Origin of the sequence: Micromonospora sp. WMMA1998 (assembly GCF_027497375.1) — a bacterium.
GTDB lineage: Bacteria > Actinomycetota > Actinomycetes > Mycobacteriales > Micromonosporaceae > Micromonospora > Micromonospora sediminicola.
Genome location: NZ_CP114911.1, coordinates 320,591 through 432,164, shown reverse-complemented (window position 1 = coordinate 432,164; position 111,574 = coordinate 320,591). Strand labels below are relative to the sequence as shown.

Below are 111,574 nucleotides of genomic sequence, written 5' to 3'. Positions count from 1 at the left end.
TCAGGCCGCCCGACGCTCCCGGGTCTGCTTGCAGGTCACGCAGGAGGTGGCGGACGGGAAGATCTCCAGCCGCTCCACCGGGATCGGCGCGGTGCAGCCCTCGCAGAAGCCGTAGGTGCCCTCGTCGAGCCGGGTCAGCGCGTGCTCGAACTGCGCGCGCCGCTCCAGGATGGTGCGCAGCAGCGACTGCGCGGTGTCCCGCTCGGCGGTCTTGGTGCCGCTGTCGGCCTGGTCGTCGCCGGCGGTGTCGCCGACCTCGACCAGCCGCAGCACCTGGCTCTGCATCACGGCCTGGTCGTACTCCGCGGTCAGCTCGTCGTACCGCGACCGCAGGGACTGCCGGATCTGGTCGACCTCCGCCTGGGAGCGGCCCGTGGCTGTCGTGTCGTGGACGAGCATCGCTGCCTGCCTTTCCTGCGGCCTCATACCGGTCCTCCGGCGGCGAGCGCCGGAGGACCAGGTCCGAATGTGGATGCGCGGGCGAGATCACCCGTGCTCTGTGAGCCGGGCGATTACCCGGGCGCCCGAGCGGCCAAACCGGAGACTTCCTGTCTCTTTCCGGTGAGTTGCCGGCGGCCGGTCAGGCGGCCTCCACGAGGGCCGGACGGCGGGGGTCGTCGACGCGCACGACCACGTCGGCGAAGGAGGCCGGGTCGACCTCGTCGGCATAGCGGGCGAACGCCGGCAGCGTCCAGCGCAGCGCCGGCTCGGTGCGTCGCGCCAGCGCCGCCGGCGAGAGCACCAGGTGCACGGCCAGGTCGAACGGCAACGCGCCACCGAGCAGCAGCGCGCCGCTGACCAGCACGACGCCGCCGGGCGGCAGGTCCCGGTAGGTGGCCCGGCTGGCCCGGTCGGCGTCGGCGTCCCAGAGCGAGGGCAGCAGCCGCCCGGAGCCACCCGGCCCGGCCGGGTCGAGCACCTCCCGGCGCAGCCCGGGCTCGTCGAGCCAGCCCTCGTAGTAGGCGTCGGGGTTGGTGCGCCCGTGCTCCAGGCGGGTCGAGGCGGGACGGAGGAAGTCGGCGGCCCGGACGTGCAGCGCCGGCCGCCCGGCGGCGCGCAGCGGGTCGACGAGGGCGGCGGCGAGGGCGTCCGGCCCGGCGGCCGGTGGGCCGTCGACGGCCACCCGCAGCCGGCCGGGCGTCTCGGTGCGGGCGAGACGCCCGGCCAGCTCGGCGACGAGCCGGTCGGGGCTGATCGGGCGGACGCGCATCCGACCACTATGCCCACCTCGGCGGGCGGGTCACCACGCCGGGCGCGTCCGGGCGGTCGGGGCTCCGTCCGGTGGGCGCTCGGCCGGTGGCGCCTCAGCCGGTGCGGTCGATGGTGACCCGGGCGTCGTCGGCGAGCCGGTAGCCGACGCCGTAGACGGTGGTGACCAGCGGGACGTCCACGCCGACCTTGCCGCGCAGCCGGCGCACGTGCACGTCGACGGTGCGGACGCCGGCGTGCTCGTAGCCCCAGACCGCGTTGAGCAGTTGCAGCCGGGTGAACACCCGGCGCGGGTGGGCGACCAGGTGCAGCAGCAGGTCGAACTCCAGACGGGTCAGCGGCAGCGGTTCGCCGTCGCGCAGCACCGACCGGGACGAGGCCAGGATGTGCAGGGTCGGGATGGTCGGGGCGAGCGGGCGCGTCGGGCCGCGGCCGGCCGGCACCGGGTCGGGGCGGCGCTCCGCCGGGACCGCGCCCGCGCTGATCACCGCGTCGCCGCGTTCGAGCATCTCGCGGGCGGCGTCGAGGAGCCGGCGGGCGGCCGGGGTGAGCGACTCCTCGCAGGCCAGCGGGATGTTCAGGGTGACGGTGAGCACGGGCGCGGCGGTGTTGGCGGGACGACGCTGGCCGCCGGGTGGACGGCCGGGGACCGCGGGTTGGGACGTATGCCATCCGGCGCGCGACGAGGCGGGGCTGACCGACATGGTCCTCCTTGGCTGGTCCGGGTATCTCCCCACGGCCCGGGACGCCGCTTCATCGATGCTTCCCGGCGCCTGTGCGAGGGTCAAGGGGCGGCTGCGTTGCATGAATGTGACAATTGACGAACACATCGGAGCCGGGTGCTCGCTCTGCGTACGAGGCCCGTTGATTACAGCAGAGCGCCGAAAACGGGCGGTACGGGGGGTCCCCGACCGGTTCACAATGGCGGATGCGATCAAAACGTGAACGCGGCGCACCCGGGTTCCGGGTGCGCCGCGGGCCGGCCGGCGACGGCCCAGGCGTCCCGGTCCACCTCGGTCGGAGCGTCGTCGGCGAGCCGGTAGCCGACGCCGTACACGGTGGTCACCAGCGGCGTGTCCGGCCCGAATTTCGCGCGCAGCGGCCTCAGCGCAGCACGGGCGGCTCCACCCGGTAGCCCGGCACCGAGGGCCAGCGCACGGTGAGCACCGTCGACTCGCGCTCGGCGTACCAGGAGTGGTCCACGCCCCGCCCCCACACCACGTAGTCGCCCGGCGCGCGCAGCACCACCGTGCGGTCCGGCAACTCGATTCGGAACGCGCCGCTGACCAGCACCAGCAGCGCGGTACGTCGCTCGCCGGTGGCCCACCGGGACCGGGTCTCCCCCGCCGGGTGCACGCCCCACTTCACCTCGACCTCGGTGCTGTGCCGGACGTCGCCCGCCGGCTTGAAGTGGCCCAGCAGCCAGCCCGCGTCGGTCGCGCCGTCCCGCGCCGCGTTGCCCACGTACACCCGATCGTCCATGCCCGCCTCCCGTGCCCGGCCGGGCGAGCTACCAGCCGGACCCCGCCCCGACGCTCGCCCGGCTGGGCAAGCTACCAGGCGGGACCGGCCGCGACGCCATAACCTGGGCGGGTGCCCGACGAACTGGACGCCGAGACCGTCGCCTTCGCCCACCGGATGTTCGACCTGGCCCGCGCCGGGGCGACCGAGGAACTGGCGGCCAACGTGGACGCGGGGCTGCCGGTCAACCTCACCAACGCCAAGGGCGACACCCTGCTGATCCTCGCCGCCTACCATGCCCATCCGGAGACCGTGGCCGCGCTGCTGGCCCGCGGCGCCGACCCGGCCCGGGCCAACGACCGCGGGCAGACCGCGCTGGCCGCGGCGGTGTTCCGGCAGAACGCGGCGGCGGTCCACGCGCTGCTCGCCGCCGGCGCCGACCCGGACCACGGTGGCCCGTCGGCGGCCGAGACCGCCCGGTTCTTCGAGCTGCCGGAGATGCTGGCGCTGCTCGGCCGCTGACGCCACCGGGCAACCCCGCGCCGCCGGGAACGGTATACAGGGGCGGTGGAGGATCCCGTACCCGAGCAGATGCGCGCGGCGGCCGGGGCGCTGCTGGCCGCGCTCGACGAGCCGGCCCGCCGGCGCGCCCGGCACGACTTCGACGACGAGCCGGCCCGCCGGTGGCTGGAGTACCGGCCCCGGCCCCGCCCCGGCGTCCCGGTCGCCGACCTCGACGTCCCGGCCCGCAAGGCCGCCCACCGGCTGCTCGCCACCGCGCTCAGCCCCGCCGCGTACGCGCAGGCCATGGCCGTGATGGCCCTCGAAGAGGTGCTGGACCGGGCGGAGGGGTGGCGGCGCGGGCGGCACAGCGGCGACTACTGGGTGGCGGTCTTCGGCGACCCGGCGCGCGACGACCGCTGGGCGTGGCGGTTCGAGGGGCACCACCTGTCGGTGAGCATGACCGTCGCCGACGACCAGGTCTCCCCCGCTCCGGTCTTCCTCGGCGCCAACCCGGCCACCGTCCGGCACGCCGGCCGCCCGGTCTCGCGCCCCCTGGGCCCGGAGGAGGACCTGGCCCGCGAGTTGCTCGACGCGCTCGGCCCCGGCGGGCGGGCCGCCGCGGTGATCGCCGAGGAGGCGCCGGCCGACATCATCAGCGCCACCCGGGCCACCGCGCCCGGTCGACTCGACCCGCTCGGCGTGCCCCGGGGACGGCTCGGCCCGACCGGACGGGCGCTGCTCGACCGGCTGGTCGCGCTCTACCTGGACCGGCTCCCCCCGGAGCTGGCCGCGCGCGAGGCGGACCGGCTGCACGGCGGCGAGCTGCACTTCGCCTGGGCCGGCGCGGTCGAGCCGGGCCGGCGGCACTACTACCGGGTGCAGGGCGACGACCTGCTGATCGAGTACGACAACACCACCGACGACGGCAACCACGCGCACACGGTGCTGCGCCGCCCGGCCGGCGACTTCGGCGCGGACGTGCTGGCCGCGCACCACGCGGCCGCGCACCGGGCCGCGCCGGTCAGGGGCGACGCGCCTCGATGAGGAACCGCCGGGCGTGGGCGACGAACGGGCCCTCGGCGCGGATCCGCTCGTCCAGCCGGCGCAGCTGGGCCCGGTAGCGGTCGACCGTGAAGCCGGGCACCGTCCAGACCACCTTGCGCAGGAACCAGACCACCGCGCCGATGTCGTGGAAGACGGTACGCAACGTCGCCTCGCGCAGGTCCACCACGGTCAGCCCGGCGGCCCGCGCGTCGGCCACCGCCGCCCGCGGGTGACGGTGCGCAGGCGGCGGCAGCGGTCCGAGGATCGCCTCGCTGAGTTCCCGGACCGTGCCGGGGCCGATTTGCTGGGACAGGTAGGCGCCCCCCGGGCGCAGCACCCGGGCCACCTCGTCCCACCAGGTGTGCACCGGGTGCCGGCTGACCACCAGGTCGAACGCGGCGTCGCGGAACGGCAGCGGCGGCCGGTCGGCCACCCGCACCACGAACGCGCCGAGCGGGCGCAGGTTGCGCCGCGCGACCGGAACGTTCGGCGGCCAGGCCTCGGTGGCGACCAGCAGCGGTGGCGGCGTCGACGCCTCGGCCAGCACCTCACCGCCCCCGGTGTCGATGTCCAGGGCGGCCTCGACGGTCGCCAGCCGCTCCCCGACGAGCCGGGCGTAGCCCCACGGCGGGCGCTCCTCGGTGGCCCGCCCGGCCAGCCAGGAGAAGCTCCACCCCTCGACGGGCGTGGCGTCGGCCTCGGCAACCAGCTCGTCGAACCCGCGATCGGTGACCATGGGCCGAGCGTGCCGCCGGACGGCGGCCGACGGCAACGCCATTTCCGTGCCCGGGCTCGGGGGCGCGGCGCCGGCCGGCGTGGGCCCGGGGTGAGCGCGCCCTGTGGCGACGGCACCGGGTTTCGCGTCGCCGGGCCTACGGTTCGGGGCGTCGACGGCGGTCACCGAGCGTGATGGCTTCACGAGACGACCTGCCCGGAGTGCGCTATGCCTCCTGGTCATAAGTATGACCAGGAGGCATATCGGTTTCACCTTGTCTGCCCCGCCCGCCGCGACACGCCCTGCGCCCCCACCGGAACGCGGCGGGCGGGGGATGGTCAGAACGGTCGGGGCCGGGCGATCTCGACGGTCGCGCCGTGGACACCGTCGAAGGTCTCCCACCCGGCCGGCTCGGCGGCGCGGCCCCGGTCGGACTGCTGGATCAGCCGCGCGCCCAGGCCCACGCCGACCGCGCCCACGGCCAGCGCGACCAGCTCGGTCGCGAGCTGGCCGCCGGTCGCGCCCCGCTGCGGCGCGTGCGCCCGGATCAGGCAGGTGAGCAGGAACAGCGCCGCCATCACGGCGTTGACCAGGTTGAACGTGATGGCGGTCCGATTCGCCCGGCCGATCCGCACGTCCCACAGGTCGACGAGTCCGGCCACCGTGGCGAGCCCGGCCGTGACCAGCGCCGCCACCGCCGTCCAGTAGCCCACCTCGCCGAGGAAGGCCGGGCCGCCGGCGACGTCCGCCAGGTCGAACACGGCGGCGCTGACGAAGAGCCCGAACGGGAACGTCACCAGCATCGGTTGGATGGGGTGCCCCTGCACCCGCAGTCGGCTCTCCATCGCGTCCTCCCCAGGTTGGCGCAGTTCACCAGTCCAGGGTGCTACCCGAGGCCCTCGGGAGCGAAACGACTGTCGTTCAGTTGTCGCGGGGCCGGGAGACGGTGAGCACGAGCCGCTCGGCCACCTCGCGCAGCGGGATGTCCAACGAGGAGGCGGCGCTGCGGAGCACGTCCAGCGCATCCGGGGCGGGGCAGCCGCGCTGCGTCATGATCACGCCGACGGCCTGCCCGACCACTCCCTCGGCCAGCAGCGCGCCGTCGAGCTGACCGGCCCGGGCGGTGGCCCGTTCCCGGTCACGCACGGCGGCCAGCAGCAGGCCGGCGTGCTCGGCGAGCAGCATGGCGGTGAGCTGGTGCCGGGGGGTGAGCGTCCCGGGGGCGTCGGCGTACAGGTTGATCGCGCCGATCACCTGCTCGTCGACGTCGACCGGGGCGGAGATCACGCCGTGCACGCCGAGCGCGTCGGCCCGCGCGCACCAGGCCGGCCAGCGTTCCTCCCCGGCCAGCTCGGCCGCGATGATCATCTCGCGGCGGCGCACCGCGGTCAGGGCCGGCGTGTCCGGACCGTGCCGCAGGTCGTCCAGCTCGGCCCGGCGCGGGTCGGAGGCGGCCACCCCGGCCGGCTCCCCGGCGCGCAGCGCGGTGAAGCCGCAGCTGTCGACGCCGGGCACGGCGTCCCGGGCGATCCGCACCAGCCGGTCCAACGCCTCGTCGAAGTCGGCGACGCCGATCAGGCCGGCGGTCAGCTCACGCAGCAGCGCGGCGGTCTCCAGCACGCCCAGGTCGTCGGTCATGGCGTGGCGCATCTCGAGATTCACCGGGCCACGGCCCCCACCGCCCCCGCGTCCGTCCACGCGGTGTCCCCGTCCGGCGCCGTTGCCTGGTCCATGTCCGTCCTCTCTCTGGCCGAGCCTCGGCCTACTACCCTCGCAGACCGGGATCGAAACCGCGCAAAAGGGCCCCTTCCGGCGCGTACCGGCCGGAGGGGCCCCGAGCGTGGGTCAGCGCGACCCGGAGATGAGGCGCCGGCCCACCGACGCGATCAGCCGGTCCAGCTCCGAGCCGAACGGGTTGTCGTGCACCAGGTAGGTCCAGGTCGCGGTCGGGCGCACCAGCTTCGACGCGTCCGGCTCCCAGCCCTCGTCGAACTCCGTCTCCTCGAACGTGGCGACGGTCCGCGTCTCGATCTCGGGCATCAGCGCGTTGAACGCCGGCACCGCGCTGCGGTGGAACTCGTCGAGCGGGTCGAGGCGGCCCAGCGCCCGCAGGTGCACCCCCTCCCGCACCTCGGACAGCTCGGCCAGGTGCTCGGCCCAGAGCCGGTCGAGGTGGTAGAGGGCGATCTTGCGGGCCACGTCGGCGAGCAGGTCCTCGTCCATCTCGCCGGCCTTCTCCGGCACCCGCTCCAGCAGCATCAACGCGGCGATGTCACTGGTCAGCAGGCGCTCCCGCCGCTCGGCCAGGGCCTTGCGCTGCTGCTCGATCACGTGGCTGTAGCGCCAGGTGTTGCGGTGGATCTCGTGGTTGACGCCCTCCGCGACCCGCTGGGCGTGCTCGACCGCGTAGTCGACCTGCGGATCGGTGACCAGGCCGTCGGCGTTCATCCGGGGCGACGCCGGGACGGTGTCGCCGGCGTGCCGCACGACCAGGTCGTCCTCCAGGCTGACGAAGAAGACCGACCCACCCGGGTCGCCCTGCCGGCCGGCCCGGCCGCGCAGCTGGTCGTCGACCCGGCGGCTGTCGTGCCGGCCGCTGCCGATCACGTACAGACCGCCCAGCTCAGCCACCCGCTCCCGGTCGGACTGGTCGCTGCCGCCCAGCCGGATGTCCACGCCCCGGCCGGCCATCTGGGTCGAGACCGTGACCGCGCCGTGGGCGCCGGCCTCGGCGATGATGCCGGCCTCCTCGTCGTCGTTCTTGGCGTTGAGCACCACGCACGGCACCCCGGCGGCGTTCAGCGCCGCGGCCAGCCCCTCGGACTCCTTGACGTCGAGCGTGCCGACCAGCACCGGCCGCCCGGCCTGGTGGCAGCGGGTGATCTCGTCGACCAGCGCCTCCTCCTTCTCGGCGCGGGTGGCGTAGATCCGGTCCGGCTCGTCCTCGCGGACGCAGGGGGTGTTCGGCGGGATCACCGCCACCTCCAGGCCGAAGAACTCGCGGAGCTGGTCGCCGACGAGCACCGCGGTCGCGGTCATCCCGCAGACCGTCGGGTAGAGCGCGATGTACGCCTGCACGGTGACCGTGCCCAGCACCTCGCCCTCGGCGGTGGCGTCCAGCCCCTCCTTCGCCTCGACCGCCGCCTGCAGACCGTCGGGCCAGCGGCGGCGCTGGGCGACCCGCCCGCGCATCTCGTCGATCAGCTCGACCGAGTCGTCCCGGACGATGTAGTCGACGTCGCGGTGCAGCAGGGCGTGCGCGTGCAGCGCCACGTTCACCGCGGAGAGCTGCCCGACGTGCTCCTCGTCGTACAGGTCGATGCCGCCGAGCTTGGCCTCGACGGTGGCCAGGCCGACCGAGGTGAAGGCGACGCTGCGGCCGTCCTCCGCGACCGTGTAGTGCTTGCCCTTGCGCAGGCCCCGCACCAGCGCGGCGGCGGCGTGCACCGGGTCCTGCTCGCCGGGGACCGCGCCGGCGAGCACCATCGGCACCCGAGCCTCGTCGATCAGGATCGAGTCGGCCTCGTCGACGATCGCGGTCTTCAGCGCCGGCTGCACCCGGTCGGCCAGGTCGGTGGCGAGCTGGTCGCGCAGGTAGTCGAAACCGGCCTCGCTGACCGCGACGTAGGTGACGTCGCAGGCGTACGCCGCGCGCCGCTCCTGCGGGGTGGACGCCTCGTTGACCCATCCGACGGTGAGCCCGAGCAGCGTGTAGACCGGCTCCATCCACTCGGCGTCGCGGCGGGCCAGGTAGTCGTTGACGGTGAGCACGTGCACCGGGCCGTTGCCCAGCCGGACGTGCCCGTACGCGGCGACGGTCGCGGTCAGCGTCTTGCCCTCACCGGTGGCCATCTCGGCGACCTTGCCCGAGAGCAGCGCCATGGCGCCGAGCAGCTGCACGTCGTAGGGGCGCTGGTCGAGCCCGCGCCGGGCCGCCTCACGGCCGATCGCGCAGATCTCCTCGTACTTCTCGGCCTGCCCGGCCGCCTCGGTCAGCTCGGCGTCGGAGAGCTGCTCCAGCTCGGCCTCGCGGGCCTCGATCGCCGGCAGCAGCTTCTCCAGCGGCGCCAGGTCGACAGTCGTCCCGGGGCGCTGGAGGAACCGGCGGAACCTGGTCTTCAACCGTTGCGACACACCCATGAGCCGCAACGGTACGCGAACCGCAGCCGATTGTGACCCCCGCCCGGCGCCGCCGCCACGCCGTGTCCGGATTTCGGCCGGTCGCCCCAGGTCAGGCCCGGGGTGGGCGGATCAGGCCACCAGAAGCTGGTGGGTGGCCAGCTCCCGGTAGAGCGGGCTGGCGGTGGTCAGCTCGTCGTGCGTGCCGACGGCCACCACCCGGCCGCCGTCGAGCACCACGATCTGGTCGGCGTCGACCACGGTCGACAGGCGGTGCGCCACGATCAGCAGGGTCCGGCGCACCGCCACCGCGTCGATCGCCCGGCGCAGCGCCGCCTCGTTGCGCGCGTCGAGGTTGCTGGTCGGCTCGTCGAGCAGCAGCACCGGCGGCCCGGCCAGCAGCGCCCGGGCGATGGCCAGCCGCTGCCGTTCCCCGCCGGAGAGCAGCACGCCGCCCTCCCCGACCTGCACGTCCAGCCCGTCGGCGGTCCGCTCGGCCAGGTGACCCAGGTTGACCTCGTCCAGCACGCCGCGCAGCCGGTCGTCGGTGGCGTCGGGCGCGGTGATCAGGAGGTTGTCCCGCAGCGTGCCGGCGAGCACCGGCGCCTCCTGCTCGACGTAGCCGAGCCGGGCGCGCAGCGCGTCGCGGGGCAGCTCCCGCATGTCCACGCCGTCCAGGCGCACCGCGCCCTCGCCCACCTCGTAGAAGCGTTCGACCAGCGCCAGCAGGGTGGACTTACCGGCGCCGGACGGGCCGACGAGCGCGGTACGGGTGCCGGCGGGCACGGTGAAGCTCACCTCGCGCAGCACCGGCGGGCCGCCGGGATAGCCGAAGCCGACCCGGTCGAACTCGACCCGGGCGGGGACGCCTGCGGGCGGCACGGCCACGGCGGTCGACGGCCGGTCGTCGACCCGCTCGTCGGGAACGGTGAGGATCTCCTCGATCCGGGCCAACGCGCCCAGCCCGCTCTGCAGCTGCGTGTAGGCGTGCACCGCCTGGCCGAGCGGCAGCACCAGGAAGAACAGGAACATCACGAAGGCGACCAGGTCGCCCACGCTGATCGCCCCGGCCGCCACCCGGGCCCCGCCCACGGCCAGCACCAGCAGGAAGGCGCCCTGCACGGTGACCGTGCTGGCCGGCCCGACCACCGCCTGCGCCCGGGCCACCCGCAGACCGGCGTCGTACGCCGCGGTCGCGCTGGTCACCACCGTGGCGGTCTCCCGGCCCTCGGCGCGGCTGGCCCGGATGGTCCGTGCCGCGGAGATCGCCCGCTCGACGGCCGAGGTCATCTCCCCGACGCGTTCCTGGGCGCGGCGGGCCAGGCCCCGCACCCGGCGGGCGACGGTGACCGCGAAGCCCACGCCGACCGCGACCGCGGCCAGTGTCACCCCGAACAGCAGCGGGTCCAGCAGCAGCATCGCGGTGCCGGCGCCGACCACCATCACCGCGCCGGTGACGGTCTCGAACAGGCCGGACGTCACCACCGCCCGCAGCAGCGTGGTGTCGGCGCCGACCCGGGACAGCAGGTCGCCGGTGCGGCGCCGGTCGTACTCGACGATCGGCAGGCGCAGCAGGTGCCCGGCCAGCCGTCGGCGGACCCCCAGCACGAGCCCCTCGCCGGTGCGTTGCAGCAGGTAGTCGCGGAGCCCACCGAGCAGCGCGCCGGCCACCACCAGCGCGACGAGCACGACCACCAGGGCGCCGGCCGGCCGATCGGCGGTGATCCGGTCCAGCACGGCGCGGGTGAGCAGCGGCTGGGCGAGCGCGGCGGCGGCGCCGGAGAGCGACAACGCGCCCACCGCGACGAGGGTGCCGCGGTGGGCGCGCAGGTAGGGCAGCAACGCGGCGAGCCCCGGCGTCGGGCCGGCTTCGACGGTCATGCCCGAACGGTAGCCGGACGCCGCACCGCCTCGGCCGCGGGCGCACCCGGGGTCAGCCGGTCAGGACCACCTGCAGTTCCGAGCGGCGGCGCTCGGCCAGGTCGGTCAGCAGGGTCGGCGCCTCGTCCAACGGCGCCACCGCGGAGACCACGTGCTTGCGGATCTCCTCGCCGTACTGGCGCAGCAGCTCCACCGTCTCGGCGGACAGCCGCTCCCGGTCCCAGGTCGGGGTGAGGCCACGGGGCACCCGGCCGATCTGCGCGCAGCGCAGCGACAGCCCGTTGTGGTGGAACTCCTCGCCGAGCCGGACCGCGTCCGCGCCGCCCTGGTAGAACGCCAGGTCGATCACGGTGCCCTGGGGGCGCAGCAGTCGCAGCGCGAGCTGCAACGCCCAGTCCTGGCCCCGGCACTGGAAGACCACGTCCGCGCCCCGGTCGCCGGCGGCGTGGTTCCACCGGGTCTTGAGCACCACCGCCGGGTCGTCGGCCTCCGGGTCGAGCGTCTCCAGGCCGAGCGCCTCGGCCACCTGGCGGCGGGCCGGCGTCGGGTCCACCACGACCACCGAGGCGGCACCGTGGCGGCGGGCGAACAGCGCGGTGAGCAGGGCGACCACGCCGCTGCCGACCACCGCGACCCGGCGGCCGCGTACCCCGTCGCCGAGCGTGCGCACGTCGGTGCCGCACAGGTCGGCGGCGGCGTGCAGCAGCCCGTTGGCGCAGATCGGGCCCATGTGCGCGACGTAGACACCGAGCAGCGGATCGAGGTCGTCGGGCAGCGGCACGAACCGCTCGGCCACCGGGTCGGCGACCCAGCCGCTGCGGTGGCCGTACGTCATGGCCCCGACCGTGCCCACCGCGACCGCCGGGGTGCGGCTCTCCACCACCCGGCCGACCTGCATGTAGCCGAGCCGGGTCACCGGGTACGGGGTGCTCGCCTCACCCGGCCGGAACAGCCCGAGCGCGGCGTCCCAGGTGACGTGCAGATAGGGGTTGGTGCCCTTGACGTAGCTCAGCTCGGTGCCGGCGGAGACGCCGCTGAAGAGCGTCTCCACCCGGAAGGCGCCCTCGCCCGGCTCGGCCGCCTCCTGTTCCACCAGTTCGACCCGGCCCGGGCCGCTGACCACCACCACCCGGTCACGCATCGACGCCCACCCCCGCGTCCGCGACCGCGGCGGTGAGCCGGGCCGCCGGCCCGGTGGGCAGCGCCACCGGACGGCCGGTCCGCGCCGACTCGGCGACCGCCAGCGCGAGCCGCTGGGTGCGCAGGGCCTCGGCGTACGGGACCCGCACGTCGTCGCCGACGCCCCGGACGGCGTCGACGAAGGCCCGGTCGACGGCGACCCGGGCGCCGTCCGGGTCGGCGGGCAGGTGCCGCTCGCCGTCCGCGTCGCGGATCGTCAGGCCGTCCTCGGCCAGCGACAGGGCCAGCCCGTCGGCGAGGATCTCCAGGCCGGCGCGGTGCTTCCAGGTGAGCACGCAGGCCGCGGCGAGCGTGCCGACGGCCCCGGAGGCGAAGCGCAGCGTGGCCGCGGTGACCGAGTCGATGTCGGCGCCGTCGACCGGCGGCGGAGTCCCGTCGCCGTACGCGGTGACCTCGGTGGCCTCGCCGACCAGCAGCCGGACCAGGTCCAGCACGTGGGCGGCCTGCTCGACCACCGGGCCGCCGGAGCGGTCCCGCCGGGCCCACCAGGCGACCGGCGGCACCTTGTCCAGCCAGGCGCCGTTGACCATCCGCACCGGACGGTCGGCGAGCAGCCGCCGCGCCTCCTCGACCACGTGCAGGTAACGCCAGTGGTGCCCGACCCCGGTCAGCAGGCCGCGCCGCTGCACCAGGTCGGCGATCCGCTCGGCCGTCTCCAGGTCCACCGCGACCGGCTTCTCCACGAACATCGGCACGCCGGCGGCGACGACCGCCTCCTCCGCCGGGCCGTGGGCGAACGGCGGCACGCAGACGTACACCGCGTCCGGGCCGGCGGCGAGCAGCTCGTCCACGTCCCGGAAGACCCGCCCGCCGTGCGCGTCGGCCAGCGCCCGCGCCGCGTCCGGGGCGACGTCGGTCACACCGAGCAGTGCCACGTCCTCGAACCCCGTGAGCACGCGGGCGTGGCGTTGCGCCACCCCGCCGGCTCCGACCAGTCCCACCCGCATCCGACCGCCCCTCCCACCACGACTGAACACACCGTGGACAGCACTCCCCTGGCCGGCGTCCCGCCAAACGCGAGGGGGTGCGCAACGCAACGTTCATCCGCCGGGAACCACCCGGTACGCGCCTGGTGATCGAGTTGTTAGGCAAGATCCGGTTAGCGCGGATGCGGTACTGGGAAAAACAGGAGTTCGCGATTCCGCCACTGATGGGGGTGCCCGTGCGGGATTCAGATGTGACCGTCTCACCGGTGGTGGAGGCGTGGGCCACGTACCGGAGCAGCACGGCCGGTGACTGGCCGGCCCGTCGGCTGGTCCGGGCCAAGGGCAACAGCCGGGTCAGCGTGGTGCTGCCGGCACGCAACGAGGAGGCCACGGTCGGCGCGATCGTGTCGACCATCCGGGAACACCTGATGGACCGGGTGCCGCTGGTCGACGAGCTGATCGTGGTGGACTCCCGGTCCACCGACCGGACCGCGCAGGTGGCCCGCGCGGCCGGCGCCGAGGTGGTGGGCCAGGACGCGATGACGCGCGGCCTGCCGCGCCTGACCGGCAAGGGCGACGCGCTCTGGGCCGGCCTGGCCGCGGCCGAGGGGGACGTCGTCGCGTTCGTCGACGCCGACCTGCGCGAGTTCCGGCCGCACTTCGTCACGGGCCTGCTCGGTCCGCTGCTCACCGACCCGAGCGTGGAGTTCGTGAAGGGGTTCTACCACCGGCCGCTGGTCGGCGCGACGAGCGTCGAGCCCGACGGCGGCGGGCGGGTGACGGAGCTGATGGCCCGACCGCTGCTCAACCTGTTCTGGCCGGAGCTGGCCGGCTTCGTGCAGCCCCTCGCCGGCGAGTACGCCGGCCGCCGCGAGGTGCTGGAGCGGGTGCCGTTCGTCACCGGGTACGGCGTCGAGACGGCCATGCTGATCGACCTGCTGGAACTGGTCGGGCTGGACGCGCTGGCCCAGGTCGACCTGGGCGAGCGCAAGCACCGGCACCAGGACACCGCCGCGCTGGGCCGGATGTCGGCGCAGATCATGCTGACCGCCTGGTCGCGTCTGCAACGGCGCGGCTGGGCGGCGCCCGGGATGGCGCCGACCGCACTGCTGACCCAGTTCCGCCGGGGCGGCTCGGAGGCACTGCCCAACCTGGACCGGGAGATCGTGGTCAACGACGTCTCGGTCGAGGAACGCCCGCCGCTGGCGCAGTTGCGGCATCGCATCCCGCACCGTCGGGTCGCCGCGTGAGTGCCAGGAGTGAGCCGGCGAGCACCGCGGTCACGACCAACAGCACGTGCCGCATGACGTCGAGAACACCGAGAGAGGGCAGCGCATGACGCTCACCGTGCTGATGAACGCCGGTCCGTGGCTGTCCGTGCCGCCGCCCGGCTACGGCGGGATCGAGAACGTCGTCGCCACGCTGGTGCCGGAGCTGCGCCGGCTCGGCGTACGGGTGGTGCTGGCCTCGGTGGAGAGCAGCACGTTGCCGGTGGACGAGAAGATCGCGGTCTTCCCGGACGGGCAGTTCTCCGCGTTGCAGCGGCCGTACAACCAGGTCTGCGGCGTGTCGCAGGCGCACCTGGCCGGGGTGGTGCGGGCGCTGCACCGCCGCGACGACATCGACCTGGTGCACGACCACGTGGAGGCGGTCGGGCTGGCCACCATGGCCGCGATGGGCCCGGACGCCCCGCCCGCGCTGCACACGCTGCACTGGGACCTGGCCAAGCACCCGGAGCTGTACGGCACCCTCGACGGCGGCGACCGGGTGCGGGTGAACGGGGTGTCCGCGTCGCAGCTGGCCCGGGCGCCGCGGGCGTTGCGGGAGCACTCGGTCGGCCACGTGCACCTGTCCACGCCGCTCGCGGTCGACGCGGACCGCCGGCCGAGCACGCCGAAGGGCGACCACCTGGTGATCCTCGGCCGGATCAATCCGGGCAAGGGCCAGGACCTGGGCGCCCGGCTGGCCCACGAGGTGGGTTTCCCGCTGGTGCTGGCCGGCCCGGTCGGCCCGTACCACCGGCCGGAGGACCTGGCCGCGGCCGGGGACGAGGCCCGGCAGAACCCGGACGTGCGGTTCTTCCACGAGCACGTCGCCCCGTACGTCGACGGCGACCGGGTGCGCTGGGTGGGCACGGTGGCCGGGCGGGAGCGCGACGACCTGGTCGCCTCGGCACGGGCGTCGTTGTTCCCGCTGCGGTGGGAGGAACCGGGCGGGACGGCCGTGGTCGAGTCGCTGTCGCTGGGCACGCCGGTGGTGGCCACCGCCCGGGGCTGCCTGCCGGAGCTGATCGAGCACAGCCGCACCGGCCTGCTCACCGCGGACGAGGAGGAGCTGGGCGACCTGGTGCTCGCGGCCGGATTGCTGGAGCCGGACGAGTGCCGGCGGGAGGCGGCGACCCGGTTCACCCCGGCCCGCATGGCCGAGCGGTACGTGGAGCTGTACGACCGGGTCCGACACGGCGCCACGGTGCCGTTGCAGCCCGTCTGAGCGGGAGGCCGGCCCACCGGTGCGGCGTTTGCCACCGGTGGGCCGGGGAAACCGTCGGTCCCGCGGTGGCGAGGAGGGCCGGCGTGACGAACTCGATGGCGCACTCCCGAGCCCGGCGCAACCCGGCCGACGGGCGGGCGCCGGTGCGCCGGGTCGCCTCGGCGTTCGCCGTGTTCCTGCTGCTGCTCGGCGCGTTGGGTTTCGTGCCGGGGGTCACCAGCGCCTACGCCGACCTACGGTTCGCCGGGCCGGGCTCGGGCGCGCGGCTGCTCGGGCTGCTTCAGGTCTCGGCGCTGCACAACCTCGTCAACCTGGTCCTCGGGGTGGCCGGTCTGACATTGGCCCGCACGGTCGCCGGCGCGCGGGCGTTCCTGCTCGGCGGCGGCGCGATCTTCCTGGTCCTCTGGCTCTACGACCTGGCCGTCGACCGGCGCAGCGCGGCGAACCTCCTGGCGGTCGACCGGGCCGGCACCTGGTTGCACCTGCTGCTGGGGGTGTCCATGCCGGCCCTGGGCCTGCTGGCCGGCCGGCGCGCGCACCGGCGCTGACCTGCCCCTCCCGGCCCCGATGCCCGGTTTCACCGGCCCATGCCCCGGGTACGTCCGTAGTCCTCCCCGACGGACAGAAACGAGGGCCCGATGTCGACCCGGATCAGGTGCGAGGTCCGCGACGAGTCCCCGGTCACCGTGGTGCGGCTGGCCGGGGCGCTCGACCTGGGCACGATGCGCGCGGTGCACGAGGTGCTGGACCGGTGCCTCGCCGAGCAGCCGGACGCGCTCGTGGTCGACCTGGAGGAGATCGACGTCACCGAGCCGCTGGCGCTGTCCGTGTTCGCCGCGGCGGCCCGGCGGGCCGCCGACTGGCCGGCGGTGCCGATGGTCCTCTCCGCTCCCCCGCCGACGACGGCGGCGTGGCTCGCCGAGACCACCGCCTGCCGGGTGGTGCCGGTGCGCCGCGACTGCGCCGAGGCCACGGCGTTGGCCGGCACGGCCGCGTCGCCACGGCTGCGGGCCCGGCTGGAGCCGGTCGCCGGGGCCTGCCGGCGGGCCCGGGAGCTGGTGACCGAGGCGTGCGGCCGCTGGAACGTGCCGGAGCTGGCCGGTCCGGCGTCGCTGGTGCTCAGCGAGCTGGTCGGCAACGTGGTCCGGCACGCCGGCACCCCGATGCAGGTCACGTTGACGCTGCGGCGGCCGTACCTGCGGGTGGCGGTGCTCGACGGCAGCCCGGCCGACGCGCGGGCCGCGACCGGCCGTGACCCGCGGGCGGAGGGGGGCCGAGGGCTGATGCTGGTCCGCGAGCTGACCCAGCGCTGGGGCAGCACGCCGGTCGGCGCCGGCAAGGTCGTCTGGGCCATGCTCCCGGCGAACTGACCGAATTCTCCGCTCTCGCCTGGTTACATGGACAGAGGGCCGGGTACGCGCGCCCGTCCTGTCTGTCGTCACACGGGGTGAGATGCCATGCCCAAGCGGGTAGTCACGGATCCGGCACGAGACCGGGGGCCCGCGATCCTCGCGCCGGCCCGGTTCGGGGGATATCCCGGCCCCGTCCGGGAGGCGGTGAAGGGCAACGCGCTGTGGCGGTTGCTGCGGACCACCGACGCGAAGGTGATCGGGCTGCTCTACCTGAGCACGTCGTTCGTCTTCTTCCTGATCGGCGGGGTGCTGGCCCTGGTGATCCGGGCCGAGCTGGCCCGGCCGGGGATGCAGTTCCTCTCCCCGGAGCAGTACAACCAGATGTTCACCATGCACGGCACGGTCATGCTGCTGCTGTTCGCCACCCCGCTGGTGTTCGCGTTCGGCAACTACATCGTGCCGCTGCAGATCGGCGCCCCGGACGTGGCGTTCCCCAGGTTGAACTCGTTCGCCTACTGGCTGTACCTGTTCGGCGGCACGATGGTGATGGCGGGGTTCGTCACCCCGCAGGGTGCGGCGGACTTCGGCTGGACCGCCTACACGCCGCTGAGCACCGCCCAGCACAGCCCGGGCGTCGGGGCGAACATGTGGGTGGTCGGCCTGGCCATCTCCGGTCTGGGCACGATCCTCGGCGCGGTCAACCTGATCACCACGATCCTGACCCTGCGCGCGCCCGGCATGACCATGTTCCGGATGCCGATCTTCACCTGGAACATGCTCCTCACCAGCGTGCTGGTGATCTTCGTGTTCCCCCTGCTGGCGGCCGCGCTGTTCGCGCTCGCCTCGGACCGGATCCTGCACTCGCACGTCTACGATCCGACCACCGGCGGCCCGATGCTGTGGCAGCACCTGTTCTGGTTCTTCGGGCATCCCGAGGTCTACATCGTGGCGCTGCCGTTCTTCGGCATCATCACCGAGATCATTCCGGTCTTCTCCCGCAAGCCGATCTTCGGCTACACCGGCCTGGTGCTGGCCACCATCGCCATCACGGTGCTGTCGATGAGCGTGTGGGCGCACCACATGTTCGCCACCGGCCAGGTGCTGCTGCCGTTCTTCAGCATCCTCAGCTACCTGATCGCGGTGCCCACCGGCGTGAAGTTCTTCAACTGGATCGGCACCATGTGGAAGGGGCAGATCACGTTCGAGACGCCGATGCTGTTCGCGGTCGGCTTCCTGGTCACGTTCCTGCTCGGCGGCCTCACCGGGGTGCTGCTGGCCAGCCCGCCGGTGGACTTCCACGTCACCGACTCGTACTTCGTGGTGGCGCACTTCCACTACGTGCTCTTCGGCACCATCGTGTTCGCCGCGTTCGGCGGCGTCTACTTCTGGTTCCCGAAGATGACCGGCCGGATGCTCGACGAACGACTCGGAAAGATCCACTTCTGGACGATGTTCGTCGGCTTCCACGCCACCTTCCTGGTGCAGCACTGGCTGGGCAACGAGGGCATGCCGCGCCGCTACGCCGACTACCTGCCCGGCGACGGCTTCACCGTGCTGAACGAGATCTCCACGGTGGGCTCGTTCGTCCTCGGCGCGTCGACGCTGTTCTTCATCTACAACGTGTGGAAGTCGTGGCGTTACGGCGCCATGGTCACGGTGGACGACCCGTGGGGCTTCGGCAACTCGCTGGAATGGGCCACCACCTGCCCGCCGCCGCTGCGCAACTTCGACCGGATGCCCCGGATCCGCTCCGAGCGGCCGGCGTTCGACGCCAAGTACGGCCCGCTCGTCTCCGACCTCGGCCGCGACCTGCCCCAGCGCAGCACCAGGCCGCCGCAGCACTTCGCCGAGGAGATACGCCACGAGCGGCGGGTGCCGGAGTCGCCGGCCGCCGAAGGCGCGCACGGCGCCCGCGAGGCTGTGGAGTATCAACCCGCGCCCCAGTCCGGCGCGCGGCCGGTCGACGTGCCGGAGCCGGAGGGGGTGATCCGACCCAGCTTCGACCAGACCGACGAGCCGGAGGACACCATCCTCGGCGCGGAGCGGGGGGATCCGCCGAACGACCGGTGGCGCCACCCGCGCGGGCACGGCGACACCCGGGATAACTGAGCGGGACGGGAGGCCGGCGTCGTCGGGCGCCGGCCTCCGTTCCCGGGTACGCCGGACGCCGGCTCCCCCTTCGGGAGCCGGCGTCGCGCGTGCGTGTCAGTCGGCGGCGGACAGTCCGGCGGCGGCCAGCGAGCGGCGCACCGCGGGCTGCACCCGGGTCAACCGCAGCGGCACCCCGGTCCGCACGGCGGCGTCCCGGCCGGCCATCAGCGCGGCGATCCCGCCGGCGTCGAAGCCGCCCGCGCCCACCAGGTCGACCACGACCTCGCGAGGCTGCCCGGTGACCGCCTCCAGCATCGCCCGGCGCAGCTGGTCCGCGCCGGCCCGGTCCACCTCGCCGCCGACCTCGACGACCACCCGGTCGCCGTTCTGCCGCACCGAGATCCGGGCCTTGGCCGGCTCGGTCTCGGCCGTCCCGTTCTGCCACGGCGGCGGGGCGTCGGCGAGCATCGCCTGGCGCAGCCAGGTCAGCGCCCGGGACAGCAGGCGGGAGACGTGCATCTGCGAGATGCCGAAACGGGCGGCGATCTCCGCCTGGGTCTGGTTGCCGTAGAACCGCATGGCCAGGATCCGCCGCTCCCGCCAGGGCAACCGGTGCAGCAGGCCGCTGACCGTGACCCGGTCGTCGACCGACTCCAGCGCGTTGTCGGACTCGCCGACCAGGTCGCCGAACTCGGCCGAGCTCTCCCCACCGACCGGCGCGTTGAGCGAGGCCGGGCTGTAGCCGGCGGCCGACTCCAGCGCGGCGAGGATCTCCTCCTCCGGCGTCTCCAGCCGCTCCGCCAACTCCGCCACGGACGGGGCCCGGGACAGCTCGCTGGTCAACGTCGCCGTCGCCTGCCCCACCTCCAGGATCAGGTCGCGCAGCCGGCGTGGCACGTGCACGCCCCAGGTGCGGTCCCGGAAGTGGCGTTTGATCTCGCCGACGATGGTGATGGCCGCGTACGCGGTGAACGACCCGCGTTCCGGGTCGTACCGGTCGACGGCGTTGACCAGACCGAGCCGGGCCACCTGCTCCAGATCCTCCAGCGGTTCCCCGCGTCCCCGGTAGCGGCGGGCCAGCCGACCCGCGAACGGCAACGCGAAGCGGACCAGGTCGTCCCGCGCCTCCTGCCGCCGCTCGGGTGGCAGCCCTTCGATCCGGGCCGCGTACGCGAGCGCCGCCGCGTCGAGATCCTCCAGACCTCGCTCGTTGGTCGGTGGGGTGGGTGTCGTGGTGGTCTGACCGAACATCCGCGCCTCCCTCGCCGAAGATCCCCCCGCCCGGTCGGAACCGGTCGTGCGCGTGGTCGGACCACGCACCGGGTGAGGAAGTTGGTTACGTGACGGATACGTCGAAAGCGGTGGCTGCCCGCCGCACGGCGTCGTGGGCCGTTCCGCGGCGAGCGGTCTTCCCGCTCCGTAGGTACTCAATCACGGACCGCAGGATCGCGAGGATATTTCGCCAGGTTGGCCCGGCCGGCCGAGGGCCGCCGGCGCGGGCGCCGCGCTCAGCAGACCAGCAGACCCTGGTGCGCGCCGGAGTCCCGGAGCGCGGCGAGGGCCTCGGCCATCCGCAGCGGCGGCGGCGCGGGCAGGTCGCAGGGCTGGTTGCGCAACACCTCCGTGGCACGTCGGGTGGGAACCGAGGTGACCGGGTAGCCGCGGGCCGCGCCCCGGTCGAGGGCCCGCCGGCGCCGCCCGAAGCCGGCCACCGCGAGCCACTGGGGCAGCCCGGCGAGCGCGGGCGAGCGGAGCCCCGGCGGTTCCGGCAGCACGTCCACCGACGTGAACGGCTCGCTGCCGGCCAGCCACCACTCCGCGCCCTCGACCCGCCGGCGGGTGGCGTTCTCGCACCAGTAGGGCACCAGGCCGGCCCGCAGCACCTGCCCCGGGTCGAGCAGCCGGCCGCACTCCACCACCAACCGGTCGCCGGTCTTGCCGGCCCGGCGCAGCCACCGGCGGTACAGGTCGGCGGTCGCCGCGCTGAGCGCGTCCGGCTGCGGCACCACCACCCGGTGCAGCGGGTGTCCGTGCCGGTCGCCCCACTCCCGGGCGGCGTGCTCGAAACCGGATTCCACGCCGTGTGCGGCGAACGCGGCCGGCAGCGTGACCTCCGGCGCCGCCCAGCGCGTCTCGTCACCGCCGGCCGCGCGCAGCACCTGGCGCAGCCCGTGCGCGTCCGGGTGGAAGTCGAGCGGGTCCAGCCCACTGGTCGGGCAGCCGGCCTGGAAGCTGTGCCCGTCGCCGGTGTCCCGCACCGGCCACGTGCGGGCGTCGTGCAGCAGCAGCACCGGCGCCGCCGGTTCCAGCCGGTCGGCCAGGAACCCCGCGTACGCCGTGGGCAGCGTGCGCCAGCGGGCGGTGAGGGTCACGGTGGCACCCGCCGCCACGCCCCGGCTGGCCGGGCAGTGCACCTGCCGCACGTGCAGCCGGGGGTTGCCGGCGAGCAGTCGCCCGGCCAACGCGGCGCCGTGGTCGTACGCCCGGTCCGGGCGGTCCACCGCGCCCCGGCTCCAGGTCGCCGCGAGTTCGAACCCGGCCGGCAGCCAGGGCACGCCGAGCGCCACCGCGAGGTGGGCGGCCGCGCCGTGCGGTGAGCCGAGCACCGCTCCGGGCCAGCGCCGGTCCGGGTACTGGTCGACGAACCAGCCGGCCACCCGTTCGGCGTCGACCCGGGCCACCTGCGCGGCGCTCAGCGCGGCCCGCCCGGCCGCGCGGCCCGCGGCGGCGCGGCGCACCGGCTCCGGCGTGCCGGGAAGCCGCGACAGCGCGGCGGGGTGGCCGAGGTCGCCGCAGTCGTCGCCGCGCAGCGCCCGGGCGGTGGCGGCCACCAGGAGCCGGGCGGCGCTGCCCGCCGCCACCACCCGGTCACCGGGCAGCCCGGCGCCGGTCGCCGGTCCCGACTGTGCTCGTTCGCTCACCACGCGGGCCGGCTTCCCGTCCCTCTGTGGTCTAAACGGGGCATCTCCCCACGGCGCGGACCAACGCCCGCTCGGGCGACCGCACCGCCCGGGACACCCAGGTACGCCGTCGCGCCACTCCCCCACCGCCACGGACGCAACAGCACGTGGGAGCGGGTTTGGGCCGGACCGGGACGGGCACTGCACCGCGCATGCCCGACGACGAGAGCGCCCCGGCGGCGACCATCACCCCGTACCGGGACGGACCGCTGCTGGTGCGCGGCGACTTCGCGCTGGTCACCCCGGACGGGGAACCGATCGAGACGCGCCGGGGCACGGTCGCGCTCTGCCGGTGCGGCAAGAGCGCGATCAAACCGTTCTGCGACGGCACGCACAAGGTCGCCGGCTTCCGCGGTTAAGGAAGGGCCCCTTCTTAACGCCTGCGGTAGAGGAAGGGGCCCCTCTTAACACCCCGTCACGCGGCGGCGAGAGCCCGGTCCGGCGAGCGCAGCGACGAGCCACCGGCGGACCAGGCGGAGAGCAGGTGGCCGGCGAAGAGCCGGTCCACCGCCAGCGCCGCGGCCGCCCCGAACAGCACGTCGGCGGCGAGGGCCGGCTCCGCGCGGACCAGCCCGCCGCACAGGTCGTACGCGGCGATCTGCTCGTGCACCGCGTCGGCCTCGACGTGCTCGTCGTAGAAGCGGGTGGCCACCGCGTCGAGGCCGAGCCGCCGCAGCCCGTTGCCGTAGCGACGGTTCGGCAGCGACGAGGTCATCTCGTACGCGGCCAGGTGTCCGACCAGCGCCCCACGCAGCCGCCGGTGCAGGCCGAACAGCGACATCAGGTTGTTGGTCGCCAGCGTGACCGCCGGGACCCGGTCCAGGTGGACGCCGTAACCGGTGTCCAGGTCGAGCCGGTCCATCGTGGTGCGGAACAACTCGGCGTGCATCCGGTCCAGCCGGCCGTTGCCGTACTCGTCCATCTGGATCTCCACGAGCGCGGCCTTGGCCGCGCCGCCGAGCCGGGGCAGGGCCCAGCTGTGCGGGTCGGCCTCCCGCAGGTGGTAGGTCGAGCGGTGGGTGACGAACTCGCGGAACTGGTCGAGGTCGGCCCGGCGTTGCAGCGTGGCGGCGAGCGGCGGGCCGTCGTCCGCCGCCACCAGGTCGGTCAGCGCACCCGGCAGCGCGGCCGGGAGCACCGCCGGCACCGGCCCGGCCAGCCGGCGCAGCGCCGCCTCGAACGGCCGCTCGGCCCGCGCCCGCAGAGCCAGCAGCGAGGGCTCCCACTCCCAGTCGTCGGCGACCCCCCGCCAGCCCCGGTAGTGCAGCTCGTAGCAGAGGAAGAGGGTGAGCTGGAGGTCCTCGTCGACCAGCGGCTCGGCCACCGCCCCGAACTCGACGCCCAGCCCGACCGGCAGGTCGCCGGGCGTCCCGCACAATGCGGCGAGCACTGCGGCGGAGACCGGCCCGCGTGGCCCGGGCAGCGGGGCGGGGCCGTAGCGACGGTCGGTGGCGGCGGCGGGCATCTGACCTCCTGAGGTGACTGCCACGAGGCAGTGCCCTGACATGAGCTGGCTAAACGAGGTCCTCCGCCGCGATGGCCTCGGTCTGGTTCACCCGGTCCCGCACCCGGCGCGCGGCGTCCCCGTCGGCCACCAGGCCGCGCAGGTCCGCCAACGCCGGCTCCGGCACGTCCAGCGCCACGGCCGGGTCGACCACCGCCTCCAGCACGGTGGGCCGGTCCGCCGCCAACACCTCGTCCCAGGCCGCGCCGACCAGGTCCGGCCGGTCCACCCGGACGCCGTGCAGCCCGAGCAGTCGGGCCCACCCGGCGTACGGCACGTCGGGACGCCGGTCGGGGAGCGTGCCCGGTGGGCGTCCGCCGCCCACGCCGGACTGGTCCCGGTTGTTCAGCACCAGCACGACCAGCCGGGGGTCCCGCCACTCGGTCCAGTGGTGCGCCACCGTGATCAGCTCGGCCAGGCCGTTGAGCTGCATCGCACCGTCGCCGAGCAGCGCGAGCACCGGCTGGTCCGGACGGGCCAGCTTGGCGGCCACCGCGTACGGCAGGGCGCAGCCCATCGAGCCGAGCGTGCCGCAGAGCCGGGCCTGCACGCCCGGAGGAAGCTCCAGGTGCCGGGCGTACCAGTAGACGACCGAGCCGACGTCGACGGCGACCGAGGCTCGCTGGGGCAGCCGGGCCGACAGCTCGCGGAGCACGAGCTGCGGGTTGATCGGCTCGGCCGGGGCGGCGGCGCGCTCCGCGGCGGCCTCCCGCCACCGGTCCACCGACTTCTCCACCACGCCCCGCCACTGCCCGTTGCGCCGCTCCGGCACCCGGGTCAGCAACGCGCGCAGCGTCTCGGCGGCGTCGCCGACCAGCGGCACGTCGACCGGGTAGCGGGTGCCGATCCGCCGGCCGTCGATGTCGATCTGGATGGTGCGGACCTGACCGACCAGCGGGAACCAGTCGGTCCACGGGTCGTTGGTGCCGACCATCAGCAGCGTGTCGCAGCCGCCCATCAGCTGCGCGGCGGCCGTGGTGCCGACCTCACCGAGCACACCGGTGTGGAAGGGCAGCCGCTCGTCCAGCACCGGCTTGCCGAGCAGCGACGTGGCCACGCCGGCGCCGAGCCGGTCGGCGAGCGCGACGATCTCCTCCTCCGCGCCGTGCGCGCCCTGACCGACCAGGAGGGCCACCCGCGCTCCGGTGCCCAGCAGCGCCGCGGCGGCGTCCAGGTCGGCCTCGTGGGGCAGCACCCGGGCCAGCGGTTCGCCGGGCGTCGCGGTGACCACACCGGCGGTCTGCGGCAGCAGGTCCGGCACGACCGTCACCTGCAGGGCGCGCGGCAGCACCACGCAGGTCGGACTGCGGGTGGCCGCCGCGGTGCGGAACGCCTGGTCCAGCAGCGCCGGCACCTGCTCCGGGCTGCGGCCGTAGCGGACGAACTGGTTGCACACGTCGCCGAAGAGCCGGCTCAGGCCGATCTCCTCGTGCGCGCCGCCGAGCGGGCCGCTGACGTCCTCGCCGATGATCGCCACCACCGGCTTGCTGTCCAGCTTGGCGTCGTAGAGACCGTTGAGCAGGTGCACCGCGCTGGGGCCCTGGGTGGCCAGACACACCCCGATGCCGCCGGTGAACTTGGCGTGCCCGGTGGCCATGAACGCGGCGGTCTCCTCGTGCCGGGCGGGGACGAACTCCGGGTCCCCGCCCGCCTCGTCCAGCGCGGCCAGCATCGGCGCGATCGCCGCGCCGGGATAGCCGAAGGCCCGCGGCACCCGCCAGGCCCGCAGGCGTTCGACCACCAGGTCGGCGACGGTACGCTCAGCCATCGCCCCGCCCCGGGGTGCCGGCGTCGACGTAGCGCAGCACCGCGCCGACCCCGTCGGTCAGCTCCGGCGCCTCCTCCGGCGCGAGCACCGTCACGTCGGCGTCGGTGCCGATCAGCGCGCGCAGCAGCGCGGCGTCGGCGCGCACCTTCTGCGGGTCGGCCACCGACATGCCGGCCAGCTGCGCCGGGTCGGTGGCGATCTCGGTCGGCTCGGGCCCGACCCACAGCTCGCCGTCGGCGGAGGCGTCGTCGACGATCAGCATGGTGTCGACCTGGTTGCGTTGCAGCGCGGCGACGACCGCGTCGAGGCCGGCGCCGACGTCCTCCTGCACGCCGAACCGGTCGAGCGCGGCGGCGATCCGGCGGTCGGCGACCTCGGCGACCGTCTGCACCGTGATGTCGTCCATCAGCGTGTCGTCGGCGCCCGGGTCGCGGGATCCGGCGTCGGTGCGGACCAGCACGTCCTGCCACCGCTCGGGCAGCTGGGCGGCGATCATCCCGGTGGCCCGGACGTCCCCGGCGACGACGACCACGTCGGCGCCCACCCGCTCGGCCAGGTCGGCCGTGGCCGCCGCGGCGTCGCCGGCGTTCTGGTGCCAGGCCTCCATGGCGGCCCGCTGGTAGCGGGACTGCGACCACCCGCCGGGCTGCACCCGCCGCAGCTGCCGGCTCTGTCCACCGGCCACCTGGGCCCGTCGGGGCACCCCGCCGGCGCTGACCGCCATCGCGTCCGCGCCGGTGCGGTCGGCCAGCACCCGCACCCAGGCCACCTGTTCGCCCCGTTGAGCGACCAGCGGCATGGTGTGCGGCAGGGCGGACCAGGTGGCCAGGTCCCGCAGCGGCGGCGCGGAGAGGTACTCGGTGAGCACCACCCGGCCCCCGGTGGCGAAGACCGCGATGCCGTAGTCGCCCGGCATCGGGTCGTGCCGGCGGACCACCTCCTCCACCGCCTCGACGGTGACCGGATCGGCGCCCTGGGCCAACAGGTTCCCCTTGAGGGCGCGCCATCGCAGGTCGACCTGCGGACGGGCGTCGTGGGTGTCCCGGGAGGCGTCCAGATACACCGAGCACCAGGGCCCGGGACGGTCGTAGAGCGGGCGCAGGAAGGACAGCTGCATGCTCGACCCCTTTCCAGCTCGGCCGCACGCATACCCGCGCCCCGGCCGATGTCACCTTCCACCGGTGGGGAGTGACCGCCCTTCATTCACGTCGTTCAACCCGAAGGACCGATACCATCTGTGCACGGAACGGAACTCTCGGTGGTGAACATGGACACGGAGCTGCACACCCGACGCGTCGTCCGGCCGACGGAACGCATCGTCACCGGGCGCCTGGTGCGGCTGATGGAGGGCTACGCCCGGGAGGTCCGGGTGGGGCAACCGGCGCTGGTCGCGGTGCTGACCGCGGCCGGGGTGGTGGGGCTGCTGCTGCGGGTGGTGCGCGCGTTGCTCAGCAACGGCGGCGGAGGCGCCCGGCGCAGCTTCAAGGAGCTGAAGAAGGGGCCGGAGTTCCTGGTCACCCCGGTCCGGGTGCGCGACGCCGCCGACCGGCTGGTCGAGGTCGAGCTGCACGGCCACCTGCCGCAGAGCGCGCTGCACCCGGGCGACCACGTCCAACTCACGTTGCGCCCGCAGCGTGACGGCGACCTGCCGCCCCGGATCGAGCGGATCGTCAACCTCACCACCGGGCAGCTGCTCACCCCGCGTACCGCGACGCTCTGGTCGCATCTCGGGCCGGCGCTGCTGCTGCAGGCGGCGCTCGGCGCGGTGCTGGTGGTCGGCGTCGCCGCCTGCTCCGCCCTGACGTGAAAGGAAGGGCCCCCTATTAACGCCTGCGGTAGAGGCGGGGCCCCCTGTTAACCACCGACGCGGGTGAGCGGGGGCTCGACGGGCACGGCGGGGGCGGCGAGGAGGCCATGCCGGCGGGCCCAGCGCTCGAACAGCACGGTGGCGAACGGCGGCACGGCGCTGGCCAGCGCCAGCCCGGTCTGCACCAGCGACCAGCGCTGGCGCCGCGCCACCACGAGCGCCAGCAGCCCGTACGCCACGAAGAGACCGCCGTGGATCGGGCCGAAGACCTGCACGCCGATCTCGTCGCGCGGCGGGCCGTACTTGACCGCCATGCCGGCCAGCAGCGCCGCCCAGGAGCACGCCTCGGCGATCGCCGCCCACACGAACGCCCGGATCCACCCGTCGCGCATCAACACTCCCCCTTCGGCCGGCGGCCCATGGTAGCCGGCCGCGCGGTGACCAGCTGTTAAAAGGGGGCCCCGCCTATGCACGAGGCGTTAAGAGGGGGCCCTTCCTTACCACCGGGGATCGACGGGGGCGGCACGGGGTACAGAAAAGGTCCTTCAGGCCTTTCCTGACCCGCCGCTCCGTGCGAGGTTGGGAGGACCAACGGTGACAGGGTGGTGACCATGGGCGAGGACGTCGGCGCGCGCACCTTCAGCCGGGAGGACCGGGCCCGCTACCGCGACAAGGTACGGCGGTGCCTCGACGTCTTCGCCGAGATGCTCCGCGAGTCCCGGTTCGACGTGGAACGGCCGATGACCGGGCTGGAGATCGAGCTGAACCTGGTCGACGACGGGTTCGACCCGGCGATGCGCAACGCCGACGCGCTGGAGGCGATCGCCGACCCGGCGTTCCAGACCGAGCTGGGCCAGTTCAACGTGGAGATCAACGTCGCGCCGCGCCGGCTCGCCGGCACCGGCACCGCCCAGTTCGAGGAGCACGTCCGGGCCAGCCTCAACGCCGCCGAGGAGAAGGCCCGCACGGTCGGCGCACACATGGTCATGATCGGGATCCTGCCGACACTGCGCCCGGAGCACCTGACCGCGTCATCGCTCTCGGCCAACCCGCGCTACGCGCTGCTCAACGAGCAGATCTTCGCCGCCCGGGGCGAGGACCTGCCGATCGCGATCAGCGGGGTGGAGCGGCTGGCTACCACCGCCGACACGATCACGCCCGAGGCCGCCTGCACCAGCACCCAGTTCCATCTCCAGGTCAGCCCGGCGCAGTTCGCCGACTACTGGAACGCCGCCCAGGCGGTCGCCGGCATCCAGGTGGCGCTCGGCGCGAACTCTCCGCTGTTCTTCGGCCGGGAACTGTGGCGGGAGACCCGGGTGCCGCTGTTCCAGCAGGCCACCGACACCCGGGCGGAGGAGATCAAGGCCCAGGGGGTACGCCCGCGGGTGTGGTTCGGGGAACGCTGGATCACCTCGGTGTTCGACCTGTTCGAGGAGAACGTGCGCTACTTCCCGGCGTTGCTGCCGGTCTGCGACCCGGAGGACCCGGCGACCACGCTGCACAGCGGCGGGGTGCCGAAGCTCGCCGAGCTGCGCCTGCACAACGGCACCATCTACCGCTGGAACCGGCCGGTCTACGACGTGCTGCGGGGCCGCCCGCACCTGCGGGTGGAGAACCGGGTGCTGCCGGCCGGGCCGACCGTGCTGGACACGGTCGCCAACGGCGCGTTCTACTTCGGCGTGGTCCGGGCGCTGGCCGAGTCGGACCGCCCGCTCTGGTCCCAGATGTCGTTCAGCGCCGCCGAGGAGAACTTCAACGCCTGCGCCCGGCACGGCATCGACGCCCAGGTGTTCTGGCCCGGCCTGGGCTACCTGCCGGTGACCGAGCTGGTGCTGCGCCGGTTGCTGCCGCTGGCCCACCACGGGCTCGACCGCTGGGGCCTGGACCCGGTGGAGCGGGACCGGCTGCTCGGCATCGTCGAGCAGCGCTGCCTGACCGGGCGCAACGGCGCGACCTGGCAGGTGGAGACGTTGCACCGGCTGGAGTCCGCCGACCACCTGGACCGGCCGGCCGCGTTGCGCGAGGTGGTCCGCCACTACGTGGACCTGATGCACAGCAACCGCCCGGTGCACGAGTGGCCGATCCCCTGACCGTCACGGGGTGGGGAACGACCGGTCCCCGAACAGCACGCCCCGGGCCGCGGCGCGCCCGATCGGCGTCCGCAGGAGGGTGAACGCCGCCGTCGCGACGGCCGGCGTGCGCACCTGGGCCAGTCCTCGGCGCAGCGTCAGCCGGCCCCGGAAGCGGGCCCGCAGCGCGGCGCCGTCGTAGCGGCGCACGGCTTCGGGGCGGCCCGTGCGCAGCGCCTCGTCGAGGACGTCCGCGGCGTGCGCGGACAGCCGCAGGCACGGGTCGAGGCCGCCGGCGGTGAGCGGGCTGACCGCGCCCGCCGCGTCGCCCACCAGCAGGCCGTCCGGGCAGCCGATGCGGCGCAGCAGCCCGCCGACCCGGATCGGCCCGCCGCGCCGCTCGACCCGCTCGGGTCGGCCCACGCCGGGCAGTCCCGGGGCCGTCGCGGCGAACCGCCGCAGCGCGTGCCGGAGCCCGCCGGGGAAGCGGTCGGGGTAGCCGGCGACGCCGACGTGGGCGTGCCGTCCGTCGTTGACGACCCAGGCCAGGTAGCCGGGCGCGAGCGTGGGGTCGAGCACGCAGTGGAACGTGGGCGGCCCGTCGTCCGGCGGCACGGCGAAGACCTCCTCGGCGCCGACCAGCAGGTGGCGGTTGCGGTCCAGGCGCAGGTCGCGGGCCACCCGGGAGCGGGCGCCGTCGGCGCCGACGACGAACCGGGCGCGAACCTCGACCGGCCCGTCGGGCCCGTGCAGCGCGACGGCGTCGGCCCGCCGGCCGGTGTAGCGGGTGCCGAGCGCGATCCGCACGCCCGCGTCGGCGGCGGCGTGCGCGGCGGCGGTGTAGAGCCCCGCCATGTCGCCGACGCGGTACTCGTCGCGCCCGCTGTCCAGCGTCACCGGACGGCGCAGCCCGGGCGGGTGGAGCACCACCCGCCGGATCGGCGGGCCGAGGCAGTCCTCGGGCAGCGGGAAGTCGTCGAGCGTGCGGCGGACGAAGATGCCGGTGGTGCGGATCGCGCCGGCCAGGGTGGGTCGCCGGTCGACCAGCAGCACGTCGTGGCCGCCCCGGGCGAGCAGCGTGGCGGTGTGCAGCCCGGCGAGTCCGGCGCCGACGACCAGCACGTCGAGATCGTTCATATATCGAGTTTCGGTGCCTAGCTATCGAAAGTCAATCGGTGCACGCCGGCATCACCCGGAAACGACGGCGAACACCAGCGCGCCGACGGCGGCGAGTGGCAGCGCCACGGCCGCCGCGAGCAGCCGCGTCCGGGCGGTACGCCCGACGAGCACGACCAGCAACGCGGCGAGCGCCAGGTCGATCGCGACGTTCCACCACCCACCCGGGTAGCCGGACCGCGCCCGGCCGGCGAAGCGCAGCGCCTCCTCGACGAACACGGCCGCCGGCAGCGCGACGCCGAGCACGCGCCGCCACCCGTCGACGCGAGCCCAGGTGCCGGCCGCGCCGAACACCACGCCGGCGAGCACCCCGAGCACCATCCAGAGCAGCGAACTGGGCGCCGCGACCACGGCGAGGTCGTCGTCCTGGAGCAGCGTGGCCGCCAGGTAGTAGCTGGGCACCGCGACCACCAGCAGGACGGTGGCGGCCACGGCGGCCCGCACCGCGCCCGACCGGACCCACCAGCCGAGCGCGAACGCGGCGACCGCCCAGACGGCGGTGGAGTTGCCGAGTTCGGCGAGCGGGTACGGCACCCACCTGATCCAGACGAAGTCGAGGAAGCCGAGCAGGACGCCGGCGACGGGGGCGACCAGGGTCAGGCGGCGAGACGAGGGCGGCATGCCGGGGAGCATACTGAGTATGCTTGCCGGAGCGTCCGTCGGCTCGGCGCACGGCGTCGAGCGTCACCTGCGCGGCCTCCCGACAAGCGCGTCGTCCGGCCCCGCGCTCCGTGTCTCGCGGCGGGACGGGCAGCGCAGCACGATCGGCGCGCCGTTCGTGCGGTCAGGCCGGGGCGCAGCGCTGCCGCAGGGTGGGCAGGCCGGGCCCGGTGAGGTCGTCACAGTAGGCGGCCCGGCCCGCCATCGCCATCGTCAGCGCCAGGGTGGTGCCGCTGACCAGCGGGCCGGCGCCGGCCGCGAACGGACCGTCGGTCGCCTCCACCCGCAGGCCGTCCACGCCGCTGCGTCCGGCCACGGTGAAATCCCGCCTCGCGAAGAAGGCGGCCACCGGCGTGACCGCCTCGACCGGCGGCGTGCGGTCCAGGCCGAGCGGACGCCGGATGTCCTGGGCGTGCACGACCACCTCGCCGAGCCAGGCCTCGGTCGGCCCGAACGTCGACGTGGTGCTGCCGACGACCCGGCGGAAGCGCTCGAGCGTCTCACCGGCGTCGGCACCCCGGTGCTCGGCCAGGCGGCGGTCGTTGTGCAGGTCGAAGTCGAACCGGGCGCCGAGCACGCTGGCCGCCCAGCGGGCCCGGCCGACGCTCGCCGCGGCGGTGAGGTGCGCGACGACCTGCTCCACCGTCCACCGGCCGCACAGCGAGGGCTGCGCCCACTGCGCCGCGTCGAGGCCGGCGAGATCCTCGGCCAGGGCGCCGCGCTCGGCGTGCGCCAGCGCCCACAGTTCGTCGCGGCTCAGGTTGTCGGACATGGGGAACCTCCACGGTCGGTCGTCGGAGGTAGGACCATGCCGCGGCGGTGAACTAACCGCTTCCTTCCGCACCGATCGTGAGTGGTGGGCGCGGGGGGTCAGAGCGCCACGATCGCGGCCGACTCCGGCGGCAGCTCGATGCCGTCCCGCATCACCGTGACGCCTTCGGAGGTGGCGAGCAGCACCCGGCGCACCACCCCGGGCAGGTTGACCCGCTGCGGCCGGTCGGCCAGGTTGGCCACCACAAGCGTGTTGCCGCGCCGCATCACCAGGAACCGGTCGCCGTGGCGCACCTCGACCCGGTGCAGTCGGGGGTCGGACAGGTCGGCCCGGGACCGGCGCAGCGCGATCAGCCGCCGGTGGAACTCGTACATCTCGCGGTGTTCGGGCTTGTCCAGCTCGGCCCAGTCCAGCCGGGACCGCAGGAACGTCTGCGGGTCCTGCGGGTCCGGCACGTCCCCCTCCGGCCAGCCGTGCGCGGCGAACTCGCGCCTGCGGCCGGTGGCCACCGCCGTCGCCAGCTCCGGCTCCGGATGGCTGGTGAAGAACTGCCACGGCGTCGTCGCCGCCCACTCCTCCCCCATGAACAGCATCGGGGTGAACGGCGCGGTCATCAGCAGGGTGGCGCCGACCCGCAGCAGCCCGGGCGAGAGCGTGGCGGAGATCCGGTCACCGGTGGCCCGGTTGCCGATCTGGTCGTGGTTCTGCAGGTAGGCCACGAAGCGGTGACCCGGCGTGCGCTGCCGGTCGACCGGTCGGCCGTGGCTGCGGTTGCGGAAGCTGGACCAGGTGCCGGCGTGGAAGAACGCCCCGGTCAGCACGTCCGTGAGGCACTCGAGGGAGCCGAAGTCGCCGTAGTAGCCCTGCCGCTCGCCGGTGAGCAGCGTGTGCAGCGCGTGGTGGGCGTCGTCGTTCCACTGGGCGTGCAGGCCGTAGCCGCCGGCCTCCCGCGCGGTGATCAGCGTCGGGTCGTTGAGGTCGCTCTCGGCGATCAGCGACAGCGGCCGACCGAGGTGCGTCGACAGCGCCTCGACCTCGGTGGCCACCTCCTCCAGCCAGTGGGTGGCCCGGCCGTCCGGCATCGCGTGCACGGCGTCCAGCCGCAGCCCGTCGACGTGGTAGTCGCGCAGCCACATCAGCACGCTGTCGGCGATGTAGCGGCGCACCCCGTCGGAGTGCGGGCCGTCGAGGTTGACGGTGCGGCCCCAGGTGTTGCTCTGCTCGGTGAGGTACGGCGCGAAGCGCGGCGCGTAGGCCCCGGAGGGCCCGAAATGGTTGTAGACGACGTCGAGGATCACCCCCAGCCCCTTGGCGTGCGCCGCGTCGACGAACCGCTTCAACCCGTCCGGCCCGCCGTAGGGCTCGTGCGGGGCGTACCAGCAGACGCCGTCGTAGCCCCAGTTGTGCTCGCCGTTGAACGCGTTGACCGGCAGCAGCTCGACCAGGTCGACGCCGAGGTCGACCAGGTGGTCGAGCCGGGCGATCGCGCCGTCGAACGTGCCCTCCGGGGAGAACGTGCCGATGTGCAGCTCGTAGAGGACGCTGCCGGGCAGTTGCCGACCGGTCCAGGCCGCGTCGGTCCAGTCGAACGCGGCATGCGAGTAGAGGCGGCTGGGACCGTGCACGCCGGCCGGCTGCCACGCCGACCGGGGGTCGGGCAGCGCCTGCTCGTCGTCGTCGAGCAGGAACGCGTAGTCCGTGCCGGGGCCCGCGTCGGGCACCTCGACCCGCCACCAGCCGGACCGGCCGGGGCGCATCTCGTGGTCGGCGACGCCGGGCAGGCGCAGCCGCACCCGGGCGGCCTCGGGCGCCCACACCGTGAACTCGGTCATGCGGCGGCCTCCACAGAGTCGGTGGGTGCGAGGAGGGCGACGGGATAGGTGCTCAGCAGATCATCCAGGAGCAGCTCAGAACCACTGTAGACCCGACCGGTGAACAAGTCGGTGCACGGATGAACGGGAAGTGACAGAGTCGTGTCCCGCCAGCCGCCGGCGCGGGCCAGCCGCAGCGGCAGCCGGGTCGCCACCGCGACCGCGCCACCCCGGTCGAAGGCCACCGCGTGCGCGCCGGCCGGTCCGCGCGCAGGCACCGGCCGGTAGCCGCCGAACAGCTCCGGGCGGTCGCGGCGCAGGCGCAGCGTCCGGGAGACCACGAGCAGCTTGGCCGCCCCGTCGGCGGCCACCGCCGGCCGCCAGCCGGCGTCGAGCCGGGCCAGCGTCTTGCGGCGTACGGCGAAGTCGACCGGCCGCCGGTTGTCCGGATCGACCAGGGAGTTCTCCCACAGCTCGGTGCCCTGGTAGGTGTCCGGAACGCCGGGCATGGTGAGCTGGACCAGCTTCTGCCCGAGCGAGTTCGACCAGCCGGCCGGGGTGATCTCGTCGGCGAACGCGGTGATCTGCGCGTGCAGCTCCGGGTCGTCGTACATCCGGTCGACCAGGGCGTGCATCTCGTGCTCGAACGCCGGGTCGGGGTCGGCCCAGCTGGTGCTGACCGACGCCTCCCGGGCGGCCTTCTCGGCGTACCCGTGCAGCCGGTCCCGCTCGATCGGCCAGGCGCCGACGGCGGTCTGCCAGAGCAGGTGGGCCAGCGCCGGGTCGGCCAGCGGGGCCCGGGACATCCAGTCGGTCACCCGCTCGGCCCAGCGGCCGGGCATCTCGCTGAGCACGGCGAGCCGGGCCCGCACGTCCTCGCCGCGCTTGGTGTCGTGGGTCGACAGCGTGGTCATGCTCGCCGGCCACCGCACCTGGCGGGCGGCGGCGAACCGGTGCAGCTCCGCCGGCGGCACCCCGAAGTGGGCCGGGCTGCCGCCCACCTCGTTGAGCGCCACGAACCGGCTCCACCGGTAGTAGGCGGTGTCCTCCACACCCTTGGCCATCACCGCGCCGGTCAGCTGCGGGAACCGGGCGGCCAGCTCGTGGTCGGGGTCGCGGAGCCGGGCGGTGACGGCGTCCAGCACGCCGGTCAGGTCGGGCCGGCGCCGGCCGGCCTCGCTGCGGGCGGCGGCGAGGTGCCGTGCCCCCTCGGGCGGGTAGCCGCGGTAGACCGGGAAGCATGCGGCCAGCTCGGCCAGGGCGGCGCGGACCTGCTCGCGCGGCAGCTCGGGGACGAGCGCGGCGAGGCGGGTCAGCTCGGCGGCGAGCAGCCGGGTGGCGGCCTCCAGCTTGGTGCCGTGGGTCAGGTCCTCCCAGGAGGTGTGCCGGCCGGTGAGCCGGCCGTCCAGCGCGGTGAAGTCCGGTTCGGCGTCCGGGTCGACGAACAGCCCGCTGACCGCCGCCAGGGCGTCGTAGCCGGTGGTGCCGTCGACCGGCCAGTCCGGCAGGTCCTCGCCGTACTCCAGGATCTTCTCCACCACCAGCCAGCGCTCCGGCGCGGCCGCGCGCAGCCGGGCCAGGTAGCCGGCCGGGTCGCGCAGGCCGTCCGGGTGGTCGACCCGGATGCCGTCGACGTCGCCGGCGTCGACCCAGCGCAGGATCTCCGCGTGGGTGGCGTCGAAGACCGCCGGGTCCTCCACCCGCAGACCGGCCAGGTCCGACACGGCGAAGAAGCGACGGTACGTCAGCTCGGCGTCCCCGCGCCGCCAGTTCACCAGCTCGTAGTGCTGCCGGTCGTGCACCTGCCGGGGCGTCCCGTCGCCGGTGCCGTCGGCGACCGGGAAGCGGTGCTCGTGGTAGCGCAGCTCCCCGTCGACCAGCTTGAGGTCGTCGAGCGCGTCCGGGGCGTCGGCGAGCACCGGCAGCAGCAGCCGGCCGCGGTCCCAGTCGATGTCGAACCAGTCCGCGTACGCCGAGTCGCGGCCCCGGCGCAGCACGTCCCACCAGGCCGGGTTGGCCGCCGGACGGGCCACCCCGGCGTGGTTCGGCACGATGTCGACGACCAGGCCCAGCCCGGCCGCGCGCAGCGCCCGGACCAGGCGCCGCCGGCCGGCCTCGCCGCCCAGCTCCGGGTTGACCGCCCGGGGGTCGACCACGTCGTAGCCGTGCGGGGAACCGGGGGTGGCGGTGAGCAGGGGCGCGGTGTAGAGGTGGGTGACGCCGAGCGCGGACAGGTAGTCGGCCAGCTCGGCCGTGGCGTCCAGGTCGAAGCCGGGGCGCACCTGCACCCGGTAGGTGGAGCGAGGGGTGTCGGGCATGGGTCAGGCCGTCCTCTCCAGGACCAGCAGCGAGCGGTCCGGTACGCAGACCGTGCCACCCGCCTCGACCAGTTTGGTCTTCTCCGGATCCGGTTCCGCCGTGCTGATCACCAGGTCCCACCGGGGGCCGAACTCCTCGCCGGGCAGCGTGAAGTCCAGCGGCGCGTCGTGCGCGTTGAACAGCAGCAGGAACGAGCTGTCCCGGTGGCGCTGGCCGTACTGGCCGCGCTCCGGGATGCCGTCGCCGTTGACGAACAGGGCCACCGAGCGGCCGAAGTCGTTGCCCCAGTCCTCGCCGGTCATCTCCCGGCCGTCCGGGGTGTACCAGGCGAGGTCCGGCAGGCCGGACCCGGTGGCCCGGCCGCCGACCGGCAGCCCGGTGAAGAACCGCCGGCGGCGGAACACCTGGTGCCGGTTGCGGAAGTCGGTGAGCCGCCGCACGAACGCGAGCAGCTCGGTGTCGGCCCGCTCCCAGTCCACCCAGGCCAGCTCGCTGTCCTGGCAGTAGGCGTTGTTGTTGCCGCGCTGGGTGCGGCCCAGCTCGTCGCCGTGGCCGAGCATCGGCACGCCCTGGGACAGGATCAGCGTGGCCAGGAAATTGCGCCGCTGCCGCGCCCGCAGCGCCAGCACGCCCGGGTCGTCGGTCTCTCCCTCGACGCCGCAGTTCCAAGAGCGGTTGTGGCTCTCCCCGTCCCGGTTCTCCTCGCCGTTGGCCTCGTTGTGCTTGTCGTTGTAAGAGACCAGGTCGGCGAGGGTGAAGCCGTCGTGGCAGGTGACGAAGTTGATGCTGTGGAACGGGCGGCGGCCGTCGTCCTGGTACAGGTCGGCGGAGCCGGAGATGCGGGAGGCGAACTCGGCCAGCGTGGCCGGCTCGCCGCGCCAGAAGTCACGGACCGTGTCGCGGTACTTGCCGTTCCACTCGGTCCACTGCGGCGGGAAGTTGCCCACCTGGTAGCCGCCGGGGCCGATGTCCCACGGCTCGGCGATCAGCTTGACCCGGCCCACCACCGGGTCCTGCTGCACCACCTCGAAGAACGTGGAGAGGCGGTCCACCTCGTAGAACTCGCGCGCCAGCGTGGCGGCGAGGTCGAAGCGGAAGCCGTCGACGTGCATCTCGGTGACCCAGTAGCGCAGCGAATCCATGATCAGTTGCAGCGAGTGCGGGCTGCGCACATTGAGGCTGTTGCCGGTGCCGGTGTAGTCGACGAAGTAGCGCCGATCCTCCTCCGACAACCGGTAGTAGCTCGGGGTGTCGATGCCCTTGAAGCTCAGCGACGGCCCGAGGTGGTTGCCCTCGGCGGTGTGGTTGTAGACCACGTCGAGGATGACCTCGATCCCGGCGGCGTGCAGCGCCTTGACCATGCCCCGGAACTCCTGCACCTGCTGGCCCAGGCGGCCCAGCGCGGAGTAGCCGTGGTGCGGGGCGAAGAAGCCGATGGTGTTGTAGCCCCAGTAGTTGCGCAGCCCCAGATCGGCCAGGCGGTGGTCGTGCACGAACTCGTGCACCGGCATCAGCTCGACCGCTGTCACCCCGAGCTGCTTGAAGTGCTCGATCATCACCGGGGAGGCGATCGCCGCGTACGTGCCGCGCAGTTCCTCCGGGATGCCGGGGTGACGCATGGTCAGCCCGCGCACGTGCGCCTCGTAGATCACCGAGTGGTGGTAGGGCGTGCGCGGCGGCTTGTCGTTGCCCCAGTCGAAGTACGGGTTCACCACCACCGACTTCGGCATGAACGGCGCCGAGTCGACGGTGTTCATCCGGTCCGGGTCGCCGCCGACCTCGTAGTCGTAGACCGACGGGTCCCAGGAGACCTCACCGTCGACCGCCTTCGCGTACGGGTCGAGCAGCAGCTTGTGCGGGTTGCACCGCAGCCCGTTGGCCGGGTCCCACGGCCCGTGCACCCGGAACCCGTAACGCTGGCCGGGCTCCACGCCCGGGATGTAGGCGTGCCAGACGTACGCGTCGACCTCGCGCAGCTCGACGCGCCGCTCGGTGCCGATGTCCCACTCGTCGAACAGGCAGAGCTCGATCTTCTCCGCCACCTCGGAGAAGATCGCGAAGTTGGTCCCCATCCCGTCGTAGGTGGCTCCGAGGGGATAGCTCTCGCCCGGCCAGACCTGCATGTCGCTCCTTCGGGCCCATGATCGTGAGCGCACCGGACGGGGGACGGCCGATGCGCACGCCGTTGATGCCCCGCCTCACGCGCCGCCAATCCACCCGTTCGGACCGTAACCGAAACGATCGGGTGTTGTCCGTCACGATCGCCCTTTTCGAGATGCGGGTTCGCGCCGGATGGACTTTCCTGGATCGCGGACACGCGCCCGCGCGTTTCCGCCCGGCCGTTCGGCCACCCCTCACCAATCGCTTCCGCCGCCACCGATGCCGGCGTGTCCTCCCCTGCCATGGACGGAGATCGACGTGACCTCTCTGCGGGTCGGCGCGCAGCCCGCCACCGCGACGGACCGGCTCCACCGGCCCACCCTCACCTCCCGCCCGACCCCGCCGCCGCAGCCCGGCGCCGCGCCGCACAAGCGGCGCATCCTCATGCTGTCGTGGGAGTACCCGCCGGTGCTGGTGGGTGGGCTCGGTCGGCATGTGCACGCGCTCTCCGTCGCGCTGGCCGCCGCCGGACACGAGGTCACCGTGGTCACCCGGCACGCCGAGGGCGCGCCGCTGGAGGAGTACGCCGACGGCGTGCGGATCGTCCGCGCCGCCGAGGACCCGGTGACCTTCCCGCTCGCCACCAGCTCGCTGCTGGCCTGGACCATGGCGTTCAACCACACCCTCACCCGAGCCGCCCTGCGTGCCGCCGAGTCGGGCGCCTACGACGTGATCCACGCCCACGACTGGCTGGTCGCGCACACCGCGATGACGCTGCGCGAGCACCTCGACGTGCCGTTGGTGACCACCATCCACGCCACCGAGGCCGGCCGGCACCAGGGCTGGCTGCCGGCGGAGATGAACCGCACCATCCACGGCGTCGAGCAGTGGCTGGCCGGTGAGTCCGGCCGGGTGATCGTCTGCTCCGGCTACATGCGCGACGAGGTGGGCGCGCTGTTCGGCGTGGAGCCGGCCCGGGTCGAGGTGGTGCCCAACGGGGTCGAACCGCACCGCTGGCGGGTGCCCGCCTCGGCGGTCGCCGCCGCCCGGGCCCGCTTCGCCGGCGACGGCCCGCTGGTCACGTTCGCCGGCCGGCTGGTCTACGAGAAGGGCGTGCAGCACCTGCTCGCCGGGCTGCCCCGGCTGCGCGACCGGCACCCCGGGCTGCGTGCGGTGATCGTCGGCGACGGCCCCTACAAGGCGGACCTGGAGGCCGAGGTGCACCGGCTCGGGCTCGGCGCCACGGTCAGCATGCCGGGCTTCCTCGGCGGCACCGACCTGCCCGCGGTGATGGCCGCCTCGGACTGCTTCGCGGTGCCGAGCATCTACGAGCCGTTCGGCATGGTCGCGCTGGAGGGCGCGGCGGCCGGCGCGCCACTGGCGGTGTCCCGCACCGGCGGGCTCGCCGAGATCGTCGAGCCGGGCGTGACCGGGATGACCTTCGCCCCGCACGATCCGGACGGCCTCGCCGAGGCGGTGCACGCGCTGCTGTCGGACCGGGAGCGGGCCCGCGCGCTGGCCCGGCGTGCCCGGACCATGGTGCACGAGCAGTACGGCTGGGCCGCGATCGCGTCCCGCACGGCCGCCGCGTACGCCGCCGCGATCGGCGGGGACCCGGCGTTCACCGCGGCGCGGGCCGAGCAGCGCATGGCCGCCGGCCGCGCCCTGCCCGCCCTCCCCGAGGGCAACCTCCTCACCGCCGCCGGCCTGCGGTGAAGGAAGGGCCCCCTTTTAACGCCTCCGGTAGAGGAAGGGCCCCCTTTTAACACCCCGGCACGCCTCCGCACGCGCACGACAGAGGCCGCCCACCCCGAGCCGGGTCGGCGGCCTCTGTCGTCAGCCTGTTAAAGAAGGGGCCCCTCCTCTACCGGAGGCGTTAAGAGGGGGCCCTTCCTTACACCTCAGCGGTCGGCGGCGGGGAGGTACTCCCGCTCGGCGGCGCCGGTGTAGATCTGCCGCGGGCGGCCGATCTTGGTCTCCGGGTCGTTGATCATCTCGCGCCACTGGGCGATCCAGCCCGGCAGCCGACCCAGCGCGAACAGCACCGTGAACATCTTGGTCGGGAAGCCCATGGCCTTGTAGATGAGGCCGGTGTAGAAGTCCACGTTCGGGTAGAGCCGGCGGGAGACGAAGAAGTCGTCGGCGAGCGCGATCTCCTCCAGCTGCATCGCGAGGTCCAGCAGCGGGTCGGGCTTGGCCATCCGGCCGAGCACGTCCTGGGCGGCCTTCTTCACGATCGCGGCGCGCGGGTCGTAGTTCTTGTAGACCCGGTGGCCGAAGCCCATCAGCTTGACGCCGTCCTGCTTGTCCTTCACCTTCTGCACGAAGGTGCGGACGTCGCCGCCGTCGGCCTGGATCTTCTGGAGCATCTCCAGCACGGCCTGGTTGGCGCCACCGTGCAGCGGGCCGAACAGCGCGTTCACGCCGGCCGAGACCGAGGCGAACAGGTTGGCGTTGCTGGAGCCCACCAGCCGCACGGTGGAGGTGGAGCAGTTCTGCTCGTGGTCGGCGTGCAGGATGAACAGCATGTCCAGCACCCGGGCGACCACCGGGTCGACCTCGTACGGCTCGGCCGGCACGCCGAAGGTCATCCGCAGGAAGTTCTCGACGTAACCCAGCGAGTTGTCCGGGTAGAGCAGCGGCTGGCCGATCGACTTCTTGTACGCGTACGAGGCGATGGTGGGCACCTTCGCCATCAGGCGCACCGTGGACATCTCCACGTGCTCGGAGTCGAACGGGTCCAGGCTGTCCTGGTAGAAGGTCGAGATGGCGCTGACGGCCGAGGAGAGCACGGCCATCGGGTGCGCCTCACGGGGGAAGCCGTCGAAGAAGCGGCGCATCTCCTCGTGCAGCAGCGAGTGCCGGCGGATCCGCTCGCTGAACTCGGTCAGCTGGGTCTGGCTCGGCAGCTCGCCGTAGATCAGCAGGTAGGAGACCTCCAGGAAGGAGGACTTCTCGGCCAGCTGGTCGATGGGGTAGCCGCGGTACCGCAGGATGCCCGCGTCACCGTCGATGTAGGTGATCGCGGACGAGCAGGACGCGGTGTTGACGAAACCGGGGTCGTACGTGGTCATCCCGGTTTCCTTGAGCAGCTTGCTCACCCCGATACCGGCGGGCCCCTCGACCGCGGACTGCACCGGCATCGACAGCTGCCCACCGGGGTGGTCGAGCTTGACTTCCGTCATCTGTTCCTCGCTTCGCCGGCAAGATCTTCGTTGAATTGCCTTCGCTTCTACCGTAATCACGGTGGGGCGGACAACGCTCGGCATGGTTTCGGGGTGAGGTATGCGTCACCTGATTCCCGACTTGCCGGGTCGGAAACCGGGTGGGAGCGCTGCCGGTCAGGACAGGGTGAGCCGACGCAGCTTCCCGTCGGCCTGCACCCGGTAGAGCTCGAGCCGGTTGGCGCCGGCGGCGAACAGCCGGTCGTCGGGGAGGAACGCGGCGAACCGCCGGCCGCCGGCGTCCGGCGGTACCACCGGCACCACCGCGCCGACCGTGCCGTTGACGGCGACCGCCAGCCGGGTGCCGTCCGGCACGGACGGGGGCACGGTCCCCCAGACCAGCGCCGGCAGCCCACCCCGCGCCGGGTCGACCGCGCCGAACGCGGCGAGGTTGGCCACCGTGGCGGAGCCGCCGGTCGGCACGGCGCCGACCCGGGTGCCGACCAGCGGGTCGGTGGCGGGCAGCGGCACGGGCGCGGGCACCCCGCCGGTGATCGTGACCGGTTGACCGGGCCGGTCGTAGAAGCGTTTGTCGGCGCGCTCGCGCGGGGTCGCCCTCGCCGAACGGCCGTCCATCGACCAGGGGACCCGCAGGTGGGTCTCGTCGGCGATGGTCGGCAGCAGGTCGACGTGTTCCCAGTTGCGGTCGTCGACCCGGCCGGTCCGCTGGCCCGGCTCCTTGACGAACATCGGCACCCAGGCCACCTGGTTCGCGGCGTGGTCGATGGCGTCCATGCCGCGTCCCTGCCAGTCCTGGCGGAAGCTCACCCCGTGGTCGGCGGTGACCATGACCAGCGCCTTGTCGTACAGGCCGGTGGCGCGCAGCGTCCGCAGCGTCTCGCCGATCAGCCGGTCGGTGTAGCCGAGCTGGGCCAGGTGCCGGGCCCGGGCCAGGTCGACCCAGCCGGCGCCGTCGTTGGGCAGGTCCTCCGGCGCGTCGTAGCGCGCCCCGGAGGGCAGGTACGTCCACGGCGTGTGCGGCATGAGCAGGTGCAGGAAGTGCAGCGTGGGCCGGTCGGCGGGGCGCAGGCCGGCCAGGAACGCGGTGAACCGGGCGGGCTGGTTGTCGTCGAGGGTGTCCCAGCGGAACTTCGGGTCGTCGGGCACCGGCTCGGCGGCGTCCAGGCCGACCTCGGCCGCGGTCTGTTCGCGGTAGGAGTCCTCCGGGTCGACGCGGCTGTCCACCGGCGCGGCGAGCTGGCGCAGCAGTTTCCCGCTCTCTCGGGTCAGCACGCCGAGCCCCTGTTCCGGGGTGATCGCCTGTTCGCACCGGCTGGGCGGACAGAGCCGGGTGATGCTCTCCTCGGCCTTGATCTGGTAGAGGCCGCCGAGCGCGGTGAACAGGTTGTCCGGGTACTGCGAGTAGTGCGGCGCCGCTCCCCGCTCGGGGTAGCGCCCGGTGAGCATCGCCGGCAGCGCGTACGGCGTCCAGCCGCTGACCCCGGTGGCGTTGCGGTACCAGGTCGACCCGGCGGCCAGCGCGGCGAAGTTGGGGTAGCGTGCGGCGTCGATCCGCCCGTCGGGGCCGAGCAGAGACACCAGCGGAAGCTCGTCCAGCACGATCATGACCACCGGCGGGTGGGCGCCGGCGCCGGCGGTCCCGGCCGCGCCGGCCTCGCCCCGGGGCAGCACCACCGCCGAGGCCGGCGACGCGAACAGGAACAGCCCGACGAAGACCACCGGGCCGAGCGCGGCCACCCGCAGCATCCGGCGCAGCGCCCGCCACCGCCGGTGGGCGGCCGCCGCGGCGGCCCCGACCAGGCCGGCCACGACCAGCAGGGGTACGCCGCGCAGCGACGTGACGTGCCGGCCGACCTGGACCGCCAACGCGGCGAGCAGCAGTCCCACGATCACGGTGTGCACCACGGCGCGGGTGATCCGCCCGGCGAGCAGGGACAGCGCGCCGAGCGCCGCGAACGGCAGCGTCGGCACCAGCGCGATCAGGGCGACCAGCAGCAGCACGTCGCCGCGCGCGGCGCGGTGGAACAGGAAGAAGTCGGGGCTGCGGCCGAGCACGTCCAGCAGCGGCTGGGTGACCACGAGCCCGACCAGTGCCACCACCTCCGCCAGCCGCGCCGCCTCGGCCCGCCAGCCGGCCCGCCGCCGGGGCCGGTCGGTGTCGGGCGGGCGCTCCCGCGGTGGCGCGAGGACGTCCTCAGCCACCCACCACCACCTGGTAGAGCGTGCGGGTGCCGGACGGCAGCTCGGTGCGGGCGACCACCCGCCCCCGACGGGCCAGCAGCGCCTCGAAGGTGTCCCGCCGGTAGTCGGGGAAGAGTCCGTCCGGCTTGTTGGCCAGCAGGCGGCGGGCCATCGGGTCCTCCGGGTGGACGAACTCCACCACCAGGGCGCCGCCGGTCGCGGTGTACGCGGTGAGCTGGTCCAGCACCTCCGGCAGCGGGACGTTGCGGCCGATCGCCAGGTGGTGCACCACGGCCAGGGCGAGCACCACGTCGGCGCGGGCCCGGTCGGCGAACGCGGCCCGTTCGACGCCGCGCCAGCCACCGCCGGGCGACGGGTCGGCCAGGTCCAGCACCAGCGGCAGGATGCGCTGCTCCCCCTCGTCGCGCAGCGCGCGGTAGAGCGCGTCGACCACGACCGGGTCCTGCTCGACCGCGACCACGTGCGCGGCGTGCCGGGCGGCGATGCGGGCGTACCGGCCGTCGTTGGCGCCCAGGTCCAGCACCGTGCCGGGGCCGGTGGCGGCGACGGCCCGGTCGACGAAGGTCTCCTTGGCCTGCCGGTCCGGCACCGAGTACGCGCAGGTGCGCTGGTAGTCCGTCCAGTGGCTGTCGCCGGGCCGGTGGTCGAGCCGGCGGACCAGCTTCGTCAGCCCGCGTACGGTGGCCCGGGCCAGTTCCCGGGAGAAGCCGGCGTCGCGCAGCTGGGCGCGGACGTCGCTGGTGCTGGCGGCGGAGTTGCGGGCCTGCATCGCGCCGTGCAGGTGCACGTGGGTGGGCACGCCGGCCCGGAAGCGGCGGGTCCCGGCGAACAACCGGCGCATCTGGTCCGGCTCGATCCCGTCGACGCGGGCCCGCAGGAACGGCTGGAAGTCCAGGCCGAGGTGGGCCTGGACGAGCAGGGGGTAGAGCAGCGTCTGGCAGAACTGCCGGTAGCCGGCCCAGGGCTCGCCGTCGCGCAGCGCCTCGAAGGAGCCGACGTCGATGAAGACCGGCCGGGCGCCGCGCCACTGCACGTTGTAGGCCGAGCCGTCCTTGGTGGTGAAGCCGGCGTCCAGCGCGGCGCCCAGCACGTCCAGGTGCAGCAGCGCCGCGTCGCGCAGCATCGCGTACGACCACTCGTAGGGGTGCGACACGAACGGGATCCGCTCGTGTCGCAGCACCGCGGCCCAGGGCGCGTCGACCGGTGTCGGGGTCAGCTCCTCGGTGCCGACGACCTGGCCGGTGGCGGTGAGGTTCCGGAAGAAGTCGGCGGCGGACAGGGCGCGCCAGTCGCGGGCGGAGCGCTCGTCGAGGCCGCGCAGCACCTCGTCGCCCCGGTGGAAGACGCGGTTGCCGGGGTCGCGGAACGAGCCGGGCTCGACGCGTACGCCGGTGTCGGGGATCGTCACGCCGCTCAGCCCTGGTCGGTGGGCTGACGGCGGAAGCGGGACACCAGGCGGCGCCAGTAGAGCTTGGCGGCCACGGCCACCCCGGCCACCCCGCCGACCACCGCCTGCACGATGAGACTGCCGGATCCCGCGTCCAGGTAGGCCAGGTGCGTCACGGCTGCTTTCCTTCCCTCGCCGGTCATCGGAGCGCAGCCCGGTATGCGAGCTTTGTTGCTCTAAGCCGGACTTGTCACTCACGGTACGCCCTGCGATCCGGACGCGCGGGCACACCGGTGACTCGTCCCCCGTCCGATCCGTTCAAGACCGGAGGGCCCGCACGGCCTAGCGTGGCGGCCATGACACCGCAGTTCGATCTCGTCGGGACGGTCGTCACCGACATGGCCCGCACGCTCGACTTCTACCGCCGGCTGGGGCTGCCGATCCCACCCGGCGCCGACACGGAACCCCACGTGGAGGTCACGCTGCCCTCCGGCGTACGACTGGCGTGGGACACCGTGGAGACGGTCCGCGGCTTCCACCCGCGCTTCGTCCCGGCCACCGGCAGCCCGCGGATGAACCTGGCCTTCCGCTGCGCGGACCCCGCGGAGGTGGACCGCTGGTACGCCGAGCTGACCGCCGCCGGCCACCACGGGGAGCTGCCGCCGTGGGACGCCTTCTGGGGCCAGCGGTACGCGGTCCTGCACGACCCGGACGGCAACGGCGTGGACCTGTTCGCGCGGCTGTCCGCCGACTGACCAGCCGCCCGGCGCCGGGGTCGGGCCCGGCCACCCGCGCGGGTCAGCCGCCGAGCAGGCGCGTCGGGGGCACGCCGGCGAACTCCCGGACGTCGCGGGTGAGGTGGGCCTGGTCGGCGTACCCGGTCCGGGCGGCGACCTCGGCGAGCGGCGCGCCGGCGTGGGCCAGGTCGAGCGCGCGACGCATCCGCAGGATCCGGGCGAGCGTCTTCGGGCCGTACCCGAACAGGGCCAGGCTGCGCCGGTGCAGGGCCCGCGCCCCGAGGCCGACCTCGGCGGCCGTCGCGGCGACCGTCGCCCCCGCGGCCAGCCGGGCGGCCACCCGGGCGCCGAGCGGGTCGGGGCCCCCGGCGGCCGCCAGCCGGGCCCGGGCGACCTCGGCCAGGACCACCGCTCCGGCGTCCGACCAGCCGGCGCCGGCCGATGCCGCCTCCTCGACCCGCGCGGCCAGGACCTCCGCGTGCCGCCCCCAGAGGTCGGCGAGCGGGACGCGGAGGTCGCGCAGTTCCTCCGCCGGCACTCCGAACACGGACGGGCCCGTGCCCGGCGGCAGGCGCAGCCCGATCCACCGCTCCCCCGGCCACGACCGGGACAGGTGGGCGGTCCGGTCGGGGCCGGCGACCAGCAGGCCGGCCCGGCTGGACCAGAGCAGATCCACGCACCCGTCCGGCAGCACCCGCGTCGGCCCCGCGCCGTCCGACACGCTCGCCCACCGCACCGCGCCCCGGATCCGCTCCTCGGCCCGCTCCCGGTACATGCCTCCACCCTGCCACCCCCGGCGGCGGGTCGCGACGGTCAGGGCCGGTGGTGCATCGCCAGGCGGAGCAGCAGGAACCGCAGCGCGGTCGCGGCGAGGTTGGCCGCCACCAGGACGACCAGCTCGACCGCGCGCGGTGGCGCCGTGAGCGCGTGCAGGACCGCCAGCGCGCCGCTGGTCAGGGCCAGGCCGAGGACGAACGCGAGCAGCCCCTGGAGGTGGTGCCGGCCGGCGTGCCGGCGGCCGGTGACGCCGAAGGTGAGGCGCCGGTTGGCCGCCGTGTTGGCCACCGCGGTGAGCAGCAGCGCGAGCAGGTTCGCCGGTTGCGCCCCGAGCGGTCCGCGGGCCACCACGAAGATCACCAGGTACGCCACCGTGCTGGCCACCCCGACCGCCGCGAAGCGGGCGAGCTGGCCGGGCAGCCCCACCGGCACCTGGGCCGGCGGCGCGGACAGCGGGGCCCGGCCGAGCTGGGCGCGCAGCCGGGGCAGGGGCAGCGCGCCGGTGAGCAGCGCGTGGGCCAGCCGCCCGATCCCGCGCAGGTCGGCCAGCGCGGTGGCGACGATGTCGACCCGGCTGTCCGGGTCGTCCACCCAGTCCACCGGCACCTCGTGGATCCGCAGCCCGGCGCGCTGGGCCAGGACCAGCAGTTCGGTGTCGAAGAACCAACCGGTGTCCCGTACCAGCGGCAGCAGCTCGGCCGCCACGTCGGCGCGGATCGCCTTGAACCCGCACTGCGCGTCGGAGAAGCGCACCGCGAGCGTGCCGCGCAGCAGCAGGTTGTAGCCCCGGGAGATCACCTCCCGCTTCGCGCCCCGGACCACCCGGCTGGTCCGCGCCAGCCGGGTGCCGATGGCCAGGTCGGAGTGGCCCGAGATGAGCGGCGCGACCAGCGGCAGCAACGCGGCCAGGTCGGTGGAGAGGTCCACGTCCATGTACGCGAGCACCGGCGCCGGCGAGGCGGACCAGGCGGCGCGCAGCGCCCGCCCCCGCCCCTTGGCCGCCAGGTGCACCACCTCCACCCCGGGCAGTTCGGCGGCGAGCGCCTCGGCGACCGCCCGGGTGCCGTCCAGGCTGGCGTTGTCGGCCACCGTGACCCGGAACGGGTACGGGAAGTGCGCGGTCAGGTGCGCGTGCAGCCGCCGGACGCAGGGGCCGAGGTCGGCCTCCTCGTTGTAGACCGGGACCACCACGTCCAGCACCGCACCCTCGGCGGTGGGCCGGGCCCGTACGGCGGCCCGGGGCTCCTGCGTGAAGGTCATCGCTCAGCCCTGCCTTCCGCTGCTCAGGTCGTAGACGGTCACACCGTCGACGGTGGTGGCGGTGAAGGTCTGCGCGACCCAGGCGGCGATCTGGCCCGAGGCGTCGCTGCCGCCGTCGGCCCGGAACCCGCCACCGCCGATGAAGTAGTGGACGCGTCCGTCGGCGACGTACCGCTGGAACTGGGCCAGCGTCGGCGACGGGTCACTGCCGTTGAAGCCGCCGATGGGCATCACCGGCTCACCGGTGGCGAGCTGGTAGCCGGAGGCGTTGTTCGAGCCGACCGTGGCGGCCACCCAGGTGTAGTCGTCCGCGTCGGCCGTCAGCAACGCCGTCATCTCGGCGCTCGGCTCGCGGGCGTCGAGCAGCCCGCCCATGCCGCCGCCGCGCTGCCCCCGGCTCCCGCCGTTCTGGCCGGTGGCGCCGTCCTGGCCGCCCGGCATGGCCGGCAGTTGGCCGCCGCCCGGGAAACCCGGGACGGCGCCGGTCCCGTTCGACCCGCCGTCCTGCCCGCCCGGGAAGCCGGGGAACGCGCCGGTGCCGCCGCCCGGAAAGCCCGGGAACTGGCCGTTGCCGCCACCCGGAAAGCCCGGGAACTCTCCGCTGCCTCCGCCCGGCATCCGCCCACCGGGGAAGCCTCCCCGACCGCCGGGCCCGAAGCCGCCCGCCACGGCCGGACCGGCACTCGGGATCGAACCGGTGTGCGGGGTGGCCGCCGTCTGCAGCGCGTACGCCGCCGGCCCGGCCAACCCCACCGCCAGCCCGACCCCCACCACCACCGCGCCGAGCCACCGTCCCGCGCGCCCCCCGCGCCAGGCCGGGGTGATCAAGGAGTTCGCGTCGGCTCCGGCCCCGCCGCCCGACGCCAACTCCTTGGTCACGGGGGCGGGGGTGGTGCGTGGGAGGAGGGAGAGCAGGAGAAGGAGCGCCGCCACGGTCAGGCCGGTAGCCAGCACGGTGGTGCGCAGCCAGGGGTACCACTCGGGGCTGCGCCCGAGCAGGTGCGACGACCACCAGGCGGTGACTGCCAGCGTGCCGGACAGCAGCAACGTGGCGACCGGACCGCGCCACCGGCCGGCGAACGTGGCCGCCGGTCGACGCCGCCGCACGGGTCCCGCCGGGGCCGAGCCGCCGTCCGCCGGCGCCACGCCCGCGGGCGGAACCGGGCCGGTCGACGCCACGCCCGCCGGCGGAACCGGGCCGGTCGGCGCGACACCCGCCGGGGCGGGAACCGGTGCGGTCCGGGCGGCCCGCCACAGCAGGGTGGCCCCGATGCCGACGAGCGCACCGACGGCCGGGGCGAGGGCGACGGTGTAGTAGGCGTGGAAGATCCCGGACATGAAGCTGAAGATCAGCCCGGTGACCAGCAGCCAGCCGCCCCAGAGCAGCAGGCCGGCCCGGGTCCGGTCGGTGCGCGGCGCCCGCCCGGCCAGCCAGAGGCCGGCGACCAGCAGGATCAACGCGGCCGGGAGCAGCCAGGAGATCTGACCGCCGACCTCGGTGTCGAACATCCGCAGCAGACCCGCCTGGCCGGAGAACGGTCCGCCGCCCCCGCCGCCCGGCCGCGCTCCCCCACCGACGCTGCCCACCTCGTCACCGGTGATCCGGCCCAGTCCGTTGTAGCCGAGCGTCAGCTCCAGGATGCTGTTGTGCTGCGAGCCACCGATGTACGGACGGGCGCTCGCCGGCACCAGCTCCACGATCGCCACCCACCAGCCGGCGGAGACCACCACGGCCAGCCCGGCCAGCAGCAGGTGCCGGATCCGCCGGCCGGGCCCGGTCGGCGCGGCCAGCAGGTAGACCCCGGCGAAGACCGGGATCACCAGGAACGCCTGGAGCATCTTGGTCAGGAAGCCGAGACCGACGAGCGTCCCGGTCAGCGCGAGCCACCGGGCGCTCGCCGACTCCACCGCCCGCACCGTCGCGTAGGCGGCGGCGACCAGCAGAAACACCAGCAGCGCGTCCGGGTTGTTGAACCGGAACATCAGCGTGGCCACCGGGGTGAGCGCGAGCACCGCGCCGGCGAGCAGACCGGCCGCCGGGCCGTACCAGCGGCGGACCGCCGCGTACAGCACCGCGACCGAGGCGACGCCGAGCAGCGCCTGCGGCACGAGAATCGACCAGCTGGTCAATCCGAAGACCCGCACGGAGAGCGCCATCAGCCACAGTGACGCGGGGGTCTTGTCCACGGTGATGGAGTTGGCCGCGTCCGAGGAGCCGTAGAAGAACGCCTCCCAGCTCTGCGAGCCGGCCTGCACGGCGGCCGAGTAGAACGCGTTGCCCCAGCCGGAGGCACCCAGCCCCCACAGATAGAGCAACCCGGTCGCGGCCAGCAGGCCGAGCAGCGCCGGGCGGGCCCAGCGCGGGTCGCGACCGGGCGGGTCCGCCGGGGGCGGCGTCGGCTCCGGTACGCGCGTGGCGCCCGGCGGGTACGCGGGCGGCGCGGCGGCGGCTTCGGTCGCGGGCGGGCCGGCGGTCTGCGCGGTCTGCGCGGTCAGCAGGCTCTCGGATCTGTCCATGCCGGCAAGCCTCGGAGAGCGCGCTGACCCGCCCCCGTGAGCGGCCTATGCGTCGGCTGTGGATCCCGGCAGCCGGACGGTGAACGCGGTGCGGCCGGGGTGGCTGTCCACCTCGACCCGCCCGTGGTGGGCCTCCACCACGGCGGCGACGATGGCCAGGCCCAGCCCGGTGCTGCCGTGGGCCCGCGAGCGGGAGCCGTCGCCGCGGGCGAACCGCTCGAAGACCTCCGGTTGCAGTTCCTGCGGGATGCCCGGCCCGTCGTCGACCACGCGCAGCTCCACCCCGTCCGACACCGGGGCGAGGCGGGTGGCGACGGTGGTGCCGGGCGGGGTGTGCACCCGGGCGTTGGCGAGCAGGTTCGCCAGCACCTGGTGCAGCCGGTGGGCGTCGCCGGTGACGGTCAACGGCTCGTCGGGCAGGTCGAGCTGCCACCGGTGCTCGGGGCCGGCCACGTGCGCGTCGCTGACCGCGTTCACCGCCATGGCGGTGAGGTCGACCGGCTCGGCGCCGAGCGGGCGGCCCGAGTCCAGCCGGGCGAGCAGCAGCAGGTCGTCGACGAGGCTGGTCATCCGGGTGCTCTCCGACTCGACCCGGCGCAACGCGTGCGCCACGTCCGGCGGCACCTCCTGCCGTCCGCGTCGGGCCACCTCGGCGTAGCCCCGGATGGCGGCGAGCGGCGTGCGCAGCTCGTGGCTGGCGTCGGCGACGAACTGGCGTACCCGCGTCTCGCTGGCCTGCCGGGCGGCGAGCGCGGCGGCGACGTGGCCGAGCATCCGGTTGAGCGCGCCGCCCACCTGCCCGACCTCGGTGCGGGGGTCGGTGTCGGCGGCCGGCACCCGCACCGACAGGGCCACCTCGCCCCGGTCCAGCGGCAGCTCGGTGACCCGGGCGGCGGTGGCGGCGACCCGGTTCAGCGGGCGCAGCGTGCCCCGGACGATGAGCGCGCCCAAGCCACCGGCGATGACCAGCCCGGCGCCGATCACCCCGGCCTGCGCCACCACCATCCACATCACGGTGTCCTGGACCTGGGCCAGCGGGATGGCCAGGACCAGCACGTCGCCGTCGCCACGCGGGGAGTTCACCGCGATCGCCCGGTAGTCCCCCCGCTCGCCGACGTCGACGGTGCGGGGACGCTCGGTGGGTGGCAACGCGGCGAGCGCGGCCAGGTCGGCGGCGGACACCGCCTCGGCGCCGCCGCTCTCGAGCCGGACCTGCCCGGCGGGCTCGCCGGACGCCGGCACCCGCACCGCGATCGAGCCCGGCGGGAAACCGCCCGGTGGCGGTGGCGCCCCCTCCGGGCCGGACGGGACGGGTCGTCCCGACTGGTCCGGCCGGTACGGGTCGGGGCGACCGGCCCAGCGTTCCAGGTCGGCCGGGCGGCGGTCGCCGAAGGTGAGCTGGTTGTCGATCTGGCCGATCAGGAAGTGCCGCAGGGCGACCGTGGTCAGGCCGCCGATGCCGACGCTGACCAGGGCCAGCAGCGCCACCACGGACAGCACCAGCCGCCGGCGCAGCGACCAGCCGGCCAGCCGCCGGCGCAGCCGTGCGCCCCGGTCACTCCGCGGGTTTGAGGACATAGCCGGCCCCGCGCAACGTGTGGATCATGGGCGCCCGGCCGGCGTCGATCTTCTTGCGCAGGTACGAGACGTACAGCTCGACCACGTTGGCCTGGCCGCCGAAGTCGTAGTTCCAGACCCGGTCGAGGATCTGCGCCTTGCTGAGCACCCGGCGCGGGTTGCGCATCAGGTAGCGCAGCAGTTCGAACTCGGTCGCGGTGAGCGTGATCAGGTCGTCGCCGCGACGGACCTCGTGGCTGTCCTCGTCGAGGCTGAGGTCGCCGACGGTGAGCACCGCCTCCTCCCGGGCGGCGACCGCGAACCCGGTGCGGCGCAGCAGGGCGCGCAGCCGGGCGATCACCTCCTCCAGGCTGAACGGCTTGGTCACGTAGTCGTCGCCGCCGACGGTGAGCCCGGCGATCCGCTCCTCCACCGCGTCGCGGGCGGTCAGGAAGAGCACCGGCACGCTGGGCGACTGCTCGCGCAGCCGGCGCAGCACCTGGAAGCCGTCGAGGTCGGGCAGCATCACGTCGAGCACCACGGCGTCCGGCCGGAACTGCCGGGCCGCGGTGACCGCCGCCATCCCGCTGCCGGCGGTGGTGACCTGCCAGCCCTCGTAGCGCAGGGCCATGGAGAGCAGGTCGGTGAGGGTCGGCTCGTCGTCGACCACCAGCACCCGCACCGGCTCGCCGTCCGGTCGGCGCAGCTCGATCCGACCCTGGGCGGCCTGCCCGTTCATGACCATGCTCCCCATCGTGGGCGCACCCGCTGTACCGGGGCTGTCCCGATCCTGTGTACCAGCTGTGCGGGGCGCGCGGGGGGGGAACCCGGCGCAACGGTCGGGCCTTCCCCGGCAGGCTACCCGGTGGTAACTTGCCGGCATGTCCATCGACGGTCGTCCCGCCGGCCCGCTGGCCGGCAAGGTGGTGCTGGTGACCGGCGCGGCCCGGGGCATCGGCGAGCACACCGCCCGGCTCGCCGCCGCCCGGGGCGCCCGGCTGTCCCTGGTCGGGCTGGAGCCGGACCGGCTGGCCGCGCTCGCCGCCGAGCTGGGGCCCGGGCACGTCTGGTTCGCCGCCGACGTCACCGACCAGGCGGCGCTCACCGAGGCGGTCGACGGCACGGTGGCCGCGCTCGGCGGGATCGACGCGGTGCTGGCCAACGCCGGCGTCGCCAACCGGGGCACGATCGCGGTCGGTGACGTCGAGGCGCTGGTGCGTACCGTCGAGGTGAACCTGGTCGGTGTCATGCGGACGGCGGCGGCGACCGTGCCGGCGCTGATCGACCGCGGCGGCTACCTGCTGATCGTCTCCTCGGCCGCGGCGTTCGCCGCGCTTCCCGGCATGGCCGCCTACTGCGCCTCCAAGGCGGGCGTCGAGCACTTCGGCACCGCGATCCGGCTGGAGCTGGCGCACCGTGGCGTGGCCGTCGGCACGGCGCACCCGTCCTGGGTGGACACCGACCTGGTCCGGGAGGCGCGGGCCGACCTGCCGGCGTTCGAGAGCGCGCTGGCGAAGCTGCCCTGGCCGATGCGGCGGACCACCACGGTCGCCGAGTGCGCCGAGGCGTTCGTCCGGGCGATCGAACGACGCCGCCGCCGGGTGTACGTGCCGCGCGCCGTGGGCGCCGTGCAGGCGATGCGGTCGCTGCTGGTCAGCCCGCTCGCCGACCGGCTGGTCGGGCGGACCGCACGGGTCACCGTCCCGCTGATCGAGGAGCAGACCCGGGCCCTGGGCCGGGGCTTCGGGGTGAGCACGCCGGAGGCCGGCCGGTGAGCGCGCCGGTGGAGGTGGTGTTCGAGCGGCGCGGCGCCGGTCCGGCGCTGGTGCTGCTGCACGGCATCGGTCACCACTGGGGGGCCTGGCTGCCGGTGCTGGACCGTCTCGCCGAGACGCACGACGTGATCGCCGTCGACCTGCCCGGCTTCGGTCGTTCTCCGGTGCCGACCACCGGCCTGCCCGCCGACATGCCCGGGCTGGTCGCGGGGATGGTCGAGCTGTTCGCCGCGCTCGGCCTGGAGCGCCCGCACGTGGCCGGCAACAGCCTCGGCGGTGCGATCGCCCTGGAACTGGCCGCCACCGGCGCGGTCTCGTCGGCCACCGCGCTGTCGCCGGCCGGCTTCTGCACCCCGCGCGAGCTGCGGTGGGCCCTCACCGTGCTCACCCTGCACCGCAACGCCGCCCGGCTGCCCGAACCGGTGCTGCGCCACCTGTTCGCCGCGCCGGCGCTGCGCGCGTTGGCGATGGGCATGATCCTGGCCCGGCCGAACCGGATGGCGCTGGACGTCGCGCTGGCCGACGCCCGCGCGCTGCGGCAGGCGCGGGCGTTCCGGGCCGTGGCCCGCGCCGGGCGGGGATATGCGTTCGCCGGCGCGCCCACCGTTCCGGTCACGGTGGCCTGGGGCACCCGGGACCGGATCCTGCCCTACCGCCAGGCGGCGCTGGCCCGCACCCGGCTGCCCGCCGCCCGGCACCTGGACCTGCCCGGCTGCGGGCACGTGCCGATGCACGACGACCCGGACCTGGTCACCTCGGTCATCCTCGACACCACGGGCGTTCGCCCGCGCTGAGCGTCACTCGGTCGCGCCGAACGGGTCGGTGCGCACGTAGCGCATCGTCCAGCCCTCCGGCCCGGCCCGGTTGCCGCGCTCGTAGAGGTGGTCCGCCACGCCGTCGGCCGGCCGGTCCGGGTGGCGCAGGATCCACCGGGGCGGTGGCGTGCCGTCCGGCTCCGCGGGCAGGTCCCGGACCAGGTCGTCGGCCGGGCCGCCGACGAACCGTACGCGCACCGAAGCCACCGTCACTCTCCGTTCCGCTGTCGACACCCTCGCCGCGAAGCTACCCCGGCCGGACCGGAACGCCCGGCGGTTTGCACAGGTCGGGGCCCGGGTAGCGGGACCGGAGGGGACCGGACGAGGCAGGGAGTGGTCGATGAGGACGCTGGGCGGGCGGTACGAGCTCGAACAGCGGGCCGGCCTGGGTGGCATGTCGGAGGTCTGGCGGGCCCACGACCGTGTGCTCGACCGGACCGTCGCGGTGAAGCTGATCTCGCCCGGCCTGGACGGGGACGTCGGCGCGGTGCAGCGGATCCGGTCCGAGGCCCGCTCGGCGGCGCGGCTGGTGCACCCGAACGTCGCCAGCGTGCACGACTTCGGCACCGCCGAGCTGCCGGACGGGCGGCCGGTGCCGTACATCGTGATGGAGCTGGCCGAGGGCGAGACGCTCGCCGCCCACCTGCGCAACGGCCCGTTGGACTGGCGGATCGCGGTGCGGGTCTGCGCCGAGGTGTGCGCGGCGCTCGCCGCCGCGCACGGGCACGGCATCGTGCACCGCGACGTGAAGCCGGCGAACGTGATCCTCACCCCGTTCGGGGTGAAGGTGCTCGACTTCGGCATCGCCACCCCGGCCGGCGCGCCCGACCAGACCCCGGAGGGGATCGTCGTGGGCACCCCGGCCTACCTGGCCCCGGAGCAGCTCGACCGGCAGCCGGCCACCCCGGCCGCCGACATGTACGCGCTGGGCGTGCTGCTCTACTACTGCATGACCGGCCGGCTGCCCTACGACGCCGGCAGCACCACGCAACTGCTCGGCTCGCGGCAGCGGCGTCGGCCACCGCAGCCGCTGCCGGAGATTCCCGGCCTGCCGCCCGAGGTGGCGGAGCTGTGCCGCAGCTGCCTCGACGCGGACCCGGCCGCCCGGCCGACCAGCGCGATGGCCGCGCTGCTGCTGGCCGAGGCGGTGGACGCCCGGGTCTACGTGCCGATGACCGTGACGCTGCCGAGGCAGCGTGCCGCGCAGGTGTCGCCGTGGAACAGCCGGGCGGCCGCCGAGGCGACCGAGGCGATGGCCGTCGACGCGGCCACGAGTGGTCGGGTGGGCTGAGCGTACTGCCGGCACGGGCCCGGTTTCGCCGGTCGGGGGCCGGGAACCCGGGCCGATGAGTGACGGGAGGAACGCGATGCCGGATCCGAGTTCCTGGCTGGCCGAGACGGCCACGGCGACCGCGGCGGGCGGTCACGTACGCACCGACGACGGCGGTCTCTCCTCCGCCCTGGCGTCCCCGCTGGCGCCGCACTGCACCGGCCTGACGCCGGAGCAGCTCCTGGCCGCCGCGTTCGCCTCCTGCCTGCACCACGCCGCGGTGGAGGCGGCGGGTGAGATCACCGACGAGGCGCACACCGTGCAGGTGACCGCCGAGGCGAAGCTGGGCCGGGACGACGACGGGCGCTACCGGGCCGACGTGCACGCCGAGATCTCCTCGGCGGGCCTGACCCGGGAGCAGCTGGCCGACCTGGTCGCGCACGCCGATCGGCTCTGGCCGTTCTCCAGCGGCGACCCGAGCCGGCACCGGCTCACGGTCACGCCGGCGGAGAACGGCCGGCACTGACCGGTCACCAGCGGAAGCCGGCGGTCACCGCGCGGTGGTCGCTGTCCGGGGTGCGTACCACCCCGGCCGTGGTCGGGGTGAGCCCGCGGTAGAGGACGTGGTCCGGGCGGGTCACCGGAAGCTCCGCCGGCCAGGTGAAACCGAAACCCTGGCCGGCCTCGGCCTGCGCGTCGCCGAGCAACCGGGTCAGCGGGTCGAAGACCCGGTCGGTGGTGGCGGTGTTCAGGTCGCCGAGCACGACCAGCCGGTCGGCCGGGTCGGCGCGGACGGTGGCGGCAAGCGCGGCGACCGTCTCGTCGCGGGTGGCGGTGTGCCCGGCCCGGGCCGAGCCCAGGTGGACGACGTACACCATGAGGTCTCCCCGCGGGGCGGCCACCACGGCGCGCAACGCCCGGTCCCAGCCCAGCCCGGTGTCCACGCCGTGGGCCTCCCGGATCGGCCAGCGGCTCCACAGCGCCACGGTGGACACGGCCGCGCGGTGCGGGTACCGGTCGGCCAGGGCCGAGGCCACCCGCTCGCCGTCGGCGACCTCCTGCAGGCCGATCAGGTCCGGCGCCGCACCGGCCAGCGCGCCGGCGGTGGCCGCCGGGTCGGGGTTGCCGGCGCGCAGGTTCTGGCTGGCCACCCGCACCGCCGCACCGTCGGCCCCGGCCGTCGGGGGCAGCCACGCCCGCCCGTAGAGCCCGGCCCAGACCACCGCCGGCAGCAGGACCGCGAGCAGCGCCCGGCGGGAGCGGCGCAGCAGCGCCGCGAGGGCGAGCAGGGGTACGCCGAGGCCGAGCAGCGGGGTGGCGCTGTCGACCAGACTGCCCAGGCCGTTGACGTTGGGCACGGCGCGGTGCCCCACGAGGAGCAGCGCGAGCAGCACGGCGCAGGCCACGAGGACGAGTCCTCGCCGGCCCCGACCGCCGGCGGGCTCGCCCGCGGCCCGCGCGTCGACCATCTGCTCCGTCACCGTCCGGATCGTATCGAGTGCCCGCGTGGGCGGTGCGGCCGATCGCGGTACTCGTCGGCGCGGTCCGACCTCGGTGGATCGGCGTCCGGCCGGGGCCGGGCGACCGGCCCGCCGTGGGCCGAACGGGTGACGGCCGCGGCCGAGGCGGGGTGGAGCTCCCTGCACCCTATTTCTCCCTGCGAAACCGACATGAGCGATGTTTCGGAGACGCGAGGTCTGGACCTTTCATGATCGTCCGACGGCAATGCCGGGGCGGACCATGGCAAATTGTGGCGCATGCCACCAACCGGGCCGATGGCAAGCGACCAGAAGCTTTCTAGCCTCGGCGGGTGCACCCCGACCGCCCCGATCATCAGCACCTGCCCGCGCCGCGCCCGGTTCGCCGAACGATCGACCCGGCATCAGCCGAACGGCGGGTGGGGCGGCACCGCGCCCCCGAACCGGCCCGGCGCGCCCCGACCCGGTCCGTGCCCGGCCGGATCGCGGTGGCCACCGGCGTGACCTGCTGCCTCGGGCTGATCGGCGTGGCCGGCGTCGGCGAGACCGGCCGGCCCCACGTGGAGGTACGCGAGGCGCTCGCCGACCGGGCCGCCACCGAGCAGCGGGCCTCCCGTGACTTCACCCGCGCCGTACCGCCGGTCGCCGCAGCCGTGCCGCCGGCGCCCGCCGCCTCGCCCAGCCCGACGCCGACGCGGAAGAAGGCGCCGAAGAAGGTGGTCCGCCCCACGCACCCCCGCCCGGTCGCCGGGCTGGACCAGCGGCAGATGGACAACGCGAAGGCGATCGTGGACGTCGGGCGGGAGATGAGGCTGCCCCGCCGCGCGCTGGTGGTGGCGGTGGCCACCGCGATGCAGGAGAGCGACCTCTACAACCTGGCCAGCGACGTGCTGCCGGAATCCTTCGACTACCCCCACCAGGGCAGCGGCTCCGACCACGACTCGATCGGGCTGTTCCAGCAGCGCCCGAGCAGCGGCTGGGGAACCGTCGCCGAGATCATGCGACCCGCGTACGCCGCCCGGGCCTTCTTCACCGCCCTGGCCGAGGTCGCCGGCTGGGAGGAGATGAGCGTGACCGGCGCGGCCCAGGCCGTGCAGGTCTCCGCCTTCCCCGACGCGTACGCCAAGCACGAGCAGCGGGCCGCCACGGTGGTGGCGGCGCTGGTCTGAGCGTCGACGCCCGGCGTCAGGCGGGGGACCGCCCGGGCACGCCGGCGGCGGCGGTGGGGGTGTCGGCGGGGACCCGGTCACCGGTGAGGAGCTCCTCGATCCGCGCCGCACGGCGGCGTCGGGCCAGCAACGCGGCCTCGAACTCGCGGCGCGCCCGCACGGCCTCGGCGTACGCCTCCTCCCGCACCCGGCGGGCCTCCTGGCGGGCGTCCTCCAGCTCGGCGCGGGCGCGGGCCAGCAGGTCGGCGGCCTCCCGCTCGACGGCGGTCGGGCCGGGCGTCGCCGCGGCGTCGGGCGCGGTCCGCCGCCTGAGGAACTCACCGAGGTGCAGCGCGTCCAGCCGGATCTGGTCCCACTCCCGGCCGACCCCGGCGACACCCTCCGTGCGGGCCGCCAGTCGCCCCAGCCGCAGGGCCAGCTCGTCCAGGCAGGCGTCCACCTGGCGTCGGTCGTAGCCGCTCTCCACCACCGAGAACCTCATCTGTCGCCCCCCGGGCAGCCGCCGTGCGTCCCACCTGCACGATCCTGCGCCGCGGGCGAGCCCGGAGGCGGTTCGCGGAAAATGTTCAGCATCCGGACGCCCGGACTTCGCGGCCGCTACTGGTGCTTCGGGAGCACGACCACCCGGCCGAAGAACTCGTCGATCCGGCGCACCACGTCGTTGAAGTCGTCCAGGTCGATCGGCTTCGTCACGTACGCGTTGGCCTGCAGGGTGTAGCTGCTGACCACGTCGGTGTCGGCGTTGGAGGTGGTCAGCACCACGATCGGAATGGTCCGCAGGTTCTCGTCCCGCTTGACCTCGCCGAGCACCTGCCGCCCGTCCATCCGGGGCATGTTCAGGTCGAGCAGGATGACGTCCGGCCGCTGCGCCTCGACGTGGCGGCCCTCCCGCCGGAGGAACTCCATCGCCTCCTGGCCGTCCGCGACCACGTCGATGACCTTCTCGACGTCGGACTCCTCCAGCGCCTCCTCGATCATCAGGACGTCGCCCGGGTCGTCGTCGACCACCAGGATGCGGACGGGATTCGGGCGGGGCTGACCCATGGCGCTACCTGCTTCGTCTCGGGGAGGGGGCCGACCGCGGGGCCGGCCGCTGGCGGGGAAATCTATCCGATCAGGAGCCGGTCGACGCCGTCGGGTCGGCGGGCTCGAGGTCGTGGCGCAGCACCTCGGCCACGCCGGTCACCTGGAGCACCCGGGCGACCCGTCCGGTGGCCCCGGTGAGGCGCAACCAGCCGCCGTCGGCGGCGACGAGGTTGTCCCCCCGGACGAAGGCCGCGATGCCGGTCGAGTCGCAGAACGTCAGCTCGCTGAGGTCCACCAGCAGTTCACGACGGCCCTCGGCGACCAGCCGGTCGATCGCGGTGTTCAGCTCCGGGGCGGTGCTCAGATCGAGCTCGCCGGCGAGCCGGAGGCGGACGCCGCCCTCGTCCCGCCGGGCGTACGTGACGGTGAACGTCACCGTGGCCCCTCTCGCTCCTACCGCAGGCTAACCCTTGCAGTGCAGCAAGTATACGGGTGACGCGGCCGCGCGCCGATCAGCGCCCCGCGCCCGTGGTCGAGAGCCCGCCGACCAGGGCGCGTCCCCGCTCCAGGAAGCCGGCCGCCCGGGGGAAGTCGCGCAGCTCGTGTCCGTAGTGGTCCAGGGTGAGACCCACGGCGGCGGCGGGCACACCCCGGCTGACCAGGATCGTCACCAGCCACTCGACGAACTCGCCGAACAGGGTGCCGTCGTCGACGTAGAGCGCGGCGGCCAGGAAGTCGACGATGTAACCGAGGTCCCCGACGGTCGAGTCGAGCTGCGCCGGCGTGTAGTCGGCCACCGCCGGCACCCGCTCCCGCAGGTCGGCCAGGGCGCTGTCGATCAGCTCACCGCGCCGCTTGACCAGACTGGCGTACTCGTCGTCGGCGAGGTGGTCCAACCGTGCGGCCGGCACCGCCCGCAGCGCCCGGTCGTCGGCGACCAGGTCGGCGGCGGCCGGGGCGTCCGGCGCCCAGGCCACGCCGAGCGACCGCGCCCAGCGACCGTCCGCGCCGAAGCCGCGACCGCCCACCACCACCGGCACGTCGGCGCGACGACACGCCTCGATCATCCGGTGCGCGTGCGGCAGCCGCATCGGCAGCGCGCAGGCCAGAGCCACCGCCTCGGCGTCGTACCGGTGCAGGTAGGAGACCAGATGTGCGGCCGGCACGCTGGCCCCGAGGAACACCACCTGCCAGCCGCGCAACCGCAGCACCTCGGCCACCAACCGGGCCGGCAGCGCATGCCACTCACCGTCCATGCAGGCCACCACGATCCGGCCGCGGGTCGGGCGGGGATCGGCGTACGCGGCCACCGCGGCCACCACCCGCTCGCTGATGTGGGTGGCGGCGTGCTCCTGGGCGACGCTCCACTCGTTGCGCGCCCAGCGCTCCCCCACCTCGGCCTGGGCCGGGGCCACCAGATCGAGCAGCACCCGCTCGGCCGGCACACCCGCCTCGAGCAGGCACCGGGCCACCGCCACGGCGGCCTGCTCGTCGGCCTCGGCCAGGCACTCCAGATAGCCGGGAAAGGCCTGCGCCGGGTCGGCGGCGGTCGTCGCGGTCACGCGGAGGGCTCCCTCGCTCGGTCGGCTTCGGTCGGACCCGGCACCGAGTGCAGGTGGCGGGACGCGCGGCCGGTCGGACCGGTCGCCCGCAGCGCGAGCACCGCGATGTCGTCGTGGTCGCCGTGAGCCAACCAGTCGCAGGTCACCTGCTCGACCCGCTCGGCCAGCGCCGGCGCGGGCATCCGGTGGCATCCGGTCACCGCGTGGACCAGCCGGTCGGCGCCGAACTGGTCGTCGCCGCGTCGCCCGCCCCGCGCCTCGGTCACCCCGTCGCTGTAGAGCAGGCAGGTCTCGCCGGGCGCCAGGTGCACGGTGACCTCGCCGATCCGCGGGTCCGGCACCACGCCGATCAGCATGCCGCTCAACGGCACCACCTCGACCTCGCCGGACTCCCGCAGCACCAGCGGCGGCAGGTGCCCGCCGCCGGCCAGCGTCAGGGTCAGGCCGCCGTCGCGGTGCGGGCGGGCCACGCCGAGCACCATGGTGGCGAAGCGGCCCTGCCCGTGCGCCTGGGTGGTCTCCAACAACGCGTCGTTGAGCAGCTTCAGCAACCGACCCGGCTGTGTCTCGACCCGGTGCAACGCCTGCAGGCACTGGCGGAGCTGGCCGGTGAACACCGCCGCCTCCACGCCCTTGCCGGACACGTCGCCGAGGAAGAAGACCGAGCCGCCGTCGGCCAGCCGGTGCGAGCCGTAGAAATCCCCGCCGATCCGCAGACCGGCCTGCGCCGGCCGGTAGGCGGTGCCCCACTGCACGCCGGCGGCCGCCGCCGGCTCGACCGGCAGCAGGCTGGCCTGCAACGTGTCGGCGACCTCGGCCTGGTCGCGGTAGAGCATGGCGGTGGTCAGCGCCGCGCCGGCCCGCGCGGCGAACGCGCGCACCAGGTCGACGTCGGCGTCGTCGTACCAGCGGCTGGCCCGGCGGGCCACCAGCAGGACACCGGCCGGAGCCTCCCGACCCGGCAGGGGCACCACCCGCGCGCTGGCGCCGGGCACGTCGAGGCCGGGCAGCCAACCCGCCTCGGCGGCCTGCTCGACCAGCCAGTCCAGCGCGTGCGGCTCGGTGCCGGCGAGACCGGCCTCGATCGCCGCGGGCAGGGCCGGCGCCGGCAGCACGCCGCTGTCCACGGCGGGGGTGGCTTCCTGGTCGGCGCGTACCGCCCGCCACCAGCGGGCCCGGCCGGACCGAGGCGCCAGCACCAGCACCGCCGCGTCGGCCAGCGTCGGCACGGCCAGCCGCACCACGGCGGCCGCGGCGCGGTCGGGGTGCAGCGGATTGCCGAGCTTCTCGCCGACCACGGCGAGGAACGACGAACGGGCCCGCTCGGCGAGCAACGCGTCGGCCCGGCTGACGCTCTCGGTGACGTCCTCGACGTACCAGCAGCGCCGGGCGTGGGAGAGCGCGACGGGACGCAGTCGCAGCCGACGCCCGTGGTGGGTGATCTCGGCGGGAACGTCGCCACCCAACGCCGCCACGCCGGTGGCGGCCAGCACCTCGCCGGGCACGACCTCCGGGACGAGACGCTCCGCGACCGGGCTGACGTGTCGGACCACCCCGTCGGCGGCACAGACGACGAGGCCCTCGCGGAAGTGTTCCACCACCTCGGACCAGTCCGGGACGGTGAGGCCACGGTCGGGCGACAGCGGCGGCAGGGCGGCCGTGTCCGGAGCGGCGGCGGACCACGCCGGGGGCCGTGCGGCACTCGACGTGGAGATCCGTCCGTCGCCCGGGTCGGAACCCCTGACGTCGGCAGCAGTCACCAGCTGAGCCCCACTCTCCTCGTCGACACCCGCGGGACACCGAAACGGGTCCCTGTGGTCAAATCTCCTCGCCCCACCCTACGCCGGTATGCCGCAACCGCCACCTGACGCCGTGGCCCCGGCCGGGCGCACGCGGCGCCGAGCGGGCCGGTTGCGGGGTTGTTACGATCCGAATGTTTCTGCCCGACCGGCAGCCCGCGGAAAGGCGTGATGTGGTTCCTCACCGGAGAAAGCCCGAGGCGACACCGCTGAGCATCTCCGTGGACCGTTCCGACCCGTCCGTCCCGGTCGTCCGCGTCGGCGGTGACCTGGCGTACGCCACCGCGGCGCCGCTGCGGGCCGAGATCGACCGGCTGCTCGCCGAGCGTCCCCGGGCCCTCGTGCTGGACTTCGGCGATCTGCTCTTCCTGGACAGCACCGGCCTCTCCGTGATCGTGCACGCCTGGCGCGAGGGGCAGCACGCGGGCACCGCCATCGAGCTCCGCGCGGTCCCCCGCTTCCTGGAGACGATCCTCGACATGACCGGGGTCACCGGCCTGCTGCAGCGCCCGCCGGCCGACGGCCGTCAGGGGCAGCCGGCGTCCGGCTCGACCGCCTCGGCGTGACCCCGCGGGTTTCCCGCCCACCCCGGACTGGGAACATGGAGCCGTGCCCGCTCAGCTGTTGACCATCGAGGTGGACCGGCTCGACGCCGGGACCGCCCGGCTGCGGCTCGCCGGCGAGCTGGACTTCGACACCGCGCCCGAGCTCGTCGAGGCCGCCGCCGAGCTGCGCCGCGACGGCCACCAGGAGCTGGAGCTCGACTTCGCCGGCGTGGTGCTGTGCGACTCGTCCGGCCTGAGCGCGCTGGTGGTGATCCACCGAGCCGGCACCGGCGCGGTTCGCCTGCTCCAGTTGAACCCGCAGGTCCGGCAGCTGCTGGACCGCACCGGCCTGGCCGAGCTGCTGGCCGCTCCGCCCCGCGCGGTGGTCCGCGACGCCCGCGAGGCGGGCTGAGCGCGACCGGTCCGGCGGGGAGGGGTGGCCCCCGACCCTGGGACCAGGGGCCGGGGGCCGGGAGGATGGCTCAGGCGGCGGGCGTGGCCTGCAGACGCGGCCCGCTCTCGCGTGACTCCCCCATGACCGGGGGCTCGACGTCCTCCGGCGCGCCGGAATCGGGCGTCTGGAACAGGTAACGGACGAAGTCCCCGGCCTCGTCGTCGTCCGCGCCGGGCCACTGCCCGACGCAGTCGACGCCGACCACCTCGCGGCCGCTGCCGTCGTTGCTCTCCAGCAGGGCCCAGAGGGTCACCGGGTAGCACCGGGTCAGGTCCGGGCCGATCCGCCAGCGGGCGTACCAGCCGGGACGAGCGGGGACGATCTCCACGATCCGCTTCATGACGACCTGCCCTTCCGCGTGCGTCGGAAGTTGTCCGGTCCACCTCGATCCTGGATCCGCACCGGGTGAGCGCCCCTCACCCGCAGCGAGTGAAGCGGCCCCGGAGGTCGGCGCCCGTTAGCTTCCCGGCAGCGCCGGGAAGGCCACCGGCGCAAGCGCAACCGACCAGGAACGAGGTGCGACGATGCGCAAGCAGATGGAGGGCGACAACCAGCGCCGTCGGGCCCTGGCCCGGCAGGCCCGGGAGCAGGGCCGCAGCGCGAGCCAGACCGGCGCCAGCCTGAGCGCGTCCAAGCAGGTCACCTCGCTGGACCAGCACGAGCGGTCCGGCCCGCCGCCGGCCGGCCGGCACAAGCCGGACAGCACGCGCGGCGGACCCGCGCCGCCGCCGGTCGGGGTGGCGGAACGTCCCCGCCCGCTGCCGGACCCGCAGCCGCCGCGTGCGGCGTCGCTCGGGTACCGGGATCTCGTCGACGACGTGAGCCGCCGGGCCGGGGTGGACTTCGCCGAGGCGAAGATCGCCGCCGAGGCCACCGTGCTCGCGCTGGCGTGGGCGCTCGGCGAGGCCGAACGGGAGCGGCTGCTCGCGGCGGTGCCGGTGAAGCTGCACGACGTGGTGCCGGTGGACGGCATCGAGCGGCGTCAGGACCTGCCGGGCTTCCTGGCCGAGGTGGGACGGCGCAGCCGGCTCACCCCGGAGCAGGCGCGGTACCAGGCGGAGGCGACGCTGGCCGCGATCTCCGACGCCGACGCCGAGCTGGTCGAGTCGCTGCGCGTACCGGACGGGTTGCGTGACCTGCTCGCGCCGGCCGACTACGGCGGCGGCCTGGTGGGGGCGTCGTCCGCCACCGCTCCGCTGACCGAACCGGAGCTGCGGGACGCGCTCGCCTCGCTGCCCTACTGGTCCAGCGACCAGCGGTCCTTGGTTCGCACGATCGAGTTGCCCGGTGGCAACCTGGACCGGGTCCTCGACCGGCTGGACCAGCTCAAGGTCGAGGTCGGGCGGGGTCCGCAGATCGGCCGGCCCGACCCGGACAGCGCCGTGCTCACGGTCCGGACCCAGCAGGTCGACGGCGTGACGGCCGCGGACGTGGACCTGGCCCACCGGGTCGACGACGCGGTCGACGAGGCCGGGGCCGGGATGGCCGCCGGCTGAGGTGCGAGGAGGGTCCCCGCCGCTTCCGGTAGCGGCGGGGCCCCGCTCGGTATCCGTCCGTCCGGGCCGGGCCGCCGCCCGGTACCGTGTCCCGCCGTGGAACGCGCCGCCGAGACCCTGGAGATCGTCGTGGACCCGGCCCGGCCCACCGGCCGTACGCTGCTCGCCGACGGGGTCGAGCAGTCCTACGTGGACGTGGCCGACGCGCGGCACCTGCACTTCGAGTACGTGCGGCGGATCGCCGCCGTGATCGACCTGGCCGCACCGTCCGGTCAGCCACTTCGCGCCCTGCACCTGGGCGGCGGCGCGCTGACGCTGCCGCGCTGGCTGGCCGCCACCCGCCCGGGCTCGCCGCAGCGGGTCATCGAGCGCGATCCCGGCGTGGTCGACCTGGTCCGCCGGAAGCTGCCCCGGGTACCACCGGAGGTGGTCGTCGCGCTCGGCGACGCCCGGGACGCGCTCGGCGACGCGCCCGCCGGGGCGTACGACGTGGTGGTGGCCGACGTCTACCGCGCCGCGGTCATGCCGCCGCACGTGGCGGCCGTCGAGTTCGTCGCCGAGGTGGCGCGGCTGCTCCGCCCGGACGGCCTCTATCTGGTGAACCTGACCGACCTGCCGCCGCTGGCGCACACCCGGGCGCAGGTGGCCACGCTGCGCGCGGTCTTCGCCGACGTCTGCCTGCTCACCGACCGGCGGATGCTGCGGGGCCGGCGCTACGGCAACGTGGTGCTGGCCGGCGCGCTGCGCCCGGGCCGGCTGCCGGTGCGCCGCCTCGCCTCCCGGGTCGCCGGTGACCCGGTGCCGGGCACGATGCTGCACGGGACGGCGCTGGACGCGTTCGCCGGCGGCGCGCTGCCGGTCACCGACGCCCACCTCCGCTGAGCGGGGGTTTTCGCACCGGCACGGCGGGTAGCCGCGCCGGATGAGCGCCGCCGACGACCGCTCGACCGCCCGCCGGACGCTGATCGTGATCGGCCTGGTGCTCGCCACCGTGGTCGGGCTGGGACTGGTCTGGGCCACCCGCCGGGTGCTCGTCTGGGGTCTGGTCGCGGCGTTCCTCGCGGTCGCGCTCAAGCCGCTGGTGGATCGACTCCAGCGCCGGGTACGCCGCCGGGCCGTGGCCACGCTGCTGGTGTTCCTGGCCACGTTCGTGCTGCTCGCCGCGCTGGGCACGCTGATCGTGGTGCCGCTGGTGGACGAGGTGGGCCGGTTCGCCGACCGGGCGCCGGACCTGGTGCGCGAGGCCCAGGCCGGGCGGGGGCCGGTCGGCCGGCTGCTGGAGCGTCTCCACCTGCTCCGGTACGCCGAACCGGGCCAGCTGCGCCGCTACGGCGACCGGCTCGGCGAGCCGACCGTCGGCCTGGTCCGGGGCGTGGCCCAGGCCGTCGCCGCCGTGGTCACGGTCGTGGTGCTGGCGTACCTGATGGTGCTGGAGGCCCCGAAGATCGTGGCGGCGACGCTGCGCCTGGTCGGCGACGGGGCGGCGGAGCGGTTGCGGCGCATCGGCCGCGACACGTCCCGGATCGTCACCGGCTACCTGAGCGGCAACCTGCTGATCAGCGTGATCTGCGGGGGTCTGACGTTCGTCGTGCTCTTCCTCCTCGGCGTGCCGTTCGCCGCGGTGATCGCCCTGGTGGTCGCCGTGGTCGACCTGATCCCGCTGGTCGGCGCGACGGTGGGCGCGATCGTCGCGGCCGGCGCGGGGTTCCTGCACTCCCCCACCGCCGGCGTGGTCGTGCTGGTGTTCTTCGTGGTCTACCAGCAGGTGGAGAACCACCTGCTGCAACCGGTCATCATGGCCCGCGCGGTCCGGCTGAACCCGTTGACCGTGCTGGTCAGCCTGTTGCTCGCCGCCGAGCTGGCCGGTCTGGTCGGGGCGCTGCTGGCGATCCCGGCGGCCGGTGTCGTCCAGGTGCTGCTGCGGGAGTTCGTCCCGGCCGGTCGGCAGGCCCTGCCCGTGCCGGCCGCCGGGGGCGGCCCGGCCGGCGGACCGGGTCCCGGCACGCGGGACCGGCCGCCGGCCGGTGGGTGAGGCGGGGCGGTCAGCGCCGCCGGACCAGTTCGGGCGACTCGCTCTCCAGCGGTACCGCGTTGGCCGGTACCAGGCCGAGCTGCACGGCGGGCCGGGGCAGCGTCGCGTCGAGCGCCCAGTCCGCGGCGACCCGGGGACGGTTGCCCGGCATCGCCAGCAGGTGGTAGCCGCGGGTGACCGCCTTGGCCGGCAGCCCGGACAGCGGCACGTGCAGCGGGTTCGCCGCCGCGTCCTTGCCGCCCAGGTCCACCACCCAACCCAGGTCGTGGTGCTTGTAGGACTTGCGGGCGCCCTGCCCGTACGAGGCGGCGATGTTGTGCGCGGCCAGCTTGCCCTGCCGCTGGGCGTGCTGCGCGGTCATCGCGCACACCTGCCCGGGCCGGGTCGGGTCGGGCACGGCGGCGGCGTCGCCGCAGGCGAACACCTCCGGGTAGCCGGGGACGTTGAGGTACTCGTCGACCACCAGCCGGCCCTTCTCGGTACGCAGTCCCAGCTCGGCCACGAACGGGTCGGGGCGTACGCCGACGCACCAGATGAGGCTGCAGGTCGGGACGTACTCGCCGTCGGTGAGCATCACCCCGTCCGGGGTGGCCTCGGCGACCGAGGTGCCCATCCGCACGTCCACGCCGCGCTTGCGCAGCACCCGGTCGGCGGTGACGGACATCCGCCGGTCCAGCTCGGGCAGCACGCGGGGGGCGACGTCCAGCAGCATCCAGCGCGGGCGGACCTTCAGGTGCGGGCGCTGGGCCAGCAGCCGGTCGGTGAACAGCTGTCCGTGCGCGGCGACCTCGGTGCCGGTGTAACCGGCGCCGACCACGACGAACGTGGTGCGGGCGCGCTGCTCGGCCGGGTCGTCGGTCAGCTCGGCCAGCTCGACCTGCCGGACCACGTGGTCGTGCAGGTAGAGCGCCTCGGGCAGGCCGCGGAAGCCGTGCGCGTACTCGGTGACCCCGGGGATGGGCAGCAGCTTGTTGACGCTGCCCACGGAGAGGATCAGCCGGTCGTACGCGAGCTGGCCGTGGTCGCCCTCGGCGGAGCGGTAGCCGACCCAGCGGTTCTGCAGGTCCACCCGGTCGGCCTCGCCGACCACCACCCGGACGCCGTCGAGCGTGCCGGCCAGCGGCACGGAGATCCGGGTCGGCTCGACCACGCCGGCCGCGACCTCGGGCAGCAGCGGCAGGTAGAGGAAGTAGTCGGTCGTGTTCAGCAGGACGATCTCGGCCCGGTCGCGGGCCAGTCGGCGCAACGTCTTGGCCGCGTGGTACCCGGCGAACCCGGCCCCCACGATCACCACACGTGGTTTCGTCATGTCTGCTGCCGTTCCCGGGCAGACCTGCGACAAACGTGGCGATGACCCATCCACGAACAACGATATGGACAATTGTCGTGATCGGCGCGAGGATGCCCTGATGGGAAACCACCAGACCGCCGGGGGTCGACCCACGAGGTCGAGCCGGCGTACCTTCCTCACCGCCTCCGCCGCGGCCACCGCCGCCGCCGTCGCCACCCCGCTCACCACCGCCCCGGCGGCCGCCGCCGGGGCGGTGCCCGGCCCGGGCCGTCCGACCCGGCCGCAGCGCCCGGACCGCGAGCTGACCGCGCTGCTGCGCGAGATCGACAGGCACCGGATCGAGGCCACCGTCCGCCGGCTCGCCGCGTTCGGCACCCGGCACACCCTCTCCAGCCAGACCGATCCGGTACGCGGCATCGGCGCCGCCCGCGACTGGATCCACGCCCAACTGTCCGGGTACGCCGCCGCCTCCGGCGGCCGGATGACCGTCGAACTCCAGTCCTACGTGCAGGAACCGGCGTCCCGGATCCCGACCGCGACCACGATCACCAACGTGGTGGCGACGCTGCGCGGCGACGTCACGCCGGAGCGGGTGTACGTGATCACCGGCCACTACGACTCCCGCGCCACGGACGTGATGGACGCGGTCAGCGACGCGCCGGGCGCCGACGACGACGCCTCCGGCGTTGCCGTGGTCATGGAGCTGGCCCGGGTGCTGGCCACCCGGCGCAGCGAGGCCACCGTCGTGCTCGCCGCCGTGGCCGGCGAGGAGCAGGGGCTGTACGGCTCGGCGTACCTGGCCGGCCGGCTGAAGGCGGCGGGCGTGGACGTGCAGGGCATGTTCAGCAACGACATCGTGGGCAGCAGCACCGCCGACGACGGCACCCGCGACCCGCGTACCGTCCGGCTCTTCGCCGAGGGCGTGCCGACCGCCGAGACCCCGGCCGAGGCGAGCGTGCGGCAGTCCGTCGGCGGCGAGAACGACTCCCCGTCGCGGCAGCTGGCCCGGTTCGTCAGCGACGTGGCGGACAACGCCGCCACCGGGATGGGGATCCGGGTGGTCTACCGGCGGGACCGCTACCTGCGCGGCAGCGACCACATCTCGTTCCTGCGCGAGGGTTGGCCCGCCGGCCGGTTCACCGAGCCCGCCGAGGACTTCGCCCACCAGCACCAGGACGTCCGGGTGGTCGACGGCGTGCAGTACGGCGACCTGCCCGAGTTCTGCGACTTCGACTACATCGCCCGGGTGGCCCGGGTGAACGCCGCGACGCTGTGGTCGCTGGCCCAGGGGCCGGGCACGCCGAAGGGCGTGATCGTGGTGACCACGAACCTGACGAACGACACCACGCTGCGCTGGCAGCGCGGACCCGAGCCGGACCTGGCCGGCTACGAGGTGGTGTGGCGGGAGACCACCGCCGCCGAGTGGCAGCGGGCGCTGCCGGTCGGCGACGTCACCGAGGTGACGGTCGACCTGTCCAAGGACAACGTGTTCTTCGGTGTGCGGGCGGTCGACCGGGCCGGCCACCGCAGCCCGGTGGCGTTCCCGAAGCCGGGCAGCTGACCCCGCGCCGCCGCCGGCGCCGGGTGGCTCAGCCCGGCGCCGGGGCGGTGATCGCCCAGCGTTCGTGGTCCCGCCAGGCGCCGTCGATGAACAGGTAGTCCGGGGAGAAGCCCTCCAGCCGGAAGCCCAGCCGGCGGGCCAGCCGCTTCGACGGCTCGTTGCCGGGTTGGATGTTGGCCTCCAGCCGGTGCAGTCCGAGCGGGCCGAACGCGTGGGCGATCACCAGCCGCACCCCGGCCGTGGCGTGGCCGGTGCCCGCGTACGGGCGGAAGGCGGCGTAACCGAGGTAGCCGCCGCGCAGCGCGCCGAGCACGATGCCGCTGATGGTCGCGTACCCGGCGATCTCCCCGGTGCCCCGGTCGCAGAACACGAACCCGTCGCTGCCCCGCCCCCTGATCTTGCGCAGGTACGCCGCGTACCGCTCGGCGTCGTCCGGCGCCGACAACCACGGGTGGTGCAGGTCCCGGCTGCGCCGGGCGGCGGCGACGAACTCCGTCTCGTCACCGGGGCGGGGACGGCGGATCGCGACGCGCCCGTCGCTGCGCAGGTATCTCACGGTGCCCACTCTCGGCCACCGGCTCGCCCTCGCCTCGGGCGGGGTCGCCGGCCGCCTCGGTTTCCCCTACCGTGGTCCGCGACGACGGGAGGTCGATCATGAGGACTGCTCCACTCGGCACGGTGCTGGTTCCCGCTTCGCCCCCGGGTCGCGCGGTGTCCTGACCCCGGCCGACTCGGCCGCGACTTCCACCTGGTCTGGGCCGCCTCGGCGGTCTCCAACCTGGGCGACGGGATCACCCTGGTGGCCGCGCCGCTGCTGGTCGCCTCGATCGCCCCCGACCCCACCGCCGTCGCCGCCGCGACGCTCGCCCCACAACTGCCCTGGTTGCTGTTCGCGCTGGTCAGCGGCGCCGTCGTGGACCGCCTCGATCGCCGCCGGCTGATCGCCGTGGTGAACGCCGGTCGGGCCGCGATCCTGGCCGCGCTGGCCGCGGCGGTGCTCACCGGCACTGCCACGGTGCCGCAGATCTGCCTGGCCTTCTTCCTCGCCGGCGTCGGGGAGACGCTCGTGGACACCGCCGCCGGCGCGTTGCTGCCGTCGGTCGTGCCGCCCGAGCGGCTGGAACAGGCGAACAGCCGGCTCTCCGCCACCTTCGTCGTCGGCAACCAGTTCCTGGCCAAGCCGCTCGGGGCGTACCTGTTCGTGGGCGCCGCGGCCCTGCCGTTCGGCGTCGACGCGGCCACCTTCGGGCTGGCGGCACTCCTGCTGGCCATGCACCCCCGGCGCCCGCTCGGCCCGGCGCAACCGGCGCTCCCGGCGGCGGCCCGCCGGTCGCTGCGGGCGGAGATCGGGGAGGGACTGCGTGCGCTGTGGGCGACACCGGTGCTGCGCACGCTGGCCGCGTGCATCGCGGTGATGAACGTGGCCTTCTGCGCGGCGTTCGCCGCGTTCGTGCTGTACGCCCGCGACCGGCTCGGCCTCGACGAGATTCGGCACGGCCGCCCTGCTGCGGGCGGGGCTGCTGGTCGAGGTCGGACTCCAGGTCGTGCTGGGCACCACCCGGGAGCCGCTGGTCGCCGGGGCGGCCCTGGCCATCTGGGGCGCACACGCCATGGCTCTGGGGCGTCCTGGTGGTGTCGCTCCGCCAGCGGCTGGTGCCGGATCGGCTGCGGGGCCGGGTCAACGGCGCCTACGCCCTCGCGGACCTGGGTGGCGCGGCGCTCGGCACCGTCGCCGGCGGTCTGCTCGCCGCGGCCACCGGGAGTGTCCTGACACCGCTCTGGCTGGCGGCGGCCCTGCTGGCCGGGCTCACCGCGTGGGCGTGGCCCCGACTCGCGGACACGGCAACCACCGCTGCGCCCGGTCCGGGCCGTCCGCCGTCCTGATCCACTCCGGTGCGCCGAGGTGGTGGCGTCCGTGCCTTCCCGATGCCGCCGCCTCGGCCCGGTGCAGGTCCGCCTGGACGGTGCCGCCCGCAGGCCCGTCGGTCGGTACGCGTCGCACCCCGGGCAGGACGCCCATGGCTGATCAGCGCGCCGCCCGCCACCGCACCCAGGAGGATGGATCGGGCACAGCCCGCGTTCCCGCAGCCTCACCCCCGCAACTCCTGTCGAGCTGATATCAGAAACGACTCGGAGGGCCGCACGCGCCCGCGACGAGAGCGTGAGTCGTTGACGGCATCAGCTCGAAAGGCGCCGTGACGACAGGGCACCCCGGCCCGTGCGGGATCACCAGACGCCCCGTCGGTGGTGTCCGCCGGCCGGGGGGGGCGAGCTACTCGCCTTAGAATCACCATCGGGGACGCCTCGAGATCTTGGTAGGAAAGTGCCCCGATGAGGGCCGTTTCCTACCAAGATCTCCCGACCGTCGACCAGATGCCGGCATCGGCGCGGAGGTCGTAGTCGGCGATGTGACCCCTGATGTCCGGTTCGGCGAGCCGTGGTGCGCGGCGGCTGCGCGTCATGAGCCGTGTGTCCGGTTCGGCGGTGGTCGGCGCCACCGTGAGCGTGGAATCGGTGCCGGGGGTCAGGCGTTGTACCGGGTAGACCGCGCGCCGCCCCGACCGTCGAGCCGGCCAGGCTGCCCGGTCGGAGTGGATCGGCCGCCACCGGTGGTTACACACCCCGGCCCCGGCAGGCCCGCTGGGAATGACCGGCCCCCGCCGGTGGTTACATCCCCCTGAGCCGCGCCGTGCAGGCCCCCCGGCCGCCGCCGCGCAGGCCCCGCGCAGGCCCCCCGGGCCGCCGGACTTTCAGACTTTCCCCCTCTTCACGGCGCCCCCGTGCCGTGTCCCCCCACCCCCTTCGGGAGGCACCATCATGGCTACCACCCTGCTGCGCACCACCGTGCTGACCGCTGCCGGTATCGCCGCGACCGCCGGTGGCATCGCCGGCCCCGCCATCGCCGCCCACGCCGCCCCGGCCGAGAAGGCCGTGGTGGCCGACCGCAAGAGCGGCCACGGCGAGCGGGAACTCGACGTGCGCTACGAAGCCCAGCCCAACTTCTACTACTGCGGCCCCGCCGCCGCCCGCAACGCCATCAGCGTCCTGGGCAAGAACATCGACGTCCACGCCATGGCCCGCGAGATGGGCACCACCGAAGCAGGCACCAACAGCATCAACGACATCACCCCCGTGCTGAACAAGGAAACCGGCAAGACCTACCACTCCGTCGAAATCAAGGACCGTAAGGCCGACGACAAGCAGACCGACACCCTGCGCGCCGACATCGTGCGCACCGTCGACGACGGCCGCGCCGTCGTGGCCAACATCGCCGGCACCGCCACCGACACCGACGGCACCACCCACTCCTTCGAAGGCGGCCACTACATCAGCGTCATCGGCTACCGCGACAACGGCACCACCGTCACCATCGCCGACAGCGCCGACCCCACCATGGCTACCTACCGGATGAGCGTGGACAACCTCGCCGACTGGATCGCCACCCGCGGCTACAGCACCAGCTGACCCACACCACCGACAAGGGCCCGACCCCACCACGGGGTCGGGCCCTTGCGCATATCCAACGGCTGCCTGTCGGTCACCTCGCCGTCATGTCGGTGTCGTCACCCGGACGGGTCGCTCCACCACGCTGGGTCGCGCCGCACCACCCGGCCGACCCCGCGAAGGAGCAGCAGTGGCAGCCGAGTCGGCGACCGACCGCCCACCGACGACCCGCCCCGACGTGAGCGTCGTCGTGCCGGTCTACAACACCCTGCGCTACCTGCGTGCCTGCCTCGACTCGCTGCTGCGGCAGACCATCGGGCCGGAGCGGATGGAGATCGTGGCGGTGGACGACGGGTCCACCGACGGCAGCGGACGGCTGCTCGACCGGTTCGCCGCGCGGCACCCCGGCGTCGTGCGGGTGGTCCACCAGGCCAACTCCGGTGGTCCGGCCGCCCCCTGCAACCGCGGCCTGGACCTGGCCACCGGCCGGTACGTCTTCTTCCTCGGCTCCGACGACCGGCTCGGACCGGAGGCGCTGGAACGGCTGGTCGCCGCCGCCGACCGGTACGGCTCCGACGTGGTGCTCGGCAAGGTGGTCGGGGTCAACGGGCGGCACGTCTTCTCCGACGTGTTCGCCGACGGCAACGCGGTCGACGTGAGCCTGTTCGACTCGGAGCTGCCGTGGTCGCTGGCGAACACCAAGCTGTTCCGCCGCGACCTCGTCGACCGGCTCGGGCTCCGCTTCCCGGAGGACATGCCGGTCCTCAGCGACCAGCCGTTCACGTTGGCGGCCTGCTACCACGCCCGACGGATCTCGGTGCTGGCCGACTACGACTACTACCACGCGGTGCGCCGGCTGGACGCCCGCAACATCACCTACCACAGCCGGGTGGAGCAGCGTCTGGTCAGCGTCGAGCGGTTGTTCGCGTTCGTCGCCGACCTGATCCCCGCCGGCCCGCGCCGGGACGCGGTGCTGCGCCGCCACGCCGGGCTGGAGCTGGCCAACCTGGTCGGCGACGACTTCCGCCGGCTGGACCGGGCCACCCAGGAACGGGTGCACGCGAGCGTGCGCCGGCTGGTCGAGCGGCACGTCACCGACGGGGTGCGGGCCCGGCTGGACATCGAGGCGCGGCTGCGCCTGGGCGCGGTCACCGCCGGCGGGGTGGACGACCTGCTGGCCGTCATCGAGCAGGACGCCACCCGGGGCGTACCGGAGACGGTGGTGGCCGAGGGCCGCTGGCACGCCGGCTACCCGGGCGCGCCGGCGGCCTGGACCGACGTCACCGACGTGCGCGCGGACTGGCTGGCCCGGCTGGACACGGTCGAGGTGAGCTGGGTCGACGGGCACACCCTGACGGTGACCGCGCGCAGCCCGTACCCCGGTTTCGCGACGGCGGCCGGGCCGGTCCGGCTGGCCGCCGGGCCGGTCGCCGGCGCCACCCGGCTGGACGCGACCGACCCGAGCGGTCGGACCGTGCGCACCGACTTCCCGGTCGACCGGCTCCTCGCGGTCGGCGCGGCCAGCGGCCAGCGCCACCCGGTGCGGACCGAGGTGAACGGCGGTCACGGCCGTGGCTCCGCGCCGGTACGCGCGCCCCGGCTCGCCGCCGGCCGGCCCCGGATGCTGCGCCACGGCGCCCGGCTGTACGGGGTGGCCGCAACCGTCGACCCGCGCAACGGCCAGCTCGTCCTGTCGGTGGTGCCGGTGACGGTGGGTCAGGTGGTCGGGCGGCTCCGGCGGCGGTGGCAGCGACGACCGACCGGCCCGGCGACGCCGGCCCCGACGACGGCCCCGGCCGCGCCCCGGGCGGTGGTCGAGCGCAGCGGCAACCACGCCGAGCCGGGGCCGGCGCAGGTCGGCCGGGTGACCGTCACCTCCTGAGCCGGGCGGGCTCAGCGGGCGGGTCGGAAGCCCTGGTCGAGCGGCATCGGAACCTGGAGGTACGTGGTCCCGCGCAGGTCCAGCCAGGCCCGCTCCGGCGCGCGGACCAGCCGCACCATCACGCCGGTGCAGGCGGGGCACCGCCCGATCAGGCCGGGTGCGTGCGAGTAGACGTGCAGGCCGGCCATCGGGCCGGTCGTCCCGCAGGTGTCGCACCGCCCGGTGGTGCCGCTCAGGTCGACCGCGAAGAGTTCGCGCAGCGGCCCGTCGAGCATGTTGCCGTCCAGGTAGGACATGTCCGTCATGCACTCTCCTCGGATCGTCAGCCGGTCGGGCCGAAGCGCTCGGTCCGGACCCGCCGGGTCGGGTGGCCCAGCCCCACCAGCAGGTCGGCCACGGTCTCGACGAAGCCGGTCGGACCGCAGACGTAGCAGAGCGGCTCCAGGTCGGGCGGCCAGCCGTGGCTGTTCACGTCGGCCAGGCCGATCCGGTGCGGTTCGCCCCGCCAGCCGTCGGGCGCCTGCCGGGTGTAGACGTACGCGACGTCCAGGCCCTGGTCGTCGCGGGCCCGGCGGCGCAGCTCGTCGGCGTAGATCACGTCGTCCGGGGTGCGCACCGAGTAGATCAACCGGAACGGGACCCGGCTGCCCGCCGCCCGGCGCGCGCGGACCATGGCCATCAGCGGCACCACCCCGGAACCGCCGCCCACCAGCAGCACCGGCGCGGTCTCGTCGGCGCGCCAGACGAACCAGCCGCCGACCGGTCCGCGCACCTCCACCGGGTCGCCCTCGGCGTAGGTGTCGACCAGGTACGGCGACACCTCGCCGTCGGGCACCCGCTGCACGGTCACCTCGATCCGCTCCCCCTCGGCCGGGCCGGCCAGCGAGTAGGAGCGGGCCGCCTGGTAGCCGTCGGGCGCGGTCAGGCGCAGGTCGACGTGCTGGCCGGGCAGGTGCCCCGGCCAGCCGGGCACGTCCAGCACCAGCGTCTGCGCGGTCGGCGTCTCGATCCGCCGCTCGACCAGTCGGGCCACCCGCCAGGTCAGCGGCGCGACCCGACGGCCGGTGGCCGGGGCCGCCACCTCAGTCGCCCTGGTAGCGCTGCTCGCGCCACGGGTCGCCGTAGTCGTGGTAGCCGGCGGTCTCCCAGAAGCCCGGCCGGTCGTCGACGAGCAGCCGGAGCCCGTGCACCCACTTGGCGGACTTCCACAGGTAGAGGTGCGGGACGAGCAGCCGGGCCGGGCCGCCGTGCTCGGCCGGCAGCGGGCCGCCGTCGTACGTGTGCACCACCCAGGCCCGCCCGCCACGCAGGTCGTCCAGCGGCAGGTTGGTGGTGTAGCCGCCGTAGGAGTGGGCCAGGGCGTAGCGGGCGCCGGTGTCGACGCCGTCGAGCAGCGTGTCGAGCGAGACGCCCTGCCAGGTGGTGCCGAGCTTGGACCAGCGGGTGACGCAGTGCAGGTCCACCGTCGGGGTGTCCTGCGGCAGGCCCATCATTTCGTCCCACGACCAGCGGTACTCCGCGCCGGTCTCGTCGGTCAGCACGAACTCCCAGGTGTCCAGCGGCACCCGGGGCGTCGGGCCGGCGGAGAGCACCGGGAAGTCCTCGGTGAGGTACTGCCCCGGCGGCAGGTCGGGCGCGGACGAACGGGGCCGGCCCTGGAAGCCCGGCGAGACGATTCCCACCCGTCAGTCGTACCACTCCCGACCGTGCCGGGGCAGTGGTTCAGCGGGAGTGCCCGGGACCCCCGCCCTGCACCTCGTGCACGACGGTGCGGTCGCCGTCGCCACTGTCCCGGGTGGCGCGCAGGCTTGTGATGGTGACGACCACCAGGACACCGATGATGACGCCGAGCGAGGCGAGCGTCGGGATCTCCGGGACGCCCTTCCAGATGCCGTGCGCCCAGTGCAGGCCGAGCTTGAGCCCGATGAAGGCCAGGATGACCGCCAGGCCGTAGCTGAGGTGCACCAGCCGGCTCAGCGCGGCGTGCAGGACGAAGTAGAGCGCCCGCAGACCCAGCAGCGCGAAGGCGTTGGTGGCGAAGACCAGGTACGGGTCCTCGGTGATGCCGTAGACGGCGGGCACCGAGTCGACCGCGAAGACCACGTCGGTGGCGAGCACCGCGACCACGACGAGCGCGAACGGGGTGAGCGCGCGCCGGCCGCCCTGCCGGATGGTCATCCGGGTGCCGTGGTAGTCGTCGACCACCGGCATCACCTTGCGGAGCAGCTTCACCGACCGCATCTTGTTGATGTCAACCTCCTGCTCGTGCCCGGAGAGGGCGTCGCGCAGCAGCTTGACCGCGGTGGCGATCAGGATGAGGGCGAAGAGCAGGAAGGCGAAGTCGAGCGTCTGCAGGGCGGCGGCGCCCAGCGCGATGAAGACGGCGCGCAGCACCAGCGCGCCGGCGATGCCGTAGAGCAGCACCCGCTGGGCGAGCACGGCCGGCACCGCGAACGCGGCCAGCAGCAGCATGAAGACGAAGAGGTTGTCGACCGAGAGCGACTTCTCGACCAGGTAACCGGTGAGGTACTCGATGCCCTGCTGGCCGCCGTAACGGGACCAGATCCAGGCGCCGAAGGCCAGCGGCAGGGCGATGTAGAAGGCCGACCAGCCGAGCGCCTCCCGGATGGAGACCTCGTGCGGCTTGCGGGTGACCAGGAAGTCCAGCACCAGCAGGGCGAGCACGCCGGCGATCGTCACCGCCCACAGCGTGGGCGTACCGACCGACGACAGCTCGGCGGCGGACAGGTATGACAGTTCGGACATGGGGCCTCCTCGAACACCGTGGCATGTTCGAGGTCTCCTTCACCCACGGTTTCGTGGGCAACCACCCGAGGCTCGCCCCCGGGGGCTCGCCGTACTGACCGGAATGGTTCGTGGGAAGTACTCCCCTCGCGGAGTCAAGGCTAGGCCAACCCGGGGCCGGACGCCAAGTCACGCCACGGATGATTGCCCTGGTCAACCGCTGGGTCCGCAGCCGGGCCGTGGCGTCGCGGGTCCCGGACCCCTAGGGTGACGCGGGTGACCAACCAGGGACCGCTGACCGGCGTACGGGTGATCGAGCTGGCCGGCATCGGCCCGGGCCCGTTCGCCGCCATGATGCTGGCCGACCTCGGCGCGGACGTGGTGCGCGTCGACCGGGTCGGCGGCGGCGGCTTCGGCGCCTTCCCCGGCGACCTGCTCAACCGCAACCGCCGCTCGCTGGCGGTGGACCTGAAGCAGTCGGCCGGACGGGAACTGGTGCGCGGCCTGGTCGCCGGCGCGGACGCGCTGGTCGAGGGCTTCCGGCCCGGGGTGACCGAACGGCTCGGCCTCGGCCCGGCGGACTGCCTCGCCGCCAACCCGCGTCTGGTCTACGGGCGGATGACCGGCTGGGGGCAGGACGGCCCGCTCGCCTCCACCGCCGGCCACGACATCGACTACCTGGCGTTGACCGGCGCGCTGCACGGCGTGGGCCGGGCCGGCGAGCCGCCGGTGCCGCCGATGAACCTGCTCGGCGACTTCGGCGGCGGCGGCATGATGCTGGCCCTCGGCATGGTCGCGGCGCTGTACGCGGTGCGCGGCGGCGCGCCCGGTCAGGTGGTCGACGCGGCCATCGTGGACGGCGTGTCGGTGCTCGCCACCCAGATCCACGCGCTGCGCGGGCTCGGCCTCTGGCAGGACCGGCGCGGGGTCAACCTGCTCGACGGCGGCGCGCCCTTCTACGACACCTACGAGTGCGCCGACGGCCGGTACGTCGCGGTGGGCGCGCTGGAGCCGCAGTTCTACGCCGCACTGGTGCGGCTCACCGGGTTCCCGCTCGACGGCGACGACGCTCCCGACCGCGACGACCCGGCGAACTGGCCGGCGCTGCGCGCGGCGTGGGCGCGGCTGTTCCGCACGCGTACCCGGGACGAGTGGGCGGCGCTGCTGGACGGCACGGACGCCTGCGTGGCCCCGGTGCTCGACTGGGCGGAGGCCCCGCGGCACCCGCACCTGGCGGCCCGCGAGGTGTTCGTCGCGCCGGACGGGGTCACCCAGCCGGCCCCCGCGCCGCGTTTCTCGGGCACGCCCACGTCGGTCCGCCGGCCCCCGCCCGCGCCGGGCGAGCACACCGACGAGGTGCTCGCCGAGGCGGGCCTCGACGCCGACCGGATCGCCGCGCTGCGCGCCGCCGGCACGGTCGGCTGACGCGTTCGGTGCCGACGCCGGCTCAGCGGCGGCGGGTGGCGGCCGGCGCGAGGGCCGGCTCCACCATGTCCCGGTAGTCCCGGGGCAGCTGCACCACCACGTCCTGGAACTCGCCGCTGCTGATCGCCTCGCGCAGCGTGGCGAACACGGCCCCCACCGCGGTGCGCGCGGTGTTCTCGTCGCAGTCGGCCCGGCGGGCCACCCGGGCGACGAACTCGGCCGCGCCGAACCGCTCGGCCGCCTCGGTACGCGGGTGCGGGCTGAGCAGCCCCCACAGCGGCTTGGGCAGCTGCGCGGCCAGGTCCAGCACCTCGCCGCCGGTCAACCGCTCGGCCAACGTCTCCAGCGTGGCCCGGGTCAACGTCGCCGCCCGGTCCTCGGCGGTGCCGGTGAGCCGGGCGACCCGGCCCACGAAGGTCAGGTAGTGCATCGGTGGTACCCCCTTCGGTGCGCCCCCGCGGCTACCCGTCCCGGCCCGGCGGAAACAGGTGCCGTCGAGGGCGTGACCCGGCGCGCGGCGGGTAACCGCCGCCCGGTCGTGACCGCAACTACTGGCGCGAGGAGCCCGACTGATGGCGAGTTACACGGATGTCCTGGAGTACCTGTCCGCGCTGGACTACCCGGCCGGGAAGGACGACGTCATCCGCGAGGCGGAACGGGAGGGCGCGCCGCCGGACGTGTTGCGGGCGCTGCGCGCGCTGCCTCCGGTGGACTACGCCAACGGCACCGAGGTGGCCCGCTCGGCCGGCATCGACGCCGCTCCGGAGGTGAGCCCGTCGCAGCGCGCGGCGCAGGCCCGGGACCGGCACCCGCGGGTCTCGCAGCACCTGCGCGGCATCTGACCGCTGCGGTGCCGCGCCACCCGGCGGTCCGGGTCCCGGGGCACGTGCCGGCCGCGGTCCAGCTCGCCGTGATGGGGCTGGTCGGCGTCGCCTGCGGCACCGCCGCCGGGGTGCTCGTCCGGCCGGTGCTGGCGCCGCTCGTGGGCTGGGACGCCGCCGCCCTGGCCTGGCTGGCGTTGGAGTGGACCCGGCTGTCCCGGTCGGACGCGGCCCGGACCGCGCGGCTGGCCAAGCTGGAGGACCCCGGGCGGGCGATGCGCGACGCGCTGCTGCTGGCCGCGTGCCTGGGCAGCCTGCTCGCGATGGGCATGGTGTTCACCACCGCCGGTCAGGTGTCGCCCGGGCTGGCCCGGGCCGTGTACGCCGGCCTCGGCGTGCTCAGCGTGGTGCTCTCCTGGTTCGTCGTGCACACCGTCTTCACCACCCGGTACGCGCGGCTCTACTACAGCGGCGAGCCGGGCGGGGTCGACTTCCACCAGGACGAGCCGCCCGACTTCACCGACTTCGCCTACGTGGCGTTCACGGTGGGGACGACGTTCCAGGTGTCCGACACCGACGTGAGCGACCGTACGGTGCGCCGGACCGTGCTGCGCCAGACGCTGCTGTCGTACCTGTTCGGCGCGGTCATCGTCGCCGCGACGGTGAACCTGCTGGCGACCCTGGCCCGCTGAGACGCCCGTCGACAGGCGGGCGCCCCGGGCCACGAACCGCGGCCTGGGGCGCCTCGCAACACCTGTCCCTGGCGGTTCACGCCCGAACCGGGTCGCGACCACCAGGCGGTGGATGTTCGCCCGAACCGGGCGGGCATCGCTGCCACGATCATCATACGATGCGACATCAGCCGAACGGGTGAGAATCGCGGAAGTGTGTCCGGGCGCACGTGCGCGCTCAGCCGGTGACCTCCGCGTAGCGCCGTTCGAGATCCACCCGGGCCAGTGCCCCGACCAGCCAGGACAGCCGTTCCGACTCGCCGCCGCCGGCCAGCCCGGCGAGGTCGGCGGCGGAGCGGCCCAGCCCCAGCCGCCGGGCCGCGGCGAGGGCGCGACGGTCGGCGACCGGGGCCGCCTCCCGCCACAACGCCTGCGCCTCGCGCAGGAACAGGTCGGCGACCCCGTCGTCCACGCCGGGCAGCGCGGTCAGCAGGCGCCGCTCCCCGGCCGGGTCCTGGTGGGCGGTGGTCCGCAGCCGGCGCAGGTCGCCCCGGTACGTCTCGACCAGGGTGCGGGCCAGGTCGCCGAGGGTGTCGGCGAGCGCGGGCAGGTCGCCGCGCAGCCCGGCGTCGCGCAGCACGCGGACCCGGTCGGCGTGCCGGGAGCGGGCCATCCGGGCGGCGCTGTCCCAGCCGGCGTCGCGCAACGCCGTCGCCGCGTCGACCGCGCGGTGGAAGTCGCCCCGGCGGGCGAGCAGCACGGCCAGGTAGAGCACCTGGAACAGCTGGGACGGGTTGTTCGTCACGCGGAACCCGTAGCGTTCGGCGAAGCCGCGCCCGTCCCCGGCGAGCCGGCGGACCAGCCGCTTCTTCTCCTCGACGCTGCGGGTGGCAGTGGTTGTCGGCATGCCGCCGACTACCCCGGCGCGGACGCGCCATTCAGCCGTGCAGGCCGCCGCTGCGGTCGCGGGCCTTGAGCCGGGTGGTGGGCAGGGCGGGTGCGGGCAGCGGCGGCGCGGGGTCGTCGGCGACCGTGCCGAACCGGCGACCGGCCATCCAGTCCTCGCGGGCGGCGGCCACCTCCTCGTGCGACCGGCCGACGAAGTTCCACCACATCACCAGCGGTTCGTCGAACGGGGCGCCGCCGAGCAGCAGCAGCCGGCTGTTCGGGGCCCCGGTCAGCGACAGCGACGTCCGGCCGGCGCCGAGGTAGAGCAGCGCGCCGGGGGCGACGGCCACGCCGTCGGACTCGGCGGAGCCGGACATGGCCAGCAGCCCGTACTCGAAGTCGGGGCGCAGCGGCAGCGTGGCCGGCGCCGTGCCCCGGACCTCGATCTGCGCGCCGACCAGCGGGGTGTACGCCACCGCCGGCGAGCGTTCCCCGCCGAACTCCCCGACCAGCAGGGTGAGGTCGAGGTCGCCGTCGCGCCACCGGGGCAGTTCGGCGTGGTGGTCGAAGTCCGGGTCGCCGGTCCGGGCCGGGTCGGGCAGCGCGACCCACAGCTGCACGCCGTGCATCAGCGGTGGGTGGACCAGTGGGGAGCGTTCCGAGTGGGCGATGCCCCGCCCGGAGGTCATCACGTTGAGCTGCCCCGGGCGGATCGGCTGCACGTTGCCGAGGCTGTCCCGGTGCAGGATCTCCCCGTCGAGCAACCAGGTGACGGTCTGCAGGCCGGTGTGCGGGTGCGGCGGCACCTCCATGCCGGGCCGCTCGGCCACGTCGTCCGGGCCGAAGTGGTCGACGAAGCACCACGCGCCGACCATCCGGCGCTGTCGCTGCGGCAGCAGCCGGCGCACGGTGGTGTAGCGGCCGAGCGGGACGTCGTGCCCGGGAAGCAGCACGCTGCCCGGGTCGGTGGCGCCGACGCCCGGGGGGAGCGTCTGCGCCGGCAGGGATTCGGTACGGTCCACCGCCCGACTCTACGCTCAGTCCGCGACGACGCTCACCGCGTTCGCGCCGGCGACCAGGTCGAGGTAGAGCCGGTCGACCGCCCGGTCCCAGCCGGGGGTGCTGACCAGCTCACCGGCGGCGATCCCGGCGCGACGCTCGTCGTACAGCGCCAGCGAACCGGCGCCGGCGGCGACCCGCACCCGGGCCGGCGGCCCGCCGGGCACGGCGACGGTCAGCTCGCTGACGCCGCCGGTCATCCGCACGGTGAGCGCGCCGTCGAGCGGCGGCAACGACAGCCGGGTACGCGCGGCGCCGCCGATCAGCTCGATCCCGGCCAGCCGGGCCGCGCCCAGGTCGAGCCGCTGCTCGCTGACCCCACCGACGAGCCGCAGCCGCCACGTCACCCGGGAGTTGAGCACCACCTCGACGGCGGAGGGACCGGGCCGGCCGTTCTCCCCGATCCGCAGCCGGACCCGGTCACCGGTCAGCTGCGGGCGCGGGGTCACGCCGGCGTCCTCCGGCGCGCCGATCCGGTAGAGGTCGTCGCCGAGGTCGGCGGCCCGCAGGGTGAAGCTGGTCAGGCCATCGACCAGCTCGAAGTACGCCTGCCGGCGGTCCCCGCGCGGCGCGGTGAGCGTCTCGGCGGCGGCGACCTCGGCGCCGGCCACCCCGCCGGAGCCACCGGCGTCCGTGGCCGGCGACGTGGGCCCGCCGGAGAAGACCGTGCCGAGCCGGGCCGGGTTGGCGAGGGTGACCGCGATCGCCGCCACGCCGAGCACCACGACCAGCACGGCGGCGGCCACCAGCGCCCGGGCGGTGCGCGACCAGCGGGACCCGTTCAGGTCAGGGTCGTCCCCGGATGCCGTCATGGTCGTCCCCTCTCGCCGGTCCCCACTGGCTCATACGTCTCCGTTTCCGCTCCGGTTCATTCCCGCCGGTGCCGCCGGACCCGCGCCGCCGAGGCGGGCGTGCACCTTGGCGACACACGCGGCCAGCGCCGCCTGCGCGTCCAACCCCAGGCTCTCGATGGCCACCAGGGCGGTGAACGCCACGTCGGCCAGTTCCGCGGCGACGTCCTCGCGGGTGTGCGTCACGCCCTTGCGCGGGTTCTGCCCGAGCACCCCGATCCAGGCCGCGGCCACCTCGCCGGCCTCCTCGCCGATCTTCAGGATGCGGCAGGTCAGTTCCGTGTCGCCGGTGCCGTTGGCAGCGTCCAGCCAGGCGCGGGCGTCCCGCGCCGAGGTCCAGATCATGTCGTCCACCCGGCCCAGTGAACCGGACGACGGTGACGATCCGTATCCGGGGGCGGTGCGGGCAACGGTGCCGGCACCGGGAGGCGGAAGGACGTGTCCGTGATGCCGGAGACCGTCGAGACGGTGTTCGCCAAGGTGGTCGCGCGGAACCCGGGCGAGCCCGAGTTCCACCAGGCGGTGCGGGAGGTGCTGGAGAGCATCGGACCGGCCCTGGCCCGGCACCCCGCGTACGCCGAGGTGGTCGAGCGCATCTGCGAGCCGGAGCGGCAGGTCATCTTCCGGGTGCCGTGGGAGGACGACCATGGCCGGGTCCGGGTGAACCGTGGCTTCCGGGTGCAGTTCAACAGCGCGCTGGGCCCGTTCAAGGGCGGGCTGCGCTTCCACCCGTCGGTCTACCTGGGGATCGTGAAGTTCCTCGGCTTCGAGCAGATCTTCAAGAACGCGCTGACCGGCCTGCCGATCGGTGGCGGCAAGGGTGGTGCCGACTTCGATCCCAAGGGCCGCTCCGACCGGGAGGTGATGCGGTTCTGCCAGAGCTTCATGACCGAGCTGTACCGGCACATCGGCCCGCAGACCGACGTGCCGGCCGGGGACGTCGGGGTGGGCGGACGGGAGATCGGTTACCTGTTCGGGCAGTACAAGCGGATCACCAACCGGTACGACGCCGGCGTGCTCACCGGCAAGGGCCTGACGTACGGGGGCGCGCAGGTGCGACGCGAGGCCACCGGCTACGGGGCGGTCTTCTTCGCCGAGGAGATGCTCCGGCAGACCGGGGACAGCCTGGACGGCAAGCGGGTGGTGGTGTCCGGGTCCGGCAACGTGGCCATCTACGCGATCGAGAAGGTGCACCAGCTGGGCGGCACGGTGGTGGCCTGTTCGGACTCCGACGGCTACGTGTTGGACGAGAAGGGCATCGACCTGGCGCTGCTGCGCGAGGTGAAGGAGGAGCGCCGGACCCGGCTGGACGACTACGTGCGGCACGTGCCGCACGCGGTGGCGGTCGCCGGCCGCAGCGTCTGGGAGGTGCCGTGCGACCTGGCGTTGCCGTGCGCCACCCAGAACGAGATCGGCGGCGCGGAGGCGGCGGCGCTGGTGGCCGGCGGCTGCGTCGCCGTGGTGGAGGGCGCGAACATGCCGACCACGCCGGAGGCGGTGCGGATCCTCGGCCGGGCCGGGGTGCGGTTCGCCCCGGGGAAGGCGGCGAACGCGGGCGGGGTGGCGGTGAGCGCGTTGGAGATGCAGCAGAACGCCAGCCGGGACGCGTGGACGTTCGACCGGTCGGAGCAGCGGCTGCGCGAGATCATGCGGGACGTGCACGAGCGGTGCTGGGCGACCGCGGAGGAGTACGGGCTGCCGGGCGACTACGTGGCCGGCGCGAACATCAACGGGTTCCGGCGGGTGGCCGAGGCGATGCTGGCGCACGGCGTGGTCTGAACCGGCCACGGTGGACCGACCGGGCGGTGCCGCGCTGACCGCCCGGTCAGTCAGCGATTGACAGTCCTCGACCCCCGACCTAGGTTCAGGACGCTACCGGCCGGTAGGCATCCGTCCCGCCCGCCGTCCCGCGCACCGGGGCGGCACCCGTCCCCCGGGGAGCAGCGATGCAGACCTCACCCACCCGCCCGCGCCGCCGGCTGGTCGCCGTCGGCGCCGCCCTCGTCCTCGCGCTCGGCCTGACCGGCGCGGCGCCCGCCGCCGCCACCGGCCGCGACGACGGCACCGGCCCGCTGCCCGGCTACACCATCGTCAACCCGCCACTGCCGCCACTGGTCGTCGACGGCGCCGCCACCACCGTCCGGCAGGGCGTGCACGCCCACGCCGGCTACATCGTCGAGGTCCCGGCCCGGTGGAACGGCGACCTGGTGATGTGGGCGCACGGCTACCGCGGCCAGGGCACCGAACTCTCCCCCGAGCCGCCCGCGTTCGACCTGCGGCAGCGCCTGCTGTCCCAGGGATACGCCTGGGCGTCGTCGTCCTACGACCGCAACGGCTACGACATCCGCTCCGGGGTACTGGGCACCCGGGCGCTGGCCGACATGTTCGCCCGCACCGTGCGCCGGCCGCACCGGGTGCTCATCGCCGGGGTCAGCATGGGCGGGCACATCATCGGCCGGTCCCTGGAGCAGTACCCCGGCTACTACGACGGCGCGCTGCCGATGTGCGGGGTGCTCGGCGACCAGGAGCTGTTCGACTACTTCCTCGACTACAACCTGGTGGCGCAGGCGCTGGCCGGGGTGCGGGCCTACCCGACGCCGGCCGACTACCTGACCAACGCGGTGCCCCGGATCCAGGTGGCGCTCGGGCTGGCCGGCCTGACCCCCACCGGCCCGGACACCACCAACGCGCTCGGCAAGCAGCTGCGGGCGGTCACCGTGGCCCGCTCGGGCGGACCGAGGCCGGGCGCCGACGCCGCCTTCGCGGTGTGGAAGGACTTCCTGTTCGGCATCGCCACCACCGACGGCGGCGACTCCCCCGCGCAGCGGCCCGGACAGCTCGCCACGAACCTGTTCACCCGCTACACGCCGAACCAGCCGGTGAACCTCAACGCCACCGTGCAGCGGGTCGCCCCGGAAAACCTGCGCCAGCGGCTCTCCCCCGGGCTGACCGAGGTGCCCCGGATCGCCGGCCGACCCACCGTGCCGGTGCTGAGCCTGCACGACCTGGGCGACCTGTTCGTGCCGTTCAGCATGGAGCAGGCGTACGCCCGGGACGTGGCGTGGCACGGCCGCTCCCGGCTGCTGGTGCAGCGGGCGGTCCGGGCCGCGCAGCACTGCGAGTTCAGCCCGGCCGAGGCCGGCGCCGCCTGGGACGACCTGACCCGCTGGGTACGCACCGGAAAGCGCCCGGCCGGCGACGCGGTCACCGACCCCCGGGCGGTGGCGGCGCCGGACTTCGGCTGCCGGTTCAGCGACCCGGCCGCCTGGGCCGCCGGCGCCGGCACCCGCCGCCTCTACCCCGCCTGCTCCTAGTCCTCCTCCGACGCGTACCAGCCGCCCCGGTAGACGGTGCCCGACCGGGGCGGCGCGTCGGACTCGGCGGCCGCCCGGCGGGAGCGGCGCACCCGGCTGACCACGAACCAGCCGACGCCGGCGACCACGGCGAGGATGACCACGTTCTGCAACGTGCCGACGTACGCCTCGACCACGTGCCAGTTCTCGCCGAGCAGATAGCCGGCGAGCACGAACGCGGTGTTCCAGATCAGGCTGCCCAGCGCGGTGAAGAGCAGGAACACCGGCACCGGCATCCGTTCCACACCGGCCGGTACGGAGATCAGGCTGCGGAAGATCGGAATCATCCGGCCGAAGAACACGGCCTTGACGCCGTGGCGCAGGAACCACGCCTCGGTGCGGTCCACGTCGTCGAGTTTGATCAGGGGCAGCCGGGCGGCCAGCGCACGCATCCGGTCCCGCCCGAGCGCCGCGCCGACGTAGTAGAGCGCCAGCGCGCCCAGCACCGACCCGAGCGTGGTCCACGCGATCGCACCGAGCAGGCTCATCCGGCCCTGGCTGGCGGTGAACCCGGCCAGCGGCAGGATGACCTCGCTGGGGATGGGCGGGAACAGGTTCTCCAGGGCCACCGCGAGCCCGGCCCCGGGGCCACCGAGGCGTTCCACCAGGCCGGTGACCCAGCCGACGGGTCCTTCGCCGGCCGGCTCCGCGGCCCGCGCGGCACTCACCCGGGGGCCGGCGAGGAGCTGTGCGTTTCCGATCATCAGACCACGTTACGGGGCGACGCGGCCGTCGACCACGGAAAGCGGCGCCGGTTACGGTGTGCCCATGCGTAGGCCGCTGCGGGTCGCCGTCGCCCAGCCGCTCACCCGGTCGCACGACGTCGCGGGCAACGCCGAACGGCACGCCGCCGTGGTCCGGTCGGCCGGGGCCCGGGTGGTGGTCTTCCCCGAGCTGTCCCTGACCGGGTACGAACTGGCGGCCGCGCCGGTGGACCCCGCCGACCCCCGCCTCGCCCCGCTGCGCGCGGCCTGCGCGACGACCGGGACGCTGGCGCTGGCCGGCGCGCCGGTGGCCGGGCCGCACATCGGGGTGCTCGCGGTCGACGGCGACGGCGTGCGGGTGGCGTACCGGAAGATGTGGCTGGGTGGCGCGGAGCCGCAGCGGTTCCGGCCGGGCCGCCGGCCGGCGGTGCTCGACGTCGACGGCTGGCGGCTGGGCCTGGCGGTCTGCAAGGACACCGGGGTGCCGGAACACGCGGCGGCGACCGTGACCGCCGGGGCGGACGCCTACCTGGCCGGGGTGCTGGAGTCGGCCGACGACGCGGCGGTCCCCGGGGAGCGCGCCGTGCGCGTCACCGCCGCGCACGGGGTGTGGGTGGCGACGGCCAGCTTCGCCGGCTCGACCGGCGGTGGTTACCCGCGGGCGGCGGGCGGTTCGGGCATCTGGTCGCCGGCGGGCGTCGCGGTGGCCCGGGCCGGCGCCGACGTCGGCGAGGTCGTCGCACGACGATGCTCCGGGCGCCTCAGCCCTCGCCGGCGCCGCCGCCGCGCAGCCGCTCGTAGCCGTCGAGCAGCTTGCGCAACGCGGTGGCGGTGGCGCCGTCGAGCTTGTCGTCGTCGGCCGCGTCCTCGATCTTGTCGCGCAGGTCGTCGACCCGCTTGGCCCGGTCCCTGGGCTTTCCCCGGTCCAGCTCCGCGACCTTCTTGCGCAGGTCGTCGGCGGTCTTGGGGGCGATCAGCCGGGCCGCCTCGGCCCGGTCGACCAACTGGACGAACCGGTCGGCGACCTGACGCAGCGTGACCGGCTCGGGCGCCACGGTGGACGGCGCGGCGCGCGACGGTGTCGGCGGGGAACTGCCCGCGCCGGTGGTGGGTGCGGCCGGCGCGACGGCGGGCGGGGTGCCGGAACCGCCGTCGGACACCAGCGTGCCGACCAGCGCGAGCAGCAGCACCACGGCGCCCGCGACCAGCACCGCGAGGAGCCGGTTCGACGAGACCGCCGGGCGACCCGGCCCGGCGGGCACCGGCGGGACCACGCGGGCCGGAGGCGGGCGCCGCTCGACCAGTGTGGGCGGGTGCGGCGTCGGGGACAGCGTGGGCAGGATCGCGGTCGGCGGGTCGACCGGGCGGCCCGCGCCGAGCCGGTCGGCGAGCAGCGCCGCGCCGGGCCGCCGGGCCGGGTCCACCGCCAGGCAGGCCAGGACCAGGTCGGCGACGTCGGCGGGCAGGCCGGGAACGCGCAGCGGCGGCACCGGGGGGCGGTGCGCGCGCAGGTCGACGACGTCGTCCCAGGTCTGCACCGGCAGCGGGGCCCGGCCGGTGAGCGCGCGGTAGAGCAACGCGCCGAGGGCGTAGACGTCGCCGGCCGGGTTCGCCGGGCCCGGGTCGAGCCGTTCCGGGGCGAAGTAGGCCGGGGTGCCCATCAACAGCTCACCGGTCTGCCCGACCGCCTGCGGGCCGGCCGGCGCGGCGATGCCGAAGTCGAGCACCTTCGCGCCGGTCTCGGTGAGCATCACGTTGGCCGGCTTGATGTCGCGGTGCACCACGCCGATCCGGTGGGCGGCGGCCAGCGCGGCGGCGACCTGCCCGGCCATCCGGACCGCGTCCGGCCAGGCGAGCGGCCCGCCGGCCAGCCGGTCTGCCAGGGTCCGCCCGTCCACCAGTTCCATGACCAGGTACGGCACCACCGCGCCGTCGGGCAGGGCCGCCTCGCCGTAGTCGTACACCTGGGTCACGTGCGGGTGGGTGAGCCGCGCCGCCGCGCGGGCCTCGCGTTGGATGGTGGCGCGCCACTGCGGGTCGGCGACGAGCCGGCCGGCGAGGGCCTTGACCGCGACGGGGCGGTGCAGGACCTCGTCGTCGGCGCGCCACACCTCGGACATCCCGCCGAGGCCGATGCGCTCGCGCAGGACGTACCGGTCGTGCAGCCGCAGGCTGGGCGTGAACGGCGACATGATGTCCCAGTCTGCCTGCCCGGCCCACGTGCGCGCCAACCAGCGGGGTCAGGGTTTGCGGGCCACCCCGCCGTACATGCTCACGTCGGCCACCGAGGGGCGCGGCTCGGGCTCGTCGTCGGCACGCCACTCGGCCACCGAGCAGACGCCCGGCTCGATCAGCTCCAGGCCGTCGAAGAACCGGACGACCTCGTCCCGGGCGCGCAGGTTGATCACGCCGTGCGGGCCGCCGCCACGGGCCGCCGCCTTCGCCTCCTCGGCCACCGCCGGCGGCAGGTAGTCGTGGGTGGCGTGGGAGGCGGCCAGGTAGCTGCCGGCGGGCAGCGCGTCCAGCAGCCGGGTGACGGTGGTGTAGGGGTCGTCACCGTCGGGCACGAAGTGCAGCACCGCCACCAGCATCAACGCCACCGGCTCGGACAGGTCGAGGGTGCGGCGCAGGTCGGGGTGGGCGAGGATCCGCTCCGGGTCGCGCAGGTCGGCGTCGAGGTAGGCGGTCGCGCCCTCGGCCGAGCTGGTCAGCAGCGCGCGGGCGTGGGCCAGCACGATCGGGTCGTTGTCGACGTAGACCACCCGGGCGCGCGGGTCGATCGACTGCGCCACCTCGTGGGTGTTGTCGGCGGTGGGGATGCCGGTGCCGATGTCGAGGAACTGGCGGATCCCCGCCTCGCCGGCCAGGTGGCGCACGGCGCGCCGCAGGAACCGGCGGTTCTCCACCGCGCTGAGCCGGATGGTCGGGAAGCGGGCGGCCATCGCGTCGCCGGACTCGCGGTCGGCCTGGAAGTTGTCCTTGCCGCCCAGCCAGTAGTTGTAGCGCCGGGCCGGGTGCGCCACGGAGGTGTCGATCCGGTCGCCCGGGTGGCCCGTCTCGGTCGCCGTCCCGGATGCTTCGCTGGTCAAGGCCGCCTCCACGACTCGCGCGCCACCGCCGTCGGATGACGTCCGTCCACAATCGTCGGTACCCGGGTCATGCTAGCGCCCGGCGGCGCGACGGTCAGGCCCGGTACAGCTCGTCGCGCAGGCGGGTGAGCAGCTCGGCGGTGCGCTCCGGCGGCGCGGCCTCGACGCACAGCCGTTCCATCGCCTCGGCGTAGAAGTCGAGGTCGTCGCGCTTGTCCAGGTAGATCGCGCTGGTCAACTGCTCGATGTAGACGATGTCGGGCAGGTCCTGGTCGCCGAAGCGCAGGATGCTGAAGGCTCCGCTGGCCGCGGCGTGGCCGCCGGCCGAGAACGGGACGATCTGCAGCCGCACGTGCGGCGAGGCGGTGGCCGCGATCAACGCGTCCAGCTGTTCGCGCATCACCGCGGCGCCGCCGATCGGGCGTCGCAGCGCGGCCTCGTCGAGCACCGCCCACAGCTGCGGCGGGTCGCTGCGCCGCAGCAGCTCCTGACGCTCCATCCGCAGGTCGACGCGGCGGTCCAGCTCCGCCGGCGACGCGCCGCGGTGCCCGAGCAGGATCACCTCCCGGGCGTAGGCGGCGGTCTGCAACAGGCCGGGCACGAACTGCACCTCGTACGTGCGGATCATCGCCGCCGCCGCCTCCAGCCCGAGGTAGGACTGGAACCAGGTGGGCAGCACGTCGCCGTAGCGGTGCCACCAGCCCGGGCTGTTCGCGTCGCGGGCCAGCTTGAGCAGCGCGGCGCGCTCGTCGGGAGCGGTGACCCCGTAGAGCGTGAGCAGGTCGGCGACGTCGCGCTCCTTGAAGCCGACCCGGCCCAGCTCCATCCGGCTGATCTTCGACTCGGAGGAGCGGATCTCCCAGCCGGCGCTCTCCCGGCTGACCCCCGCGCCCTCCCGCAGCCGGCGCAACTGCGCCCCGAGCAGCATGCGCAGCACGGTCGGACCGCTGGTCGGACCACCCTCGACGGGCACCGTCGCCACCTGACCGCCCTCGCATCCCGACTGCCGCGACCGGGTGCCCTCCCGGCCGACGAGTAAGCATGCCATGAACCGACAGTGAGGTGAACTCCTCCGGACGGACGAGTTAGTCCCGTGGACGGGACGGCCGGATCAGGTGGTCGAAGTCGCCGTCCCGGGCGCCCAGCACGAACGCCGCGATCTCGTCCACCGTGTAGATGAGCGCCGGCCCCTCCGGGTGGCGGGAGTTGCGCACCGCGATGCCGGTGCCGCCGGGCAACTCGGCCAACTCGACGCAGTTGCCGCTGGGGTTGCTGCGGCGGCTCTTCAACCAGCTCACGGGGGGCAGTTCGGTCACGGGTACGCCGTTCGGCGGTTGTTGCATGGGCGTCCTTCGGAAAGCGCCAGCCGAGGCCGCGGGGAGGAGCGTCTGTCGACTGAGGAGTGAGATGCACGTGCATCTGCTATTGCATCTGCAATGGACAGCGAGCATGATAACCGAACGTACGGTGTGCCGGGTCGCTCACGTTCGGTGACCCGAACCCGGCCCCCGGATGCCGCCCGCGCGGCCGGGGACTGCGGTGAGGAGGGTGCGTGCCGGATCCGATGACCGTCGCCTCCGGCATCTCCGCCGCGGGCGCGCTGGTGTCCGCGTGGCAGCTACGCCGTCGGGCGGTCCGTGCCGAGGCCGAGATCCAGCTGCTCCAGGCCGAGCTGGCCGCCGAGCGGCACGCCGCCAGCCACGACCCGCTGACCGGCCTGCCCAACCGCCGCGCGTTCTTCCGGTTGGCCGCCGCCCTGCTCACCGACCCCAGCGGCCAGCCACTGGTCGCGGTGGTGCTCGACCTCGACGACTTCAAGCAGGTCAACGACCGCTACGGGCACGCCGCCGGCGACCAGGTCCTGGTCAGCACGGCGCAGCGGCTGGCCGCGTTCGCCGGCAACAACCTGGTGGCCCGGCTCGGCGGCGACGAGTTCGCCGGCCTGCTGGTCAGCCCGGCGCACGACCGACGCTGGATCGAGCACGCGACCCGCCGGCTCTGCGAGGCGCTCGCCGCGCCGATCCCGCTGGGCGGGCGCAGCATCCGGGTCACCGCCTCGGTCGGGCTCGCCCCGGTGCACGGCCCCGCCCAGCTCACCGACGCGCTCTGCCGCGCCGACGCGGCCATGTACGAGGCGAAGACGCTCGGCGCCGGCCGCCCCACCCGTCAGCTCGTCGCCGAGTGCTGACCGCGCGCCGGGCCTGGCCCGGGTTCGCTCAGCGCCAGCCGTAGCCCGCCCGCAGCGCCTGGCCGATCCGGTCGAAGCGGGGCCGGTCCAGCACCGCGCCCTCCCGGCGGATGCTGTCCTCGCGCATGGTGAGCACCCGGTCCAGCCGGACCCAGCTGGGTCGTCGGTCCCGGTCCCACTCCCCCGGGCCGAGCGACAGCCAGTGCCGCTGCCCGTCCCGGTCGCCCTGGCTGGACAGCATCAGCCCGAAGAGCGTGCGGCTGTGCCGACCCACCACCAGCACCGGGCGGTCCTTGCCCTGGCGCGGGTCGTCCTCGTAGGGCACCCAGGTCCAGACGATCTCCCCCGGGTCCGCCTGCCCGTCCGGCTCCGGCGCGTACGACAGCTCGCGGCGCTGCAACGCGCTGACCTGGCGGCGGCGCGCGACCTGGGCCGGGATGTGCCCGCCCGGGCGGGCGGGCGCGGCGGCGCCCCCGGTGATCCGGCCGAGCCGGGACGCCACGTTCCTCAACAGACCTGCCACGGCGGGCAGCCTATCCCGTCGCCGCCGGGAGGGAATCCGGTGGCGGCCGGGCCACCCGGTTCGCCACCATGCCCCGGTGACCGTTCCCCGCCACCAGATCCGGGCCGCCTTCACCGCCGACACCGTGACCGTCTACCAGGCGTACCCGCCGGAGATCGCCGGTGCGGCGCTGGCCGCCGGGCGGTTCGTGCCACCGTTCAAGCGGGAGCGGATGACCTGGATCAAGCCGTCGTTCCGCTGGATGATGTACCGCTGCGGCTGGGCGCTCAAGCCCGGGCAGGAGCGGGTGCTCGCGGTGGAGATCAGCCGGGCCGGCTTCGAGTGGGCGCTCGGGCACGCCTGCCTGAGCGCCCACGACCCGCGGCGGCATCCGGACTCCGACGCCTGGCGGCGGCAGCTGCGCACCAGCCCGGTGCGGGTGCAGTGGGATCCGGAACGCTCGCTGCGGCTGGCCCCGCTGCCGTACCGGTCGGTGCAGGTGGGCCTCTCCGGCGAGGCGGTGCACCGGTACGTCGACGAGTGGCTCGTCGGGCTGACCGACGTCACCGCACTGGCCCGGTCCGTTCACGAGCGGCTCACGGAGGGGGACGAGCCCGGGGCGGCGGCGCTGCTGCCGGTGGAACTGCCGTACCCGCTGCCGCCCGAGGTCGCCCGGGTGATCGACGCCGACTGACCGGTCGGCCGGCGTGTCGGATGACCGTCACGCGGCGTACGCGCTCCGACCCTCCTCCGACCGTGACGATGGGGACGGCGGAAGGAGGGCGGCCGTGTTCGCGCAGACGCTGCTCACGAAGCTGGCCGAGGAGTTGCTGAAACTGCTCGTCGAGTGGCTGGCCCCGAAGGTGCTGCGATCGGTGCCGCACCTGGCCCCGCCGGACTGCCCGCGCTGCGGCGGGTACGGCGTGGCCCGGTGGGCGCCCCGGTGGGCGACGACGGCGTTCGTGCTCTCCGTGCTCACCTTCGCCTGGGGGTTCACCGCGACGGTGCTGGGCCTGCCGGTGGTCGTCCTCGTCGCGGCGGTCGGGGTGCGTACCGCGTGGCACGGGGACCTGGTGGTGGCGCTGCCCGGCCTGCTCGCGCCGCTGGGCCTGGTGGGGTCGGGCGCGGTGACGGTCGCCGGCGCCACCGGGATGGCCTGGTACCACAGCTTCCCGCCCCGGCTGTGCCGGCGCTGTCACGGGCGGTGGCCCCGCCGGGACCGGGCGGACTATCTGCGGATGGTGCGGTCGGTGGTGTTCGCCTGTCGGTGCGGCCAGCGGCTGCGCGCGCCGGGCACCCCGGCCGGCGTCCGGGTGCGCTGCCCCCGCTGCGGCACCGAGCGGCTGGCGCCGACCGTCGGCTGAGGCGGTCGGCGGGACCCTCCCTAGGCTGGGGGCGTGGAGTTGCCTCGCGATCTGCCACTGTTCGAGCGGACGGCGGTGCGGCTGGTGGTGCTCGACGCCGCCGATCGGCTGCTGCTGTTCCACACCCGCGACCCCGAGCATCCCGACCTGGGGGTCTGGTGGGAGCTGCCCGGCGGCGGGCTGGACCCGGGCGAGACGTACCGGGAGGCGGCGGTGCGCGAGCTGCGCGAGGAGACCGGCATCGTGGTCGCGCCGGGGGAGATCGGCGCGCCCACCTGGCGGCGGCGGGCCAGTTTCCGGCACCGGCAGCGGCGGCACCTGCAGGACGAGGTGGTGGTGCCGGTGCGGCTGCCCTGGCCCGGGCCCGACGTGGACGGGGCGCAGCGGTTGGACTACGAGGTGGAGGACTACTTCGGGTTCCGGTGGTGGCCGGTGGCCGAGGTGCTCGCCGACCGGCCGCGCTGCTATCCGGGCCGGCTGCCGGAGCTGCTGGCGGCGTTCCTCGCCGGTGAGGAGATCGACGAGCCGTTCGAGCTGTGGTCCTGAGCGGGCGTGCCGGTGGGCCGGTCAGCGGGCAGAGTGGGGCGGGTGAACCCTCTCGACGCACCCCTGGCCCACTACGCCGAGCGGCTGCACGGCGCCGCCGGTGACACCCACCACGTCGCCTCCCCGCTGGGCGCCTGGCTGCTGCTGGCGCTGACCGGTCCGGCCGCCACCGGCGAGGCCCGGGCGGCGCTGGCCGACGCGCTCGGCGTCGACCCGGACGACGCCGCCGCCTCGGCCCGGGCGCTGCTCGCCGCGCCGCACCCGATGGTCGCCGCGGCCGCCGCGCTCTGGGAACGCACGCCCGTCGACGAGTTGGCCGAGTGGCGCGCCGGCCTGCCCGACCACACCGAGCGCGGCGCGCTGCCCGACCAGGCCGCGCTGGATGCCTGGGCCCGGGAGCGCACCGGCGGGCTGGTCGAGCGCTTCCCGGTCGACGTCACCCCGGAGACCGTGCTGGTCCTGGCCAACGCGCTGGCCACCCGGGTGTCCTGGGCCGACCCGTTCGAGGTGGCGCCGGCGGCGGAGCTGGGCGCGGGCAGCGCCTGGGCGGGCCGGCTGCGGCAGGTGCTGCGCACGCCACCGTTCGGGCACCGCTGCTGGGTCTCGACCACCGGACGGGCCGGCGACGTGGCGGTGCACGTGGCCCCGGCACGCGCCGGCGACGACGGTGCCGGGATGCTGGTGGTGTCCGTGGCCGCCGCGCCGCAGGTGCCGGCCGCCGACGTGCTCGCCGCCGCCCGGGAGCTGGCCGTGGCCACGGCCACCGTGCCGGACGGTCCGGTGCCGGGGCGCCGGTCGCTGTTCGACCTGCCGCTGGGCGAGACTCCGCTGTGGCGCCTGCGCGAGGAGCCGACCCGGACGTTCGCCCCGGACGGCCGGGAGGAGCACGCCACCGCCGTGCTGCCCTGCTGGTCGGCGCGCAGCCGGCACGACCTCACGCCGGCCGGTTTCGGGTTCGACGCGGCGGCGCGGGCGCTGGGTGGGCTGCTCGGGTTGGCCGAGCCGCCGTTCGAGGCGGCACAGTCGACGGTGGCCCGGTTCGGGCGCTACGGCTTCGAGGCGGCCGCGGTGACCGCGTTCGGGATGGCGACCGGGCTGCCGCCGGAGGGCGTCGCCCGGGTGGCCGACCTGCGCTTCGCCCATCCGTACGCGGTGGTCGCGGTCGCCACCGACGAGGCCGGCGGGCCGTGGCACGCCCTCCCGGTCTACTCCGCCTGGGTCACCGACCCGGACGACCTGCCCGCCGACGAGGCGGACTAGCGGGCGCGGGTGCTCAGGTGCGCGGGCCCAGGAACAGGCCGCCGGTGGCGTCGATGACCTGACCGGTCACCCACCGCGCGGCGTCGGAGGCGAGGAACGCGACCACGTCGGCGACGTCGTCGGGCCCGCCCAGCCGGTCGAGCGCGGTCATCCCGGTGATCAGCTCGGTGAGGCCCGGCGTCTCGAAGACCGGGCCGTTGGTCGCGGTCCGGGTGGCGCCGGGCGCGACCGCGTTCACCGTGATGCCCCGGGCGCCGACCTGGTTGGCCAGGGTCAGGGTCATCGTCTCGATCGCGCCCTTGGTCATGGCGAACGACGTCTGGGTGGCGTTCGCCATCCGGGTCGCCGCGGACGAGATCGTGATGATCCGGCCGCCGTCGCGGAGCAGGGGCAACGCCCGTTCGACGATGAAGTACGGCGCCCGGACGTTGACCGCGAAGAGATGGTCGAAGGCCGCCCGGGTGGTGGCGCCGAGCGGGCCGGCGGGTGGCGCCGCCGCGTTGTTGACGAGGATGTCGAGCGGTCGACCGGCCAGGCGGGCGCCGACGCCGGCGAACAGCGTCTCGACGTCTCCGTCCACGCCCAGTTCCGCGCCGACGGCGTACGCGGTGCCACCGGCCCGCACGATCCGCTCGACCGTCGCGGCCGCGCCGGCCTCGTCGGTGCCGAAGTGCGCGACGACCACCGCTCCCCGCGCGGCCAGTCGGACGGCGATCGCCTGCCCGATCCCGCGCGACGCGCCGGTCACCAGGGCTGTCCTGCCGGTCAGATCGCTCATGACGTGAGTCGCTCCCCAATTGTTAGCTACTAACAAGCTGATAGTGTCTATCACATGACTGGGCGGCGAACCACCCTCCGGGAGCAGCGACGGGCCGAGACGCAGCGCCTGATCCAGGCACACGCGGTGCGACTGTTCGCCGCGCGCGGATACGACGACACGACCGTCAACGACGTCGCCGAGGCCGCCGGCGTGTCCGCGATGACGGTGTACCGGCACTTCCCCACGAAGGAGGACCTCGTCCTGGCCGACCGCAACGGCCCGCTGGTCGCCGAGCGGATCGCCGCGACGCCGGCCGGGCAGCCCCTCGTCCGCCGCATCGGCAGCGCGCTGGTGGAGTCGGCCCGGTCGCTGACCGAGGGCGACGACCGTTTCCTCCTCGCCCGCCTACGCCTGATGATCGCGACGCCGGCGCTGCGCGCCCGACACCTGGACAACCACTACCTGCTGCAACAGGCCATCGTGGACGGGCTCGGCGAGGAGGCCGCCGACCCCGACTCGGCGTTCCGCGCCGCGGCCGCGGCGAGCGCCTGCCTGGCCGTCATGCACACCGCGCTGGTGCGGTGGGCGGAGGACGACGGCCGCGCCGACCTTCCCGACCTGATCGCGACGGCACTGGCCGCCGCCTTCACCATCCCCGACCCCGCCCGGCCCGATCCCCGGTGACCAAGGAGGTCGCGTCGCCGTGACGGTCCGGGAGCCGGTGCGCGCCGCCGACGGTCCCGCGACCGGCGGCGCGCACCGGGTCCGGACCCGCGGGCGGCGCGGGTGGTCGGCGAGCCGGCCACGACGGAGAACCCGGGCCGCACCACACCTCGCGGAGGTGGACCGGACCCCGGGACGTCACCTGGGAAGCAGAATAGGACTCGATTTCTCGTCGAGAAGAGCATCGATCCGGGTCGAGCCGAAGGGGCGAGCGCCGGTGGACCGGGGGCGGAGGAGTCCGTCCGATCGTCCGGCTAGCAACCAGACCATTTTCGGCGTAAGCGCCTACTCGCGAGTAATTTTCCGGTGAAAATACTTTCCGGCCGCGGAATCTTCGCCTCACGGCCCTTGCGCGGCTGCTCGACCCGGGTCGCGGGGAGCCTGCTCAGACATCGTACGGCGGGCGCGGAATGGGGTCCACCATCGCGTCGAAGCCCCGGGGCAGCTGCGCGACGAGGTCCTGGAACTCGCCCACCGTGACCGTCTCCCGCAGCGTCGCGAGCACCGCGCGGGTGCCCACCTCGGCGACCGCCGGGTCCACCGCCGACCGCTCGGCGACCCGGTACAGGAACTCCACCGCCGCGCCGGTCGCGCCGGCACCCTGCGGCGCCGCGAGATAGCCGCCCACGTCGTCCGGCAGCTGCGCGGCCAGGTCACCGGCCTCGTCGGCGGTGATCCGCTCGCCGAGGGTCTGCAGCACCGCCCGGGAGATCGTCGCGGCCTGGTCCGTGGACAACTCGGCCCGACGCGCCACCGCTTCGACGAACAGGGGAAACCGCACGCCACCCTCCCCCCATTTTCGCCGCCGCCACGACCCGATGCCGCCCCGCCGGCCCCGCCGTCTACCCCGCACCCACCCCCACCAAACGACCCCACCCCGCCGCGCGATCTTGCACTAAGGGCCCCGGCAAAAGGGACCGATGCGACGTCTCGCGGGCACCAAGTGCAAGATCGCCGGGGGTGGGTCGGGGGCGGGGGCGGGGCGGGGTCAGCCGCCGATGGGGGCGCCGCGCCACTGCCAGGTGTGGCGGCGGGGGCGGGTGGGCAGCTCCTGGCGGCCCGTGCACCAGCGCAGCGCGGCCCACGGGTCGGTGTCGGCCAGGCCGGGCGCCACCTCCGGGAAGAGCCGCGCGACCACCCGGGAGCAGACCGGGCGCGGCGGGTCGAGCGCGACGCCGAGGCCGGCGGCGATGTCCTCGCCGTGCAGGAGCACCTCGGCCGCGCCCATCGCGGCGAAACCGGCCGGGTCGGCCTGCCCGCTGGGGTGGAACGCGCGCACGCCGGCCGGTGTCCCGCGCACGGCGAACGCGAGCAGCCCGGCCGCGCACGTGACGCACTCGACCAGCTCGTCCGGGCCGGCGTCGGCCTCCACCACGGCGGCGAGGCGCACGTAGCGGTCGACGGGGCGGGAGACCACCTGGGCCGCGTACGACAGCAACGTGTCGGCCAGGTGCTCGACGGTCTGCCGGCAGGTCCACTCCAGCCCGCCGGCCGGGCGGGACCAGTCGGCGCCGGTCACCGACCCGAGCGTCGCCGCCACGGCGGCCGCCGCACGGTCGAGGTCGTCGGCCGTGACCGTCATCGCGCCCTCCCCAGGTCCGTTCACCGCCCCATCCTGCCCGAGGCGTGCCCACGCCGCCGCCCCGCCGGAACCCGATCGTGCCGCCCCGCGCCGGTGGGTAGCATCCGCGCCATGGCTCCCGTCACCCACCCCGGCGCCTGCCCGCTGGACTGCCCCGACACCTGCGTCTGGCAACTCACCGTGTCCGACGGCCGGGCGGTCGCGTTGCGCGGCGACCGCGACCACCCGTTCACCCGGGGCGCGCTGTGCGGCAAGGTCAACCGCTACCTCGACGCGGTCAACGGGCCCGACCGGCTCACCACGCCCTGGGTCCGCACCGGACCGAAGGGGGTCGGGCGGGTGGCGTACCGGCCGGCGAGCTGGGACGAGGCGCTCCAGCGGGTGGCCGCCGGCCTGCGGGCGAGCATCGAACGGGACGGCCCGGAGTCGGTGCTGCCCTACTACTTCGCCGGCACGATGGGTCTGGTGCAGGGCTGGAGCATGGGGCCGCGGCTGTTCGCGTACCTGGGCGCGTCCCGGTTGGACACCACCATCTGCACGGCCGCGGCCCGGGCGGCGCTGCGCTCGCTGCACGGCGGCTCGGTGGGCTTCGAGCCGGAGACGATCGTCGAGGCGAAGCTGATCCTGCTCTGGGGCGCCAACCCGCTCGCCACCAACCTGCACCAGTGGCCGTTCGTGCAGCAGGCGCGCGAGCGCGGCGCGTACGTGGTGACGATCGACCCGCTGCGGACCGACACGGCCGCGCGCAGCGACGAGCACGTGGCGCCGCTGCCGGGCACCGACGCGGCGCTCGCGCTCGGGCTGATGCGGCACGTCCGGGACGTCGGCGCGGCCGACGAGGCGTGGCTGGCCGCGCACACCGTCGGCTGGCCCGAGCTGTCCGCCCGGCTCGACCAGTGGCCGGTGGACCGCGCCGCCGCCGAGTGCGGCCTCCCGGTCGAGGTGGTACGCCGCCTGGGTGACCGCGTCGCCACCACCCGCCCCACCGCCGTCCGCGTCGGGCTCGGCCTGCAGCGGCACCACGGCGCCGGGCAGGCGATCCGGGCGATCTGCGCGCTGCCGCTGGTCACCGGCGACTTCCGCCACCCCGGCGGCGGCTCCCTGGTGACCACCAGCGGGCACCACCCGATCGACGACGAGCGGGTGATCCGGCCCGCCGGCATGCCGGCGCCACCGGCCCGGTCGCTGAACATGAGCCGGCTGGCGGCCGTGCTGACCGGGGAGGCCGACCCGCCGGTGACCTCGCTGGTGGTGTTCGACGCCAACCCCGTCGCGACCGCGCCGGACCAGACCCGGCTGCTCGCCGGCCTGCGCCGCACCGACCTGTTCACCGTGGTGCTGGAGCAGCGGTGGACCGACACCTGCGACCACGCCGACGTGGTGCTGCCGGCCACCATGCAGCCGGAGCACCTGGACCTGCACACCTCCTACGGGCACCACTACACGACGCTGAACCTGCCGGCCACCCGACCGCCCGGTGAGGCGCTGCCGAACACCGAGATCTTCCGGCGGATCGCCGCGGCGCTGGGCATCGACCATCCGGCGTTCCGGGATACCGACGAGGACCTGGCCCGGCAGCTGCTGGCCGGCACCCCGATCGGGTTCGAGGAGTTGCGCGAGCGCACGTACGCCCGGCTCACCGGCGTGCCGGTCGGTTCCGCGCCGTTCGCCGACGGCGGTTTCCCCACCCCGGACGGGCGGGCCCGGTTGCACGACCCGGCGCTGGCCCGGCTCGGCGTGGACCCGCTGCCGGGCTTCACGCCGCCGGCCGAGGCCGCCGACGTCGAGCTGGCCCGCAGGTTCCCGCTGGTGCTGCTCGCCCCGGCCGGCCGGTACCTGATGAACTCGACATTCGCCTCACTGCCCTGGCACGCCCGCCGGACCGGGCCACCGAAGGTGCACCTGCACCCGAGCGACGCGGAGGCGCGCGGGCTGGCCGACGGGGACGCGGTGCGGGTGCGCAACGACCGGGGCGCGTTCCTCGCCGCGGTCGCCGTCGACGAGGCGACCCGGCCGGGGGTGGCGTTCACCTACAAGGCGTACTGGGCGCGGCTGAGTCCCGGTCGGTCCACGGTCAACGCGGTCACCGCGGTCCGCGACACCGACCTGGGTGAGGCGCCGACGTTCCACGACTGCCGGGTCGAGGTCGACCCGGTGCCGGCCGACGTGCTGACCACCGAGCCGCCCGCCGACCAGGCCACCGAGCCGCCCGCCGACGCACCCGTCGACCGGGCCACCGAACCACCCGTCGGTCGGGCGGCCGAGCCGGCGTCGGCCGGCTGAGCCGGCGTCGGCCGGCTGAGCCGGCGTCGGCCGGCTGAGCCGGGACTTCCGGCCCGGTCGTCGGGGTCCGTGCGCCCCTGCTCCCCCGTCCCGCCCGCCCGTAGCGTCGGCGGTGGACACAGGGAGGTCGCCATGCGTACGTGGCAGGTGCAGGACGTGATGACCACCGACGTGGCGTCGGTGCGGGAGGGCACGGCGTACCGGGAGATCGTCGACGTGCTGACCGGCCGGCACGTGACGGCGGTCCCGGTGGTGGACGGCGCCCGCCGGGTGCTCGGGGTGGTCTCCGAGGCGGACCTGATGTACAAGGTGGAGCTGCTGGGGCAGCCGCGTGAGCGGCGCATCCTGCCCGACCGGCACCGCCGGGAGGCGCGGGCGAAGGCGGACGCGACGCTCGCGGCCGACCTGATGACCGCTCCCCCGGTCACCGTGGCGCCGGACGCCACGCTCGTCGAGGCGGCCCGGCTGATGGACGCGCGCGACGTGAAGCGGCTGCCGGTGGTCGACGACCTGGGCCGGCTGCTCGGCATCGTCACCCGCGGCGACCTGCTCAAGGTGCACCTGCGGCCGGACGTCGACATCCGGCGGGACGTGGTCGAGGAGGTGCTGCGACGCACGCTCGGCGTCGGCGACGGCGTGGTGGACGTGACCGTGCACGGCGGCGTGGTGACGCTCACCGGCCAACTCGAGCGCTGGTCCACCGTGCACCTGGCGCTGCGGCTGGCCCGGCAGGTTAGCGGCGTGGTCGAGGTGCTCGACGCGCTCGGCTACGTGATCGACGACGCGCCGATGTCGGCGCTGCGCCTCGGTGGCGGCACCCCGGCCGGCATCGCCTGAGCCCGACCCGGACCGGCGGCGCCGACCCGAGGGGTGACGCCGCCGGGCGTGGGCGCCGAGCCGCCGACGAGGACGCCAGCCGCCGGACCGGCGCTCAGCCGTCGGCCAGGGCGTCCAGCACCAGCGCGGCGGTCCAGCTGAACGCCGGCGAGCCGAGACCGGCGCCGGTGTCCGGGTGGAAGTACTCGTGGCAGCCGGCGGTGTCGACCAGGTCGAGCAGGGACTCGCGCAGCCCGGCGGCCAGGTCGGCGCGGCGGTGCGTCCGCAGCGCCTGCCAGAGCAGCCAGCCGGTGTTCACCCAGCTCGGGCCGCGCCAGTAGCGCAACGGCTCGAAGTCGGGCGCGGTGCGGTCGTAGGTGGGCAGCGGCCGGTCCATCCGGGCGGCCAGCCCGAACCGGGGCGAGCACGCCTCGGCGATCACCGCGCGTACCTGCGGCTGCGGCAGGTCGGGCAGGGCCAGCGGCATCAGCCCGAGCACGGTGCGGGCCGCCACGAGCCGGTCGGTGCGCAGGTCGCGCGGGCGGAACGTGCCGGCGAGCGGGTCCCAGAGCCGGGTGACCAGCGCCTCGGTGATCCGGGCGGCCCGGTCCCGGTGCGGCCCGGGGTCGGCGCCGACGACCGTCGCGATCCGGGCCAGCGCGTACTCGGAGACGCCGAGCGCGGCGTTGACCAGCGGGCACTCCACCAGGAACGGGTGCCGGCCGAGCAGTCCGTCGTCCCGGTAGCGGCCGGCCCGGTAGGCGTCGACCAGCGCGACGTAGCGCGCGTAGTCCAGGTCCGTGGGGCGCTGCGTCGCGGCGGCGTGCGCGGTGTCGTGCCGCCGGTACGCGCGCATCACCGCCTCGTCGGCGGGCACCGCGGCCAGCGGGGCGTCCCAGGCGGGACTGTTGTCCAGCCCGGACTCCCACGGGTGCACGATGGCGGCCAGCCCGCCGCCGCCGACGTCGCGCCGCCCGGTCAGGTAGCGCTGCTGGGCGACCAGCCGGGGGTAGAGCCGGCGCAGCGCGGCCACCGACGCCTCGGACGGGGCACGGCGGTGCACCAGCCACGCGGCCGGGGCGTGCACGGGTGGCTGGACGATGCCGGAGGTGGCCGCGGCCGGGGCGCCGTCGGCGCGGGCCGAGTCCCAGAACTCCGGCCCGGGAAAGTACGCGCCGACGCGCAGCGCGGGGTTGAACACGATGTGCGGCACCCGCCCGTCGACCCACTGGGCGGCGAACAGCGTCCGCAGTTCCCGCCAGGCCCGGTCCGGCCGTACGTGGGCCAGCCCGATCGCGATGAACGCCGAGTCCCAGCTCCACTGGTGCGGGTAGAGCGTGCGCGAGGGCACGGTGTGGTCGTGTTCCCAGTTGGCGTCGAGGGTGGCCAGCGCGAGGCGGCGCAGCCGGGCGTCACGTTCCGCGCCGGCGCGTACCCCGGCCGCCAGGCTGCCGGTCATGCGGCGGCCCGCCGGGGACGGGCCGGGCGCAGCACGGTGGCGGCCTGGCGCAGCGCGGCGACCGGCTCGCCGCGCAGCCGACACTCCAGGGCCAGCCAGCCGGGATAGCCGAGGTCGTCGAGCGTGGCCAGCAGCGCGTCCCAGTCCAGGTGCCCGGCGCCGGGCTGGTGTCGGTTGGAGTCGCTGACCTGCACGTGCCCCAAATAGGGCGCGGCGGCGCGCAGCGCCGCGAGGGGATCGTCCTCCTCGATGTTCATGTGGTAGGTGTCGGCGACCACCCGCACGGCGGGTGACCCGACCGCGCGGCACAGCTCCACCGCCTGGTCGAGGCGGTTGACCATGTGGTCCTCGTACCGGTTGAGCGGTTCGAGGAACAGGGTGACGCCCTCGGCCCGGGCGTGCTCGGCCAGCTCGCCCAGGGCGTCGACGAGGACCTGGCGGTCGCGCTCGGGCGAGCGGGGCGGCTCGAACGGGGGCAGCCGGCGGGAGAACATGCCCCAGGCGGCCGGGGTCATCGCGCCGATACCGCCCAGCTCGGCGATGACGGAGAGCTGGGAGCGCAGGTTGCGCACCGCGTCCCGGGAGCGCTCCGGGTCGAAGTCGCCGATGAAGTGGTCCATCTCGACGCAGACGGTCGGGGTGACGACGCCGGCGGCGCGGGCCCGCCGCAGCTCCGGCAGCCGCCGGGCCAGGGCGAGGTCACCCCGCCCGCGCAGTTCGATGCCCTGGTAGCCGAGGGACACGGCGAGGGCGTACTTCTCGGTCAGGTCGGCGCCGGGGAGCAGCTGCTCCTGGCAGGCCAGGGGGATGTCCATTCAGAACCTCAGCACCACTTGGAGGACGTCACCGTCACCGCGGTCGAGCAACGCCAGGGCGTCGGCCACCGCGCCCGCGTCGACGACGTGGCTCACCAGCGGCAGCGGGTCGACGCTGCCCTCCGCCACCAGGTCCATGAACGTGTGCGCGATCCGGGTTCCGGACCACCGGCCGGCCGTGCCGGGTGCCGGGTCCGGCCCGGAGACCTGGGCGGCCACCAGCTGGATCCGGTTGTGGTGGAACTCCTCGCCGAGTTCCAGCCCGTGGGCGTACCCCTGGTAGAAGCCGGCGGCGACGACGCGGCCGGCGTGCGCGGTGGCCCGGATCGCCTCGTGCAGCGCCGGGTAGGAGCCGGACAGTTCCAGGCAGACGTCGGCGCCCCGGCCGTCGGTCTCCGCGCGCAGCGCGGCGGCGGCCGAGTCGGCGCCGGCGTCGACGACCCGGCGGGCGCCGAGCCGGGTGGCGTGGGCGAGCCGTCCGGGCACCCGGTCGACGGCGACCACCCGCGCGCCGGACAGCACCGCGAGCCGGGTGCCGAGCAGCCCGATCACGCCCTGCCCGAAGACGCCGACCCAGTCGCCGAGGTGCAGGTCGCCGGCGAGCACGGCGGTCAGCGCGATGGCGCCGGGGCGGGCGAAGACGGCGGTGAGCGGGTCGAGGCCGGGGGCGAGCGGGTGCGCCGCGGCGGCGGGGAGCACCGCTTCGGCGCGGTGTCCCCAGATGCCCCAGACGAGTTGGCCGACCCGGCGGTCGGCGACGTCGGGGGCGACCTCGACGATCTCGCCGACCTCCTCGTAACCGAAGCCCACGACCGGGTAGGCGGGCGTGGCCTGCCGGGGCACGAACATCCGGGCGGTGGCGTCCCAGTCCTTGCGGAGACGGGGGTTGCTGCCCCGGTAGAGGGTCAGCTCGGTGCCGGCCGAGATGCCGGAGTAGCAGGTGCGGACGCGGACCTGGCCCGGGCCGAGCCGGTCCGGGGGGCAGGGCTCCAGGCGTACGCGCCGGGGCCCGGCCAGAGAGACAACCCAGTTGCCCATGGCGTCGCTCCGAGGGAAGTGCCGGCCTCGATTCTAACCGAAAAAATGGGCATATGTGATTAGATCGATGAATCGGTGGGTATTGATGCCGCGCCGTGCTCTTTCGAGAGGAGTGCCACCGATGTCATCACCCTCAACACGGCTGCTCGCTTCGAGCCTGATCCTGGCACTGGCCGGGACCGGCGCGACCGCCTGCAGCGACGACGGGCAGAAATCCGACAGTTCCCAGATCACCGTGTGGAGCCTGGAGGACGTGGCGGACCGGGTCAACGCCACCAAGGCGATCATCGCCGACTACACCGCCAAGACCGGCGTCAAGGTCAACCTCGTCACCGTCAACGAGGACCAGTTCCCGTCCCTGATCGCCTCCAGCGCCGCCGCCGGCGACCTGCCCGACGTGGTCGGCTCGGTCTCGCTCGCCGGCGTACGCACCCTCGCCGGCAACGAGCTGCTGGAGCCCGACGCGAACGGCGCCGTCGTCGACGCCCTCGGCCGGGACACCTTCTCCCCCCGCGCGCTGGAGCTGACCAGCGACGACGGCCGGCAGCTCGCCGTGCCCAGCGACGGGTGGGGCCAACTGCTGGTCTACCGCAAGGACCTGTTCGACGCCGCCGGCCTGCCGGCCCCCGACACGTACGAGAAGATCGCCGCCGCGGCGGCGAAGCTGAACACCGGCGGGGTCGCCGGCATCACCGCGGCGACCGCCCCCGGCGACGTGTTCACCCAGCAGACCTTCGAGCACCTCGCGCTGGCCAACAACTGCCAGCTCACCGACGACGCCGGGAAGGTCACGCTGGACTCGCCGGAGTGCGTCGAGGCGTTCCGCTTCTACGGCGACCTGATGCGGAACAACTCGGTCAAGGGCGCCCAGGACGTCGACACGACCCGGGCCACCTACTTCGCCGGCAAGGCGGCCATGCTCATCTGGTCGCCGTTCATCCTCGACGAGCTGGCCGGGCTGCGCAACGACGCCCGGCCCACCTGCCCGCAGTGCCAGTCCGACCCGGCCTGGCTGGCGAAGAACAGCGGTTTCGTCACCGCGATCAAGGGCCCGAACGGCACCGAACCGGCCCAGTACGGCGAGGTCAGCTCCTGGGCGGTGCTCGACGGCGCCGCCGACCCGGCGAAGTCCTTCGTGGAGTACATGCTCTCCGACGGCTACCCGCGCTGGTTCGGCATGTCTCCGGAGGGGCGCTTCCCGGTGCGGACCGGCACGCCGGAGGACAAGCAGAAGTTCCGCACCGCCTGGAACACCAGCCCGGCCGGTGTGGACACCAAGAAGCCGCTTTCCGAGGTCTACGGCGAGGACGTGCTCGCCACCCTGCGGGAGAGCCCGGACACTTTTCAGCGCTGGGGCCTGACCCAGGGCCAGGGCAAGCTGGTCGGGGCCATCCTCGGTGAGCTGCCGGTGCCCAAGGCGCTCGCCGACGTGGTCGGCGGCAAGTCCGACGCCCGGGGCGCGGCGGACCGGGCCAAGAAGGACGTGGACGCCATCGCCAAGGGTGTCAATTGACCACGACCGCGCCGGAGGCCGGCCGCTCCCCCACCCCGGAGCGGCCCCGCCGACCCGGCCGCCGGCCGCTGACCCTGCGCCGCCGCGAGTCCCGCGCCGGGCTCGCGCTGGTCGCGCCGACACTGCTCGTCGTCCTCGCGGTGATCGGCATCCCGATCGTCTGGACCGTGGTGCTGGCCTTCCAACGGGTACGCCTGGCGACGCTGCGCAAGACCGGTCTCTTCGGCGAGTTCACGCTGGACAACATCGACCGGGTGCTGCACACGCCCGGCTTCGCCGACACGCTCTGGACCACGGTGCTCTACAGCGTCGGCGGCACCGTCGGGTCGATCGTGGTCGGCCTGGTGGCGGCGCTGGCCGTCCGCGGGCCGTTCCGCGGTCGCACGCTGGTGCGTGCGTCGATGCTGCTGCCGTACGTGGCGCCGGTGGTCGCCATGACGTTCGTCTGGCAGGTGATGCTCGACCCGCAGCTCGGCATCGTCAACGACTGGGGCCGGCGGTTCCTCGGCTGGGACCAGCCGGTGCCGTTCCTGTCCCAGGAGTCCACCGCGCTGTGGACCGTGATCGCGTTCGAAGCGTGGCGCTACTTCCCGTTCGCGTTCCTGTTCCTGCTGGCCCGGCTCCAGGCCGTACCGGGCGAGCTGGAGGAGGCCGCCCGGGTCGACGGGGCGACACCGACCCAGCGGTTCCGGCACATCCTGCTGCCGCAGCTGATGCCGGTGATCGCGCTGATCGGCGTTCTGCGGTTCATCATGACGTTCAACAAGTTCGACGACGTCTACCTGCTCACCGGCGGCTCGGCCGGCACCGAGGTGGTCAGCGTCCGGGTCTACCAGTTCCTCACCGCCCGCACCGACATCGGCGCGGCCGCCGCCCAGGCGGTCGTGCTGGCCGTGGTGCTGCTCGTGTTCGTGGCCATCTACCTGCGCTTCTTCGGCGCGCGACGGGAGGCGTGATGGATCGCGACCGGATCGAGACGGTCAGCCTGCGCTGGCTGCGCCGGCTGGTGATCGCCGGCTTCCTGGTGGTCACCCTGCTGCCGTTCTGGTACATGCTGGTGCTCTCGGTGCGCCCGATCGAACGGCTGCTGCTCGACCCCGGCTCGCTCTGGGTGCCGTTCGGCGAGCTGACCGTCGCCACGTACGCGGAGGTGTTGAAGTCCGTCGAGAGCGGCGGCCAGGGCTTCCTCACCTTCATCCGCAACAGCGGCCTGGTGGCGCTGGCCGCCACCGCGCTCACCCTGCTAGTCGCCATCCCCGGCGCGTACGCGGTGTCCCGGCTGCGGTTCTTCGGCCGGCGGCAGGTCAGCGCGCTGTTCCTGGCGGTCTACCTGTTCCCGTCGATCGTCATCGCGATCCCGCTGTTCGTGGTGTTCAGCCGGGCCGGGCTGCGCGGGTCGCTGTTCGGGCTGGTGCTGGTCTACATCTCGCAGACGCTGCCGGTGTCGGTCTACATGCTCAAGAACTACTTCGAGACCATCCCGGTCAGTCTGGAGGAGTCGGCGGCGATCGACGGCGCCGGCCGGCTCGGCATCATCCGCCGGGTCAGCCTGCCCCTGGCCGCGCCGTCGGTGATGGCGGTCGCCCTGTACGACTTCATGATCGCCTGGAACGAGTTCCTGTTCGCGCTGCTGTTCATGGTCGACCGGCCGGACCGGTGGACCGTGTCGCTCGGGCTGTCGCTGCTCGCCGACGGCGTGGAGGTGCCCAAGACCGTGCTGATGGCCGGCTCGGTCATCCTCACCCTGCCGATCGTGGTGCTGTTCTTCGCCGGCGAGCGGCTGCTCACCGAGGGACTCACCAGCGGGGCGGAGAAGGGCTGACAGGAACGGGCCCCGCTCAACGGCTTCGGTCGGGGCGGGGCCCCGCTCCACACGTGCCGCACGCACCGGCCGCGAGGTTCATCGCGCTGACCTGAACAAGATCAGTTACCGTGAGGTCATGGCCAAGCCGACCCGCTGGGTGACCGACACCAAGCCCGGCCACTCGCAGTGGTACGTCGACCGGTTCCGCCGCCTCGCCGCCGAGGGGGCGGACCTGGCCGGTGAGGCCCGGCTGGTGGACGCGCTCGTGCCACCGGGGTCGCGGATCCTCGACGCCGGCTGCGGCACGGGCCGGGTCGCCGCCGCGCTGGCCGCCCGGGGCCACACCCTCGTCGGGGTGGACGCCGACCCGACGCTGGTCGAGGCGGCCCGCGCCGACCACCCCGGCCCCCGCTTCCTGGTCGCCGACCTGGCCGAGCTGGACCTGCCCGGGCAGGGTGAACCCGAGCCGTTCGACGCGGCCGTGGTCGCCGGCAACGTGATGACGTTCGTCGCCCCCGGCACCGAGCCCGCCGTGCTGGCCCGGATCGCCGCCCACGTGCGCCCGGACGGCCTGGTGGTGGTCGGGTTCGGCACCGACCGGGGTTACCCGGTCGCCGACCTGGACGCCGACGCGGTGGCCGCCGGGCTGCGCCTGGAACACCGCTTCGCCACCTGGGACCTACGTCCCTGGCGCGACGACGCCGAGTTCGCGGTGACCGTGTTGCGCCGCCCCGCCTGAGTCGCGTGCCCGGTCACGCCGGCGTGGCCACCGCGCGGGCGGCCTCGGGATCGAGCGGGCTGCCCGCCGGCAGCAGGTCGACCAGGCTCGCCGGCAGCCGCACCGGGCGCACCCCGGCGTAGCCGAGCATGCCCGGCACGTCGGCGCCGGTCAGCGCGTACCGCCGGCCCAGGTCGGTCACCACGCAGACCGCGCCGCCGGTCGCGCCCGGCGCGGCCGCCGCCTCCACCAGCGCGCCGCGTCCCGGTTCCACCACGACCTGGTCGGCGAGCCCGTTGCGGCCACCGGCGGTCCGCGCGGCGGCGGCCGGGTCCGGCGCGGTGGCACCGAGGCGCATCTCGCGTACGCCGGTGTCGTCGCCGGCCCGGGCGCAGAGCGCGCCGCCCTCGGACATGGCCAGCCGGGGCGGCACGGCGGGCGGCGCGGCCGGACCGGTGGGCACCAGGTCGGGCAGTTTGGGCAGCGCGGCGAACCGACCCAACGTGATCGGCTCCGGCTCGCCCTGGCCGGTGCGGGCCAGCAGCAGCGCGGCCTGCAACTCGGTGATGCCGGCCAGTCCGCCGCGCCCGGCCACCGCGTACTGCCGGCCGCCGCCGGAGTTGCGGACCAGGTAGACGTCGCCCACCTCGGCGCCGTCGACCCCCTCGGAGGGGGCGCCCAGGTCGCCCACCGGCGGCGGGACCAGGTCGGCGCCGGCCGGCACGGTGTTGAGCAGCGGCGCCGCGACCGGGACGGCCCGTTCCCGGGTGGCGGCCAGCGCGGCCAGCACCCGGTCGGTGTCCCGCAGCAGGTAGCGCCGGTCATGCCAGATCAGGTGCAGCCCGCCGTCCGGGTGGCGGACGAGCAGACCCTGGTCGCCGAGCGGCCGCCCACCGGGGGCGTCCCGGCCGATCAGCAGCGTCGAGCGGGCCTCGGCCCGCCCCGCCTCGACGGTCACCGACGAGCAGAGCGTCCACCCGTCACGGACCAGCCGACCGGCGGCGGGCAGCGAGTCCGGGGCGTCGGCGATGCCGAGCGGCAGGCCGCGCGGCACCCCCTCGATGGCCCGGCGGGTGACCAGCACGGTCTTCGGCCGCTCCGCGCCGATGATGAGCAGCGCCGAGGCGTAGTTGAGGACCGGGTGCAGCTTCTCCTCCCGGTAGACGAACCGGGCGCCGGACTCCTTCTCCACGATCACCGCCGCGGTGTCCCGCCAGGCGCTGCCCCCGCCGGTGAACAGGCCGTAGAGCGCCACCCCGCCGAGCGCGATCGCCGCCACCAGCACACTGGCCAGCCCGGCGCCGGCCAACCGGCGAAACGGCGACCGGGCCGGGTCGGTCTCCCGCATGACCAGCGCGGCGACCGCGCGCTGGACGGCGAACTGGTACGAGTGCAGCTGGTCCTGCCGCGACGCCATCGATTCCCCTCCGCCGGGATC

At 74.8% G+C, this 111,574-nt stretch carries 106 protein-coding genes and 3 pseudogenes; 44 read left to right on the top strand and 65 right to left on the bottom strand.

From position 1 onward, the window contains the following. The 5 genes and pseudogenes from O7600_RS02105 to O7600_RS02085 form a co-directional block, all read right to left on the bottom strand. Entirely contained in the window at window positions 1-399 is a 399-nt protein-coding gene (locus tag O7600_RS02105; RefSeq protein WP_281592025.1) for a TraR/DksA C4-type zinc finger protein, read from the bottom strand. A gap of 181 nt (window positions 400-580) precedes the next feature. Beyond that, the gene (locus O7600_RS02100; RefSeq protein ID WP_281592024.1) at window positions 581-1,210 is read right to left on the bottom strand and encodes a uridine kinase; all 630 of its coding nucleotides are present in this window, start codon (window positions 1,208-1,210) and stop codon (window positions 581-583) included. A gap of 94 nt (window positions 1,211-1,304) precedes the next feature. Then, complete coding sequence (locus tag O7600_RS02095) at window positions 1,305-1,913, bottom strand: winged helix-turn-helix domain-containing protein (protein WP_281592023.1); 609 nt, start codon at window positions 1,911-1,913, stop codon at window positions 1,305-1,307. Window positions 1,914-2,212: 299 nt separating this feature from the next. Continuing rightward, window positions 2,213-2,317: pseudogene (locus O7600_RS02090) on the bottom strand (helix-turn-helix domain-containing protein); the annotation flags it as partial. Next, window positions 2,314-2,691: a signal peptidase I gene (locus O7600_RS02085; protein ID WP_281592022.1), complete on the bottom strand. Its 378-nt coding sequence runs from the start codon at window positions 2,689-2,691 to the stop codon at window positions 2,314-2,316. The pseudogene O7600_RS02090 and the gene O7600_RS02085, both read right to left, overlap by 4 nt. Before the next feature lie 111 nt (window positions 2,692-2,802). On the opposite strand from O7600_RS02085, the gene O7600_RS02080 reads away from it, so the two are divergent. Together O7600_RS02080 and O7600_RS02075 are read left to right on the top strand one after the other, a co-directional pair. Then, entirely contained in the window at window positions 2,803-3,192 is a 390-nt protein-coding gene (locus O7600_RS02080) for an ankyrin repeat domain-containing protein (RefSeq protein WP_281592021.1), read from the top strand. 45 nt (window positions 3,193-3,237) lie between these two features. Continuing rightward, a complete protein-coding gene (locus O7600_RS02075; protein WP_281592020.1) occupies window positions 3,238-4,218 on the top strand; it encodes a DUF3500 domain-containing protein in 981 nt (326 codons plus the stop codon). Here the strand turns inward: O7600_RS02075 and O7600_RS02070 are convergent. The 7 genes from O7600_RS02070 to O7600_RS02040 all read right to left on the bottom strand — a co-directional run bounded on the left by O7600_RS02070 (window position 4,196) and on the right by O7600_RS02040 (window position 13,080). Beyond that, the gene (locus O7600_RS02070) at window positions 4,196-4,954 is read right to left on the bottom strand and encodes a class I SAM-dependent methyltransferase (protein ID WP_281592019.1); all 759 of its coding nucleotides are present in this window, start codon (window positions 4,952-4,954) and stop codon (window positions 4,196-4,198) included. The genes O7600_RS02075 and O7600_RS02070 overlap by 23 nt on opposite strands. A gap of 317 nt (window positions 4,955-5,271) precedes the next feature. Next, on the bottom strand, window positions 5,272-5,778 hold the full coding sequence (locus O7600_RS02065) for a DUF2231 domain-containing protein (RefSeq protein WP_281592018.1): 507 nt from the start codon (window positions 5,776-5,778) through the stop codon (window positions 5,272-5,274). Between the two features lie 76 nt (window positions 5,779-5,854). Beyond that, the gene (locus O7600_RS02060; protein ID WP_281592017.1) at window positions 5,855-6,571 is read right to left on the bottom strand and encodes a GAF and ANTAR domain-containing protein; all 717 of its coding nucleotides are present in this window, start codon (window positions 6,569-6,571) and stop codon (window positions 5,855-5,857) included. 207 nt (window positions 6,572-6,778) lie between these two features. Beyond that, on the bottom strand, window positions 6,779-9,073 hold the full coding sequence (gene secA2 / locus O7600_RS02055) for an accessory Sec system translocase SecA2 (RefSeq protein ID WP_281592016.1): 2,295 nt from the start codon (window positions 9,071-9,073) through the stop codon (window positions 6,779-6,781). Between the two features lie 111 nt (window positions 9,074-9,184). Next, a complete protein-coding gene (locus tag O7600_RS02050; protein ID WP_281592015.1) occupies window positions 9,185-10,933 on the bottom strand; it encodes an ABC transporter ATP-binding protein in 1,749 nt (582 codons plus the stop codon). Between the two features lie 52 nt (window positions 10,934-10,985). Further along, complete coding sequence (locus O7600_RS02045) at window positions 10,986-12,074, bottom strand: zinc-binding dehydrogenase (protein WP_281592014.1); 1,089 nt, start codon at window positions 12,072-12,074, stop codon at window positions 10,986-10,988. Beyond that, complete coding sequence (locus tag O7600_RS02040; protein ID WP_281592013.1) at window positions 12,067-13,080, bottom strand: Gfo/Idh/MocA family oxidoreductase; 1,014 nt, start codon at window positions 13,078-13,080, stop codon at window positions 12,067-12,069. The genes O7600_RS02045 and O7600_RS02040 overlap by 8 nt, the downstream gene beginning before the upstream one ends. 215 nt (window positions 13,081-13,295) lie before the next feature. On the opposite strand from O7600_RS02040, the gene O7600_RS02035 reads away from it, so the two are divergent. The 5 genes from O7600_RS02035 (at window position 13,296) to ctaD (ending at window position 19,010) form a co-directional block, all read left to right on the top strand. Then, window positions 13,296-14,309: a glucosyl-3-phosphoglycerate synthase gene (locus tag O7600_RS02035; protein WP_281592012.1), complete on the top strand. Its 1,014-nt coding sequence runs from the start codon at window positions 13,296-13,298 to the stop codon at window positions 14,307-14,309. 85 nt (window positions 14,310-14,394) lie between these two features. Beyond that, complete coding sequence (locus O7600_RS02030) at window positions 14,395-15,549, top strand: glycosyltransferase (RefSeq protein WP_281592011.1); 1,155 nt, start codon at window positions 14,395-14,397, stop codon at window positions 15,547-15,549. Window positions 15,550-15,644: 95 nt separating this feature from the next. Further along, window positions 15,645-16,097 (top strand): DUF4383 domain-containing protein, encoded by a 453-nt coding sequence (locus O7600_RS02025; protein WP_281594049.1) that lies wholly within the window; start codon window positions 15,645-15,647, stop codon window positions 16,095-16,097. A 90-nt stretch (window positions 16,098-16,187) separates the two neighbouring features. Next, window positions 16,188-16,919, top strand: a complete 732-nt coding sequence (locus O7600_RS02020) for an ATP-binding protein (RefSeq protein ID WP_281592010.1) — start codon at window positions 16,188-16,190, stop codon at window positions 16,917-16,919. Between the two features lie 87 nt (window positions 16,920-17,006). Continuing rightward, window positions 17,007-19,010: a cytochrome c oxidase subunit I gene (gene ctaD, locus O7600_RS02015; protein WP_281592009.1), complete on the top strand. Its 2,004-nt coding sequence runs from the start codon at window positions 17,007-17,009 to the stop codon at window positions 19,008-19,010. A gap of 96 nt (window positions 19,011-19,106) precedes the next feature. Here ctaD and O7600_RS02010 read toward each other — a convergent pair whose 3' ends face one another. Continuing rightward, window positions 19,107-20,243, bottom strand: coding sequence for a SigB/SigF/SigG family RNA polymerase sigma factor (locus O7600_RS02010; RefSeq protein ID WP_281592008.1), 1,137 nt, complete (start codon window positions 20,241-20,243; stop codon window positions 19,107-19,109). A 257-nt stretch (window positions 20,244-20,500) separates the two neighbouring features. After that, window positions 20,501-21,916, bottom strand: a complete 1,416-nt coding sequence (locus tag O7600_RS02005; RefSeq protein ID WP_281592007.1) for a hypothetical protein — start codon at window positions 21,914-21,916, stop codon at window positions 20,501-20,503. A gap of 188 nt (window positions 21,917-22,104) precedes the next feature. On the opposite strand from O7600_RS02005, the gene O7600_RS02000 reads away from it, so the two are divergent. After that, window positions 22,105-22,311 carry a CDGSH iron-sulfur domain-containing protein gene (locus O7600_RS02000; protein WP_281592006.1) on the top strand — a complete coding sequence of 69 codons (207 nt, stop codon included), beginning with the start codon at window positions 22,105-22,107 and terminating at the stop codon, window positions 22,309-22,311. 56 nt (window positions 22,312-22,367) lie between these two features. On the opposite strand, the gene O7600_RS01995 is transcribed toward O7600_RS02000, so the two are convergent. From O7600_RS01995 to O7600_RS01985, 3 genes are read right to left on the bottom strand one after another with little or no spacing between them, the layout of a single operon-like run. Continuing rightward, the gene (locus tag O7600_RS01995; RefSeq protein WP_281592005.1) at window positions 22,368-23,417 is read right to left on the bottom strand and encodes an iron-containing redox enzyme family protein; all 1,050 of its coding nucleotides are present in this window, start codon (window positions 23,415-23,417) and stop codon (window positions 22,368-22,370) included. Between the two features lie 49 nt (window positions 23,418-23,466). Beyond that, window positions 23,467-25,224: a thiamine pyrophosphate-binding protein gene (locus tag O7600_RS01990; RefSeq protein ID WP_281592004.1), complete on the bottom strand. Its 1,758-nt coding sequence runs from the start codon at window positions 25,222-25,224 to the stop codon at window positions 23,467-23,469. Further along, window positions 25,217-26,341, bottom strand: a complete 1,125-nt coding sequence (locus O7600_RS01985; RefSeq protein WP_281592003.1) for a Vms1/Ankzf1 family peptidyl-tRNA hydrolase — start codon at window positions 26,339-26,341, stop codon at window positions 25,217-25,219. The genes O7600_RS01990 and O7600_RS01985 overlap by 8 nt, the downstream gene beginning before the upstream one ends. A 141-nt stretch (window positions 26,342-26,482) precedes the next feature. Here O7600_RS01985 and O7600_RS01980 point away from each other — a divergent pair, with 141 nt between their 5' ends. Beyond that, entirely contained in the window at window positions 26,483-27,031 is a 549-nt protein-coding gene (locus O7600_RS01980) for a hypothetical protein (RefSeq protein ID WP_281594048.1), read from the top strand. Between the two features lie 47 nt (window positions 27,032-27,078). Here O7600_RS01980 and O7600_RS01975 read toward each other — a convergent pair whose 3' ends face one another. Then, window positions 27,079-27,423 carry a DUF3817 domain-containing protein gene (locus tag O7600_RS01975; protein ID WP_281592002.1) on the bottom strand — a complete coding sequence of 115 codons (345 nt, stop codon included), beginning with the start codon at window positions 27,421-27,423 and terminating at the stop codon, window positions 27,079-27,081. Between the two features lie 219 nt (window positions 27,424-27,642). On the opposite strand from O7600_RS01975, the gene O7600_RS01970 reads away from it, so the two are divergent. Then, window positions 27,643-29,121: a glutamate--cysteine ligase gene (locus O7600_RS01970; RefSeq protein WP_091577712.1), complete on the top strand. Its 1,479-nt coding sequence runs from the start codon at window positions 27,643-27,645 to the stop codon at window positions 29,119-29,121. 3 nt (window positions 29,122-29,124) lie between these two features. Here O7600_RS01970 and O7600_RS01965 read toward each other — a convergent pair whose 3' ends face one another. The 6 genes from O7600_RS01965 to glgX form a co-directional block, all read right to left on the bottom strand. Continuing rightward, on the bottom strand, window positions 29,125-30,237 hold the full coding sequence (locus O7600_RS01965; protein WP_281592001.1) for an NAD(P)/FAD-dependent oxidoreductase: 1,113 nt from the start codon (window positions 30,235-30,237) through the stop codon (window positions 29,125-29,127). A gap of 51 nt (window positions 30,238-30,288) precedes the next feature. Next, a complete protein-coding gene (locus tag O7600_RS01960; protein WP_281592000.1) occupies window positions 30,289-30,897 on the bottom strand; it encodes a DUF6518 family protein in 609 nt (202 codons plus the stop codon). A 163-nt stretch (window positions 30,898-31,060) separates the two neighbouring features. After that, window positions 31,061-31,708, bottom strand: coding sequence for a maleylpyruvate isomerase family mycothiol-dependent enzyme (locus O7600_RS01955; protein WP_281591999.1), 648 nt, complete (start codon window positions 31,706-31,708; stop codon window positions 31,061-31,063). A gap of 98 nt (window positions 31,709-31,806) precedes the next feature. Beyond that, a complete protein-coding gene (gene treZ, locus O7600_RS01950) occupies window positions 31,807-33,540 on the bottom strand; it encodes a malto-oligosyltrehalose trehalohydrolase (protein WP_281591998.1) in 1,734 nt (577 codons plus the stop codon). Beyond that, a complete protein-coding gene (gene treY / locus O7600_RS01945; RefSeq protein WP_281591997.1) occupies window positions 33,537-35,837 on the bottom strand; it encodes a malto-oligosyltrehalose synthase in 2,301 nt (766 codons plus the stop codon). The genes treZ and treY overlap by 4 nt, the downstream gene beginning before the upstream one ends. Window positions 35,838-35,840: 3 nt before the next feature. Next, entirely contained in the window at window positions 35,841-37,961 is a 2,121-nt protein-coding gene (gene glgX, locus O7600_RS01940; protein ID WP_281591996.1) for a glycogen debranching protein GlgX, read from the bottom strand. A 295-nt stretch (window positions 37,962-38,256) separates the two neighbouring features. Between glgX and O7600_RS01935 the strand changes: the two genes are divergently transcribed. Next, complete coding sequence (locus O7600_RS01935; RefSeq protein ID WP_281591995.1) at window positions 38,257-39,654, top strand: glycosyltransferase family 4 protein; 1,398 nt, start codon at window positions 38,257-38,259, stop codon at window positions 39,652-39,654. Between the two features lie 185 nt (window positions 39,655-39,839). Here O7600_RS01935 and O7600_RS01930 read toward each other — a convergent pair whose 3' ends face one another. From O7600_RS01930 to O7600_RS01915, 4 genes are all read right to left on the bottom strand, one after another. Continuing rightward, window positions 39,840-41,123, bottom strand: a complete 1,284-nt coding sequence (locus O7600_RS01930) for a citrate synthase (protein ID WP_281591994.1) — start codon at window positions 41,121-41,123, stop codon at window positions 39,840-39,842. Window positions 41,124-41,279: 156 nt separating this feature from the next. Next, window positions 41,280-43,325: a sulfatase-like hydrolase/transferase gene (locus O7600_RS01925; RefSeq protein ID WP_281591993.1), complete on the bottom strand. Its 2,046-nt coding sequence runs from the start codon at window positions 43,323-43,325 to the stop codon at window positions 41,280-41,282. Further along, window positions 43,318-44,733 carry a methyltransferase domain-containing protein gene (locus O7600_RS01920; protein WP_281591992.1) on the bottom strand — a complete coding sequence of 472 codons (1,416 nt, stop codon included), beginning with the start codon at window positions 44,731-44,733 and terminating at the stop codon, window positions 43,318-43,320. Before O7600_RS01920 ends, O7600_RS01925 begins: the two co-directional genes overlap by 8 nt. A 5-nt stretch (window positions 44,734-44,738) precedes the next feature. Continuing rightward, window positions 44,739-44,888, bottom strand: coding sequence for a hypothetical protein (locus O7600_RS01915; protein ID WP_172967795.1), 150 nt, complete (start codon window positions 44,886-44,888; stop codon window positions 44,739-44,741). A 180-nt stretch (window positions 44,889-45,068) separates the two neighbouring features. Between O7600_RS01915 and O7600_RS01910 the strand changes: the two genes are divergently transcribed. Beyond that, window positions 45,069-45,467, top strand: coding sequence for a VOC family protein (locus tag O7600_RS01910; RefSeq protein ID WP_281591991.1), 399 nt, complete (start codon window positions 45,069-45,071; stop codon window positions 45,465-45,467). 43 nt (window positions 45,468-45,510) lie between these two features. Here O7600_RS01910 and O7600_RS01905 read toward each other — a convergent pair whose 3' ends face one another. The 5 genes from O7600_RS01905 to O7600_RS01885 are packed head-to-tail and all read right to left on the bottom strand — an operon-like array spanning window position 45,511 to window position 52,314. Beyond that, window positions 45,511-46,224, bottom strand: coding sequence for a helix-turn-helix domain-containing protein (locus O7600_RS01905; RefSeq protein ID WP_281591990.1), 714 nt, complete (start codon window positions 46,222-46,224; stop codon window positions 45,511-45,513). A 38-nt stretch (window positions 46,225-46,262) separates the two neighbouring features. Then, window positions 46,263-47,486, bottom strand: a complete 1,224-nt coding sequence (locus O7600_RS01900; RefSeq protein WP_281591989.1) for a glycosyltransferase — start codon at window positions 47,484-47,486, stop codon at window positions 46,263-46,265. A gap of 3 nt (window positions 47,487-47,489) precedes the next feature. Then, the gene (locus tag O7600_RS01895) at window positions 47,490-50,003 is read right to left on the bottom strand and encodes a glycosyltransferase family 39 protein (protein WP_281591988.1); all 2,514 of its coding nucleotides are present in this window, start codon (window positions 50,001-50,003) and stop codon (window positions 47,490-47,492) included. A 45-nt stretch (window positions 50,004-50,048) separates the two neighbouring features. Then, the gene (locus O7600_RS01890; protein WP_281591987.1) at window positions 50,049-51,581 is read right to left on the bottom strand and encodes a HAMP domain-containing sensor histidine kinase; all 1,533 of its coding nucleotides are present in this window, start codon (window positions 51,579-51,581) and stop codon (window positions 50,049-50,051) included. Next, a complete protein-coding gene (locus O7600_RS01885; protein ID WP_281591986.1) occupies window positions 51,559-52,314 on the bottom strand; it encodes a response regulator transcription factor in 756 nt (251 codons plus the stop codon). The genes O7600_RS01890 and O7600_RS01885 overlap by 23 nt, the downstream gene beginning before the upstream one ends. Window positions 52,315-52,441: 127 nt before the next feature. Between O7600_RS01885 and O7600_RS01880 the strand changes: the two genes are divergently transcribed. Both O7600_RS01880 and O7600_RS01875 read left to right on the top strand, forming a co-directional pair. Beyond that, window positions 52,442-53,335 (top strand): SDR family oxidoreductase, encoded by an 894-nt coding sequence (locus O7600_RS01880; RefSeq protein WP_281591985.1) that lies wholly within the window; start codon window positions 52,442-52,444, stop codon window positions 53,333-53,335. Further along, window positions 53,332-54,129: an alpha/beta fold hydrolase gene (locus O7600_RS01875; protein WP_281591984.1), complete on the top strand. Its 798-nt coding sequence runs from the start codon at window positions 53,332-53,334 to the stop codon at window positions 54,127-54,129. Before O7600_RS01880 ends, O7600_RS01875 begins: the two co-directional genes overlap by 4 nt. Before the next feature lie 3 nt (window positions 54,130-54,132). Here O7600_RS01875 and O7600_RS01870 read toward each other — a convergent pair whose 3' ends face one another. Beyond that, the gene (locus O7600_RS01870) at window positions 54,133-54,348 is read right to left on the bottom strand and encodes a hypothetical protein (protein WP_245666451.1); all 216 of its coding nucleotides are present in this window, start codon (window positions 54,346-54,348) and stop codon (window positions 54,133-54,135) included. Window positions 54,349-54,490: 142 nt separating this feature from the next. Between O7600_RS01870 and O7600_RS01865 the strand changes: the two genes are divergently transcribed. Together O7600_RS01865 and O7600_RS01860 are read left to right on the top strand one after the other, a co-directional pair. After that, window positions 54,491-55,441 carry a serine/threonine-protein kinase gene (locus O7600_RS01865; RefSeq protein ID WP_281591983.1) on the top strand — a complete coding sequence of 317 codons (951 nt, stop codon included), beginning with the start codon at window positions 54,491-54,493 and terminating at the stop codon, window positions 55,439-55,441. Between the two features lie 76 nt (window positions 55,442-55,517). After that, window positions 55,518-55,946: an OsmC family protein gene (locus tag O7600_RS01860; RefSeq protein ID WP_098745093.1), complete on the top strand. Its 429-nt coding sequence runs from the start codon at window positions 55,518-55,520 to the stop codon at window positions 55,944-55,946. Between the two features lie 4 nt (window positions 55,947-55,950). On the opposite strand, the gene O7600_RS01855 is transcribed toward O7600_RS01860, so the two are convergent. Continuing rightward, window positions 55,951-56,901, bottom strand: a complete 951-nt coding sequence (locus O7600_RS01855) for an endonuclease/exonuclease/phosphatase family protein (protein WP_281591982.1) — start codon at window positions 56,899-56,901, stop codon at window positions 55,951-55,953. Window positions 56,902-57,230: 329 nt separating this feature from the next. On the opposite strand from O7600_RS01855, the gene O7600_RS01850 reads away from it, so the two are divergent. Then, window positions 57,231-58,067 carry a hypothetical protein gene (locus tag O7600_RS01850; protein ID WP_281591981.1) on the top strand — a complete coding sequence of 279 codons (837 nt, stop codon included), beginning with the start codon at window positions 57,231-57,233 and terminating at the stop codon, window positions 58,065-58,067. Window positions 58,068-58,083: 16 nt separating this feature from the next. Here the strand turns inward: O7600_RS01850 and O7600_RS01845 are convergent, their stop codons facing one another. From O7600_RS01845 to O7600_RS01825, 5 genes are all read right to left on the bottom strand, one after another. Further along, window positions 58,084-58,548, bottom strand: a complete 465-nt coding sequence (locus O7600_RS01845; RefSeq protein ID WP_281591980.1) for an ATPase — start codon at window positions 58,546-58,548, stop codon at window positions 58,084-58,086. Between the two features lie 116 nt (window positions 58,549-58,664). Next, window positions 58,665-59,111, bottom strand: a complete 447-nt coding sequence (locus O7600_RS01840; RefSeq protein ID WP_281591979.1) for a response regulator — start codon at window positions 59,109-59,111, stop codon at window positions 58,665-58,667. 70 nt (window positions 59,112-59,181) lie between these two features. Beyond that, a complete protein-coding gene (locus O7600_RS01835; RefSeq protein WP_281591978.1) occupies window positions 59,182-59,529 on the bottom strand; it encodes an STAS domain-containing protein in 348 nt (115 codons plus the stop codon). Between the two features lie 76 nt (window positions 59,530-59,605). Next, window positions 59,606-60,655, bottom strand: coding sequence for a cobalamin-dependent protein (locus O7600_RS01830; RefSeq protein ID WP_281591977.1), 1,050 nt, complete (start codon window positions 60,653-60,655; stop codon window positions 59,606-59,608). Next, complete coding sequence (locus O7600_RS01825) at window positions 60,652-62,415, bottom strand: PP2C family protein-serine/threonine phosphatase (protein ID WP_281591976.1); 1,764 nt, start codon at window positions 62,413-62,415, stop codon at window positions 60,652-60,654. The genes O7600_RS01830 and O7600_RS01825 overlap by 4 nt, the downstream gene beginning before the upstream one ends. A gap of 260 nt (window positions 62,416-62,675) precedes the next feature. Between O7600_RS01825 and O7600_RS01820 the strand changes: the two genes are divergently transcribed. Together O7600_RS01820 and O7600_RS01815 are read left to right on the top strand one after the other, a co-directional pair. Continuing rightward, window positions 62,676-63,020, top strand: coding sequence for an STAS domain-containing protein (locus tag O7600_RS01820; protein WP_281591975.1), 345 nt, complete (start codon window positions 62,676-62,678; stop codon window positions 63,018-63,020). Between the two features lie 43 nt (window positions 63,021-63,063). Then, complete coding sequence (locus O7600_RS01815; protein ID WP_281591974.1) at window positions 63,064-63,411, top strand: STAS domain-containing protein; 348 nt, start codon at window positions 63,064-63,066, stop codon at window positions 63,409-63,411. A gap of 70 nt (window positions 63,412-63,481) precedes the next feature. On the opposite strand, the gene O7600_RS01810 is transcribed toward O7600_RS01815, so the two are convergent. Continuing rightward, on the bottom strand, window positions 63,482-63,793 hold the full coding sequence (locus O7600_RS01810) for a hypothetical protein (RefSeq protein WP_091575449.1): 312 nt from the start codon (window positions 63,791-63,793) through the stop codon (window positions 63,482-63,484). 184 nt (window positions 63,794-63,977) lie between these two features. On the opposite strand from O7600_RS01810, the gene O7600_RS01805 reads away from it, so the two are divergent. The 3 genes from O7600_RS01805 to O7600_RS01795 all read left to right on the top strand — a co-directional run bounded on the left by O7600_RS01805 (window position 63,978) and on the right by O7600_RS01795 (window position 66,981). Beyond that, window positions 63,978-64,949 (top strand): DUF2267 domain-containing protein, encoded by a 972-nt coding sequence (locus tag O7600_RS01805; protein ID WP_281591973.1) that lies wholly within the window; start codon window positions 63,978-63,980, stop codon window positions 64,947-64,949. Window positions 64,950-65,045: 96 nt separating this feature from the next. Then, on the top strand, window positions 65,046-65,831 hold the full coding sequence (locus O7600_RS01800; RefSeq protein ID WP_281591972.1) for a fused MFS/spermidine synthase: 786 nt from the start codon (window positions 65,046-65,048) through the stop codon (window positions 65,829-65,831). 40 nt (window positions 65,832-65,871) lie between these two features. Beyond that, on the top strand, window positions 65,872-66,981 hold the full coding sequence (locus tag O7600_RS01795) for an AI-2E family transporter (protein WP_281591971.1): 1,110 nt from the start codon (window positions 65,872-65,874) through the stop codon (window positions 66,979-66,981). Window positions 66,982-66,991: 10 nt separating this feature from the next. Here O7600_RS01795 and O7600_RS01790 read toward each other — a convergent pair whose 3' ends face one another. Then, window positions 66,992-68,290 (bottom strand): NAD(P)/FAD-dependent oxidoreductase, encoded by a 1,299-nt coding sequence (locus O7600_RS01790; protein WP_091575457.1) that lies wholly within the window; start codon window positions 68,288-68,290, stop codon window positions 66,992-66,994. 100 nt (window positions 68,291-68,390) lie between these two features. Here O7600_RS01790 and O7600_RS01785 point away from each other — a divergent pair, with 100 nt between their 5' ends. Further along, on the top strand, window positions 68,391-69,833 hold the full coding sequence (locus O7600_RS01785; RefSeq protein ID WP_281591970.1) for a M20/M25/M40 family metallo-hydrolase: 1,443 nt from the start codon (window positions 68,391-68,393) through the stop codon (window positions 69,831-69,833). A 28-nt stretch (window positions 69,834-69,861) separates the two neighbouring features. On the opposite strand, the gene O7600_RS01780 is transcribed toward O7600_RS01785, so the two are convergent. Next, a complete protein-coding gene (locus tag O7600_RS01780; protein WP_281591969.1) occupies window positions 69,862-70,389 on the bottom strand; it encodes a GNAT family protein in 528 nt (175 codons plus the stop codon). A gap of 192 nt (window positions 70,390-70,581) precedes the next feature. Here O7600_RS01780 and O7600_RS01775 point away from each other — a divergent pair. The 3 genes and pseudogenes from O7600_RS01775 (at window position 70,582) to O7600_RS01765 (ending at window position 75,159) form a co-directional block, all read left to right on the top strand. After that, window positions 70,582-71,717, top strand: a pseudogene (locus O7600_RS01775) (MFS transporter). 933 nt (window positions 71,718-72,650) lie between these two features. Further along, window positions 72,651-73,298 (top strand): C39 family peptidase, encoded by a 648-nt coding sequence (locus O7600_RS01770; RefSeq protein WP_281591968.1) that lies wholly within the window; start codon window positions 72,651-72,653, stop codon window positions 73,296-73,298. Between the two features lie 169 nt (window positions 73,299-73,467). After that, window positions 73,468-75,159, top strand: coding sequence for a glycosyltransferase family 2 protein (locus O7600_RS01765; RefSeq protein ID WP_281591967.1), 1,692 nt, complete (start codon window positions 73,468-73,470; stop codon window positions 75,157-75,159). Window positions 75,160-75,170: 11 nt separating this feature from the next. On the opposite strand, the gene O7600_RS01760 is transcribed toward O7600_RS01765, so the two are convergent. Genes O7600_RS01760 through O7600_RS01745 form a run of 4 tightly spaced genes read right to left on the bottom strand, consistent with a single transcriptional unit; the run spans window position 75,171 to window position 77,925 of the window. Beyond that, window positions 75,171-75,464 (bottom strand): DUF6510 family protein, encoded by a 294-nt coding sequence (locus tag O7600_RS01760; protein ID WP_281591966.1) that lies wholly within the window; start codon window positions 75,462-75,464, stop codon window positions 75,171-75,173. 17 nt (window positions 75,465-75,481) lie between these two features. Then, entirely contained in the window at window positions 75,482-76,240 is a 759-nt protein-coding gene (locus O7600_RS01755; protein ID WP_281591965.1) for a ferredoxin reductase, read from the bottom strand. Between the two features lies 1 nt (window position 76,241). Next, a complete protein-coding gene (locus O7600_RS01750) occupies window positions 76,242-76,841 on the bottom strand; it encodes a sulfite oxidase-like oxidoreductase (protein ID WP_281591964.1) in 600 nt (199 codons plus the stop codon). Window positions 76,842-76,881: 40 nt separating this feature from the next. Further along, window positions 76,882-77,925 (bottom strand): TerC/Alx family metal homeostasis membrane protein, encoded by a 1,044-nt coding sequence (locus O7600_RS01745; protein ID WP_281591963.1) that lies wholly within the window; start codon window positions 77,923-77,925, stop codon window positions 76,882-76,884. A gap of 246 nt (window positions 77,926-78,171) precedes the next feature. Between O7600_RS01745 and O7600_RS01740 the strand changes: the two genes are divergently transcribed. Continuing rightward, window positions 78,172-79,329: a CaiB/BaiF CoA-transferase family protein gene (locus tag O7600_RS01740; RefSeq protein ID WP_281591962.1), complete on the top strand. Its 1,158-nt coding sequence runs from the start codon at window positions 78,172-78,174 to the stop codon at window positions 79,327-79,329. Between the two features lie 22 nt (window positions 79,330-79,351). Here the strand turns inward: O7600_RS01740 and O7600_RS01735 are convergent, their stop codons facing one another. Then, complete coding sequence (locus O7600_RS01735) at window positions 79,352-79,759, bottom strand: DUF2267 domain-containing protein (protein ID WP_091575483.1); 408 nt, start codon at window positions 79,757-79,759, stop codon at window positions 79,352-79,354. Between the two features lie 142 nt (window positions 79,760-79,901). On the opposite strand from O7600_RS01735, the gene O7600_RS01730 reads away from it, so the two are divergent. Together O7600_RS01730 and O7600_RS01725 are read left to right on the top strand one after the other, a co-directional pair. Continuing rightward, window positions 79,902-80,171, top strand: coding sequence for a DUF2795 domain-containing protein (locus tag O7600_RS01730; RefSeq protein ID WP_091575486.1), 270 nt, complete (start codon window positions 79,902-79,904; stop codon window positions 80,169-80,171). Between the two features lie 44 nt (window positions 80,172-80,215). Then, window positions 80,216-80,842, top strand: a complete 627-nt coding sequence (locus O7600_RS01725; protein WP_281591961.1) for a DUF1345 domain-containing protein — start codon at window positions 80,216-80,218, stop codon at window positions 80,840-80,842. 217 nt (window positions 80,843-81,059) lie between these two features. Here the strand turns inward: O7600_RS01725 and O7600_RS01720 are convergent, their stop codons facing one another. Genes O7600_RS01720 through O7600_RS01705 form a run of 4 tightly spaced genes read right to left on the bottom strand, consistent with a single transcriptional unit; the run spans window position 81,060 to window position 83,973 of the window. Beyond that, entirely contained in the window at window positions 81,060-81,728 is a 669-nt protein-coding gene (locus O7600_RS01720) for a hypothetical protein (protein WP_281591960.1), read from the bottom strand. A gap of 31 nt (window positions 81,729-81,759) precedes the next feature. Beyond that, entirely contained in the window at window positions 81,760-82,731 is a 972-nt protein-coding gene (locus tag O7600_RS01715) for a pirin family protein (protein WP_281591959.1), read from the bottom strand. 15 nt (window positions 82,732-82,746) lie between these two features. Continuing rightward, window positions 82,747-83,580: a hypothetical protein gene (locus O7600_RS01710; RefSeq protein WP_281591958.1), complete on the bottom strand. Its 834-nt coding sequence runs from the start codon at window positions 83,578-83,580 to the stop codon at window positions 82,747-82,749. A gap of 30 nt (window positions 83,581-83,610) precedes the next feature. Further along, window positions 83,611-83,973 carry a MazG-like family protein gene (locus O7600_RS01705; protein WP_348651365.1) on the bottom strand — a complete coding sequence of 121 codons (363 nt, stop codon included), beginning with the start codon at window positions 83,971-83,973 and terminating at the stop codon, window positions 83,611-83,613. Window positions 83,974-84,066: 93 nt separating this feature from the next. Here O7600_RS01705 and gdhA point away from each other — a divergent pair, with 93 nt between their 5' ends. Beyond that, window positions 84,067-85,398, top strand: coding sequence for an NADP-specific glutamate dehydrogenase (gene gdhA, locus O7600_RS01700; RefSeq protein ID WP_281594046.1), 1,332 nt, complete (start codon window positions 84,067-84,069; stop codon window positions 85,396-85,398). 167 nt (window positions 85,399-85,565) lie between these two features. Continuing rightward, the gene (locus O7600_RS01695) at window positions 85,566-86,933 is read left to right on the top strand and encodes a hypothetical protein (RefSeq protein WP_281591957.1); all 1,368 of its coding nucleotides are present in this window, start codon (window positions 85,566-85,568) and stop codon (window positions 86,931-86,933) included. Here O7600_RS01695 and O7600_RS01690 read toward each other — a convergent pair. After that, entirely contained in the window at window positions 86,930-87,676 is a 747-nt protein-coding gene (locus O7600_RS01690; protein WP_281591956.1) for a DedA family protein, read from the bottom strand. The two genes, O7600_RS01695 and O7600_RS01690, sit on opposite strands and share 4 nt — an antisense overlap. Window positions 87,677-87,740: 64 nt before the next feature. Between O7600_RS01690 and O7600_RS01685 the strand changes: the two are divergent. Further along, window positions 87,741-88,397 (top strand): annotated as a pseudogene (locus O7600_RS01685) (carbon-nitrogen hydrolase family protein); the annotation flags it as partial. A 40-nt stretch (window positions 88,398-88,437) separates the two neighbouring features. Here O7600_RS01685 and O7600_RS01680 read toward each other — a convergent pair. The 4 genes from O7600_RS01680 to O7600_RS01665 form a co-directional block, all read right to left on the bottom strand. After that, a complete protein-coding gene (locus O7600_RS01680) occupies window positions 88,438-89,868 on the bottom strand; it encodes a serine/threonine-protein kinase (protein ID WP_281591955.1) in 1,431 nt (476 codons plus the stop codon). Between the two features lie 48 nt (window positions 89,869-89,916). After that, window positions 89,917-90,765, bottom strand: a complete 849-nt coding sequence (locus O7600_RS01675) for an SAM-dependent methyltransferase (RefSeq protein WP_281591954.1) — start codon at window positions 90,763-90,765, stop codon at window positions 89,917-89,919. 94 nt (window positions 90,766-90,859) lie between these two features. Beyond that, window positions 90,860-91,747 carry a helix-turn-helix transcriptional regulator gene (locus tag O7600_RS01670; RefSeq protein ID WP_281591953.1) on the bottom strand — a complete coding sequence of 296 codons (888 nt, stop codon included), beginning with the start codon at window positions 91,745-91,747 and terminating at the stop codon, window positions 90,860-90,862. Between the two features lie 103 nt (window positions 91,748-91,850). Then, window positions 91,851-92,108 carry a DUF397 domain-containing protein gene (locus O7600_RS01665; RefSeq protein ID WP_091576329.1) on the bottom strand — a complete coding sequence of 86 codons (258 nt, stop codon included), beginning with the start codon at window positions 92,106-92,108 and terminating at the stop codon, window positions 91,851-91,853. Between the two features lie 209 nt (window positions 92,109-92,317). On the opposite strand from O7600_RS01665, the gene O7600_RS01660 reads away from it, so the two are divergent. After that, window positions 92,318-92,953: a GGDEF domain-containing protein gene (locus tag O7600_RS01660; protein ID WP_091576331.1), complete on the top strand. Its 636-nt coding sequence runs from the start codon at window positions 92,318-92,320 to the stop codon at window positions 92,951-92,953. Window positions 92,954-92,981: 28 nt separating this feature from the next. Here O7600_RS01660 and O7600_RS01655 read toward each other — a convergent pair whose 3' ends face one another. Further along, on the bottom strand, window positions 92,982-93,476 hold the full coding sequence (locus O7600_RS01655; protein WP_281591952.1) for a type II toxin-antitoxin system PemK/MazF family toxin: 495 nt from the start codon (window positions 93,474-93,476) through the stop codon (window positions 92,982-92,984). Between the two features lie 76 nt (window positions 93,477-93,552). Here O7600_RS01655 and O7600_RS01650 point away from each other — a divergent pair, with 76 nt between their 5' ends. From O7600_RS01650 to O7600_RS01635, 4 genes are all read left to right on the top strand, one after another. After that, window positions 93,553-94,149 carry a DUF4291 domain-containing protein gene (locus O7600_RS01650; RefSeq protein WP_281591951.1) on the top strand — a complete coding sequence of 199 codons (597 nt, stop codon included), beginning with the start codon at window positions 93,553-93,555 and terminating at the stop codon, window positions 94,147-94,149. Between the two features lie 94 nt (window positions 94,150-94,243). Next, the gene (locus O7600_RS01645) at window positions 94,244-94,819 is read left to right on the top strand and encodes a hypothetical protein (RefSeq protein ID WP_281591950.1); all 576 of its coding nucleotides are present in this window, start codon (window positions 94,244-94,246) and stop codon (window positions 94,817-94,819) included. A 33-nt stretch (window positions 94,820-94,852) separates the two neighbouring features. Further along, entirely contained in the window at window positions 94,853-95,365 is a 513-nt protein-coding gene (locus tag O7600_RS01640) for an NUDIX domain-containing protein (protein ID WP_281591949.1), read from the top strand. Between the two features lie 42 nt (window positions 95,366-95,407). Next, entirely contained in the window at window positions 95,408-96,625 is a 1,218-nt protein-coding gene (locus O7600_RS01635) for a hypothetical protein (protein ID WP_281591948.1), read from the top strand. A 13-nt stretch (window positions 96,626-96,638) separates the two neighbouring features. Here O7600_RS01635 and O7600_RS01630 read toward each other — a convergent pair whose 3' ends face one another. Beyond that, window positions 96,639-97,403, bottom strand: a complete 765-nt coding sequence (locus tag O7600_RS01630) for an SDR family oxidoreductase (protein WP_281591946.1) — start codon at window positions 97,401-97,403, stop codon at window positions 96,639-96,641. Window positions 97,404-97,457: 54 nt separating this feature from the next. On the opposite strand from O7600_RS01630, the gene O7600_RS01625 reads away from it, so the two are divergent. Further along, window positions 97,458-98,069, top strand: coding sequence for a TetR/AcrR family transcriptional regulator (locus tag O7600_RS01625; protein ID WP_281591945.1), 612 nt, complete (start codon window positions 97,458-97,460; stop codon window positions 98,067-98,069). 424 nt (window positions 98,070-98,493) lie between these two features. Here the strand turns inward: O7600_RS01625 and O7600_RS01620 are convergent, their stop codons facing one another. Beyond that, window positions 98,494-98,889 (bottom strand): DUF2267 domain-containing protein, encoded by a 396-nt coding sequence (locus O7600_RS01620; protein WP_281591944.1) that lies wholly within the window; start codon window positions 98,887-98,889, stop codon window positions 98,494-98,496. Between the two features lie 207 nt (window positions 98,890-99,096). Further along, on the bottom strand, window positions 99,097-99,690 hold the full coding sequence (locus O7600_RS01615; RefSeq protein ID WP_281591943.1) for a maleylpyruvate isomerase N-terminal domain-containing protein: 594 nt from the start codon (window positions 99,688-99,690) through the stop codon (window positions 99,097-99,099). Between the two features lie 111 nt (window positions 99,691-99,801). Between O7600_RS01615 and O7600_RS01610 the strand changes: the two genes are divergently transcribed. Continuing rightward, window positions 99,802-101,973 (top strand): molybdopterin-dependent oxidoreductase, encoded by a 2,172-nt coding sequence (locus tag O7600_RS01610; RefSeq protein ID WP_281591942.1) that lies wholly within the window; start codon window positions 99,802-99,804, stop codon window positions 101,971-101,973. 132 nt (window positions 101,974-102,105) lie between these two features. Further along, window positions 102,106-102,810 carry a CBS domain-containing protein gene (locus O7600_RS01605; protein WP_281591941.1) on the top strand — a complete coding sequence of 235 codons (705 nt, stop codon included), beginning with the start codon at window positions 102,106-102,108 and terminating at the stop codon, window positions 102,808-102,810. 94 nt (window positions 102,811-102,904) lie between these two features. On the opposite strand, the gene O7600_RS01600 is transcribed toward O7600_RS01605, so the two are convergent. From O7600_RS01600 to O7600_RS01590, 3 genes are read right to left on the bottom strand one after another with little or no spacing between them, the layout of a single operon-like run. After that, window positions 102,905-104,248, bottom strand: coding sequence for a hypothetical protein (locus tag O7600_RS01600; RefSeq protein WP_281591940.1), 1,344 nt, complete (start codon window positions 104,246-104,248; stop codon window positions 102,905-102,907). Continuing rightward, a complete protein-coding gene (locus O7600_RS01595; protein WP_281591939.1) occupies window positions 104,245-105,063 on the bottom strand; it encodes a sugar phosphate isomerase/epimerase family protein in 819 nt (272 codons plus the stop codon). Before O7600_RS01595 ends, O7600_RS01600 begins: the two co-directional genes overlap by 4 nt. Further along, window positions 105,064-106,101: a zinc-binding dehydrogenase gene (locus O7600_RS01590; RefSeq protein WP_099161339.1), complete on the bottom strand. Its 1,038-nt coding sequence runs from the start codon at window positions 106,099-106,101 to the stop codon at window positions 105,064-105,066. Between the two features lie 121 nt (window positions 106,102-106,222). Here O7600_RS01590 and O7600_RS01585 point away from each other — a divergent pair, with 121 nt between their 5' ends. From O7600_RS01585 to O7600_RS01570, 4 genes are all read left to right on the top strand, one after another. Then, complete coding sequence (locus O7600_RS01585; RefSeq protein ID WP_281591938.1) at window positions 106,223-107,614, top strand: extracellular solute-binding protein; 1,392 nt, start codon at window positions 106,223-106,225, stop codon at window positions 107,612-107,614. Then, window positions 107,611-108,570 carry a sugar ABC transporter permease gene (locus O7600_RS01580; protein ID WP_281591937.1) on the top strand — a complete coding sequence of 320 codons (960 nt, stop codon included), beginning with the start codon at window positions 107,611-107,613 and terminating at the stop codon, window positions 108,568-108,570. The genes O7600_RS01585 and O7600_RS01580 overlap by 4 nt, the downstream gene beginning before the upstream one ends. Beyond that, on the top strand, window positions 108,570-109,436 hold the full coding sequence (locus tag O7600_RS01575) for a carbohydrate ABC transporter permease (protein ID WP_281591936.1): 867 nt from the start codon (window positions 108,570-108,572) through the stop codon (window positions 109,434-109,436). Before O7600_RS01580 ends, O7600_RS01575 begins: the two co-directional genes overlap by 1 nt. Window positions 109,437-109,554: 118 nt before the next feature. Further along, window positions 109,555-110,157 carry a class I SAM-dependent methyltransferase gene (locus O7600_RS01570; protein ID WP_281591935.1) on the top strand — a complete coding sequence of 201 codons (603 nt, stop codon included), beginning with the start codon at window positions 109,555-109,557 and terminating at the stop codon, window positions 110,155-110,157. Window positions 110,158-110,170: 13 nt separating this feature from the next. Here O7600_RS01570 and eccB read toward each other — a convergent pair whose 3' ends face one another. After that, window positions 110,171-111,553 carry a type VII secretion protein EccB gene (eccB, locus tag O7600_RS01565; protein ID WP_281591934.1) on the bottom strand — a complete coding sequence of 461 codons (1,383 nt, stop codon included), beginning with the start codon at window positions 111,551-111,553 and terminating at the stop codon, window positions 110,171-110,173. Window positions 111,554-111,574: the final 21 nt, after the last annotated feature.

Bases quoted from the DNA above. Each gene is read 5' to 3' on its own strand.
- O7600_RS01880 (WP_281591985.1), top strand. From the start codon at position 52,442: ATGTCCATCGACGGTCGTCCCGCCGGCCCGCTGGCCGGCAAGGTGGTG.
- O7600_RS01600 (WP_281591940.1), bottom strand. From the start codon at position 104,248: ATGACCGGCAGCCTGGCGGCCGGGGTACGCGCCGGCGCGGAACGTGAC.
- eccB (WP_281591934.1), bottom strand. From the start codon at position 111,553: ATGGCGTCGCGGCAGGACCAGCTGCACTCGTACCAGTTCGCCGTCCAG.
- O7600_RS01970 (WP_091577712.1), top strand. From the start codon at position 27,643: ATGGGCGAGGACGTCGGCGCGCGCACCTTCAGCCGGGAGGACCGGGCC.
- O7600_RS01695 (WP_281591957.1), top strand. From the start codon at position 85,566: ATGCAGACCTCACCCACCCGCCCGCGCCGCCGGCTGGTCGCCGTCGGC.
- secA2 (WP_281592016.1), bottom strand. From the start codon at position 9,073: ATGGGTGTGTCGCAACGGTTGAAGACCAGGTTCCGCCGGTTCCTCCAG.
- O7600_RS01795 (WP_281591971.1), top strand. From the start codon at position 65,872: ATGAGCGCCGCCGACGACCGCTCGACCGCCCGCCGGACGCTGATCGTG.
- O7600_RS01840 (WP_281591979.1), bottom strand. From the start codon at position 59,111: ATGGGTCAGCCCCGCCCGAATCCCGTCCGCATCCTGGTGGTCGACGAC.
- O7600_RS02105 (WP_281592025.1), bottom strand. From the start codon at position 399: ATGCTCGTCCACGACACGACAGCCACGGGCCGCTCCCAGGCGGAGGTC.
- O7600_RS01605 (WP_281591941.1), top strand. From the start codon at position 102,106: ATGCGTACGTGGCAGGTGCAGGACGTGATGACCACCGACGTGGCGTCG.
- O7600_RS01575 (WP_281591936.1), top strand. From the start codon at position 108,570: ATGGATCGCGACCGGATCGAGACGGTCAGCCTGCGCTGGCTGCGCCGG.
- O7600_RS01960 (WP_281592000.1), bottom strand. From the start codon at position 30,897: ATGCCGCCCTCGTCTCGCCGCCTGACCCTGGTCGCCCCCGTCGCCGGC.
- O7600_RS02065 (WP_281592018.1), bottom strand. From the start codon at position 5,778: ATGGAGAGCCGACTGCGGGTGCAGGGGCACCCCATCCAACCGATGCTG.
- O7600_RS01955 (WP_281591999.1), bottom strand. From the start codon at position 31,708: ATGTCCGACAACCTGAGCCGCGACGAACTGTGGGCGCTGGCGCACGCC.
- O7600_RS01720 (WP_281591960.1), bottom strand. From the start codon at position 81,728: ATGCCGACAACCACTGCCACCCGCAGCGTCGAGGAGAAGAAGCGGCTG.
- gdhA (WP_281594046.1), top strand. From the start codon at position 84,067: ATGCCGGAGACCGTCGAGACGGTGTTCGCCAAGGTGGTCGCGCGGAAC.
- O7600_RS01975 (WP_281592002.1), bottom strand. From the start codon at position 27,423: ATGCGCGACGGGTGGATCCGGGCGTTCGTGTGGGCGGCGATCGCCGAG.
- O7600_RS01630 (WP_281591946.1), bottom strand. From the start codon at position 97,403: ATGAGCGATCTGACCGGCAGGACAGCCCTGGTGACCGGCGCGTCGCGC.
- O7600_RS02070 (WP_281592019.1), bottom strand. From the start codon at position 4,954: ATGGTCACCGATCGCGGGTTCGACGAGCTGGTTGCCGAGGCCGACGCC.
- O7600_RS02030 (WP_281592011.1), top strand. From the start codon at position 14,395: ATGACGCTCACCGTGCTGATGAACGCCGGTCCGTGGCTGTCCGTGCCG.
- ctaD (WP_281592009.1), top strand. From the start codon at position 17,007: ATGCCCAAGCGGGTAGTCACGGATCCGGCACGAGACCGGGGGCCCGCG.
- O7600_RS01990 (WP_281592004.1), bottom strand. From the start codon at position 25,224: ATGGCTGAGCGTACCGTCGCCGACCTGGTGGTCGAACGCCTGCGGGCC.
- treY (WP_281591997.1), bottom strand. From the start codon at position 35,837: ATGCCCGACACCCCTCGCTCCACCTACCGGGTGCAGGTGCGCCCCGGC.
- O7600_RS02060 (WP_281592017.1), bottom strand. From the start codon at position 6,571: ATGACCGACGACCTGGGCGTGCTGGAGACCGCCGCGCTGCTGCGTGAG.
- O7600_RS01985 (WP_281592003.1), bottom strand. From the start codon at position 26,341: ATGCAGCTGTCCTTCCTGCGCCCGCTCTACGACCGTCCCGGGCCCTGG.
- O7600_RS01995 (WP_281592005.1), bottom strand. From the start codon at position 23,417: ATGCCCGCCGCCGCCACCGACCGTCGCTACGGCCCCGCCCCGCTGCCC.
- O7600_RS02100 (WP_281592024.1), bottom strand. From the start codon at position 1,210: ATGCGCGTCCGCCCGATCAGCCCCGACCGGCTCGTCGCCGAGCTGGCC.
- O7600_RS01610 (WP_281591942.1), top strand. From the start codon at position 99,802: ATGGCTCCCGTCACCCACCCCGGCGCCTGCCCGCTGGACTGCCCCGAC.
- O7600_RS02045 (WP_281592014.1), bottom strand. From the start codon at position 12,074: ATGCGTGACCGGGTGGTGGTGGTCAGCGGCCCGGGCCGGGTCGAACTG.
- O7600_RS01930 (WP_281591994.1), bottom strand. From the start codon at position 41,123: ATGACGGAAGTCAAGCTCGACCACCCCGGTGGGCAGCTGTCGATGCCG.
- treZ (WP_281591998.1), bottom strand. From the start codon at position 33,540: ATGACCGAGTTCACGGTGTGGGCGCCCGAGGCCGCCCGGGTGCGGCTG.
- O7600_RS02050 (WP_281592015.1), bottom strand. From the start codon at position 10,933: ATGACCGTCGAAGCCGGCCCGACGCCGGGGCTCGCCGCGTTGCTGCCC.
- O7600_RS01810 (WP_091575449.1), bottom strand. From the start codon at position 63,793: ATGAAGCGGATCGTGGAGATCGTCCCCGCTCGTCCCGGCTGGTACGCC.
- O7600_RS01900 (WP_281591989.1), bottom strand. From the start codon at position 47,486: ATGACCTTCACGCAGGAGCCCCGGGCCGCCGTACGGGCCCGGCCCACC.
- O7600_RS01590 (WP_099161339.1), bottom strand. From the start codon at position 106,101: ATGGGCAACTGGGTTGTCTCTCTGGCCGGGCCCCGGCGCGTACGCCTG.
- O7600_RS01665 (WP_091576329.1), bottom strand. From the start codon at position 92,108: ATGCAACAACCGCCGAACGGCGTACCCGTGACCGAACTGCCCCCCGTG.
- O7600_RS01690 (WP_281591956.1), bottom strand. From the start codon at position 87,676: ATGATCGGAAACGCACAGCTCCTCGCCGGCCCCCGGGTGAGTGCCGCG.
- glgX (WP_281591996.1), bottom strand. From the start codon at position 37,961: ATGCAGGTCTGGCCGGGCGAGAGCTATCCCCTCGGAGCCACCTACGAC.
- O7600_RS01735 (WP_091575483.1), bottom strand. From the start codon at position 79,759: ATGCACTACCTGACCTTCGTGGGCCGGGTCGCCCGGCTCACCGGCACC.
- O7600_RS01570 (WP_281591935.1), top strand. From the start codon at position 109,555: ATGGCCAAGCCGACCCGCTGGGTGACCGACACCAAGCCCGGCCACTCG.
- O7600_RS01805 (WP_281591973.1), top strand. From the start codon at position 63,978: ATGCGCAAGCAGATGGAGGGCGACAACCAGCGCCGTCGGGCCCTGGCC.
- O7600_RS01885 (WP_281591986.1), bottom strand. From the start codon at position 52,314: ATGGGGAGCATGGTCATGAACGGGCAGGCCGCCCAGGGTCGGATCGAG.
- O7600_RS01785 (WP_281591970.1), top strand. From the start codon at position 68,391: ATGGGAAACCACCAGACCGCCGGGGGTCGACCCACGAGGTCGAGCCGG.
- O7600_RS01865 (WP_281591983.1), top strand. From the start codon at position 54,491: ATGAGGACGCTGGGCGGGCGGTACGAGCTCGAACAGCGGGCCGGCCTG.
- O7600_RS01905 (WP_281591990.1), bottom strand. From the start codon at position 46,224: ATGTACCGGGAGCGGGCCGAGGAGCGGATCCGGGGCGCGGTGCGGTGG.
- O7600_RS01615 (WP_281591943.1), bottom strand. From the start codon at position 99,690: ATGACGGTCACGGCCGACGACCTCGACCGTGCGGCGGCCGCCGTGGCG.
- O7600_RS01625 (WP_281591945.1), top strand. From the start codon at position 97,458: ATGACTGGGCGGCGAACCACCCTCCGGGAGCAGCGACGGGCCGAGACG.
- O7600_RS02025 (WP_281594049.1), top strand. From the start codon at position 15,645: ATGGCGCACTCCCGAGCCCGGCGCAACCCGGCCGACGGGCGGGCGCCG.
- O7600_RS01790 (WP_091575457.1), bottom strand. From the start codon at position 68,290: ATGACGAAACCACGTGTGGTGATCGTGGGGGCCGGGTTCGCCGGGTAC.
- O7600_RS01585 (WP_281591938.1), top strand. From the start codon at position 106,223: ATGTCATCACCCTCAACACGGCTGCTCGCTTCGAGCCTGATCCTGGCA.
- O7600_RS01890 (WP_281591987.1), bottom strand. From the start codon at position 51,581: ATGTCCTCAAACCCGCGGAGTGACCGGGGCGCACGGCTGCGCCGGCGG.
- O7600_RS01710 (WP_281591958.1), bottom strand. From the start codon at position 83,580: ATGACGGCATCCGGGGACGACCCTGACCTGAACGGGTCCCGCTGGTCG.
- O7600_RS01965 (WP_281592001.1), bottom strand. From the start codon at position 30,237: ATGAACGATCTCGACGTGCTGGTCGTCGGCGCCGGACTCGCCGGGCTG.
- O7600_RS01895 (WP_281591988.1), bottom strand. From the start codon at position 50,003: ATGGACAGATCCGAGAGCCTGCTGACCGCGCAGACCGCGCAGACCGCC.
- O7600_RS02000 (WP_281592006.1), top strand. From the start codon at position 22,105: ATGCCCGACGACGAGAGCGCCCCGGCGGCGACCATCACCCCGTACCGG.
- O7600_RS01680 (WP_281591955.1), bottom strand. From the start codon at position 89,868: ATGTCGCCGTTCACGCCCAGCCTGCGGCTGCACGACCGGTACGTCCTG.
- O7600_RS01730 (WP_091575486.1), top strand. From the start codon at position 79,902: ATGGCGAGTTACACGGATGTCCTGGAGTACCTGTCCGCGCTGGACTAC.
- O7600_RS02095 (WP_281592023.1), bottom strand. From the start codon at position 1,913: ATGTCGGTCAGCCCCGCCTCGTCGCGCGCCGGATGGCATACGTCCCAA.
- O7600_RS01595 (WP_281591939.1), bottom strand. From the start codon at position 105,063: ATGGACATCCCCCTGGCCTGCCAGGAGCAGCTGCTCCCCGGCGCCGAC.
- O7600_RS01770 (WP_281591968.1), top strand. From the start codon at position 72,651: ATGGCTACCACCCTGCTGCGCACCACCGTGCTGACCGCTGCCGGTATC.
- O7600_RS01745 (WP_281591963.1), bottom strand. From the start codon at position 77,925: ATGTCCGAACTGTCATACCTGTCCGCCGCCGAGCTGTCGTCGGTCGGT.
- O7600_RS02010 (WP_281592008.1), bottom strand. From the start codon at position 20,243: ATGTTCGGTCAGACCACCACGACACCCACCCCACCGACCAACGAGCGA.
- O7600_RS02020 (WP_281592010.1), top strand. From the start codon at position 16,188: ATGTCGACCCGGATCAGGTGCGAGGTCCGCGACGAGTCCCCGGTCACC.
- O7600_RS01860 (WP_098745093.1), top strand. From the start codon at position 55,518: ATGCCGGATCCGAGTTCCTGGCTGGCCGAGACGGCCACGGCGACCGCG.
- O7600_RS02040 (WP_281592013.1), bottom strand. From the start codon at position 13,080: ATGCGGGTGGGACTGGTCGGAGCCGGCGGGGTGGCGCAACGCCACGCC.
- O7600_RS01760 (WP_281591966.1), bottom strand. From the start codon at position 75,464: ATGACGGACATGTCCTACCTGGACGGCAACATGCTCGACGGGCCGCTG.
- O7600_RS01910 (WP_281591991.1), top strand. From the start codon at position 45,069: ATGACACCGCAGTTCGATCTCGTCGGGACGGTCGTCACCGACATGGCC.
- O7600_RS01845 (WP_281591980.1), bottom strand. From the start codon at position 58,548: ATGAGGTTCTCGGTGGTGGAGAGCGGCTACGACCGACGCCAGGTGGAC.
- O7600_RS02085 (WP_281592022.1), bottom strand. From the start codon at position 2,691: ATGGACGATCGGGTGTACGTGGGCAACGCGGCGCGGGACGGCGCGACC.